Consider the following 115,343-nt stretch of genomic DNA (forward strand, 5'->3'; position numbering starts at 1 on the left):
TGATTACATCGAGATGTTCTACAACGTCAAACGACGTCATAATCATGCTGACCGGCTTTCGCCCGTCAACTATGAAAAGCAGTACTTCGAGAGGCTTGCGAGTGTCTAAGAAACTCGGGGCGATTCATACATCCGAATTATTTCAGAAATTCAAAATAATGGGGTAACGGATTTAGAGCTGGGATTTGTACTGTTTATCAAGACTATGCTTTTGATTGGGGTCGCCCCTCAATTTATATTGGCCGCCATCGCTTGTATTTCTACGGCATTACTGGTGTATGCCGCGCAGCTTTCTAAGCGTTCATTATTGGTTTGTGCTCTCTGCGTCATCCCGGTTTTTTATTTCGAGATCACGATGAACGGACTCAGGTATGGTCTATCCTTCGTGTGCATGATGTGCGCTGTGGCCTTGTTCTATCAAAAACGACTTTACGTTTGCGTGATACTTGCGACGTGTGCCGTACTTTTTCATTTAAGCGGCTGGCTACTTATTTTGATGATGGTTTTTTTCGCTGATGATAAAGAAGAATTTAAATTCTGGTTTGTCATTACAATAGGCTTGGCAGTGTTGATCTTAGTGCTTCAGAACATTGATCAGTTGTTACATCTATTCGTTATTAATATCGCGGATTCGGGCGTAAATTTAAGCAATAAAGTTTCCGCTTACAGCAATTTTCCTTCGCCTTCATTATTGTCCGGTATTGGACCTCTGACATTGTCATTGCTTGCACTTGTGCTGATTAAAAGAGCGGACGAAGCAAATCACGCGGTACGTGTTCGGCGTTTTTATTTTCTTCTGTTAGCAGCGGTGGGCACCTTTATAATTGCAAAATTTAGCTACGCTGGGCTGCGCTTGCAGTTTGTCGTACTATTTTTCATGTTTCTGATATTGCAATTCAAACCCGCATTTGAATGTATTGGTAACGTAAAAAGAGGAAAAAATATTCTTGCGACTATGGTGCTCATTGGTTTCCTAGGCATGGCAGCATTTATAAAAAATGCCTTAATGACAGAAGGCCAAGGATTATCGCCGTGGTTGCCGTATTCGTTTAATCCAGAGATTATCCACTTACTCAATTTTAATTCCTACACTGACAGATGAGTGCTTTGCATTTCGAGAGTGAAAGTGTGCCGATAAGCGTTGTCATTCCATGCTATTGCTGTGATGGCACTATCGAACGCGCACTAGACTCTGTAGTGTTACAAACTTCTTTGCCTCAAGAAGTAATCTTGGTTGAAGACGGTAGTCCCGATGACGGACAAACATTGGGTTGCCTGTTGCATGCACAAAAGAAGTATGCAGAAAAATTTGCCATTCAAGTTATATCCTTGGAAGTAAATCAAGGAGCTGCAGCGGCAAGAAATCGTGGTTGGCAGGCGTCTTCACAGCCATATATTGCTTTTTTGGATGCCGATGATGCATGGCATCCTAGCAAGCTTGAATATCAGTATAAATATATGGCATCAAATCCAGAGATTGCTTTGACTGGGCATGGGTATCAGCTCGGTGCCGAGCTGCCTTACAGAGCGTCTGATGATGTTGATTTTCCGATAAATGTGAAACGGATAACGCCGCTGCATCTTTTGTTGTCCAATTCATTTGTAACGCCATCGGTGATGCTGAGAGCCGATATTTCGTTTCGCTTTCGCAATGGACAGCGATATGTAGATGACCATTTATTATGGCTAGAAATCGTTTTGTCTGGTCTTCCTGCCGTAAAATTTGATGTGCCGCTTGCCTTTGTTTTCAAGGAGTTGTATGGCGCAGGAGGACTGAGTTCTAATCTATGGGCGATGGAAAAGGCAGAATTAGGTAACTATTGGTATCTTTACCGCCAACGCTTGATTGGTTTGTCTGCAGTCTTGGGGGTGACGGCTTTTTCTTTTGCTAAATACATGCGGCGTTTGTTGATTGTAGGGTTTCGCTATTTACGCAAGCCTAGCCGGCAATAACAAAAAATTGCTGGTTAACCAGAAAAAAGAAAATGGAAATTGATTTAATCAAACCTCCACCGAAGGTGGCAGTGTGCCTTGCCGCCTTCAACGGCTTAGATTGGATAGCAGAGCAACTTGAATCCGTTCTTGCGCAAAAATGCGTCGATGTTTCGGTATTTATAAGCGTTGATCAGTCCACGGATGGAACCGAAAAATGGATTGATCAACGCGCATTAGGCGATAAACGCATTATTGTCCTGCCGCATGGCCGGCGTTTTGGCGGCGCGGCGCGGAATTTTTTTCGCCTGTTGCGTGATGTGGATTTTTCGGGGTTCGACTATATTAGTTTTGCCGATCAGGATGATCTCTGGTTCAACGATAAATTAAAGCGAGCACACGAAATGCTGCAGCGGACAGGCGCAGATGGATATTCCAGTAACGTAACTGCTTTTTGGTCTGGCGGTCGAGAACTGTTAATCAATAAATCTCAAGCACAAAAAAAATGGGATTTCTTGTTTGAGGCGGCTGGCCCCGGATGTACTTATGTCATGAAGAATGCTCTTGCGGGAGATATGAAGGTGCAGCTTTGTAATCATTGGCACAAGGCTCAACAAGTTGGACTCCATGACTGGTTTGCCTATGCCTTTGCTCGCGCTAACGGATATAGGTGGGTGATTGATAACCAGCCGAGCATGTTGTATCGACAGCATGCGGAAAATCAGGTTGGAGTAAACGAGGGCTGGCGTGCGTTTTTTCACAGGGGCCGCAAGATATTGAGCGGTTGGGGATTTCAACAGAGTGCTTGCATTGCCGAAGTGGCGGGTATTGGCGACGATCCTTTTGTCACGTCTTGGACAAAAGGTGGTCGAATGGGATTACTCAAACTTGCCTTTCAGGCAAATCATTGCCGACGTCGGTTGCGGGATCAAATTCTGTTTGCGATATCGTGTTTGGCATGCAGTGTAAGACATGGCAAATATGAGTGAATATCGTGTTCTCGTAACGGGTGCAAACGGTTTTGTCGGATGTGCCTTGCGCGCCGAGTTGCAAAAACGGAGTTTGCCGTTCGCAACTGCAGTAAGACAAAAGCAAGCGAAAACGGAATATGAGGAGTATGCCGTTGGTACCTTGAATGGCAAAACAGACTGGACCCATGCGTTATTGGGCTGCAATACCGTTATTCATTTGGCTGCTCGTGTCCATGTGATGCAGGAAGATGCTCAAGACCCGTTGGCGGCGTTCCGTGAAGTCAATGTTATTAGCACCTTAAATTTGGCTCATCAAGCGATCGCCGCGGGTGTTCGACGTTTTGTTTATGTCAGTAGCGTCAAAGTGAATGGAGAAGAATCGGGGCAGTTGCCTTTCACACCATTTGATTCGCCGGCCCCTGGCGACCCTTATGGTTTGTCTAAGTGGGAAGCCGAGCAGGCGTTATGTGAACTCGCCAAAAAAAGTGACTTGGAGCTGGTGATCGTGCGTCCTCCACTAGTATATGGACCAGGTGTTAGAGCCAATTTCCTGCGATTGCTAACGTTTGTAAAATGGGGAGTACCTTTGCCTCTGGGCTCAGTTAACAATCGCCGAAGTATGGTTGCGCTGGATAACTTGGTGGATTTGCTCATTTTATGTACAAAGCACCCGGCCGCCGCTGGTCAGACCTTTATGGTTTCTGACGGTGCAGATATGAGTACGACGGAGCTTTTAAATTTGCTGGCCGGTGCGATGGGTAGACGTGTCTGTTTGGTATCTGTACCCACAACATTGTTGAAGCTCGCAGCTGCAATGATAGGCAAGACTGCTGTGGCCGACCGTTTATTGTGTTCTTTGCAGGTGGATATTTCACATACGATGTTAACTTTAGGGTGGGTACCAGTTATCGATGTTAAAGAAGCGCTTAATAAGACTGTTCGTTATTTTTTAAGATCGATTGAGGCGAAATGAAAAGGTTATTTGATCTCTGTTTGGCATTGGGTTCGAGTGGCTTCTTGCTGGCCCCCTTCATTTTTGTCGCAATATTGGTGAAATGCACTTCCAAGGGGCCGATTATTTATTGGTCTGATCGGGTAGGTCGGAATAATCGAATTTTCAAAATGCCTAAGTTCCGTACGATGCTGGTTGACACCCCAGCAGTGGCAACTCATTTATTGCCAGACCCAAAGCAATTTTTAACGCCGGTTGGCTCATTCTTGCGGCAATCCAGTCTGGATGAATTGCCTCAGCTTTGGAGCATTTTCAAAGGTGATATGAGTTTCGTCGGTCCACGTCCAGCTTTGTTTAATCAGGATGATTTGGTTTCGTTACGCACGCAGTACGGTGTTAATAACCTGCAACCTGGCCTAACTGGCTGGGCGCAGATTAATGGGCGAGATGAGCTGCCGATACCGGAAAAGGTGCAGTTGGATGTGGAATATATGAATCGCCAATCTTTTAGTTTCGATTTGAAAATCATTTTCAATACCTTTGTTAAAGTATTGAAAAAAGATGGTATTGCTCACTGACGTTCTGATGAAACCATTCCTCGAATTATCTCGGCTTCAAAAACAATTGATTGCAGCTACCGCGGACTTTCTGCTGTTGCCGCTGACTTTTTACCTCTCCGTCCTGTTGCGTTACGACAGTAGTACTCCGCAATTATTCCAGATGTATTTTTGGATGATCATTACTGCGCCTCTGATTTCTATCCCGATATTTCTCCGGCTCGGACTATATCGGGCGGTGATTCGTTTTATTGATCAGAAAATAGTCTATGTGGTTGTATTAGGGGTAACACTCTCTGTTATTTGCATGGCAGCCTTCGCGACATTTACTCATACGGCCACCTTGTCACGAGGCGTTTTTGGTATTTATTGGGTTAGTGCCATCCTTTACGTGGTTTCCAGCCGATTTCTTGCTCGTGGTTATCTCTTGAGAGTTAATGATAGAGGTGGCGCAGTTCGTGTTGCTATTTACGGTGCTGGACATTCCGGGATGCAACTCGCAAGTGCATTGCGTGCAGGTAGTGAATATCTGCCAGTTGCATTACTCGATGATAAAAAGGAATTGCATGGCGCAACGATAGCCGGTGTTCGGGTGTGGTCGCCCGACCAACTACCGCGACTGATTGCGGATAAACAGATCAAGGAGGTCCTGCTGGCCATGCCTTCTTTACGCAAGGCAGAGCAAAAAGTAATTCTAGAACGACTTGAACCGCTTAAAGTAAAGATCAAGGTAACGCCGCCAATTGCTAGTTTAATCAATGGCGAGTTACGCGTACAAGACATCCGGGATATCGAAATTGAAGATTTGCTGGGTCGTGACTCAGTCGAGCCGAATCCTCAACTGATTGCTAGCTGTATCGCAGGTAAAACAGTATTGGTTACAGGGGCGGGTGGTTCAATTGGTTCGGAGCTATGTCGCCAGATCATTCGTCAGTCACCCAAACGATTGTTAGTTCTTGATATGTCTGAGTTTGCGCTGTATTCAATCGAACAAGAGTTGCGCGAAATTAACGATACGCATGACCTTGCTATCGAGGTATTGCCATTTCTGGGAACTGTGCTGCAGGCGGATAAATGCGAACGTATTTTGCGCACCTTCGCGGTAGATACCATTTACCACGCAGCTGCCTACAAGCACGTTCCGTTGGTGGAGCACAACCCGATTCAAGGCGTACGCAATAATGTATTTGGTACCTTGTTATTGGCGCAGGCGGCGATTGCGGCAAAGGTAAGTTCCTTTGTACTGATCTCAACCGACAAGGCTGTGCGCCCGACAAATGTGATGGGCGCTACAAAGCGATTATCGGAACTGATTTTGCAGGCTTTTTCGGAAACATCTCATCAAACCCGGTTTTGCATGGTGCGATTTGGCAATGTGCTTGGTTCTTCCGGTTCGGTTGTACCGTTGTTTCGCAAGCAGATCATGGCAGGCGGACCGATCACACTGACGCATCCTGAAATTACGCGCTACTTTATGACGATACCAGAAGCTGCGCAATTGGTGTTGCAAGCAGGCGCGATGGGCGACGGCGGTGATGTATTTGTGTTGGACATGGGCGAGCCGGTCAAGATAATTGACCTTGCAACACGCATGGTGCATTTAAGCGGGTTGGAAGTGCGTGGCGACAGTGATGCTAAGGATGCAATTGAAATTCAGCATGTAGGTTTGCGACCAGGTGAGAAGTTATACGAAGAATTATTGATCGGCAACAACGTCGAGGGAACGCAACATCCATTGATCATGCGGGCCACGGAAGCAGAAATGCCATGGTCTGATTTACAAAAAATGCTGCAAGCGTTGGACCAGGCATGTATAGAGTTCGACTATGAGCAAGTACGCACTTTACTGCAGCAGATCGTGCCTGAATACGCACCTCAATGCGGGATTGAAGACTTTCTTTGGCAAGAGAAAAGTAGACCCGCATCTACGACAGCGCTCGAACGGGATAAACAATCTAATACCGATAGAAGATCAACGCGCCATGAATTGAAACAGGTCATCTAGTAATTCTTCCTCTAGTTTTTCAACTCAAATACTGATTCAATTTTTGGAAAATGAAATGATTTTAGTCACAGGTGGTGCCGGATTTATCGGCTCGAACTTTGTCCTGGATTGGTTACGGCAAAGCGATGAGCCGGTGGTGAATGTCGACAAACTGACGTATGCAGGTAACCTGAATAATCTGGCTGGGCTGCGTGATGACACGCGACATATATTTATGCACGCAGATATCTGCGACGGCGACAAAATGCAGGAGTTGCTAAGCACCTACAAGCCGACTGCCATCGTACATTTTGCTGCAGAAAGCCATGTCGACCGTTCAATTCATGGTCCGGCTGAATTCGTGCGCACCAATATTAACGGCACCTTTAGTCTGCTGGAAGCGGTACGCACGTACTGGTCCCAACTGGCGAGTCCAGATAAAGAAAAATTTCGTTTCTTGCACGTTTCAACCGATGAAGTGTATGGCACGCTGGATCCTGATGATGCACCGTTTTCCGAGACGACTGCCTATGCGCCCAACAGTCCGTATTCGGCATCGAAAGCAGCCTCCGACCATCTGGTGCGCTCCTATCATCATACCTATGGCTTGCCGACGCTGACGACAAATTGCTCGAATAATTACGGCCCGTATCATTTTCCAGAAAAATTGATTCCTTTGATTATCGCCAATGCGCTGGCAGGAAAATCACTACCTATTTATGGCGATGGACAGCAAATTCGTGACTGGCTGTATGTTGGCGATCACTGCGTAGCGATCCGTCGTGTGCTAGAAGCGGGTAAGCCGGGAGAAACCTACAATATCGGCGGTTGGAACGAGAAAGCTAATCTGGATGTAGTACATACCCTGTGCGATATGCTGGATGCATTACAGCCGAATGTTGTTGGCACTAGTTATCGTGAACAGATTACTTATGTCACTGATAGACCGGGCCATGATCGCCGTTACGCAATCGATGCGCGAAAAATAGAACGTGAGCTGGGTTGGAGGCCGGCCGAGACCTTCGACAGCGGTATCAGGAAAACCGTGCAGTGGTATCTCGACAATCAGGCATGGGTAGGGGATGTGCAATCTGGTGCATACCTGAAGTGGGTGGATAAGAACTACAAGCAGCGCAAATCATCTTCGGACGCACAGGAAACAGCATGACGTACCCGCTCGCCAACCCGACCCATCATTCAGCCCGTAGGGGCATCATTCTCGCTGGCGGTTCCGGCACGCGACTTTACCCGGTGACGATATCGGTGTCTAAGCAGTTGTTGCCGGTGTACGACAAACCGATGATTTACTATCCGCTGACCACGCTGATGCTGGCCGGCATACGCGATATTCTGTTGATCTCCACACCGCAGGATACGCCGCGCTTTCAAGAGTTACTTGGTGATGGCAGTCAATGGGGCATCAACCTGACTTATGCAGTTCAGCCTTCGCCAGATGGCTTGGCACAGGCGTTCATAATTGGGCGCAGCTTTCTCGATAACGGTCCATCCGCATTAATTTTGGGTGACAACATCTATTACGGTCATGCGTTTGATCAGCAGTTGCGGCAAGCGTCTGAACGAACGAGTGGATCGACAGTATTTGCCTATCACGTACAAGATCCTGAGCGTTACGGCGTAGTCGAGTTTGACCAAGAGCGACGTGCCGTCAGCATAGAAGAAAAGCCGCTGGTGCCGAAATCCAACTACGCGGTAACCGGTTTGTATTTTTACGACAATCAGGTGTGTGATATCGCTGCCTCGATTCAGCCCTCGGCACGCGGTGAACTGGAAATCACCGATGTGAATCGTGCTTATCTGGCAAAGGGCGAATTGAATGTCGAATTAATGGGGCGCGGCATGGCGTGGCTGGATACGGGTACGCACGAGTCGCTGCTGGAAGCAGGACAGTTCATCGCGACGATTGAGAATCGCCAGGGCCTCAAGGTGGCCTGTCCTGAAGAAATCGCCTTCCGCAAAGGCTATATCGACGGTACCCAGTTGGAAAAACTGGCAGAGCCATTAAAGAAAAATGGCTACGGTCGTTACCTGTTGCGCATCCTTAACGACAAAGTATTTTGAATATGAATATTGTAAAGACTGCGATTCCTGATGTATTGCTGATCGAGCCCAAAGTATTTGGTGATGAAAGAGGATTTTTCTTCGAAAGTTTCAACGAAAAACAGTTTGCCGGCGCGACGGGGAAAAATGTCAGATTTGTGCAGGACAATCATTCCAAATCATTACAAGGTGTTCTGCGCGGCTTGCATTACCAGATACGTCAGCCACAAGGAAAACTGGTGCGCGTGATTGGCGGAGAAGTATTTGATGTCGCCGTCGATCTTCGCAAACATTCGCCCACTTTCGGGCAGTGGGTAGGTGCCGTTCTTTCAGCTGAAAATAAGAAGCAAATGTGGATACCAGAAGGCTTTGCACATGGCTTCCTCGTGACCAGCGATAGCGCCGAGTTCTTGTACAAGACGACCGACTATTGGGCGCCGGAATACGAGCGCTGCATCGCCTGGGATGATCCTGCGATAGGTATTGTATGGCCGCTCGATACCATTCCAGTTTTGTCTGACAAGGATAAAAAGGGGCTGCTGCTGGCAGATGCTGAGGTCTTCGCTTGAAGATACTGCTGACAGGGAAAACCGGGCAGCTCGGTTATGAGTTGGAACGCACGCTGCAAGGTTTGGGCGATGTCGTGGCTCTTGATCGGCAGCAAATGGATTTGACCGACCTTGACCAGATACGCGACGTGATTCGTACCGTCCAACCGAAGCTCATCATCAACCCGGCAGCATATACGGCGGTTGATCTGGCCGAAAGCAATCGTGATGTAGCGATGCGTATCAATGCCGAGGCGCCGGCTGTGATGGCGGACGAAGCGCGGAAGCTCGGCGCAGCGATGATTCACTATTCCACGGATTACGTTTTTGACGGCGACAATCCGGGAAGTTATTCTGAAACCGATACTCCCAATCCACAAAGCGCCTATGGCCGCAGCAAACTGGCCGGCGAACAGGCGATCCAGGCTGCAGGCATCCCCCATCTGATTTTACGGACCAGCTGGATTTACGGTTTGCGCGGGAAGAATTTCTTGCTGACAGTGCGGCGGCTGGCGCAGGAACGGGATGAGTTACGCATTGTTGCCGATCAGTTTGGCGCACCGACATGGAGCCGTACGCTTGCCGAAGTAACGGGCCACGCGCTGGCACAATTGCAGTCGGGTATACGTCACGCTGACCTCAACCTCGATGCATGGGCAGAGCATACTGGTTTGTATCATGTGAGCGCTCAGGGCAAAACCAGTTGGCATGGTTTTACGCAGGCGATCATTGCCCATCCGACTGTCTTGAAAAAACCGCAGGTCACGCCGATCGCCACGCTTGATTATCCGCTGCCGGCCAAACGTCCTCCAAATTCGGTATTGTCTTCCGAGCGTTTCATGAATACGTTTTGCAGTTTGCCGAATTGGGACGATGCATTAAAACTTTGCCTTGATTGAGTTAGGCAAGCTGTGTTCACTGATTGTTATATGAAAAAAGCAGCCAGTAATTGCGATAGTTTGCAATTACTGGCTGCTTTTTGAAGTGCTGTACTTACTGCTTACCTGTCACAAGCTACAGGCATATTTCCCTAAACTTATTTATAACCGACACGATCCAGAATACGTTGCGCCGCAATCTGATTCTTCCCTATGGAAGCGATCGAGACGTTTTCCATCTTGAATTTCCCTAGGGATTCCAGTGCAGGGTTTTTGACTTTGACGGATTGCACCGCAGGCCATTCATTATTGCCGTCGGCGAAATAAGCTTGCGCTTCATCGCTCGCCAAATACTCGAGGAACTTCACAGCAGCTTCACGATGCGGCGCATTTTTAGCGACGCCGCCACCAGCGATGTTGAAATGTGTGCCGGTAGTTTTGGCATTCGGCCAGATGAAGCCGACGTTTTTCATCGCTGCGATATCTTCAGGCTTGGTGGAGCGCAGCAAGCGTGCATAGTAGTAAGAGTTGGCGATCGCTACGCCGCATTCGCCGGAAGCTACCCCTTTGATTTGGTCAGTGTCGCCGCCGCGTGGTGGACGGGCAAAATTCGCAACCATGCCTTGCGCCCATTGCTCCGTCGCTTTTTCACCATTGCGTTCGATCATCGAACCGATCAGCGACAGGTTGTATGGATGTGAGCCTGAGCGCGTGCAGACCTTGCCCTTGTTGACTGGATTAGCCAGTGCTTCATAGCTTGCCACGTCAGCTGGTTTGACTGTCTCCTTGTTGTACACAATCACGCGTGCACGAGTCGAGAAACCGAACCATTCCGGTCCTTTACCATCATCCTTGCCACGTAGATTGGCTGGAATGCGGGTATTCAGAATTTTTGATTGCACCGGCTGAAAGAAACCTTCAATTTCTGCGCGCCAGATGCGGGCTGCATCAACCATGACAATCACGTCGGCAGGACTGTTTTTACCTTCGTTTTTAATCCTTTCAAACAAGGCATTGTCATCCGCTTCAATGCGGTTGATTTTGATGCCGGTTTGTTTGGTGAAATTCGAGTAGAGAACCTCATCGGTCTGGTAGTGGCGAGCGGAATACAAGTTCAGCACTTTTTCCTGCGCGTGCACCAAAGACGCAGACGAGGTCATAAGGAATGCGGTGAAGGCGATGGCGATACCTGGTCTCATGGACTTCCTTTTTTGATTTGTGAGGATAGCGTTAAATTATAGCCAGATTTATATTAAATGGGAACCATTCTCAATTTTGAGTGTGTCCTGAAGACGCGCCTGGCTAAAAACAGGTACGCTTCGTTCTTTGTAAAAAATTGAATAATCATGCGTTTGCGTTCTCGTATATCTTTATTCCTTGCAGTTACCAGCATTCTGTTGCTTTCTGCCTGCACTTCGCTTTCTCCGTTCAAATCCGATCCTGTCGTGCAGCCCGTTCTTCCAGGCAAAACAGTCGCACCAATCAAGGTTGCTTTGGTACTTGGTGGAGGAGCGGCGCGTGGATTTGCGCATATTGGTGTAATCAAGGCGCTGGAATCGCAGGGTATCGTACCTGATTTGGTGGTGGGCACGAGCGCCGGCAGTCTGGTGGGCGCTCTGTATGCCGCCGGCAACAACGGCTTTGCCTTGCATAAAATGGCGCTGGAAATGGATGAGGCGACCATCTCTGATTGGTCCGTGCCGTTCTTTTCCAAATCGAGCGGCGTGTTGAAAGGTGATGCGCTGCAAAATTACGTGAACAAGTCCGTGCGGAATATCACGATCGAAAAAATGAAAATCCCGTTCGCTGCGGTCGCGACTGATTTGAATAGCGGTCAGGCAATTCTGTTCCAGCGTGGAAATGCAGGGCTCGCTGTGCGTGCATCCTCAGCGGTGCCTGGAATTTTTCAGCCTGTAAAAATAGGTGAGCGCTTGTATGTCGACGGTGGTTTGGTTGCGCCGGTGCCTGTACATTTCGCGAAGGAGTTGGGTGCAGACTTCATCATTGCGGTCAATATATCGACGCAGCCCGATGTGCAACTGGCGTCCAGTTCCGTCGATGTCGTGCTGCAAACCTTTGCCATCATGGGGCAGAGTATCAATCGCTACGAGCTCAAGGAAGCAGACATTGTCATTCGCCCCAGCCTAGGCATGATGAAAGGCAATGATTTCAATGGCAGGAATTTGGCCGTGCTCGCTGGCGAGCAAGCGACCATGGCTTTGATGCCGGAGATAAAGCGCAAGCTAAAGATCAGGCGCGGACAATGAGAGTAATGAGAGTAATGAGAACAATGCAGGCATAAAAAAACCGCACGATACAATGCGGTTTTTTTATGCGTGAAAGGCAAACTTACTTTATTTCAGGATCGCTGATGCGGCGACCGCCATTGAAGCGTTTTTTCCAGTAACCAACATCCATGCTTTCAATCCGTACTTCGCCACCCGCAGAAGGGGAGTGAATGAATTTTCGATCGCCCAAATAAATGCCTACGTGAGAAAAGCCGCGTTTCAATGTGTTGTAGAACACCAGATCGCCGGGCTGCAAATCATTTTTGTCGATATGTTGCCCGACCTTGCTGATTTCGACCGAAGTGCGTGGTAAATCCTTGTCCCACGCTTGCTTGAATATAAGCTGCACCAGACCGCTGCAATCTAAGCCGCTTTCCGGCGTGGTGCCACCGTATTTGTAATGTATGCCCAGCATGCCCATCGCCTGTAATGCAAGTTCCGATGCGCGGTGGGTCAAGTCTTGCAGTTTACTGATCGGCTTGCCGACTTCTGGCGGTGGAGTATCTGCGCTCCAGACAGCCGAAGTCGCCATCAAGCTGAGCGCGAATACCGCTGAGCGCGCCAGTTTGTGAGTGCGAAAGGATCGTTGTAAGACTGTCATTAAGTGATGCTTCATTCAATTGGACTGGTCGAATGTAAGGCAATCTGGAAGTGCTGTCAAAATTTATTCGCTGGCGTTATGCTGTTACTAACATTAAAAAGGTTGATTGCATGCTGACAGATTCACCTCGCGATATTTCTTTGAAGCCTCGTATTTTGATTGCCGACGATTCACGGATCGTAAGGGCAACCTTGATCAAGCGTATTGAGGGTATGTTCGAATTTCGCGAGGCGCTCGACGGTGAGCAGGCTTGGGAAATGTTATTGATCGATCCCAGCATACGTGTGGTGATCTCAGATTTGACGATGCCCAAACTGGATGGCTATGGACTGTTGAGCCGCATACGGAACTCGAAAATCAGTCGCATACGCAATATGCCGGTTGTGGTTGTCTCCGGCAGTGATGAGCAAGCCGAGCGCGATCGTGCCAAGGCCGCGGGTGCGACTGATCTGATCACCAAGGGAATGAGTACCGGCCAGCTATTGTCGCGTCTGGATATATTGTCGAAACTGATTAGTACGCAGAACGAATTCGAGCGTGGCCTGGAAGCATTGGTGCAGCATACGGATACCAATCAGCATATAGTCTTGCCGTCGCCTGAGGCGTGGCAGGAACAGGCGGAAGGCATGCGTACGAATGCCATACGTCAGAACCGTAATTTTGTCGTCCTGACTGCCTGCATCGGTTTGAAACATGTCGAACTCGATGCCTACCCAGCCTTGCCCCCGTCCAGCGTTGTCAATGCGATTGGCCAGCTCTTGCATCGGACCGTTAGGCAAACCGATTGCGTCGCGCGCACCGGCGAAATTGAATTCACGATCGCCACCGGCAGCATTCATTTTGATTCTGCACGTAATTTCGCAGAGCGCGTCTGTCGTGCGATTGCACATGCCAATCTGATCAAGGATGGGCAGATGGCTTTGATCGCCAGTTGCGGCGTCGTCTCGATTACAGAATACGCAGGCGAAACAATGGAAACGGAACGGTCGCTTGCGGCGATGCGCGTGACTGCCAAAGAGCGTGCTTTGTTAGGCTTGCACAATGCTATTACCGGCGTTATTGGCACGCAGGAAGAATTATTATTGAAGCAGGGCGGACATCTCTCCGATATTGACGTCAACACCGTCGTCCCTGTTGCGGACGGGGAAGTTGATTTGTCGATAGACCTTGCAACCTTGCTGCGCTGGATCAAGGAAGGTAAAGAAGATCAAGTGCTGGGACATATAGGAAAGCTTTCTTCTGAACTACAGCCCCTGGTCGATTTGCTGTTGAAGCAATACAAAACGTAGGGCCTTTCCAGCAGCATGTCAGGTTCGCTTCTGCAGACCGCTCATTTTCTCTGCAAGGTGGATGCGCGCAATCATTCCAGAAATCTAGTGATCAGATTCATCCCGCGAATGTTCGCCGCGACGGTCGACGAGCGTCGCTCTGACACTTTTTGCGTGATATTCCATCAGCATGATTTTAAAACTGCCCGGCATGGATGGGTCATTTGTGAGGCTGTGCAAGAGTTGGGATTGCACAAACATGGTTTGCTTTTTGAGCATTTCACAGTCGGTAATCGCCACGCCTTGGTTCATTTTTGCCACGAGGCTTAAGACATCGCGCTTGAATTGATACAGTGGGGAGTGCGAGAGTATGTGTTCGACCTGCCGATTTGATTTTTTTGTTACGGTAGCTACCTCCTTGGACTTTTTTTCATCTTCAGTAGAAGGCAGTACATGCTGAAGTGTTGTGCGTTTGAAAAACATATTCTTCTCCCTTTATGTATTCTCTAAAGGTAGTGCCCAATCATGTTTGTTCGGTGCAATCCCATCTAATACTTTAAAAACAAGTTGTGTATTGATATGCAAGGTAAGCTTTATCGGAATAAGTTATTTTTTATTATTAAATAATACACTTCTTGCAAAAAATAAACGTTAATTCGTGTTAATTAATCAATGTGGCAATCGCCCCAAAAAGGAGCGCCATGCCTTACAATTTCCTTTTATTTAGACCGGAGCTAGCATGCAATCAAAACAAATCCTGACGCTTGATGATGTGAAGAAAATCGCGGCGGCAGCGGAAACAGAGGCCACATTAAATAAATGGTGTGTGACGATTGCGATCGTGGATGATGGCGGCCACTTGTTGTGGTTGCAACGCATGGATGGTGCTGCGCCGATTTCTTCGCACATTGCACCCGCCAAGGCGAAAACTGCCGCCTTGGGCCGTCGTGAATCGAAGGTGTATGAAGACATCATCAATAACGGCCGTTTCTCGTTCATGACTGCCCCGACGCTGGAAGGCATGCTCGAAGGTGGCGTCCCTATCATGATTAACGGTCAATGTTTGGGCGCGGTGGGCGTCTCCGGCGTGAAATCCAGTGAAGATGTGCAAATTGCCAAGGCTGGTCTGGTTGCAATCGGTGCTTGATTTGCTTGGTTCGTTTTAATCTACCAACATCGTGCGGCATCTGGAGATGCAGCACGATGGTATCAACTAAACACTCGCCAGGCTCCGGATCTGGTTGCCAGGCGGGGGTGTTTTAGGCTATAATTCGGCGGTTTAGCTAATTTTACTCCGCCGTAGCGCATACCCATTTCCCATCGTCTAAATACGACCTGTAAAACCCTTTGATCAAGCGATTAGCCTTGGTCAAGAAGCGCGCAAGCTGCGCGGGTTTCGACGGTCAATCTGGCGCAGCGCAGCGGCGGTAACCTCATCAGGAGTTACCCCTTGCCGCCATTCTTTTCTGGCCCTACTGTTCCGGCCATCCTAGCGCTAGCGGACGGGTCGATTTTCAAAGGTTTTTCGATTGGTGCGTCAGGTCATACGATCGGCGAAGTTGTTTTCAACACCTCGATGACCGGCTATCAGGAAATCCTCACCGATCCAAGCTATAGCAGTCAGATCGTTACCCTCACTTATCCGCATATCGGCAACACCGGCGTCAATGCCGAAGATGTCGAATCGACCAAGATCCATGCGGCCGGTTTGATTATCAAGGATCTGCCGATCCTAGTTTCCAATTTCCGCTCGACACAAACTTTGTCGGATTATCTGAAATCCGAGAATATCGTCGGTATTGCAGGGATCGATACGCGCAAGTTGACGCGTATTCTGCGTGAAAAAGGGGCGCAAAGCGGCGCAATCCTGGCTGGCGAAGATGCTACTGTTGAAAAAGCGCTGGCACTGGCAAAAACCTTCGGTGGTTTGGCTGGCCTCGATCTGGCGAAAGTGGTGTCGACCAAGCAATCGTATCCATGGACCGAAACCGAGTGGAAACTCGGCAAAGGTTATGGCAAGCAAATCACACCTAAGCATCATGTCGTTGCCTTCGATTATGGCGTCAAGTTCAACATCCTGCGCATGTTGGCGGAGCGTGGCTGCAAGGTCACCGTATTGCCAGCGCAAGCAACCGCAGCCGATGCCTTGGCACTCAAGCCTGACGGCATCTTTTTGTCGAATGGTCCTGGCGATCCGGAACCATGCGATTACGCGATCGCAACGTCCAAAGAATTGATCGAGCGTGGCATTCCGACTTTCGGCATCTGTCTCGGTCACCAGATCATGGCACTGGCATCCGGCGCTAAAACACTGAAGATGAAATTCGGTCACCACGGTGCGAACCACCCGGTGCAGGATCTCGACAGCAAGAAAGTGCTGATCACGTCGCAGAATCATGGTTTTGCGGTTGATGCAGCAACCTTGCCGGCCAACTGTCGCGTGACCCACGTTTCCTTGTTTGACGGTTCGCTGCAAGGTTTCGAGCGCACTGACAAGCCTGCGTTCTGCTTCCAGGGACACCCTGAAGCGTCGCCTGGCCCGCATGACATCGCCCCCTTGTTTGATCGCTTTGTGGCGATGATGGAGAAAAATAAAAATGCCTAAACGCAGCGACATTAAAAGCATACTGATTATTGGTGCAGGCCCGATCGTGATCGGCCAGGCATGCGAATTCGATTATTCCGGCGCACAAGCCTGTAAAGCTTTGCGCGAAGAAGGTTACAAAGTCATTCTGGTCAACAGCAATCCGGCGACCATCATGACCGATCCTGAAATGGCCGATGTGACTTACATCGAGCCGATTACATGGCAAGCGGTCGAACGCATCATCGACAAGGAACGTCCGGATGCAATCCTGCCGACGATGGGTGGTCAGACTGCGCTGAACTGCGCGCTCGACTTGCATCACAACGGCATCCTGACCAAATACGGTTGCGAATTGATCGGCGCTTCGCCGGAAGCAATCGACAAGGCAGAAGATCGTTCTAAATTTAAAGATGCCATGACCAAGATTGGTCTTGGTTCTGCGCGCTCGGGTGTGTCGCACACACTGGAAGAATCGTGGGCGGTGCAAAAAGATCTCGGTTTCCCTTGCATCATCCGTCCTTCGTTCACGATGGGCGGTAGCGGTGGTGGCATTGCGTATAACGCAGAAGAGTTCGACGCAATCTGCAAGCGCGGCCTGGAAGCATCGCCAACGTCCGAACTGCTGATTGAAGAATCGCTGATCGGCTGGAAAGAATTCGAGATGGAAGTCGTGCGCGACAAGGCCGACAACTGCATCATCGTCTGCTCGATCGAAAATCTGGATCCTATGGGCGTGCACACTGGTGACTCGATCACAGTGGCGCCGGCGCAAACGCTGACCGACAAGGAATATCAGATCATGCGTAATGCATCGATCGCGGTCTTGCGGGAAATCGGCGTCGATACAGGTGGCTCTAACGTACAGTTTTCGATCAATCCGGAAGATGGCCGCATGATCGTCATCGAGATGAATCCGCGTGTATCGCGTTCCTCCGCGCTGGCATCGAAAGCAACTGGTTTCCCGATTGCGAAGATCGCTGCCAAACTGGCAGTCGGTTTTACGCTCGACGAATTACGCAATGAAATCACCGGTGGCGCAACGCCGGCATCGTTCGAACCGTCGATCGATTACGTCGTCACCAAGATTCCACGTTTTGCATTCGAAAAATTTCCGCAAGCCGATAGCCATCTGACGACTCAGATGAAATCGGTAGGTGAAGTGATGGCCATCGGCCGTACCTTCCAGGAATCGTTCCAGAAAGCCTTGCGCGGCCTGGAAGTCGGCGTCGATGGCATGAATGAAAAAACCACTGACCGCGAAATCATTGAAGAAGAACTCGGTGAGCCAGGCCCGGAACGCATCTGGTACGTCGGCGATGCATTTGCCCAAGGTTTCTCCTTGGAAGAAGTGCATGGCTTGACGCACATCGATCCATGGTTCCTCGCGCAGATCAAGGAAATCATCGATATCGAATTGTGGCTGGAAACGCAATCGCTGCCTGCGATCGATAAAGACACGCTGTACAAATTGAAGCAAAAAGGTTTTGCCGATCGTCGTCTGGCCAAGTTGCTGAAGACCACGGACAAAGCTGTGCGCGAACAACGCCACGCAATGAATATTCGTCCTGTCTACAAACGCGTCGATACCTGCGCCGGTGAATTCGCCACCAACACGGCGTACATGTATTCAACGTACGAAGAAGAGTGCGAATCGCAACCGACCAACAAGAAAAAAATCATGGTGCTCGGTGGCGGTCCTAACCGTATCGGGCAAGGCATCGAGTTTGATTATTGCTGCGTGCATGCGGCGATCGCGATGCGTGAAGATGGTTACGAAACCATCATGGTCAACTGCAATCCGGAAACCGTTTCGACAGATTACGACACGTCCGACCGCCTGTATTTTGAGCCGCTGACACTGGAAGACGTGCTGGAAATCGTTGCGTTGGAAAAACCTCTGGGCGTCATCGTGCAATACGGCGGCCAGACTCCATTGAAACTGGCGCTGGATCTGGAGGCCAATGGCGTGCCTATCATCGGCACGTCGCCGGACATGATCGATGCGGCAGAAGATCGCGAACGTTTCCAAAAAATGTTGCACGACTTGAAGCTGCGTCAGCCACCTAATCGCACCGCGCGTACCGAAGAAGATGCCTTGCGCCTGGCGCAGGAAATCGGTTATCCGCTGGTCGTGCGTCCGTCTTATGTTCTCGGTGGTCGTGCGATGGAAATCGTGCATGAACAGCGTGACCTCGAACGCTATATGCGTGAAGCGGTCAAGGTCTCGCATGACTCGCCAGTATTGCTGGATCGTTTCCTGAACGATGCAATTGAAGTCGACGTTGATTGCCTGTCAGATGGCGAGCGCACGTTCATTGGCGGCGTGATGGAGCATATTGAACAAGCCGGTGTGCATTCCGGTGATTCAGCTTGTTCCTTGCCGCCTTATTCGCTTTCGCAAGAAACGATCAACGAACTGAAGCGCCAGACATCCTTGATGGCCAAGGGCTTGAACGTGATCGGCTTGATGAACGTGCAGTTTGCGATTCAACAGCAAGAGATCGATGGCAAGTTGCAGGATGTCGTATTCGTGCTGGAAGTCAATCCACGTGCTTCGCGCACCGTGCCGTATGTATCGAAAGCGACCGGTTTGCAACTCGCAAAAATTGCGGCCCGCTGCATGGCCGGTCAATCGCTGGATAGTCAAGGCATCTTCAACGAAGTGATCCCGCCGTATTTCAGCGTCAAGGAAGCAGTATTTCCGTTTGTTAAGTTCCCTGGCGTCGATACCATCCTCGGACCTGAAATGAAGTCGACCGGTGAAGTAATGGGTGTCGGTAAAACTTTCGGTGAAGCTTTCGTCAAGTCGCAACTCGGTGCCAGCATCAAGTTGCCACGCTCCGGTAAAGTATTCCTGAGCGTCAAGGCGAGCGACAAGCCGCGTGCAGTCCAGGTTGCCAAAGATCTAGTCGAAATCGGTTTTTCGGTTGTGGCGACCAAAGGCACTGCTGCAGCAATCAGCGCAGCCGGTATCGATGTTCAATCAGTCAATAAAGTGGCAGAAGGCCGGCCGCATATTGTCGACATGATCAAGAACAACGAGATCGCCCTGGTTATCAATACCGTAGAAGAAAAACGCAGCGCGATTGTGGATTCCCGCACGATTCGTACCTCGGCATTGCAAGCGCGCGTGACAACTTATACAACGATCGCTGGCGCAGAGGCAGCAGTGGAAGGCATGGCCCATCTGGACGAATTGCACGTCTATGATTTACAAGGTCTGCATAAAACTTTACACTAAGCCCAGAGTCAAACTTAACCACAGAGGTCACACGCGGTGCCGGATTCCGGTGCTGTTTGCGGCCTCTGTGGTTTTCAACTTTTAAGAGACAAGAAGCAATGACCACTCCAATCACACCTCACGGCGCGAACCTCATGAAAGAGGAATTGCATCGCTTGAAAACAAAAGATCGTCCATGGGTGATCAACGCCATTGCCGAAGCACGCGCGCAGGGCGATTTGTCTGAAAATGCAGATTACGATGCAGCCAAAGAGCGTCAAAGTTTTATCGAAGGCCGGATTGCTGATCTGGAAGGCAAGCTGGGTACTTCGCAGATCATCGATCCAACTACGCTGGAAGCAGATGGCCGTATTGTTTTTGCTGCCACAGTTGATCTGGAAGACCTGGATTCGGGCGATAAAGTAACGTATCAAATCGTCGGTATTGATGAAGCCGACTTGAAAGAAAAGAAAGTATCGATCACGTCGCCGATTGCACGTGCAATGATCGGGAAATTCGTCGGCGATGTCGTGGCTGTAGAAGCGCCGGCAGGCATTCGCGAGTACGAAGTCCTGCAAGTAAGGTATATCTAAATGTTCCTGTCACGCGCGCGATTGCTGATTGCAACCTTTTGGGTGGGGACCTTGTGGGCAGTAGGATTTGTGGTTGCGCCGACCTTGTTTTCCACACTGAGTGATCGGGCGCTGGCCGGCACAATTGCAGGCAGCCTGTTTAATATCGTTGCGTGGCTGAGTATTTTTTGCGCGGCGGCCTTGCTTGCACTGTTATTCCAGGCAAAGCGCAGCGAATACAGTGAGCCGCCTAAGGCATTGAGTTATTTGATCCTGGCGATGGTTGCGTGCACGCTGGCAGGTTATTTCGGCATTCAGCCATATATGGCTGATTTGCGCCTCGTGTTGCATAGCGTGACGGACGCCGCAGTGATTGCGGATGCCAAAAAACAGTTTGGCATCCTGCATGGTGTTTCTACCGGGATTTATGTTGTGCAGAGCCTGCTTGGCGCTGCACTGATCGTTAAACTTCGCTGAATCTTAGTCGAAGCTTAACGAGAGTTTTATCGTCCGAGCGACGATTTCTTCGGGCTGGTTTGACGCGGCTTGGCGCGCTTGATCGAGCCGCCTTGCGTGACACGTTCGTTTCCTTTGACCATCACTTTTGTGACTGACGGACGTTTGGTTCCGCTAGGGCTGGGCTTGACGATGGTAACTTCGCGCATGCCTTTGCCACGTGTTTCGCTGCGTTCTTTCGGCGCATCTTTCTTCGGGCGATAAATTACCAGCAATTTGCCGATTTGCTGGATAGGCGCTGCATTGAGTTGTTCGCAAATGGTGTCATAGATGGTAACGCGCGCTTCGCGGTCATCGCCGAATACGCGGACTTTAATCAGACCGTGCGAATTGAGGCTGTTATCGATTTCTTTGAGAACGCTGGGTTTCAAGCCGTCTTCACTGATGATGACGACAGGGCTGAGAGCATGCGCTTCAGCGCGTAGGGAACTGCGCTCGGCCGGGGTAAGTTTCAACATAAATGGCAATGGTGACGGGGATAATTTTGCCGCGGCACGCATTGCGAACCTGACAAACTTTGTCCCACAGTATTTAAAACTAGTATTCTACGCGAATGGCAAAGAAGAAATTAAACAAAAACTGGCTGCACGATCATATTAACGACCCGTATGTGAAGCTGGCGCAGAAAGAAGGCTACCGCGCGCGGGCTGTCTACAAGCTGAAAGAAATCGACGAAACCGAAAAACTGATCAAGCCCGGTCAAGTTATTGTGGATTTGGGTTGTACGCCCGGCAGTTGGTCGCAATACGTCCGTAATAAACTGTCAGGCAGCGTAGGCGGGGGCATTAACGGCACGATCATCGGGCTGGATATGCTGCCGATGGAGCCGATTGCCGACGTGAACTATATACAAGGCGATTTTCGCGAACAAGAAGTGCTGGAGCAGCTGGAGCTGTTGGTGGCGGGGCGAAAAGTTGATCTGGTGTTATCGGATATGGCGCCCAATCTGTCCGGGATCGCAGTGGCCGACGCCGCACGCATGATGGATATTATCGATCTGGCCATTGATTTCTCTAAACATCATATGAAACCTAGTGGCTCCTTGCTGGTAAAGTGTTTTAACGGCACAGGTTTTAATGAAATTGTGCAAAAATTCCGACAGGAATTCAAGACGGTGACGCAAAAGAAGCCTAAAGCCAGCCGCGACAAATCGTCTGAAATATTTTTGCTCGGAAAAGGTTTGAAAAATCCGCTCTAAATACAGATTTACCCCTTGTTTATGCATGTATTAACCCTATATCAGATACTGCAAGCCTTGATGATTACGAGTAGAATCGACACTACATTTTAGAAAAAAGGCGCATTACGCGTCCAAGGAGTCTTAGTGAACAATATGTTTTCCAAGGCCGCCATATGGGTGGTCATCGGGATGGTTCTTTTTACCGTGTTCAAGCAGTTCGATGGACGTAGTACATCGGGCGCTGTAGCGGCGATTCCGTATTCGGATTTCCTGGACGAAGTCAAAAGCAAACGCATCAAGGAAGCCACAATCGAAGATCGCACCATTGTTGCGACTACGACCGATGGCAAAAAAATCAAATCGGCGATTACCTATCTTGACCGCGGCCTGATCGGCGATCTGGTAAATAACGGCGTGAAGTTCGACGTCAAACAGCCGGAAGAACAATCTTTCCTTTCGCAAATTTTCATCTCATGGTTCCCGATGCTGTTGCTGATCGGTGTATGGGTATTTTTCATGCGTCAGATGCAGGGCGGCGGCAAGGGCGGAGCGTTTTCGTTCGGCAAATCCAAGGCACGCATGCTGGATGACACAACCAATACCGTAACGTTTGCCGATGTTGCTGGTTGCGATGAAGCCAAGGAAGAAGTATCGGAGCTTGTCGAGTTCCTGCGTGATCCGACGCGTTTCCAGAAACTTGGTGGACGTATTCCGCACGGCGTATTGATGGTGGGTCCTCCAGGTACCGGTAAAACCTTGCTGGCACGCGCCATTGCAGGTGAAGCCAAGGTGCCTTTCTTTACCATCTCCGGTTCTGATTTCGTCGAAATGTTTGTCGGCGTCGGCGCGTCGCGCGTGCGCGACATGTTCGAGAACGCTAAAAAACACGCGCCTTGCATCATCTTTATCGATGAGATTGATGCGGTCGGTCGTCATCGCGGCGCCGGTATGGGTGGCGGCAATGATGAACGTGAACAAACCTTGAACCAGATGCTGGTTGAGATGGATGGTTTCGAACCGAACGCTGGTGTCATCGTGATCGCCGCAACCAACCGTGCCGACGTACTGGATAAAGCCTTGCTGCGTCCAGGTCGTTTCGATCGTCAAGTGATTGTCGGCTTGCCGGATATCCGTGGTCGCGAACAAATCCTGATGGTGCACATGCGCAAGGTGCCTATCGCTACTGACGTCAAGGCCGATATCCTGGCACGTGGTACTCCTGGTTTCTCTGGTGCTGACCTCGCCAATCTGGTCAATGAAGCTGCGTTGTTTGCGGCCCGTCGTAACAAGCGTCTGGTTGAAATGCAGGATTTCGAGGATGCCAAAGACAAGATCGTCATGGGTCCGGAACGCAAGTCAGCGGTGATGCGCGAAGAAGAACGTCGCAATACGGCTTACCACGAGTCCGGTCATGCGGTGGTGGCCAAGTTGTTGCCGAAGGCAGACCCTGTACATAAAGTGACGATCATGCCGCGTGGTTTTGCACTCGGTTTGACCTGGCAGTTGCCAGAACATGATCGCGTGAATATGTACAAGGACAAGATGCTGGAAGAAATTTCCATTTTGTTCGGTGGCCGTATTGCTGAAGAAGTATTCATGCATCAGATGTCGACAGGCGCATCGAACGACTTCGAGCGTGCAACCAAATTGGCGCGCGCAATGGTAACCCGCTACGGTATGTCGGAAAGCCTGGGTACCATGGTCTACGAAGATACCGAGCAGGATGCTTACTTCGGACGTTCTTCGTCGAAAACGGTTTCGGAAGCGACACAGCAAAAAGTAGACACTGAAATTCGTACGATTCTGGATACGCAGTATGCGTTGTCGCGCAAGCTGATTGAAGACAATCGCGACAAGGTTGAGCTGATGGCAAAAACCCTGCTGGATTGGGAAACCATCGACTCCGACCAGATCAATGACATCATGGAAGGACGTGATCCACGTCAGCCTAAATACGGCATTCCAGTCAAGCGTGCAACGTCTGATACGCCTTCAGGCGGTGTCCCGCCGACGGCAACTGCGCCGGAAGCGCCAGCAGCACCTGCGCAATAAATATCCGGCGATTTGCTTGAAGTACTGATGGTTTTAGTGATGCGTTAAATGCAGGGTGAGGAGAGATCCTCACCCTTTTTAATTTTATAGTTAAATTTTATGCAGACTCATTTGCAATGTGGTCGTTACCGCCTTTCCGTGGATGCTGCTTCGCGTCCTTTGGTCATGGGGATTTTGAACGTAACGCCAGACTCATTTTCTGATGCCGGCAAATACCACGCGCTGGATGCGGCGATTTCACATGCCGAGGAAATGATTGCTGCTGGTGTCGACATCATCGACATCGGCGGAGAATCCACACGTCCAGGTTCGCAGCCGGTTGCTTTGATGGATGAACTGGCGCGCGTGATGCCGCTGGTGTTTGCCTTGCGCGATTGCGGCAAGCCGCTTTCCATCGATACTTACAAACCGGAAGTGATGCGCGAAGCAATTGCTGCCGGTGCCGACATGATCAACGACATCAATGGCTTTCGTGCGCCGGGTGCGTTGGAGACAGTTGCAGAACTGGATTGCGCACTATGCGTGATGCATATGCAAAAAGATCCGCAAAGTATGCAATTGAAGCCTGAGTATCAGGACGTCGTTGCAGATGTCAGTACATTCTTGCGTGAACGCATAGCTGCGATGGAACAAATGCACATCGCGCGTGATCGAATTTGCATAGACCCCGGATTCGGTTTCGGGAAATCGCTTGCGCATAATATCGCCTTGTTGAAAAATATCGGCCAATTGCAAGCCGCACTCGATTTACCATTGCTGGCAGGCTTGTCCCGTAAATCGATGCTAGGCGCAATACTGGATAAGCCTGTCGAACAGCGTATGGCAGCTAGTCTGGCTGGGGCGCTGGCTTCAGTAGCGCAGGGTGCGCGTATAGTGCGTGTGCACGATGTGGCGGAAACGGTAGATGCATTGACGGTTTGGCATGCGTTGCACACAGCCCAACACTAAAAAAATTAAACCAGAAATAAAAATCAAAAAATGACCAGAAAATATTTCGGCACCGATGGTGTCCGTGGCAAAGTCGGTGTGTCACCTATTACCCCTGATTTTGTGATGCGACTCGGCTATGCCGCCGGCACGGTGCTGACCAAATCCATAGCATCAAAAACCTCCGCAAGACCTGTCGTCCTGATTGGCAAGGACACGCGGATTTCCGGTTATATGCTGGAGGCGGCGCTGGAGGCGGGTTTCTCGGCCGCTGGGGTTGACGTCATGCTGGCCGGGCCGATGCCTACACCGGCAGTTGCTTACCTGACGCGCGCGTTGCGTTTATCCGCAGGCGTCGTCATCTCTGCTTCGCATAATCCTTACGACGATAACGGCATCAAATTCTTTTCGGCCTCGGGCAATAAATTGCCGGATGCGATAGAGCTAGAAATTGAAGCTGCGCTGGACAAACCGATGACTTGCGTTGCTTCGGAAAAATTGGGCCGCGCAAAACGACTGGACGATGCGCGTGGCCGTTATATCGAATTTTGTAAAAGTACATTCCCCAATGAACTGGATTTGCGCGGCACCAAAATTGTCGTCGATTGCGCGCATGGGGCTGCCTATCATATTGCGCCGGATGTATTTCATGAACTCGGTGCAGAAGTCATTGCTATCGGCAATCAACCGAGCGGCTTCAACATCAATGACAAGGTTGGCGCGACCGCGCCCCAGGCTTTGGTTGAAGCAGTCAAAGCCAATAAGGCGGATATCGGGATCGCGCTCGACGGTGATGCTGATCGCCTGATTGTGGTTGATGCATCTGGCCGGATATTCAATGGTGACGAACTGCTTTACATCATCGTCAAGGACCGCATGAGCGTGCAAACAATCGAAGGAACGGTTGGTACGTTGATGACGAATATGGCATTGGAAGTTGCGTTCAAAAAAATGGGTATCGGATTTGTCCGTGCCAATGTCGGCGACCGCTATGTGCTGGAAACATTGCAGGAACGTGGCTGGTTAATCGGTGGTGAGGGATCTGGCCACATGCTGTGCCTCGACAAGCATACGACTGGTGACGGTATCATTTCTGCGCTGCAGATCCTTTCGGCATTGAAGCGTAGCGGCCAAACATTAGCGGCATTGACGGCGGATGTCGAAATGTTCCCGCAAACATTGATCAATGTAAAAGTTGCGCCGGGTTTTGACTGGAAGAAAAATGCCGGTTTGCTGGCTGAAAAAGAGCTGGTTGAATCCGAATTGGGTGACGACGGGCGGGTCTTGATTCGTGCCTCTGGAACCGAACCATTGATCCGCGTTATGGTGGAAGCCAGGAATGGCGAAACGGCCGATAAGATGGCGCAACGTATCGCAGCAAAATTAAACACTTAATTTTTGCGAAATGTTGATATCGGAAGCACTTTAGTCGTTGACCGATGCCGCATATTGCAGTATTATTTCGTTCTTCGGAGTGTAGCGCAGCCCGGTAGCGCACCTGGTTTGGGACCAGGGGGTCCAAGGTTCGAATCCTTGTACTCCGACCAGAATTTAAAGGACTAGCCTAATCGCTAGTCCTTTTTTTCGTCCGCATTTTTCCCTGCATTTTCCAATGCTCCCGCCAAGGAACATTCGGCCCACCTCGGTGCTCTGATACACACCAGCCATCTCCGTAATTTTAATTAATTCTATTGTTTTCCTTTAATGTTTGAGTGAGCACTTGTAGCAAAGCCTATGCTCACAGCATCGAATTTCTATCGATGCCGTGGTATGGTTGTTTGAGACTATTAAACAAGGTGAATAACATGCGCCAACTGAAATTATCCGCTGTAAATTCTCACGAATATTTGCATGCTTCCGCAATGTGCGCTTTTGCATTGCCCGTGGAGGCGCACAAAGCACCGGTTCCAGAGCCTATCGAAGATCCTTTGCCCGGCGAACATCCGATACCAAAGGAAGACCCGGTACCATCACCAAACCCTGAAGTGGATGATCCGCGCCCTAATTTTTCAATGCTTGCTGCGCTAAAAGCTCAGTCAGACCGTTTGTAAACATTCACCGATGGCAAACCATGGATAAACAGCAAAACTGGAGTACCGAACTGTACAAAGGGATGGAGGTTCACGTTACCGCTTTGCAAAAAGAAGACGCGAAACATAAATGGGACTATACGGTTAGAGTTTGCGAACCTGGAGTAGATGCGACAGCGGAAAGTGAGTTGGCAGCAGAGTCTGGTGACGATGCGGATTACGTTTCTGCGAATGAGGCGTTGGCGGCGGGTTTTGCCAAAGGATATGCAATGGTGAGCGAGCTTAGAGAATAGAAGCGGGGGCTGGTCCACTCACTATTATTTCGATTATGAGTCCAGGGAAGCCGGAACAATCAGGGCAGAATCGAGAAAATACAGAATGGGAGTGAGAAGTGGTCTGCCCAACAGGAATCGAACCTGTGACCCTCAGCTTAGAAGGCTGATGCTCTATCCAACTGAGCTATGGGCAGAAATGCTGTGCGGCGGCATGAAACGTCAGGCTGTGCTGCTCAAGGAGCAGCTGACGGTATGCTGCAAAGGTGCTGCATTATGCCTTTTTTACCGCGAGGTTTCAATGCCGTACAGGGTGACGCGTAGCTTGCACCAAGCTTCTTCTGTGCACAGGTTTGGCGTCTTTAGTAGGCCACTTATTATTTTCATCAAATCCGATACGCTCAAGCTTGCAACTGGATAAGGCGTCAGTATCAAACGGCGGTTTGCGCTTAGGTAAACATTTTAATGTTGAATAGCCGCTTGCACGACTGATATCGGTATCAATGCGGCGCAATCGGATGGTGTGTAAAGTACATCTGCGTAAGGTGATTTGATCCATGCCGATTAATGGCATGCATCGCAGCCTTGTCAGCTAGTCGTCACTAGTCATAAATCTGAATATCAATCGGCTTGAACGAGTAGTTGTTCGACATCTCGGCCGAGCATGCCGTCACGCCGACGATCATATCCATCTCTGCACGCAGTTCTATGTACTGGCCAGCCTTTGACAAAGGCGGGGCTATCGTCAGCTCGCCGTTGTCTGCGATTTTTACATTCATGAAGATATTGAAGGTGGTGGGAATTCTGTCCGGTGCAATCCCATAGGGCGCCAGGTGTTGCGCAAGATTGGTAAAGCAGCTCGGATGGTGCGCGTGATTGTTGTAGATGATCTTGAAGGTCTCGGGGCTGCAAGGCGTCAACAAAAAGTCATGGCGACCGACCTGATCCTGCAGGATGGTGAACATCGGATTGCTGCGATTGGAATAGAGGGTGTGGCCGCTGGTTACATAGATTGTATTGGCGTAATCAATCGTGCGGCCGGATGACAGGTATTCATCCAGATCGGCTTCGCTGTAGGCCATCAAGTCCGAAACCTGCTCGCCCATCGGATCGATGACGCGCAGAACCTGTCCACTCTTCAACTTGAATGCAGTACCGCTTTGTGGATGTATGTGTCGCTGTTCCATCAGTTCAGTCATCTTTCTTGGTAGAGAATGGGCACTGCCAATCATCGCTGACAGGCCGTCCCGAATATTGGCGTGCATCGGATTTGGATCCGTGGTCACTCAGATTTTCATTGATCGAACCTTGCAGTGCATTCTCCCGCGAGCGAATGACGTCCTGCATGCGCTCAAAGCGTCCGGCTTCTCGTAATTTCTCAAACTGTTCATGCAGATTGAATACCAGCGTAGGCCATGCAAAACGTCGGGTATAACGTGATGCGACTGGATGCAGGCCGACCACAAAGAAGCCATGGGTAGCAAAGCTGAAAGCGAAATGCGGATTGTCAGGATCGTCGCTGACTTGTGGATCCCATGCATGTAACGGCGCATCTAATTCATGCAATTGCTGTAACTGCTGCCACAGCAATTTTTCGAATTGTTCTTCCGAGTGAATGACGGGATTCGAAAAGGTGGCGACGAAGGTAGAGAATTCGCCATCCAGCATAGGTTGCTCTTGCAGGAAGTGGAACAGGTCACGGGCCAGTCCGGCGGTCGCTTCTTTTCCCGCCACTAGATCGTAATGGCCAAAGCGATAGCCACCTTGTTGTATCGCTGACTTCGCTCCCACGCAGGAAAACTGAGGGTTTAAAACCAGCGCGCGGAACGAATCATGGATGAAGCCGAGCAAGGGATCGGGCCTCTCGCTCAGATCGTCTCCAGCGACCAGTTTCTTGTCGATGAATCCTGCATAGTTGCTGCTTTCAAGCGCTTGCTTACTATCGAAAGGATTATCTTCCTGGGTGATAGATTGCGCGGGTGTTTGGGTCGCTTTATCCATCCGTTAAAGATAATCAATGATGCCTGCTCGCTGTATCAGAGAAATACGCGTATGCATGTAGGTTTGCAGGAAATGCTTCAGCGCAATGCGTTTTACAGAATGCCGGCACAATCCGAGTAAACAGCAATTTGGGTTTCGATGCAGGTATCAAACACTAGCGTATGTACAGGATATTTATGCGGTCCTGGTTTAATCGCGTAATTAAATGATTGGTTTTGTCTCATTGATGCGAAAAGTGTCTTGAACGTGCAAAGAACGTCCTGTTTTTTTAAAAAGGACGATGCGTTGCCAAATTGCAGCTGGTTGATCTACAACCAGCTGCGTGTCCATTGCGTCTGGATGAAATATTTAGGATTTGGCGAACGCCAGCAAATCCGCGTTCAGTTTGTCTTTGTGCGTGTCGGTCAAACCGTGAGGTGCGCCTGGGTAAACGATCAGCTTGGCATTTTTTACCAATTTGGAAGACATGTGCGCGCTCGCGCCGATAGGAACGATTTGATCGTCATCGCCATGGACCACCAAGGTCGGGATATTGAATTTCTTTAAATCTTCCGTGAAGTCTGTTTCTGAAAATGCCTTTATGCAGTCATAGGTATTTTTGTGGCCAGCTTGCATGCCTTGCGCCCAGAAAGAATCAATCATGCCTTGCGAAGCTTTGGTACCTGGTCGGTTGAAGCCAAAAAACGGGCCGCTGGCAATATCTTTATATAGTTGCGAACGGTCCTTGATCGATGCCGCACGAATGCCATCGAATACTTCGAGTGGCAAGCCTCCCGGATTATTGGAGGTTTTCAACATCAGAGGAGGGACCGAGGAGACAAGCGCAGCTTTTGCTATGCGTTTGGTGCCGTGGCGACCAATGTAGCGAGCCACTTCGCCACCTCCGGTAGAAAAGCCCACGAGGATGACATTTTTCAGATCCAGCAGATTCAACAGCAAAGCCAGATCATCGGCATAGGTATCCATTTCATTGCCGTTCCATGGTTGCGTGGAGCGACCGTGGCCGCGTCTATCATGTGCGATGGCACGGAAGCCGTTCGAGGCGACATGCAGCATTTGCGATTCCCAGCTATCTGAACTCAAAGGCCAGCCGTGGCAAAACACGATGGGTTGACCCGATCCCCAATCCTTGAAGTAAAGCTGTGTACCGTCTTTTGAGGTAAAGGTATTCATATTGTGTTTTCCTGTATGAATACTGGCGGACGTTTTATTGCTTTCTGCAGCAAATGCGGTGATGGGCAGGCTGAGTGCGGCTGCCACGCCAGCTCCACCTTTTAATGCGGAACGACGGGAATCGTTAATTTTTGCATCTTCAGACATGTGTTTCTCCAGGCGATAAGCGATCGAAAATTAGCCTAATTAGGCTAATCAACCTTAGCCCTTTGAAATGACTTGCAAATATCAGTAAGTGCGATTTTTGTGTCGTTCGGCATGTTTAATTTATCTATTGCAACAAATGCCAGCATCTAGAACGCACCACGCTGGAGCACTCGAGGCCATGTGAAACCAGCAAGCCGCGTTGCACCTCACGCTACATGCATGTGGATAAGTAAAATTGAATTGTGACAAATGACATGTACTTCCGTTTTGCTGCATCGCAGTGTATCTTTTGATTTCCACGCCACACCGTCAGGAAGTTGAAGAAAAATCCATGAAAATCCAAAGGCCAACATCTGAAACAGCGCACGTATTGGCGATCGATGACGATCCTATGATCAGGCAGTTGATTTGTGATTATCTGGGTGACTATGATTACAAAGTGACCGCAGTTGCCGATAGTCGGGAGATGCTGGATGTCATGGCAAAAGAAACCGTGGATCTGTTGATAGTTGATCTGAAGTTGCCGGGTGAAGATGGCATGCAAATTACGCGCAAATTGCGTGATGACTCTGACCTGCCCATCATCATGCTCACCGGTCGCAAGGAAGAAGCCGATCGCGTGATGGGGCTGGAGCTGGGCGCAGACGATTATTTGACCAAGCCATTTTCACCACGTGAATTACTGGCTCGCATACGCGCATTACTGCGTCGCGCCCGCGCACAAGAAACCGTTGCTGATAGTTTGTCGCGCATACGCGCTTATCGATTTTCCGGTTGGGAATTGAATGTCAGATTGCGTCGGTTGGTGGATCCAGAAGGGCAGGATGTTGCGCTCACCAATACCGAATTCAATCTGCTGACAGCATTTTTGGCGGCGCCGCAACGCGTGCTTTCCAGAGAAAAATTGCTGGAGCTGTCACGTCTGCATAATGATGAAGTCTATGACCGCGCGATTGATGTACAGGTCGGTCGCTTGCGTAAAAAGATACAAGGCTTGCGTTCTAAGGAGCGTTTTATCCGAACCGAACGTGGCTCGGGTTATGTGTTTACTTCTGATGCAAGTGCAATACGCTGAGTTGTAAAGCAATGACGCAGGTACGTTTGCGCAAAGGCATCTATGCAAATGCAGACGGAAATACATCACCGCAAAATCTTCATCTAGTCAGTTTTAAATTTCGCTTTCTTCTTAAATCGATAGACCCACGTATATGAATCTGAGCGCCGCTTTTCGATGGCAAACCGCGAGTGGATTGGTATCGCTCTCGGATGAGGCATGGGCGCTTTTCGATTTTCCTTTGGACAGCGTATCGTCGCTGACGGATCTATGGCAGCGCGTCCATCCGGATGATGCGATGTCTGTATCGCAAGCTCTTGATAGGTCATTACGTGATCACACCACGCTTGATTTTGAACATCGATTTTTGATGTCGGATGGCACGGTCAAATATGTACAAGTCATTGCACGCGTAGTTAGCTCGAATCTAAGCGGCACAACAAATGTCGAATACATAGGCACGATGACAGATGTCAGCGGGCGCCAGCGCTCACAGCATGCAGTCGCCAATGCACTGCAAGAAATTCAGGCGCAAAACATTCAGTTCCGCATGGCGGTCGATCACATACCAGGTTTGGTCTGGAGCTCGCAGGCGAACGGCTATGTCGACTTCCTCAATTTGCGCTGGCTGGAATATACCGGCATGCGCCTTGCCGATGCTTGTGGTTGGGGCTGGCAGAATGCCTTGCATCCCGATGACCTGCCTGGACTGATGGTGACCTGGAAGCATTTGCTGGAGGCTGGTTCGGCGGGCGAAGTAAAAGCACGGCTGCGTCGTTACGATGGGTCGTATCGATGGTTTATGTTCCGTGCGATTCCGATGTATGACGAAGGCGAAAAGCTGATCAAGTGGTACGGCCAGACCACCGACATTGAAGATCACCAACGTGCCGAAGCATTGCTGGATAGAGAAAAACGTTTGCTGGAGATGATTGCCAAGAGCAGTCCTCTGCGCCATACCTTGAATGCCATGTGCGAAATGGTCGATGATATGGCCGTCGGTTCTGTCTCTTCAGTGTGGTTGATATCTTTGGAAAATCAAAGGCTCGAACAGATTGCCGGGCCGGGCATTCCTCAGAGTTTTACCGATGCGTTGGTCAGAGAAGAATTGAACTCGCAAGAAGGCCCTTGCGGTTTGGCTGCTTACTATCGAACGCCGGTTGTGATCCAGGATATTGCGAATGATCCGCGCTGGGCGGCATACGGTGAATTTCTGGTGCCGCATGGTTTGCGTGCTTGTGTTTCGACCCCTATTTTTTCATCAACCGGCAATGTGCTGGGGACATTTACCCTGCATTCAAAAGCGATAGGCGCACCGACGGCTTACCAGCAAACCATCATTGATCATTTCACGCACGTCGCCGCATTGGCGATAGAACGACAGCATGGCGATGCCGCGCTGAAGGAAAGTGAAGAGCGCTTCCGCTTGATGGCCGAGTCCACGCCCGATGTGATCTGGATCACTGATCTGATGCCGGAGCGGGTGCTGTATGTCAGCCCAAGTTTTGAAAAGTTGTGGGGCCACACAGCGGCGGACTTGTATCGCGACGCGCGTCTGTGGACCAAGGTTATACATCCCGAAGATGTTGATCGCGTCGTCGCCATATTTGCGCAGGGAAAAGACGGTTACATAGGCACGCAGTACGACGTCGAGTTTCGTTTATTGCGTGCGGATGGCTCTATCCGCTGGATACATGAGCGCGCAGTATTCATACGCGATCAAGCCGGCATTGCGTATCGGGTCAGCGGTATTTCTACTGATATTACCGAGCGCAAATTAACTGAAGATGCGCTATGGGCATCGCAAGAGCGCTTCAAACTGGCCGTCGCTGCATCGGCGGACGGCATCTGGGATTGGGATATCGGCAGCGACGCTTTGTTCATGTCTGAACGTGCGCAGCATATCTACGGTTTGCAATCTGATCTTGCGATCAGGCCACGTTTGGAATGGTGCGCAATGATGACCATGCATCCGGCCGACGAAGCGGAACATCAGGTTTTGCTGACCAACTATTTATCAGGCATGGCGCCCACAATCGATCATGAATGCAGGGTAGTTGGCAGCGATGGCAATTTCCGCTGGATACGCATACGCGGCATGTGTGAGCGCGACATGAATGGCCGCGCCACCCGTCTCGCCGGCTCGATCAGTGATATCGATATGCACAAGCGTACGGAAGCCGCTTTGCAACAAGCCCGACGTCTGCAAGCAATGGGTACTTTGGCTGGCGGCATCGCGCATGATTTCAATAATATTCTGGGTGTGATTCTGGGATACGGCGAGATGGCTTTGCGCGATACGCGTGAAGGCAGTCGCCAGCGGCGTGATCTGGAAAGCATCATGAGCGCCGGCGAGCGTGGTCGAAGTCTGGTCGATCGCATACTCATATTCAGCCGCAGTGGTTTTAGTGAGCGCTTGCCGGTTCATGTGGAAGCCGTGGTGCAAGAGACCGTTGATTTGTTGATGCCGACTTTGCCGGACAATATCCAGATTACGCTGTGCCTGACAGCCGGACGCACCGCGATGATGGGCGACGCAACGCAGGTACATCAACTGGTGATGAATCTGGTCACCAATGCTGCGCACGCGATGCCGAATGGTGGCGAGATATGGATTTCTCTAAGTGTGCGACATAGCCAAAGCGCGCGTGTCGTGACGACAGGCATGCTGGCGGAAGGCTCGTATCTTGTGCTGGAAGTTGCCGATAGCGGCAGTGGCATAGAACTGGAAGTTCTGGATCGTATTTTTGATCCCTTCTTCACAACCAAAGAAGTCGGTGTCGGCACCGGGCTTGGACTGTCACTGGTGCATGGCATTGTGACGGATGTTGGTGGCGCGATTGATGTGACGAGTACGGTAGGCAAGGGTAGTTTCTTCACCGTTTTTTTACCGTGCGTGGGAGAAGCAGCATTGAATGATGTGCAGAATGCACCCGTACTGCCACTCGGTAATCGGCAGCGTATTTTGGTGGTGGATGACGAAGAGCCATTGGTGCGACTGGCAACAGAGACATTGGCGAATTTAGGTTATCTACCGTTTCCATTTACTTCCAGTCTCTCTGCGCTGGATGCATTTCGTGCAACGCCTGGTGCATTCGATGCGGTGTTGACAGATGAACGTATGCCTGAAATGTCAGGCTCGGTTTTGATTGGCGCGGTGCGCAGTGTGCGGCCATCGCTGCCCATCGTTTTGATGACGGGTTACCTGAGCGAAACTGCCGCAAAGAAAAAGTACGAAGCCGTGGCAGACGTGGTTTTGAAAAAGCCTTTATCCATGAAGGACATGGCGAACGGCATGGCGCAGTTATTTACCTAGTTCGCCATAGAGATTAATGTCGATTGACACAGAAGCTGAGCCATTCGATATATGCATGACACAAGCTTATACGACAATGCGATTATCCGATTCTTGAGAGTGTCATTCTCGAATCGCTGATCGCTTTCAAGGAGTAGCGCATGTATCTGATGTCCATCGGTGCCGGTATTTTGGTTGGTGTCATCTACGCCTTAATAAATGTACGGTCGCCCGCACCGCCAGTGATCGCTTTGCTGGGATTACTCGGCATGTTGATCGGTGAACAAATGGTACCTATTGCCAAACGCGTCATCAGCGGCGAACCAGTTTCTCTCTGTTGGTTTTCCAATACTTGCGTACCTAAAATAACCGGCATCGAAGCTCCTCCACGCAAGGACGACACCAATCCTCCTGGTGTTTGATTGCATCCCCACCATTTTCTTTTCATGGAAACCAACATGAACAATAATCGTAGAACCGTCTTGAAAACTGTTGCGTCCGGTGCTGCACTGGCAACCTTGGGTGCAATGTCTTCTACCTCGAATGCTGCTTCTGCTGCTAGTGCCAGCGTGACAAGCTCCGCATCCAGTGCGGGTACCAAAGCAGCCGGCGCAACTTCATCATCGACCTTGATTTTATTGAACGGTCGTTTTCACACAGTCGATAAAACTAAGCCTACTGCTACCGCTGTAGCGATCAAGGATGGCAAGTTCCTCGCAGTTGGCGACGTGGAAGATGTAATGCGCCATCGCACACCAGACAGTCAGATCATCGATTTGAATGGTCGTACCGTGATACCCGGTTTGAACGACTCGCACATCCATTTGATACGCGGTGGTCTTAACTACAATCTTGAACTGCGCTGGGAAGGCGTGCCATCGGTAGCCGATGCGTTACGCATGCTGAAGGAACAAGCGCTGCGCACGCCGAATCCGCAATGGGTACGCGTAGTTGGCGGCTGGACCGAATTCCAGTTTGCAGAAAAACGCATGCCGACGCTGGAAGAAATCAATGCTGCTGCACCGGACACACCAGTATTCGTCTTGCATCTCTACGATAGAGCCTTGCTGAATCGCGCCGCCTTGCGTGCTGTCGGTTACACCAAAGACACGCCGAATCCACCGGGTGGAGAAATCCAGCGCGATGCCGCCGGTAATCCAACAGGCATGCTGATCGCCAAACCGAATGCATTGATTCTGTACGCGACGCTGGCCAAAGGTCCGACCTTGCCGCGCGAGTTACAGGTCAATTCCACGCGCCAGTTCATGCGCGAGTTGAATCGCCTTGGCGTGACCAGCACGATCGATGCGGGCGGCGGTTTCCAAAATTACCCTGAGGATTACGCCATCATTGACCAGTTGGCGCGCGAGCAGCAACTGACAGTGCGCGTCGCCTACAACCTGTTCACGCAGAACAAGGGCAAGGAACTGGAAGACTTCCAGAAGTGGAGCACGATGGTCAAGCCGGGTCAGGGCGACGATTTTTATCGTCACAACGGTGCGGGTGAAATGCTGGTATTTTCTGCCGCCGACTTTGAAGATTTTCTGGAGCCGCGCCCCGATCTTCCACCGGGCATGGAAGCGGAACTGGAACGCGTGGTGCGGCATCTGGTGTCGCAGCGCTGGCCGTTCCGCCTGCACGCAACGTATGACGAATCGATCAGCCGCATGCTGGATGTATTCGAGAAGGTCAACCGCGAGATTCCCTTCGATGGGCTGCGCTGGATGTTCGATCATGCGGAAACCATCACGCCGCGCAATATCGATCGCGTGCGCGCACTCGGTGGCGGGATTGCGATTCAACATCGGATGGCGTTCCAGGGTGAGTATTTTGTCGAGCGTTACGGCACGGAAGCCGCAGCCAACACGCCGCCTATCAAGCGAATGCTAAATGCCGGCATTCCCGTCGGCGGCGGTACTGATGCGACGCGTGTTGCCAGCTATAACCCTTGGACGGCGTTGTACTGGCTGGTATCCGGCCGCACTGTTGGCGGCATGAAAATTTATGATTCCAGCGCGCAGTTGTCGCGCGATACCGCACTCGAATTGTGGACCAATGGCAGCGCATGGTTCTCCAGCGAGCAAGGTAAAAAGGGGCGGATACAGGAAGGCCAGTTGGCTGATCTTGCTGTCTTGTCTGCAGATTTTTTCACAATCAAGGAAGACGCTATCAAATCGCTGGAATCGGTACTCACGATCGTCGACGGCAAGATAGTCTTCGGTGCCGATGAGTTCAGCAAGATTGCACCGCCACCAATTCCAGTATTGCCGGATTGGTCGCCAGTCAAAACGGTGCCGGGTCACTATCGTCAAGTCGCCACCAGCAAACAATTAGCTGCGTTGCCGCATCAATGCGCGGGTGCTTGCGGCGTACACATGCATGCGCATGATGTCGCGCGCAAATCCACAGTGCCGGTAACGAGTCACACCGGTTTCTGGGGTGCGCTGGGTTGCAGTTGTTTTGCATTCTGATCGGATGAAAAATTTCCTCATCAGATTCAATGCGCCGCAAGTCGATATCGGCTTATTGTTCCTGCGCGTCAGCGGCGCCTTCATGCTCTTGCATGTGCATGGCTGGCCGAAGATCGTTCATTACAGTCATGAATTGACGGTGATCGAAGATCCTTTTGGTTTAGGCGCACAGTTTTCATTGCTGGCGGCGATCTTTGCGGAAGTTGTTTGTCCCGTATTGATTACCCTTGGTGTGCTGACGCGCTTCGCTTGCTTGCCTGTGATCGCAGTGTTGCTGGTATCGATGTTCATCGTGCATCCGCAGTGGTCTATAGCGGACGGGCAATTTGGTTGGTTGTTGATGGTGATTTTTGGCGCGATTGCATTGTGCGGCCCTGGCAAGTATGCGCTGGCGGCAGCAATCGGACGCAAGGAACTGGCATGACTGCGGCAATAGATAAGGCGACAAGCAAGACCGTAAAAGCGACGTCTTCCTGGAGCCCGTTGAAAAACAAATTGTTCCGTGCTCTGTGGCTGGCGACGGTGGCGTCGAATATCGGTACCTGGATGCATGATGTCGGTGCCGGGTGGATGATGACTTCGCTGAGTTCCGATCCATTCATGGTGGCTATGGTCCAAGCCGCCACCAGCTTGCCGATGTTTCTGTTTGCACTGCCATCCGGCGTACTGGCGGATATTGTCGACCGTCGGAAGTACCTTCTATTTGCACAAATCTGGATGTTGGCCACAGCTGCCGGATTGAGCGCGCTGGCCTTCGTCGGCCTGGTGACGCCGGAGATTCTGCTTGGCGCGACTTTCCTGCTCGGCGTAGGCGCAGCGATGGCGGCACCACCGTTCCAGGCCATCGTGCCGGAACTAGTTCCCAAGGAAGATCTTGCATCGGCGGTCGCACTGAACTCGCTCGGCATCAACATCAGCCGCGCTATCGGGCCGGCGCTGGCAGGACTGATTTTGTCCTTTGCCGGACCCGCCGTGGTTTTCATGCTGAATGCATTGTCGGTACTGGGCGTGGTGGCGGTGCTGTATTTCTGGAAAACCACACCACGTGTCCAGCGTTTGCCAGCTGAACATTTTCTGCCTGCTGTACGTGCCGGCTTGCGCTATGTACACGCTGCTCCTGTGTTGCGCGTGGTGCTGATACGTGCGGTCGCATTTTTCACATTCGGTAGTGCGGCGTGGTCATTGTTGCCGCTGGTGGCACGTAATGAGTTGGGTCTCGGAGCAGGCGGTTACGGTATTTTACTGGCCTGTATCGGTGTTGGTGCGGTGACGGGGGCGGTGTTGCTGCCACGCTTGCGCAAACGCTTTTCCACCGATGCTCTGGCGATCGGCGCTACGCTGCTATTTGCCGTGTCTATGCTGGCGCTGGCCATGCTGAAAAATGCGGTCCTGCTGGGTATAGTCTTGCTGTTCTCGGGTTTTGCCTGGATAGCGATGCTGTCGATACTTAATGTCGGTGCCCAACGCAGTTCGGCCGGTTGGGTCAAGGCACGCGCATTGGCAGTTTATCTGGTGGTGTTCTTCGGTGCGATGGCCGCTGGTAGCGCAATCTGGGGGCAGACTGCCGGCAAATTCGGCACGCCGACAGCACTGATCATCGCAGCTATTGGTATGGTGTTGTCATGCGCCACCGCGTTGCGCTGGAAGCTGGATTTGACACCGGATTTGAACTTGGCACCGTCGATTCATTTGCAACGAGAAACGATGTCGGATGAACCCGCGCACGACTCGGGGCCGGTGATGATCAACGTCGAGTATCGTATCGCGGCAGAAAACGCCGAGCACTTCAAGAAAGCCATTCATGCAATGCGCCATGTTCGTCGTCGCGGCGGTGCACTGACATGGGGGATATTCGAAGACATTGCACTGCCGGGCCGTTACGTGGAAACCTTTGTCGTCGAGTCATGGCTAGAGCACTTGCGTCAGCATGATCGTTTTACTGAAAACGACAAGGCAATCATGTTGCGTGCGCATAGTTTTCATCAAGGGCCGGATGCGCCTGTGGTTCAACACTTAATTGCACCAAGCTAAGTACAACAACGTGAATATCGTCTGAGTTGTATATCTTTTTGATATTGCATTACCTCACTTAAATTTTTAACCAGCGGAGTACATCATGAGCAATCCAAAACTCGAAGTATTGACACCTACCAACTCGCAATTGATTTTCATCGATCATCAGCCGCAAATGGCTTTCGGTGTGCAATCGATCGATAGGCAAACGCTCAAAAACAATACTGTTGCCTTGGCTAAGGCTGGCAAGGTTTTCAATATTCCAACCATCATCACTACTGTCGAAACAGAAAGCTTTTCGGGTCACACTTATCCAGAATTGCTGGATGTGTTTCCGGGACAAAAAATTCTGGAACGCACGTCGATGAATTCCTGGGACGACCAAAAAGTACGCGATGCGCTGAAAGCAAACGGCCGTAAAAAAGTCGTCGTCGCCGGTCTGTGGACAGAAGTGTGCAATAACAGTTTTGCTCTGTGCGCAATGCTGGAAGGCGATTACGAAATTTATATGGTGGCGGATGCTTCCGGCGGCACATCCTTGATGGCACATGACCTGGCAATGCAACGCATGATTCAGGCTGGTGTAGTACCGGTAACCTGGCAACAAGTCATGCTCGAATGGCAGCGCGATTGGGCAAACCACGCAACTTATGATGCGGTCACCAGCATCGTTAAGGAACATTCAGGTGCGTATGGTATGGGTATCGACTATGCAGTGACTATGGTGCACAAGGGGCAGGCACGCAATACCAGTAAGCATGAAACATTGGCACCGGTTGCGGCACCAGTAAGCAAGTAATTTCAATGCTCAGGCTGCAAAGCTGAGCACTTAGCAAGAAAAAGCAACAACGATGATCTGCTGTGTTTAGACACGGCAGATTATTGCGTGTCTTTACACTTATCCATTAGCGAATGGATGGCTTAGTGCTCAACAACGGCGATGGCATCCACCTCAAACAGCATTTCATCCAAAGCCAAACGCGGCCAGCGATCAAGGTGCAAGCGGGCAGCGGGTTGTCGCCTCATATTTACCGTAATTTGCATCCGACGATAGTCAATCGTCGCTGTCTATGATTCACAATTGATAGTGTCCACTTGACGACTTTTTCTACGTTGGCATTTGCAGCGTTCCGTGCAATCCGTATATTGCACGGCGCTCGATTCACCTGTTGATCAAAATTCGGTGACAGTTCGCCATCCTCGGTTTCCCTACCTTGTTTCTCTGTATACATTGGGAGCACTGGCATGTCGGCCGTGGCCACTGCGAGTAGGCATTAGGGTGAAGATCGTACAAACCGCGTGGATTGATAAAAGTGAGCTCTCCGGCCGATTGGGGATTGTAGTATTCGTGATCGCAAATAATCATGACGTCGAGGTTTCGATTTTATTTGTATATTCAAAATAATTTTCTTACGAAAAGCTTACATTCAAACAGTTCTAAAGCACTTGATTGCGTGCCTCATCTTTCGTCGCTATATTCTATTGTGGAAAGTTTGGTGGTGCATCAGTAGCCGGATGCATTCCTCACATTTCCATGTCGAATTAAAAATAAACAAGGAGACAATATGACTGAAATGAGTAGACGCGGAATGCTTCAAGCAGCAGGCTTGCTGACGGTTGGGGCGGTGACTGGCTGTGCGTCGCCGCGCAGTAGCGTAAAGGATCAAGCCATTTTTTCGATTGAGCAACCATCTATTCCTATCGTCGGCACTACTGATCGTTTTCCGGTGCGTCGTATTTATTGCATAGGCCGCAATTACGCCGCGCATGCCCGTGAAATGGGCTCGGATCCAACGCGTGAACCACCTTTCTTTTTTCAAAAACCTAGCGATGCGATTCAATTTGTGCCGATCGGCAAAACCGTCGATCATCCATATCCGACCCTGACTAAAAATTATCATTACGAGATCGAACTCGTCGCGGCAATTAACAAGGGCGGCAAAAACATTCCTGTCGAAACCGCATTGCAACATGTGTTCGGTTATGCGGTCGGTCTGGATATGACGCGTCGCGATTTGCAGGCTGCGATGAAAAAGGAAGAGAAACCTTGGGAAATCGGCAAGAGCTTCGACAATTCCGCACCTATCGGCCCCTTGCATCCAGCTGCCAGTATCGGGAACTTCACCCAAGGAAAAATCTGGTTGAAGGTCAACGGCCAGGTTAAGCAAAGTTCCGATCTGAACAAAATGATCTGGTCGGTTGCGGAACAAATCAGCAATCTGTCCAAGGCATTTGAATTGATGCCGGGCGATATTATTTATTCGGGCACGCCGGAGAATGTGGGACCCGTGGTACGTGGTGATGTGATGGAGGGATATATCGAACGCCTGCCCAGCATTTCACTGAAAGTCGTTTAATTAGTATTCCAGTCAATATTGGAATAAAAATTAGAATTATAAATAGCCGGGAGTGATCCCGGCTATTTTTTATGATTTTTATGCAGGCAAGAGCATTTTCATTGCGGTATCTCGAAAAGCCGGACTGCCATCGTCATCAGGTGAGGCGATCCTCTTGAGTTTTTTCTCTGCCGTGCCTCTTGCACGAGGTAATACAGTTACGTTTTTTGCTGGACTTGCGGTCGAGCATGATGCAATCGAATCTATCTGAGATCGCTTGCGATATTTGGTGCTGGTATGTTTCCCGACCGCCAGCGCCGGTAGTAGCGACCCTTTTGTATGGTGCTAGAAGCGGCTCTTTTTGAGAGCCCGGGCGTATCCTAACAAGCACATATGACAGGAGTTTGACATGAATCAAATATCAACCAACTTTGCCTTGGGTTTGCTGCTGGCGAATTCCTGTTCAGGCAGCGCCGCACAATAATTGATGCTTTTCTGCAGCGCGCCGGGCTTTCTGTTTGGCACGCTCGCTACTCTTGATTGGGGCTTTCGTCGCATCTTCATTCGCCCATTGCACGCGTTGCGCTGATTCTGCGCATTTCTTCTTCTTCGCTTCGACAATTTTGTATCGCTGTGCTTGCTGCCGATCTTCGTGTGCTTGCTGCTTTTCACGGCCTTGCTGCAGGCGCCTCAGTTCTTTTTTGTCTTGCTGTAATTGCTTTTGCGCAGCGTGACTATCATTCGAGACGGAAGCGGAAGGGATGGTGATTTCCTTCATGTTGTCGACTTTGCCGTTGTGACATGGCGTATCGCTATACATGATTTTGTCGCCGGATTCGCATTTGTAGATCGCGAATGCAGGTGAAGACAAGAAGATCAGTGCAAGAAGCAGTAGCTTTGATGGCATGGAAGTCCCGTGTTTGGTTGAACAACGAAGTGCATCTACAGAGTGATCTTAAATAACTTTTCCCGGATTCATGAGGTTGAGTGGATCGAGCGCATATTTGATCGTGCGCATCAGGTTCATTTCGATTTCTGATTTGTAACGCAGGATTTCTTCGCGTTTTAATACGCCTATACCGTGTTCCGCAGAAATTGAACCGCCAAAGCTGTGCACGCTATCGTGCACAATGCGATTGATCGACGCCTGCTGCATCAGAAAACTGTCTTCTGTCTGATGTTCAGGATGAGCGATGTTGTAGTGCAGGTTGCCATCGCCCAAATGGCCGAAGGTCACCATGCGAGCGCCAGCGAATGTCTTTTGTATAAGCTGATCTGTATGGCGGATAAAATCGCCAATCACGGAAACAGGCAGCGCGATATCGTGCTTGATATTCTTGCCTTCGGCAGCCTGTGCCGTGGGAATATGTTCCCGCACAAGCCATAAGGCTTTGGATTGTGTAATCGAGGTGGCGACGATCGCGTCCTGCACAATATCTTGCTGGAGTGCGTCACCGACCAGATTTTCCAACAGCATGTTTGCATGCTCCTCTGATTCGCTGTCGGATAGTTCAAGTAGCACGTATTGCGCATGTGCTTCCTTGAACGGCATACGTATCTGGGGGAAGTGTTTCGTTACCAATGTCAGACAATATTCCGACATTAATTCAAAACCGGTCAATGTTGCATGGCATTTACCTTGTGCCAGCGTCAGAAGGCGCAGTGCATCGTCAGCGCTGCGCAATGCGAGCATTGCCGTACGTCCTGCTTTGGGCTGTGGAAAGAGTTTGAGGACGGCACCGGTGATAATACCCAAGGTACCTTCGGCACCGATGTAAAGATCGCGCAAATCGTAGCCGGTATTATCCTTACGTAATCCACGCAAGCCATTCCAGACATCGCCTTGCGGCGTGACGACTTCCAGCCCCAGACATAGTTCGCGTGCATTACCGTAGCGCAGAACGGCGGTGCCGCCAGCGTTGGCTGAAAGATTGCCACCTATCGTGCAACTACCTTCGGAAGCCAGGGATAGCGGGAACAGTCTGTCTGCGGCTGCCGCAGCCTGCTGGATGTCTTGCAGAATGCAGCCCGACTCGACCGTCATTGTATTGTTGACTGGATCAACACTCCGTATCTTGTTCAACCGTGTGAGTGATAAAACGACGGCGCTGCCACTGGCGTCGGGGATGCTGCCGAGTACCAATCCGGTGTTTCCACCCTGCGGTACAACAGGTACTTTGAATTGATTGCAGAGACGAACAATCGCGGCGACTTCTTCGGTCGAACCGGGTTTCATTACTGCGCAAGCGGCGCCGGTAAACCGGCGGCGCCAGTCTGTAAGATAGGCGGCGTTCTGTTGCGAGTCTGTTGACACATATTGCGCACCGATGGTCCGGCGGCATGCATCGACGAATTCATTTAGAGACGCATCTATGACCGTGGTCATTCAGCGGCCTTTTTCAAGGCCTGCTTGGTCAGTGCCTTGGCGGCTTTTTTATACGGGCGTAAATAGGCAATCACACAAATAAAAAATGTCAGGACCAGCGCAACTTCTATCCAGCCCAGGATGGCGGACAGTCCCCCATCCGTCATGCCGCGTACCAGGCCCTCGGCGAAATACAGCAGGATCAGCATCGATGACCATTGCATCGTGTATAGATCGCGTTTCAGGATGCCGCGCAAAGGAATCAGCAAAGGGATTACCTTGAGTACCAGCCAGGATCCGTTCGGCCGTATCGGCGCTAATACCATTTCCCATGCGATGCACAGAACGATTAGCGCGATCAGGCTGATCACTGCGCCCCGGTGAATGATGTTTTGACTTTGTGTTTGCATCAGACGTTCTGCAGCTTCAGCGTGGTTTGTGCCAAGCGCCGCCCAAGTGCAATTGCCAAGGCACGCGTATCGGCAGAAATTGCCTGGTTGCCGCTGACGCCTGACCAGTGTGATGCACCATAAGGTGTGCCGCCGCTGGTGGTGGTCATCAGTTCCGCCTGAGTGTACGGGATACCTAATAACAGCATGCCGTGATGCAGCAGCGGCAGCATCATCGACAACAGCGTCGATTCCTGCCCACCATGCAGACTGCCGGTGGAGGTAAATACGCAAGCGGGTTTGCCGACCAAGGTGCCGGACAACCACTGTGATGAGGTGCCATCCAAAAAGTACTTCATCGGCGCAGCCATATTGCCGAAGCGGGTAGGGGAGCCTAATGCCAGCGCCGCGCATTCTTGCAGATCGCTCAGTTCCACATAAGGTGCACCTTGCAGCGGCACTTCCGGTTCGGTCGCTTCGGTCACGGTAGAGACGGCAGGCACAGTACGCAAACGGGCTTCGCAGCCAGTTACGCTGTCTATGCCTTGTCCGATCAACTCGGCCAGCTTGCGCGTCGAGCCATGGCGTGAATAATACAAAACGAGAATAGGGAGCGTGGATGAGTTCATGCTTGGTATTATAGGATGCTTTATAAGCATCTAAATGTTTGATCTAGCCTCTGTCGCGCAAAATCTCGCGCGGGCCTTTTTCAAGTAAATGGATATATCGGAATTACCAATACACCCGCCGCATGAAGCTACAAACATTCCCTCTTTTTCGTGATTTATCCTGGCCGCAGATTCGGCATCTGATCCGTTTCGCAGGCCGCAGGCTGGATGAGGAAAGACTGCCGCAGGTCGCCGGCAGCCTGACGTTTACGACAGTACTGGCACTAGTACCGATCCTGACGATTGCGCTGGCGATTTTTACCACCTTCCCCTTGTTCAATACCTTCCGTGCCTCACTGGAAGCGTATTTTGTACGTAACCTGATGCCGCAAGGGATCGCCAATACCATCCTTGGTTACCTGACACAGTTCTCCAGCAAGGCAACGCGTTTGTCCGCGGTGGGTGCGGTGGCCTTGATCGTAACGGCCGTGATGATGATGCTGATGATAGATCGCGTGTTCAATCAGATATGGCGCGTGAAGACGACGCGGCCGATAACCCAGCGAATACTGGTTTACTGGGCGATTGTGACTTTGGGCCCCTTGCTGATAGGCGCTTCGATTACGCTAACCTCATATGTGTTTACCGCTACCAATGGCGTGCTCAGAAGCAGCATTCCGTTTTCCGGCGGTGTGCTGTATTCATCGATCTCGATTCTATTGACGACGGTCGCGTTCACCTTGCTGTACATCGTGGTGCCGAATCGTCTGGTTGAATGGCGGGATGCTTTGTGCGGCGGACTACTGGCGGCAATTGCGTTTGAAGTGGTGAAACGTCTGTTTGCGGTTTTTGTGGTTCAGGTACCGACCTATACCGTGGTCTACGGCGCGGTCGCTGCTTTTCCTATTTTTCTAGTCTGGATCTATCTTGGCTGGTTGATTACGCTGGGCGGAGCGGTGGTCACTGCGGCCCTGCCTATCGTAAAGTATGAGCGCTGGTGGCATGAGCCGCAACCTGGTAGCGCCTTCGTCGATGCTATGTCAGTGCTGGCCGTTTTATATGAGGCCAGGAGCAGTGTCTATTCTGCAGTGGTCGATGCCAAATTGTTGCGTGACAAAACTCGCCTCGGCTTCGATGAGGCTGAAGCCTTGCTGGAAAAAATGCTGGATGCAGGCTGGGTAGGACGCATTAAGGCAGAGGGTCCCAAGCGCATGCAATGGGGAAAGCGTATTACCGAGGGCCTGGACCGCTGGGCATTATTGGCTAATCCTCAGCAACTCACTTTGGCAGATGTTTATCGCGTATTTGTGTTCGATGTCGCAAGCGACAACCAACTCGCGCAGCAAGTGGAAGCCGCGATCGAACAGGGACTTAACGTGTCGCTATCGGACCATTTTGCACAACAGGTTAATTTGGCGAATCAAAACGAAATCTGACCTGTCAGCATCTGCCAATACATCAGCCATGCGCCGAGGAAGGAATAAACCGGCTGCCGGAGGGATCTGGGCCGGTTTTTCTCGAACTGATAATGCCCGGTCCACGCGAAGCCGTAAAACGCCACGAAGGCCGCCAATAGCCACCATGCATTACCACTCAGCCCCAGAATGATCAGGAATATGATGGAAAGTGTTGACCCAAAGAAATGCAGCAATCGCGATGTGCGATCTGTATGTTCAGTCAGATAGTTGGCGTAGAACTCGGCAAACGATTGCTGTGACTTGTGCGTGGTCACTTTCATGATGGCCTCCTCTTGTTGCTACGTTTTCAGATTAGACCCCGTTTGCGCTGTATGCAAGCTTTGATATTGAAACTTGGTCGTCCAGCGGATTCCCTCTTTTTTGAATTTTATCTCCGCTCTGTTGTCTTAAAAAAACTAGCCATGTCGCACCTGACCGAAGGATGGAATCTGCGTTAGAAGCAGAACCACGGAATGGTGGATTTTTCGTGGCGCATGGGCTACATTGCAACTGTACGTAGTACAACCATAATGATGGGAGACCGGTCCATGAAAGTATCCGAAATACTCAAAGTAAAAGGAAACATTCTCTTCACGGTGACGCCAGACAGCCCGATGCTGGATGCCGTCAATGCCATGGCCGAAAAGGATATCGGTTCGCTGGTGGTGATGGAGGGTGGCAATCTAATTGGCATGCTGACTTTTCGCGAAGTGATGGCGACCATACATGCGCAAGGGGGCGCAGTAGGAAGTGGCAGCGTCCGGCAGCATATGGATAAGAACGCAATCACGATTTCCTGCGATACCGAAATCAATGATGTTCGGCGCATGATGCTTGAAAAACATGCGCGATATGTCCCTGTCCTGGATGGCAACGCATTGGTAGGCGTGATCTCTTTTTATGACGTCGCGAAAGCCGTGCTGGAAGCGCAAAGCTTCGAAAATAAAATGCTGAAATCGTATATCCAGAGTTCCCCTGCGATGGCGGGCGAAGAAGATAGTTAAGATTAGCTATTCCTATAAGGCCGTTCGCGCATCTGATGGATGCCCGAACGGCTTTTTTATTTAACGGGTGCCAGATCGCGTAATATGCTGCAGCAGCTATGTGTAGATACTATCCTGCATGCCGAACACCGCCTCTATTCCTTTTCCACGATTTCCTTTTCATGAAAAAACCAAGTCAGTTTTTGCTTCTCACGCAAGGTCGTTTTGCGCCATTTTTCTGGGCACAGTTTTTCGGTGCATTCAATGACAACGTTTTCAAGACAGCCTTATTGACCATACTGACTTTCGAGGCCCTTAACTGGACCACGATGGATAGAGGCTTCTTGAATAACCTGATTCCGGGGTTGTTCATACTGCCTTTCGTTTTGTTTTCAGCGATCGCCGGGCAACTAGCCGACAAGTTTGAGAAATCCGGACTGGTGCGTTACATCAAATTGCTTGAAATCGGCATCATGCTGGTCGCAGCCATAGGCTGGTTTACCCATGATCTATGGTTGCTGATTGCTGCTGTGGCTGGCATGGGTTTGCATTCGGCTTTGTTCGGGCCAGTCAAGTACGCTTATCTGCCGCAGAAATTGACGCAGGGAGAACTGGTAGGAGGCAACGGTCTGGTCGAGATGGGGACGTTTGTTGGTATTTTGCTGGGTGAAGTACTAGGCGCGGTATTGGTTCTGCAAAAACCGTGGGGCATAGAGCTGGTCGCTGGCGGCACAATTGCGATTGCGGTTGCCGGGTGGTTGGCGAGTCGTGCGATCCCTCACTCTCCAGCACCTGTCCCGGAATTGAATATCAACTGGAATATCGCTGCCGAGACTATACGTAATATTCGTTTCTCGAAAAAAAATCGCCCCGTTTTCGTCGCCATGTTGGCTAACTCATGGTTCTGGTTTTATGGCGCGATCATGCTGGCGCAGTTTCCTCTGTATGCGAAACAATATCTACATGGCGATCACAGTATTTTCGTTTTGCTACTGACGATTTTTTCGCTCGGCATTGGTGTCGGCTCACTGCTTTGTGAACGGCTGTCAGGTCACCAGGTAGAGCTCGGATTGGTGCCGCTAGGGGCGATAGGCTTGTCGGTATTCGGTTTCGATCTTTTCCTCGCGAGTTCTGCGTATACCAATACCAGCATGGTCGATTATGCAGGCTTCGTGCAACAGGCCGGCAGTATTCGCATCCTGCTCGATTGTCTGTTGATCGGCGGCTTCGGCGGCTTGTATATTGTGCCCTTGTTTGCCTTGATTCAAACGCGGTGCGACCCTGCGCATATGTCGCGCACGATTGCTGGCATGAATATATTGAACGCCTTGTTCATGGTGGCAGCTGCGTTGCTGGCGATGCTGCTCTTGAATGCGGGCTTGAGTATTCCCCAATTGTTTTTGGTGACGGCAGTTTTGAATGCTGTATTTACCTTATCCATTTTTGTCGCGCTACCCGAGTTTCTACTGCGCTTCCGCGCGTGGATAGGTTTTTAACGACGCGCGTAACTCATTTTTTGCGATCGGCAGTTAGGTGAGTGGATGCAGCGCATCATCATCGTTGCTGCGTTGCGGGGCGACCAAAGGAAGGGTCAGTGTGAAGGTAGTGCCGCTGCCCACCGCACTTTGCACGCGAACGCGGCCACCGAGTATGCCACTTACAATGTTATGCGTGATATTCAAGCCCAGCCCGGAGCCGCCTTCGCCCAGCTTGGTCGTAAAAAATGGATCGAAAATCCTTGTCAGATTGGTGGCTGGAATCCCGACTCCATCATCCTGCACTGTAATTTCGACCCAACCATTCGATACATTGCGTGCGCCTACAACAACGAGACCCTGAGTCCGCCCCTCCAAGCCATGCAGCAGTGCGTTATTGATCAGATTGGTCAATACCTGACCCAGCGGGCCAGGATAGCTATCGAAGAGTAGATCGGTAGGAATACTTTGTTCCACGGTGAAAGGCGTTTTGCGGATAGCTGGCCACAAGGTCAGCAGTATCTCGCTGGTGATTTCTTCCAGTGAAAAAATCCGTCTTTGTGAGCTGGTTTGATCAATGGCGACTTGCTTGAAGCTGTTGACCAGGTCCGCTGCACGATGCAGATTGCGCACCAGGATATCGCCCGCCTTGTCGACATCGCTAATGTAGCTTTCCAGCGCAGAGCGCTTGATGCCTTGGTCGTCGTGGTAATTCGCGAGTAAGGTGGAAGTCTGATCGCTGAGTGTGCTGGCAACCATCAAGCTATTGCCGATAGGCGTATTCAACTCATGAGAAATGCCTGCCACCAGGGCGCCAAGCGCGGCCAGTTTTTCACTGTTGACCAGTTCTTCATGCGCCATGTTCAGTGCCTCGAGCGTGGTTTCCAGTTCCTGATTTGCCTGCTGCAATTCCTCGGTACGTTCTATTACACGGTCTTCCAGCGTCGCATTAAACTCAAGAATTTCGGTCTCGATCAACCTTTTTTCGGTGATGTCCTGGCACGCCAGAATTCCGAATTGTTCGCCTTCCAGTAAAAATACATGGCCCGAGAATTGAATCAATACCTTGCTGCCATCGCCACGATACATCCAGACTTCATTTGCTTTTTCCAGATTGCCGGTCGTTTTCAGTTCTTTTAACAGCAAATCCCTATCGTCGGGATTGCAGTACATCTGCAGACCCAGCGTGTTTTTGCTGACGACGGATTCTCTGGAACGCCAGAATAGTCGCTCGAACGCGCTGTTGACGTCCTTGATGATGTTATCGTTACTGACTTGCGTAACAAACATGGCGATGGGAGTTGAATGGAAAATTGTTGCGAAACGTTGTTCGCTGAGTCGCAATTCCTCTTCGGCCCGTTTTCGCTCCAGCTCTGCGGACGCACGTTCGCTGAATACCTGCAACAAGGATCTAATCAGATCGTGATTACGCAAAGGTTTGGAGTGCATCACGGCCAACACGCCGATGACCTGCCCGCTGGCATCGTGCAAGGGCGCACCGGCATAGCTGTCCCAACCTTGTTCGACCAGCATTAAGTCCTGCGGAAATGTCGCCTGGATATCGTGTTCGAAAATGCTGATGCCAGTGTCGAGCGTGCATGCGCACGGCGTGTCAGCAATCACATATTCAAAACTATCGACCAGCTTGCCGTGCATATATGATGCCAGTGCACGCAGGCGTTGCGGGTCGCCGGCCGAGCGCAAGCCAATCAACGCACAATCTGTGCGTAAAGCTGCGGCCAGATCGCTGACCAATAATTCAAAAAAGGTTTCGCCGGTAGTATCGCGCGCACCCTGTGCCAGTCGCAACAGCGCGTGGTCCGCTTCCGCTTTCTGTTCTTCAAGCAGACGTTGATTAGTGACGTCTCGGATGACCGCCATCACGTACATCTCGTTATCAACCGAAAACAGCGTGGCATTGATCAGGCAATTGCGTATCTCGCCGGCTTTGTTGCGCATGCTCCAGGAAAAATCCTGCACATTATTGTCACGTTCCAGCTGACGAAATAATTCTGCCCTCTCTTCAGGATCGGCCCAGATGCGCAATTGCAATGCGCTTTTCCCTAGCCATTCGTCACGTTTGAAGCCGAGGATGCTTTCAAAGGCTGTATTTACCTCGATAAATGCACCATCGGAAAGGCGCGCGATGGATACTGAATCCGGATTGCAGCGGAAGGCACCGGCGAACTTTGCTTCTGATAGACGTTGGATCTCTGCCGCATGGCGTTTTTCCGTGATGTCCTCCGCCATGGACAGCAATCTTCCGGCGCTACCGTCATCCTCGTCTATATAGGCGTAGCGCCATTCACACGTGATCAGGCGGCCATCGGCAGTCAGGTTTTCCTGAATTATTTGCGTGTCTGCGGGTTTGGACCTTGATTGCAGCACGATGTCTTCTATCAGATGACGGCGATCAAGCGGGGCCAGAAAGCGGATTTGACGTCCGAGCGCGAGGTCGCGACGATAGCCGAAGATGCGTTCCGCAGCGGAATTCCATTCGATAACCTGCAGTTTTTCATCCCACTCAATGATGGCGATAGGACTTTGTTCGACCAACACCCGAAAGCGAGCTTCACGCTCATGAAGCTCGGATTGGATGCGTGTGTGTCGATCTATTGCACCGATCTGTTCCTGATTTTTATCGCCGAGTATTTTTTGCAGATGCTTGCGTATGCTTTCAAGTTGCTGCGACAACAAACTAATTTCATCAAGACGTGTGGGCGTAATTTCCTTGCCAATTTCACCGTCCAGCAATTGTTGCGTATCCCGATACAAACGCTTTAGCGGGCGCAATAAACGACTTTCGAAGAAAAAAAGGATCAAAACAATGGATAACGCAATCTGTAGTGCCAGCAACCATAGTTGTTGCAACAGGTTGGTCATCATCATTTGTTGCATGCGTGTACCGGCAAATTCTATCCGGAGCGAACCGGCAACCTGGCCACGGTAATAAATGTTGGTGTCGGCGGCGGCAATGAATCCACCCGGCCGCTTGCGTCTCTGGTTGCTGACAAAGACAGTGCGCTTGTTGTCACGAACTTCAATGCGGACGATATCGTCATTGCGCCAGATTGCAGCATCGGCTAATGCCGAGGCATCGTCGTATTTCAGATTCCATACGGCTTCGCTCATGGTATCGGCCAAGGCTAAAGCGTTTTCTTCTGCTAACTTGAGCGTGTTTTTATTGACTTCGGTGTCGTAACTTTTAAACCAGTAATAGCCATTGATTGCCGTTGCCGGCACGAGCACGGCGATTGCTACCGCTAATACGAGGGAACGTCGCAGGTTGAATACGCTTTTTTTCATGTCATCCGGTTAGGGTAGGAGACTATGCGATAAGAAAACGTTGCTGCTGTGGTGAAATTGCCTATGTCGAGAGATCGAAAATTGCCGATTTCCGGGCTAGTTTGCCTGGTGGGTGCGCAGCCAGTCGTGCAATACATCTGAATGCAAGGGTTTGGCAAATAAATAGCCCTGGCCGTACGGGCAGCCGAGTTCGGTCAGGATTTTTGCCTGCCTCTCATCTTCTACACCTTCGGCAATGACATCCAGATCCAGATTGCGACCTAACTGAATGATCATCTCCGCGATGCTGCTGCCGCGGGAAGAATCGGTAATTTCGGTAACAAATGCTCTGTCGATCTTCAACCGATCGACACTCAGTTTCTGCAAATGGCTGAGCGAAGAGAAGCCGGTACCGAAGTCATCGATGGCAATGCTGACGCCGGTTTCGGTAATTTGATCGAGTAGTTTAATCAGCGCATCCGGCTCTTCCATCGCCATGGATTCGGTAATTTCAAGTTCTATGCAGTGAGGCGGGGCATTGGTATCTTCCAAAGCCTTGCGCAGCATGCTGAGAAAGTGCGGATGGCGAAATTGGACTTGCGATACGTTGACCGACATCATGAAGTTTGGGTACCCCAGGCGCTGGATACGTACAAGTTCCTGACAAGCCTGACGCAATACCCATTCTCCGAGTTCGATGATCAAGCCTGAGTATTCCGCAATCGGTATAAACCGACTCGGTGAAATCATGGTCTTGTCTTCTGTTTGCCAGCGTAACAATGCTTCCGCGCCGACCGGTGCACGGGTGACCATATCGATCTGCGGTTGATAGACCACGAACAGCCGCTTTTCTTCAAATGCGGCGCGCAGTGCATGCATCATATTCACGCGTTCGCGTATGTCTATGCCCATGCTGCGCGAAAAATATAGGTAACCGGTGCGTTGCTGCAGCTTGGCGCGTTTGAGTGCTATATGCGCATTTTTCAAAGCTTCCACACCGCGGCCGTCATGTTCTGACAGGCGGACCAGACCAACGGTGGCCGAGAGCTGCACATCCTGGCCATCTATACTGAATGGTCGTTCAAATTGCGCGAGTACTGCAGCCGGATTAACCTGGATGTCGTCGCCCATCACGCCAAAAGTATCACCGCCCACGCGGGCCACAATCAACCTGTCGCCGAGACGTGATTGCAGGCGCGATGCAACGGACAGCAGTAGCATGTCGCCGAATTGATGTCCGAGCGTATCGTTGGTTTCGGCAAAATGATCAATGTCGATCAGTGCCAGTGTGGTTGGCTTATCGATAGTGGAAATCAGATTGTCGTCGATGATTTCTTTGAGGCGGGTGCGATTCGGTAGTTTTGTCAGCGAATCGTAGAAAGCGGAGTTATGTAAACTTGTGACCAGCATGATGTTGGCAAGGCCAACTGAAATATTGCTGCAAAAAACTTCAAGTAGCCTCAAGTCAATTTCATTTAACGGTCGATCCGTTCGAAAGAATGCAGCGAAGTTACTGGAAGCTGTGCCGCTGAAGTGCAGGGCGCTAAACTCGCGACCGTAAATGTTGCGGCGCTCGTTGAGCGCGCGGCTAAGGGTATTGCCGATCTGCGCATCTTCGAATGTCGATACGGGGAAATTAAGCAGATTCTGGTATTTGCCTGTGGCGGCGACCACAAATAATTCGGTTTCTTGATTCTGCAGTGTTTCGCGTATGCAGAAAATACCGCTAGGTGGTACGTCGAGTATGCGCGCGATTTGTCTGAGGACGCCGGAGGTGAATTCTTCCAGCGTCTGCAATGCCATCAGCTCGGTACTTGCGCGCAGGATCATGTCTAGACCGCGGCTGCTTGAATTGATGGTGCAGATTTGTTCGTAAGAGCGAATAGCCGCTGTGACAACTGTGTACAGCTTGATGCGTGTCAGTTCGGATTTGGTCTTGTAATCGTTGATGTCGAATTGTTGGATTGCATCGATTTCCGGCGCATAGCCAGGTTGGCCGGTGCGCAGAATGATGCGTACTTCAGCTCTGTGCAATACATCACGTATGTAATGCACCAATTGCAAGCCTTCATCCTGCTGCTCCATGACAACGTCCAGCAAAATAACCGCGACGTCGGGTTCGTTTGCCAGAATGTCACGCGCCTGCTGAGCGGAGTAAGCGTGTAAGAATGAAAGCGGTCGATTTTGTATTTCAACGTTACTGAGTGCAAAGGTCGTTGCTGAATGCACGTCAGCATCATCATCGATGATCATGACTTGCCAAACATCCTTGCTTGCACCCAGGGTATTGTTGTCGGATGGCGGTACTGCTTCATCCAGAAATACAAGGTCATCCTCGCTATGGCTGACCGACTTGCGCATGTTGCCTTCTCCGAGATTTGGTTTTTCTGGTTTGGAAACCGTATATTGCACATCGATTTAACATTCGGCAATGATTTTTCTTGAAGTATTTGTTTTCTATGCACTGGTAGAATGGTGCTTTATTCAATTGATCATCCACCATCATGTCCGGCAATACATTTGGCACACTCTTTACTGTCACCACTTTCGGTGAATCTCATGGCCCTGCAATCGGTTGCGTAATCGATGGTTGTCCGCCCGGCATGGTGTTGTCAGAAGCCGACATTCAACTCGATTTGGATCGTCGCAAGCCAGGTACTTCTCGTCACGTGACGCAGCGCCAGGAATCGGATACCGTCGAAATACTGTCAGGTGTCTTCGAAGGCAAGACGACCGGTACGCCTATTGCCTTATTGATTCGCAATGAAGATCAGCGCAGCAAGGACTACGGCAACATCACTGAAACCTTTCGCCCCGGTCATGCTGATTACACGTACTGGCACAAGTACGGCATACGTGACCCGCGTGGTGGCGGACGTTCATCTGCACGTCTGACGGCGCCTGTGGTTGGTGCGGCTGCCATTGCCAAGAAATGGTTGCTGGAACAATACGGTACGACTTTCAAAGGTTGCATGAGCCAGTTGGGCGAGATTGAAATTCCCTTCGAAAACTGGTCACACGTTCCTGACAATCCATTTTTCTCTGCCAATGCCACGATACTTCCGCAACTGGAAGCGTACATGGATGATTTGCGCAAGAATGGCGACTCCTGCGGTGCACGAATAGATGTCGTCGCTGAAAATGTGCCGATTGGTTTGGGTGAGCCGATTTACGACAAGCTGGATGCGGAAATTGCATATGCCTTGATGGGTATCAATGCAGTCAAGGGCGTAGAGATTGGTGCCGGCTTCAAATCGGTCGCGCAAAAAGGCACCGAGCATGGCGATGAGTTGACGCCTGACGGTTTTGCCAGCAATAACGCTGGTGGTGTACTGGGTGGGATTTCAACCGGCCAGAATATCACTGCATCGATTGCGATCAAACCGACATCCAGCATCCGGACGGCGCGGCATTCAATTGACAAGGCTGGCAATCCGATCATGGTCGAAACACTGGGTCGTCATGATCCCTGTGTCGGGATCCGCGCTACGCCGATCGCCGAAGCAATGCTGGCATTGGTACTGATGGATCATGCATTGCGTCACCGTGCGCAATGCGGCGATGTCAAGGTCGCTACTCCGCGGATTCCCGCCAGCGCAGCCTGATTTAGGCCTCGGTGTTTTTCTGTTTTTTCGATAAGGAGCCGAAGTGAAACTCGTAAAATCGTATTCTGCTCGCGCCTTCGTGACAATAATTTTTCCTGTGCTGGCTCTGTCGGCGTGCGAAACAGTGCAAACCACACAAGGCGGCGTGGTTGGAGTGGATCGCTCGCAAAGGATGGCATTGTCGGCGCAGCAACTGGACCAAGCTGCAGCAAAGCAGTATGTTGAGCTGATTGCGGAAGAGAAAAAGAAAAACAATGTCAACCGTGATCCTGCGCAAGTGGCCCGCGTGCGGACCATTTCAAATCGCTTGATTGCGCAAACGCCGGCTTTCCGCCCCGATGCAAAAGCTTGGCAATGGGAAGTCAATGTGTTGACCTCGGCTGAGGTCAACGCCTGGTGTATGCCTGGCGGGAAGATCGCCGTGTATACCGGTTTGATCGATAAGCTCAAGGTAACGGATGATGAGCTGGCGGCGGTGATCGGGCATGAGATTTCGCATGCCTTGCGCGAACATGCGCGCGAGCGCGCTTCTGAAAAGATGGTTGCCGGCAGTGTCATTTCGATCGGCTCAGCGTTGCTGGGTGTCGGCAGTCTCGGTCAGCAAGGTGCCGAATATGCCTATATGGGTGTGATTGGTTTGCCAAATTCACGCGAACATGAAAGAGAAGCTGACCGCATCGGCGTGGAATTGGCTGCGCGTGCCGGTTACGATCCGCGCGCTGCGATCACGCTTTGGCAAAAAATGGGGCAGGTCGGTGGCAGCGCACCGCCAACATTCCTGTCTACGCATCCGTCCAGTGCGGATCGCAGCAGTGATCTCACGGCGTACGCGCAACGCGTGATGCCACTGTACCTGCAGACAAAGAACAGATAGCGATAGCAGGGGATTGCTTTAAAGGCAATTGCCCTCATGTGCTTCTTGTGGCAGGCATTCTGGCGCGTCCGCTGCCGTTTCCCGCAATGGGGGCGCGCTAAATATGGCATAATTCAGGGCTGACTATTCAGTCCTTACCGACTTACTTTTTCACACGAATATGGCTCAAACGCTCTACGATAAACTCTGGCAATCACATGTTGTCGATGTTGGTGACGATGGCACGACCGTGCTTTACGTCGATCGTCACCTCTTGCATGAAGTGACCAGCCCACAGGCTTTTGAAGGCTTGAAGCTGGCCGGTCGTCGCCCATGGCGTGTCTCTGCCAATCTAATGGTCGCGGATCACAACGTACCGACCACTGACCGCTCGGAAGGGATTGCAGATCCGACATCGCGCCTGCAAGTGGAGACGCTGGATGGCAATGCACATGAATACGGTTTGACCTATTTCAGTATGCGCGACAAGCGCCAGGGCATTGTGCATGTGATCGGGCCTGAGCAGGGCGCGACCTTGCCGGGAATGACGGTTGTATGTGGCGATTCCCATACGTCTACCCACGGTGCGTTTGGCGCATTGGCGCACGGCATCGGTACCTCAGAAGTCGAGCATGTGCTGGCGACGCAAACCTTGCTGGCGCAAAAATCCAAGGCGATGCTGGTCCAGGTTGACGGCGTTTTGCCGGCCGGTGTGACTGCAAAAGATGTCGTGCTCGCGATTATCGGCAAAATCGGCACTGCCGGCGGCACCGGTTACGCGATTGAATTTGCTGGTTCGACCATACGTTCGCTGTCGATGGAAGGTCGCATGACCATCTGCAATATGGCGATCGAAGCCGGTGCACGTGCCGGCATGGTTGGTGTTGACGAAACCACGATCAACTATGTCAAGGGTCGCCCATTTTCACCGGTTGGTCCGCATTGGGATCGGGCGGTCGAATACTGGAGCACGCTGCATTCTGATGTCGGAGCCAGATTCGATATGGTTGTCACTTTGAATGCGGCCGAAATCAAGCCGCAAGTCAGCTGGGGCACATCGCCGGAAATGGTAGTGTCGGTCGATGGTCGTGTGCCTGATCCTGATAAGGAAAAGGATGCGACCAAGCGCGACGGCATGGAAAAAGCGCTGGTTTACATGGGCCTGAAACCCAACACGCCGATCACGGATATCCGTATCGACAAGGTATTTATCGGTTCCTGCACCAATTCACGTATTGAAGATTTGCGCGCAGCCGCAGCCGTTGTGCGCGGCAAACATCGCGCCTCGAATGTGAAACTGGCGATGGTGGTACCAGGTTCCGGCCTGGTGAAAGAGCAGGCAGAACGCGAAGGGCTGGACAAGATTTTCAAGGCAGCCGGTTTTGAATGGCGCGAGCCCGGTTGCTCTATGTGTTTGGCGATGAATGCAGATCGTCTGGAGCCCGGTGAGCGTTGCGCCTCTACTTCGAATCGCAATTTTGAAGGACGTCAGGGCGCAGGTGGTCGTACGCATCTGGTTAGTCCTGCGATGGCTGCAGCAGCAGGTATTGAAGGTCATTTTGTTGATGTACGTTCGCTGTAAACTAAACACTTGGAGAGAAAAATGAAAAAAATTATTGCGTTGTTGATTGCATCGGTTTGGTTACTGGCTGGCTGCAATACCGTTCAGGGTTTCGGCAAGGATGTCGAGCATGTCGGTGACAAAATTCAGGGTAATAAATAAGAGGCTGGTTTGTAGCGATGCACAGATTGATGTTGTCGCATCGCTGCATTTTTCAGTTTTTTGAAACACGAAGTTTGTCTCGCCGCATTGTTATACAAAAGTACTGACGTTATCGTCGTCGATACGCATCAACTGTTGGGCACTATGGAAAAATTTACTATTCTTGATGGTTTGGTTGCACCGCTGGATCGTGCAAATGTCGATACCGACGCCATCATTCCGAAGCAATTTCTGAAATCGATCAAACGTACTGGCTTCGGCCCGAACTTGTTCGATGAATGGCGTTATCTGGATCAAGGCGAGCCAGGCAAGGACAATACAAATCGTCCCTTGAATCCTGATTTCATACTGAATCAACCGCGATATCAAGGTGCACAGATTTTGTTGGCGCGCAAGAATTTCGGTTGCGGCTCTTCACGTGAACATGCGCCGTGGGCCTTGAGTCAGTATGGCTTTCGCGCCATTGTCGCGCCCAGCTTTGCCGATATCTTTTTCAATAACTGTTACAAGAATGGTTTGCTGCCGGTCGCACTGACTGAAGCACAAATCGATCATCTGTTTAACGAGGTCAAGGCTTTTCCCGGCTTTCATTTGGTGATTGATCTGGAAAAGCAAATCATCGGCACCAGCAGCGGCAGCATTACCTATCCATTCGATATCGATGCATTCCGCAAATACTGTTTGCTGAATGGATTCGATGACATCGGCCTGACCTTGCAAAAATCCGACAAGATACGCGCGTATGAAGAGCGCCACCTTGCGGCACAACCTTGGTTGTCGAACACTATTTAACGACGCGCATCATGCAGCTGGGTACATTCGGCTTGATTGAGCGGCGCGCTTTCCTCCTTTTTTAATTCTTACTGAAGTTATCCAATGAAAATTGCAATTCTGCCGGGCGACGGCATTGGTCCGGAAATCATGAATCAAGCGGTCAAGGTGATGAACGCCTTGGGTGAGAAATTTGAAACTGAAACGGTGCCAGTCGGCGGCGCAGCCTATGCAGAGCAAGGCCACCCATTGCCGGAATCGACCTTGAAAGTTGCGAAAGAGGCGGATGCCATTCTGTTTGGCGCTGTTGGCGATTTTAAATACGACACACTGGAGCGCTCGTTGCGCCCTGAGCAGGCAATTCTGGGTTTGCGCAAGCATCTGGGTTTGTTCGCCAACTTCCGTCCTGCGATCCTGTATCCGGAACTGGCTGGCGCATCATCGTTGAAACCGGAGATTGTTTCCGGCCTCGACATCATGATCGTGCGCGAATTGACTGGTGACATTTACTTCGGCCAGCCGCGCGGCATGCGCGAAGCGCCGGATGGTCCGTTCAAGGGCTCGCGTGAGGGTTTCGACACCATGCGTTACAGTGAGCCAGAAATTCGTCGTATCGCGCACGTGGCATTCCAGGCAGCACAAAAACGCAGCAAACGTTTGACCAGTGTTGATAAAGCCAATGTATTGGAAACATTCCAGTTCTGGCGCGACGTGGTGACCGATGTGCACAAGGAATACAAGGACGTCAAACTTGATCATATGTACGTCGATAATGCGGCGATGCAATTGGTACGCGCACCGAAAGAATTCGACGTGGTCGTGACTGGCAATATGTTTGGCGACATCCTGTCTGATGCCGCAGCGATGCTGACCGGTTCGATCGGTATGTTGCCATCGGCTTCGCTGGATGCAAACAACAAGGGTTTGTACGAGCCTTCACATGGTTCCGCTCCGGATATCGCGGGTAAGGATATTGCCAATCCGCTGGCACAAATCCTGTCGCTGGCGATGATGTTGCGTTATTCGCTGGGTAAAACTGAACAGGCAGATCGTATTGAAGCGGCAGTGAAGTCAGTGTTGAAACAGGGTTTGCGTACGGTTGATATTTTTGAAGTCGGCACGACCAAGGTCAGCACAACGCAAATGGGTGATGCAGTGGTCAAGGCGCTGGCATAACGATCTCCAGCCTGGAGCAGTTAGCTGTTCCAAGCAAGGGGTGTCGGCGATGGCTATTTGGTTGTCGAAGTGGTTTTTGATTAATGAGGTGCAGCGAGCACCTGAATTAAGGAAATGATGATGAAAGTTGTTGGCTTAGTCGGTTGGCGTGGAATGGTCGGATCGGTCTTGATGCAACGCATGCAGGAAGAGGGTGATTTCGGTCTGATCGAACCTGTATTCTTCACCACTTCGAACAAGGGCGGTAAAGCCCCTGCGATGGCGAAGAAGGAAACGACTTTGCAAGACGCTAACGATATCGACGCACTGAAAAAATGCGACATTATCATTACCTGCCAAGGCGGCGACTACACCACCGAGATTTTCCCGAAACTGCGCGCAGCTGGTTGGGATGGTTACTGGATCGATGCGGCTTCGACACTGCGCATGAAAGACGACGCCGTTATCATCCTTGATCCCGTCAATCAAAATGTGATTACGGACGCGTTGAACCGTGGTGTCAAGAACTACATCGGGGGTAACTGCACCAATTCCATCTTGTTGATGGGGGTGGGTGGCTTGTTCCGAGAAGGTCTGGTTGAGTGGGTCAGTTCGATGACGTATCAAGCTGCGTCCGGCGGCGGTGCCAATCACATGCGTGAATTGTTGTCCGGCATGGGCGTGGTACATGGTGCAGTGGCTGATGAATTGGCCACGCCTTCATCGGCGATTCTTGATATCGACCGTAAAGTTGCGCAGACAATACGCAGCGAAGTGCCAACTGAATTCTTTGGCGCACCTTTGGCTGGTGGCTTGATTCCATGGATCGATGCACAACTGGACAACGGCCAGTCGAAAGAAGAGTGGAAAGGCCAGGCAGAAGTTAACAAGATCCTCGGCAATACCAACATAATTCCTGTCGATGGTTTGTGTGTGCGCATAGGCGCGATGCGCTGCCACAGCCTGGCGTTGACCATCAAGTTGAAACGCAACCTGCCTTTGGCTGAAATTGAATCCATCATCCGCTCCGGTAATCAATGGGTGAAATGGGTGCCGAATGAGCGCGCAATTACCGTCAAGGAATTGACGCCAGCAGCCATCACTGGCGGGCTTGAGATCGGCGTAGGCCGTGTGCGTAAGCTCAATCAAGGACCGGAATACATTTCCGCGTTCGTTATCGGCGATCAATTGCTGTGGGGCGCTGCTGAACCGCTGCGCCGCATGCTGCGTATCGTCCTGGATCGATAATATTCGCTAGGTAAGCTGCGTCTGACGTTGTCAGGACGCAACATAAACCCGCCAAATTCGCTCAAATAATGAGTGATTGGCGGGTTTTAAATTAGTTGCCAATATGGTTGCGCTTGCGTGCGTAAGTCCATGATGCTATGGTGAAAGTTCTCAGAAAAAAGATAAATAAGCGTTGCTTGTGGTCCCCAACGTACGCTAACGGAATACTCTCCATGCCACTAAAAATGCGGTCAACTCCTCGCTCTAGTTTTTCCTCGTTCAAATTAAAGACGCTCAGCGCAGCGGTAATATCTGCGGTGGTGTTGTCAAATGCGCATGCAGCGGGTATGGGGAAACTGACCGTCCTATCGTCGCTGGGGCAACCGTTACGTGCCGAGATCGAACTCACGTCCGTTGCGCAAGACGAACTGGGCAGTTTGGTGCCAAAATTGGCATCTGCAGACGCATTTCGCCAGGCAAATATCGATCTGCACCCAGCGCTTTTTTCATTAAGATTTGCTGTTGAGCAACGCGGTAATCGTCCCGTCGTCAAGATCACTTCCACTCAGCCTATCAACGAACCTTACGTGGATATGTTGCTGGAATTGGGCGGTAATAAAAACCGCTTGGTACGTGAATACACCTTCTTGCTTGATCCGCCTGAAATGCGCTCGGCGCGTCCGGCGCAAGTAGCACCAATTACCCGCCCACTGCCGCCTGCGGCAAGACCCGTCGAAAACATCCCAGAGCCGGTCGCTCAGTCAGCGCCACAGGCTTTACCGCCAGCAGCGCCTAGCCAACCGCTTCCTCCGCCAGTCTCCGCACCGGCACCACAGCCTGCGCCGCAACCAATTCGTGAAGCGGCGCCAGTAGCGGCACCGACCAAGTCGATACGTACTGCATCGGAGCCCAAAGCGGATGCTTCATCTTCGGATGAGTATCTGGTAAAAAAAGGCGACTCTCTGGCGAAAATCGCCAATCAATATCGTCCAAGCGGCGTATCGCTGGATCAAATGCTGGTTGCCTTGTACCGCGCAAATCCTGACGCATTTATCGGCAAAAACATGAATCGTCTGCGTGCCGGACAAATTCTGTCCGTGCCGGAAGCAGACACTGCAAAATCCGTCGGCCAATCTGAAGCGCGTGGCGTAGTTGTTGCGCAAGCTGCCGATTTCAATAGCTATCGTAATAAACTGGCTGGTCAAGTCGCGACTGCAGAAGCCAAAAAATCCGACGACGTCAAGCAGACGGCTGGTGGAAAAATCACTACCCGGATTCAAGAAGAATCCGCTGGCGCAGCCGAATCCAAGGACAAGCTGAAATTGTCCAAATCTGGCGCGACCACACTAAGCGCTGGCTCCGACAAGGCAGGTGCCAGCACGGAAGAATTGATCGCCAAAGACAAGGCAATTGCGGATGCGAATGCACGTGTCAAAGAACTTGAAAAGAACGTCAGCGAACTGCAAAAAATTCTTGAAATTAAAAACAAGGATTTGGCTGAACAGCAAAAGCAGGCAAGCGCCGCCGCAGCAGTGCCAGTGGCCGTCGCTCCGCCAGTAACTGCGCCAGCACCGACAGCGCCAGCCGTAGAAACAGCACCGCCGGTTACCACGGCAGTGGCAGAAACGCCTGTAGCCGAAGCTGCGCCTGCGCCAGTCGTTGAACCAGTTGTGCCGCCTGCTCCAGTTGCAGAAGTTAAACCGGCACCGAAAAAACCTGTCGTCGTTGCGCCACCACCACCTGAACCAAGTTTTTTTGAAGACTTGATGAGCAACGCCATGTTCCTGCCGGGCGCAGCAGCATTGCTGGCTCTGCTTGCTGGTTTGGGTATTTATAGTTCGCGCCGTCGCAAGCAAACCAAATCATTCGAAGACAGCATCATTACGGATTCCAGCCTTAAATCGAACTCGCTGTTCGGTTCGACTGGCGGACAAAGCGTTGACACCAATAACAGTGTGTTCAATTCCAATTTTGTGCCTTCCGCCAGCCAGCTCGACACGAATGAAGTTGACCCGATTGCAGAAGCCGATGTGTATATCGCTTATGGTCGTGATGCACAGGCTGAAGAAATTCTGAAGGAAGCCTTGCGCAATCAACCTGACCGCCACGCAGTACGCGTCAAGTTGCTGGAAATTTATGCCAACCGCAATGACGCTCGCTCGTTCGAGATTCTGGCCAGCGAGTTGTACAGCATGACCAAAGGCGAGGGTGAGGATTGGGCACAAGCTGCAAATCTCGGCTTGATCCTTGATCCTAGCAATCCGTTATACGCAAGTGGCGCGGACGCGGAAAAGGGCGAGTCCCGAGCAGCGGCTTTACTTGCACCCACCCAGCCATTTGATGGATTAAACACCGAATCGTCGGTAGACGAAGCGGCACCGGTTAGCTCGTTAGATAGTTCCCTTGCAGAAAACAGCTTGTCCCTGCCGGAAGAAGACGAACACAAAACAATCGCTTCCATGCAGCCTGACGTGGTTGAAGATCTCGACTTCGATCTGGAAGGCCTGGATTTGGAAGAGCCAGATAATAAATCGCCAGATGCAACATCAGCCAAAGCTGAAATGCCAGCTGATATTGCGGATATCGATTTCGGTTTCCTGGAAGATAACAAGCCTGCGGATAACAAGCCGACAAACAATGCGGTAGAAGAACCGTCGGTGGCCAGTTTTGAAGGTGAACAAGCAGCTACGGAATCTACGACGTCGGACATCCGTATTCCGGATGACCTCGGTCTTGATTTCCCATCGATAAATGATTCTCCGGCAAATGTACAGATTGCCGCTGCGTCTGCGCCAGCCAAAGACATCGCGGCCGATTTGTCCGACATTTCACTTGATCTGGATCCAGTTGCTGCACCTGTTTCGGGCTCCGCTTTGAATGACGATCATTTTGCGCTGGATGGCGTGGATGAAGCAGCTAGCTATACTAGCAATGCAGAAATGGCGACCAAGCTTGATCTGGCAATAGCCTATCAAGAGATTGGCGATAAGGAAGGCGCACGCGAATTGCTGGAAGAAGTCGTCAAAGGTGGTAACGGCGAACAATCCGAGAAGGCGAGAAACCTGCTGAGCAAACTCTCCTGACAAGCTAAAATGCAGGATCGACGGGCGCAATGCACTGCTTGCGCCCGTTTTTCATTTTCAATTTCGATTTTTCGGTAAAATTTTTATCATGAATGGCGAATCAGGCAGCTCGGGCGAAACGAAACGCATTGTGCTCGGCGTGCAATACGACGGCGCACCCTGGCAGGGCTGGCAGACGCAGCTTAACGGCTTGACTGTCCAGGATAAGCTAGAGTTCGCCTTGTGGAAATTTACCCAGCATGAAATTTCAACCTCATGCGCCGGTCGTACCGATGCGGGCGTGCATGCAATCGAACAAGTAGTGCATTTCGATACGATGCTGGACCGCGATATGCAATCCTGGGTGCGCGGTGTGAATACCTTTTTGCCGCCATCGATTGCAGTGCGCTGGGCGACTGAGGTTGCGGGCAATGCTGAAGAGAATTTTCACGCGCGTTTCAGCGCGCGCTCCAGAACCTACCAATATGTCTTGTACAACAACCAGGTACGTTCGCCTTTGCTGGAAGGCAAGGCCGGTTGGGTGTTTCGCGCGCTGGATGTCGACAAGATGAAGGAGGCAGCTTCGCATTTGATCGGTGAGCATGATTTTTCCAGTTTCCGCTCTGTGCAATGCCAGGCCAAATCGCCGATCAAGTCCATGTATGCCATCAGTATCGAGCAGCGCGGCGATGTGATCATGTTCACCGTACATGCAAATGCATTCTTGCATCACATGGTGCGCAACATCATTGGCTCGCTGATTTATGTCGGAAACGGCACGCAGCCGTCTGCGTGGTTGAAGGAACTGTTGGAAGCGCAAGATCGCAAGATTGCGGCACCGACATTCATGGCCGATGGTTTGTACCTCGCCAAAATCGATTACGACCCAAAATGGAAGTTACCGCAGATCGAAACGCAGAATTTTCTATGGTCTTGATAGCGCGGGATAAAACTGCGATTCATCAGCAATATTGAATTGCGTAGGCATAAGCAATATAACCATTCGTTTTCAACAGGCTGGCAACATAATGACAACAATTACATCCCGCACGCGCATTAAAATTTGCGGTTTGACGCGACTGGAAGATCTGCAAGATGCGATTACGTTAGGCGCCGATGCAGTCGGATTCGTGTTTTATGCCAAAAGTCCGCGCTATATTCAGCCGGCGGCAGCGGCACAGTTGATCGCACAGATTCCGCCTTTCGTCAGTACCGTCGGTTTGTTTGTGAATGCCAGCGCAGATGAAGTACACGAGGTCGTCGCGCAGACATCGATTGCGATGCTGCAATTTCACGGCGATGAAACGATGGAGCAGTGCGCATCCATCGCAGCGGCAGTGAATCGCCCATTTATGCGCGCGATACGCGTAAAACCGGATACTAGTCCAGCCGATTTGCTAAAATACGACTCTGATTATCGCGCCGCCAGCAGATTGTTCACCGGCTTGTTGCTGGATACCTATGTTGATAGCTATGGCGGCAGTGGAAAGGTCTTCGATTGGTCTCTCATTCCCGAAAACATCGCGCCTCGGGTCGTTTTAAGTGGTGGCTTGAGCGCACAAAACGCGACTGACGCGGTGCTACGCGTTCGTCCCTATGCCGTTGATGTCAGTAGTGGCGTCGAACACGACAAGGGGATCAAGGATAAGGCAAAGATTCACGCCTTCATCGCCGCAGTACGTCTTGCCGATTCGGCAGACCATGCACATGCCAAACAGACAGACTAGATAGTAAAGAGATCATCATGAAAGAATTAGACGCGCTGGGCAGCTTCGCCGAGCGACAAGCGGTCATCGAGACTGCCTTGCATCAAACCGCTTCTTACAATTTTCCCGACGCAAAAGGCCATTTTGGCCCCTATGGCGGCAGCTTCGTTTCCGAAACACTCAGTCATGCGCTGGCTGAATTGAAAGAAGCCTATGCACACTACAGCAAGGATTCTGCCTTTCTTGCTGAATTCCATTACGACTTGAAGCATTTCGTCGGCCGTCCAAGCCCGATTTATCATGCCAAACGCTGGTCTGAAAAAATGGGCGGCGCGCAGATTTACTTCAAGCGTGAAGACTTGAATCACACAGGCGCACACAAGATCAATAACGTGATTGGTCAGGCATTGCTGGCCAGACGAATGGGCAAGCCGCGCATCATCGCGGAAACCGGCGCCGGCCAGCACGGCGTTGCTACAGCGACGATTTGCGCGCGTTTCGGCCTCGAATGCGTGGTTTATATGGGGAGCGAAGACGTCAAGCGTCAGGCGCAAAACGTATATCGCATGAAGTTGCTGGGCGCGACCGTGGTGCCGGTTGAATCCGGCTCCAAGACTTTGAAGGATGCGCTCAATGAAGCGATGCGCGACTGGGTAACCAACGTTGAAAACACTTTCTACATTATCGGTACCGTCGCCGGTCCGCATCCCTATCCCATGATGGTGCGCGACTTCCAGTCGGTAATCGGCAAGGAATGCATAGAACAAATGCCCGAGATGACTAGCCGTCAGCCGGATTATGTCCTGGCCTGCATCGGTGGCGGTTCCAATGCGATGGGCATTTTCCATCCTTATATCGAACACAAGAACGTACAGCTGATAGGGGTGGAAGCAGCCGGTGAAGGTTTGGAAACAGGCAAGCATTCGGCGTCACTGACGGCCGGCACACCCGGTGTGTTGCATGGCAATCGTACCTATCTATTGCAGGATGAGAATGGCCAGATCATCGAGACGCATTCGGTTTCGGCGGGCCTGGATTATCCGGGTGTAGGTCCTGAACATGCCTGGTTAAAAGATTCTGCGCGCGCGCAATATGTATCCGTTACCGATGAAGAGGCCTTGCAGGCTTTCCATGATTGTTGCCATATCGAAGGCATCATTCCGGCGCTGGAATCCAGTCATGCCTTGAGCTATGCCGCCACACTGGCTGCGACGCTGCCGAAAGACAAAACCGTACTGGTCAATCTGTCTGGTCGTGGCGACAAGGATATGCATACCGTGGCGCAAAAGATGGGGTTGGACTTCGGCTGATAGCGTTTCATGCGGCAATGGATCACGCTCCATTGCCGTTTTCATTTTCATATGCGACAGCAGTCGCGTTGCGCATTAAAAGATCATTGATTAAAGATAAAAGCAGATGTCCAGAATTCAGTCCACGCTGTCCGCATTGGCGGCTAACAATAAAAAAGGTTTGATCCCCTTCATCACGGCCGGTGATCCTTCACCTGACCTGACGGTGCCGCTGATGCATGCCCTGGTGGCCGGTGGTGCCGACATACTCGAACTCGGCGTGCCATTCTCCGATCCGATGGCAGAAGGTCCCGTGATTCAGCGCGCGTGCGAACGTGCACTCAAATTTAATGTTGGCATGCGTGACGTATTGGGCTTCGTCAGTGAATTTCGCAAGACAAACACCACGACACCAGTCGTCTTGATGGGTTACGCCAATCCGATCGAACGGATGGGGCAGACGGCATTTATCCTGGCAGCGAAAGCGGCCGGTGTGGATGGCACCATTGTGGTCGACTACCCGCCGGAAGAGTGCGAAGAGTTTGCCGCGACACTCAAGGCGAATGATATGGATCCTATCTTCTTGTTGGCGCCAACTTCTACCGAAGAACGCATTCAGCAAGTTGCCAAATTTGGTAGCGGCTTCAGCTATTACGTGTCGCTAAAAGGCGTCACCGGCGCGGCCAATATCGATACGGCCGAAGTATCGCAACGCATAGCGGCCATCCGCAAGTACGTAAAATTGCCTATCGGCGTAGGCTTCGGAATTCGCGATGCCGCGACCGCCAAGGCTGTTGCGGCGGTCTCGGATGCGGTCGTGATCGGTAGTCGTATCATCCAGGAACTGGAAAATACCCCGCGCGAGCATGCTGTAGAAGCGGTGCAAACCTTTATCGCCGGCATCCGCAAGGCGCTGGACGAATAAGGTAAAAATGTCTTTATAGACAAGTAAAATGCCGCCGATCCGCGGCATAATTCTGCCCCCAACCAGAAAAAACACGCAATTGTGGCGAATATCCGTGCAAACGGTACAATTCGGCAAGTCAAAATGAAAGAGGTCACGATGAGCTGGCTAGAAAAACTACTCCCTCCCCGCATTCAACGTTCCGATACCGCGCAGCGTAAGTCGGTGCCTGAAGGTTTGTGGGTCAAATGTCCGTCTTGCGAATCCGTGCTGTACCGCACCGATCTGGAAGCCAACATTCATGTTTGCCCTAAATGTACGCACCATATGCGCATCCGTGCGCGTGATCGTCTGGACGCATTGCTGGATGCAGGCGGACGTTATGACATCGGCCAGGAAGTATTGCCGGTCGATACGCTCAAATTCAAAGACAGCAAAAAATATCCTGATCGTCTGAAATCGGCACTCGAAGCCACTGGCGAAACCGATGCACTCATCGTCATGGGTGGCTCCATCATGAGCTTGCCGGTAGTGGTGGCTTGCTTCGAGTTTGAGTTCATGGGCGGCTCCATGGGTTCTGTGGTCGGCGAGCGTTTTGCCCGCGGCGCGCAAACTGCACTGGAGCAAAAAGTGCCTTTCATTTGCATCACCGCAACTGGTGGCGCACGTATGCAAGAAGGCTTGCTGTCCCTCATGCAAATGGCCAAAACCACGTCGATGCTGACGAAATTGTCTGAGAAGAAATTACCGTTTATCTCGGTGCTGACCGATCCAACCATGGGCGGCGTATCCGCATCATTCGCTTTCATGGGCGATGTCGTGATCGCGGAACCCAAAGCCCTGATCGGTTTTGCCGGTCCGCGCGTAATCGAGAATACTGTGCGTGAGAAATTGCCGGAAGGCTTCCAGCGCGCCGAATTCCTCGTGACTAAAGGTGCGGTAGACATGATTGTCGATCGACGCAAAATGCGTGAAGAAATCGCTCGCCTGTTGGCAATATTGCAAAATCAGGCTGTGGAAGTTCTCGCGTAAGCCGGCAGTCTGCTCACAGAAGCCCGAACCGTGCGCGGTTCGGGCTTTTTATTTGAGCAATCGCCATCACATATGCTCCCTACACACTTTAAATAACCACGATCATTTGTATGGAAAACCATCCTGCGACCCTAGCTGCCTGGCTCACGCTGCTGGAAACGACGCACCCCAAAGCGATCGACATGGGGTTGGATCGTGTGAGGCAGGTCAAAGACGCCATGGCGATCGAATTTACCTGTCCGGTGATTATCGTCGGCGGTACCAACGGCAAGGGCTCAACCTGCGCCATGCTTGAATCGATATTGTTGCGCGCCGGTTATCGCGTCGGCTTGTACACGTCGCCGCACATATTGCGTTTCAACGAGCGCATGCGTATCAATGGGCAATCAGCGACCGATGCCGAATTGATGGACGTTTTTAGCAAACTCGACGGCGTGCGTGGTGATGTCTCCTTATCGTACTTTGAATTCACCACGTTGGCGGCGATGCAATTGTTTGCAGACGCCAAACTGGATGCCGTGATTTTTGAGGTTGGCTTGGGCGGGCGCCTGGATGCAGTCAATGTACTCGATGCAGATGTGGCAATTGTCACCAGCGTCGATATCGATCACACAGAATATCTGGGTGATACGCGTGAAAAGATCGGTTTCGAGAAAGCCGGTATTTTCCGCCCCGGCAAAATTGCCATCTGCGGCGATCCGGTGCCGCCTGCCTCGCTGATTGAACACGCAGAAAAGATCGGTGCCGATTTGTGGTTGTTCAATCGCGATTTCAATTATTCCGGCGATAAGCTGCAATGGAATTTCAGCGGGCGCGGCGGCCGCCGAAATTCGCTGGCTTATCCAAGCTTGCGCGGTGCCAATCAGTTATTGAATGCATCAGGCGTGCTGGCCGCGCTGGATGCCTTGCGCATGCGCTTGCCGGTTGGCGCGCAAGAAGTGCGTACAGGTTTGGCACTAGTCGATTTACCAGGGCGTTTTCAGGTGCTGCCAGGGCAGCCTACGGTTATTCTGGATGTGGCGCACAATCCGCATGCTGCAGCCACGCTGGCGCAGAATCTGGACAATATGGGCTTTCATCCCTACACCTATGCGGTGTTCGGTTCCATGCAGGACAAGGACATTGCCGGCGTGATTGCGCACTTGAAAGATCGCGTCGATCATTGGTGCGTCACTGATCTACCTTTGCCGCGCGCTGCCACGGCGGCGGAGATTCATGAAAAGCTGATCGCCGCTTATGGTCAGTCGCCGCAAGTGGGGGATGCAGAACGCAGCATCCAGACATTTGCCACACCTGCAGAAGCTTTTGCAAATGCCATGAGCCGAGCGGGCGAGAATGATAGAATTACGGTTTTCGGATCCTTCCTTACCGTCGCAGGCGTAATGGAATTCCGCAATTCCGAACATCACTAACGAATTTCACTCTATATCGTATGGGCTTGTTCTCGTTTCTTCGTAAAAAACAGCAGGAATCATCGGTAGGCAACAGCGATTTTTATTCGCAGGCCGACGAAGAGCAGCCGATTGCTCGCAGCAAACGCAAACAAAGTAACAAGCGCGAAGAAGCAGTCGATCCGGTCTTGCCAGAAAAGAAACGCGCACGTCGCCGTCTGGTCGGGGCGATCGCACTGGTGCTGGCGGCAGTGATCGGCTTGCCGATGATTCTGGACTCAGAGCCCAAACCTCTGGCCGACGATATCAGCATTCAAATTCCATCCAAGGACACTGCGGCGCCAATTGCACAAAGCAAGTCTCCCGTAGTGCAAAAAAGCAATCGCGATCCCGCTGCAGAGTCACTTTCTCCTGATGAAGATGTCATTGAGACACCAGCGCCAGACGCAGTCAAGGCCGAGATCAAAACAGAAACGGAAACAGACGTAAAAGCTGCCGCGCCTGAGCAAAAGCCACAAATACCTGTCGCTAAAGTTGAGACGCCAGAACACAAGGTGGCAATGCCGCCGACAATAGCCAAGACGGATCATTCGGATGAGGCAGCGCGTGCACGCGCTATTCTGGAGGGAAAAACGAATGCAACTGCACCTAAGGCCTCGGGAAAAATCGTCTTGCAGATTGCCGCTCTTGCTTCGCAAGATAAAGTGAATGAATTGCAAAAGAAATTGCAGGGCGCTGGCCTGAAGTCGTTTACGCAAAAAGTTGCGACAGAATCCGGTGAGCGGATTCGCGTGCGCGTTGGCCCATTTGCCAATGAAGCTGAAGCCGAAAAGGCGCGTGCCAAATTGACCAAGCTCGGTTTGACCGGCAAACAGGTCCCGGCTTAAGGTGCAGTTTAATGCGTGGCTTGAAGTAAATCGATAGTGACGATTTTTGATTATCTGGTTTTATTTGTACTGGTTTGTTCTATCGTGATCAGTACGTTGCGGGGACTGGTCAAGGAAATTTTGTCCCTGTTAAGCTGGATTGTGGCGTTTGTGGTTGCCAATGCATACGGTGAGTCGCTGGCAGAATTGCTGCCGGATATGGTGCCTGGCAGCACAACACGCCTGATAATTGGATTCATTGCCTTGTTCATCGGTGTGCGCATCCTGATGGGTTTGTTGACAATGGCGCTGAATGAAGTAGTCAAGGCGACCGGATTGACCTTGGTGGATCGTGGTCTCGGCGGTTTGTTCGGCTTGGCACGCGGTTTGGTGATCGTGTTGGCAGCCGTGCTTTTATGCGGCATGACGGCGATACCCGAACAGAGTTTCTGGAAAGAGGCATTGTTCAGTCCGTTGGCAGAAACTGCCGCGCGTACTGTTATCCCTTTCTTGCCGGGCGATTTTGCGCGGCATATCAATTTTTAATTTGTTCTAGTTGAGGAGTCCACCATGTGTGGCATTGTTGGCGTCGTTTCTCACAATCCTGTTAATCAACTGATCTATGATGCGCTGCTGTTGCTGCAGCATCGTGGTCAGGATGCTGCCGGTATCGCAACCGATAACGGTAATACATTCAGCATGCACAAGGCCAACGGCCTGGTACGAGATGTTTTCCGTACCCGCAACATGCGTTCGCTGTTCGGTAACTCGGGTGTTGGCCAGGTTCGTTACCCGACGGCCGGTTCATCCAGCGCAGAAGAAGCACAACCGTTCTACGTCAATGCGCCGTTCGGCATCATCCTTGCGCATAACGGCAATCTGACCAACTGGGAACAGTTGAAGATCGAGATGTTCAAGAACGATAGACGTCACATCAACACGACTTCCGATTCCGAAGTATTGCTGAATGTTCTGGCGCATGAAATTCAACAAGCCACGACCGGTTATTCGCTCGATCCTGCTGCAATTTTCAAAGCAGTATCGATGGTGCATAAACGTGTGCGCGGTTCGTATGCGGTGACGGCACAGATCGCCGGTTACGGTTTGCTGGCTTTCCGCGATCCGTTCGGCATTCGTCCTTTGTGCATTGGCTTCAACGAAACCGAGCAGGGTACAGAATACCTGGTCGCGAGTGAATCGGTTGCGCTGGAAGGTTTGGGCTTCCGCTTCTTGCGGGATGTATTGCCAGGCGAAGCGATTTTCATCGACCTCGATGGAAAACTCTACAATCAACAGTGCGCAGAAAACCCAACGCTGAATCCTTGCGCGTTTGAATTCGTTTATTTTGCACGTCCGGATTCAATCATCGACGGCGCATCGGTGTATGCAACTCGTCTGAAGATGGGCGAATATCTGGCCGAGAAAATTGCACGCGAATTCCCTTTGGGCGATATCGATGTCGTGATGCCGATCCCTGATTCGTCGCGTCCTGCTGCGATGGAACTGGCGCACAAGCTAAATATCGAATACCGCGAAGGCTTTATCAAAAACCGTTACATCGGTCGTACCTTCCTGATGCCGGGACAGGCTATCCGCAGCAAATCGGTTCGCCAGAAATTGAATGCAATCGGCTCAGAATTCAAAGGCAAAAACGTGTTGCTGATCGATGACTCCATCGTGCGTGGCACCACGAGCCGCGAGATCGTGCAAATGGCACGTGAAGCCGGTGCTAAAAAAGTGATGTTTGCATCTGCTGCGCCACCAGTTAAATTCCCTAACGTCTACGGTATCGATATGCCGACGCGTGCAGAATTGATTGCCTACGGTCGTACAGATGAAGAAGTTTGCCGCGAAATCACGGCGGATGCGTTGATCTATCAAGATATCGATGCATTGAAACGTTCGATTTCCGATGTGAATCCAGCGTTGAAAAGCCTGGAAGCATCGTGCTTCGACGGTATTTATGTGACGGGTGATATCTCACGTGATTACCTCGATCGCATCGAATTTGCGCGCAACAATCCGAAGCCGGAAACAGACGATGCAATTCGCTCGCAACTGAACTTGAACCTGGCGCAGGTAGATTAATCACTTTGCTGCATGGCGTGCATTTATTAGCGTGCATCAATGCCTGCTCTGCGTACCAAGTGCGCACGCAGGCATTTTTTATTGGCTAACCTGAATTACATACGATGACTGATCCTAAAAAATACGGCTTCACCACTACGACGCTGCATAGCGATCGTCAAAAGGCGATCGAGCACGGCTCACTGCATAAGCCCATCCATACCTCGGTAACCTTCGGCTATAAGGATGCGCGCGAACTTGCGACGGTATTCCAGGGCAAGCAACCGGGTTATCGTTACGGACGTCAAGGCAATCCAACGGTCGCAGCGCTGGAAGACAAGGTCAACAAAATGGAAGATGGTTTCGCGACCATCTGTTTTGCCACGGGCATGGCGGCCATTGCTGCAGTGGTGCAGGCATTGTTGCGCAAAGGTGATCACGTGGTGTCATCGTCCTTCCTGTTTGGCAATACCAACAGTTTGTGGCAAACCGTAGGCGGGCAGGGTATCGATATTGCAATGGTTGATGCGACCGATGTCAAAAATGTTGAAGCTGCCATCACGCCGGCAACCCGTATCGTCTTTGTTGAAACCATTGCCAATCCGCGCACGCAAGTAGCGGATTTGGCGCGCATCGGTAAATTGTGTGCCGACCGCGGTATCGTCTACATCGTCGACAACACCATGACATCACCTTACCTGTTCCAGCCTAAATCGGTAGGTGCCAGCATCGTGATCAATGCACTGACCAAATCGATAGGTGGTCACGGCAATGCCTTGGGTGGCAGTTTGACCGATACCGGCATGTATGACTGGTCGCGCTTTGCCAATATTTTCGATACCTATAAACGCTATCCGACTGCGCAATGGGGCATTGCGCAGATACGCGCAAAAGCGTTGCGCGATTTTGGCGGCTCGCTAGGTCCAGAGGCGGCACATCACTTGGCGGTCGGTTCCGAAACGATGGCACTGCGCCTTGATCGCGAATGCGCAAATGCACTGGCCGTGGCCCAAATGCTGGAAGCTGATGATCGGGTTGCCGCCGTGTATTACCCGGGCTTGAAATCACACCCGCAACATGCGATCTCCACCGAATTGTTCCGCTCATACGGCAGCTTGTTTAGTTTTGAATTGAAGGAGGGTATCGATTGCTTCGATTACCTGAATCGTTTGAAACTGGGGATTTCAGCGAGTAATCTTGGCGATACTCGTACCTTGGTAATTCCAGTTGCACACACAATTTTTTATGAGATGGGCGCTGAACGCCGCGCCAGCATGGGCATAGCAGAATCCCTGATACGCGTCTCGATCGGTATTGAAGATACTGATGATCTGGTTGAAGATTTCCGTCAGGCGCTGGATGCCGCTTGATGCTGTTGTGGGATGAGGCTCAATGCTGCAGTCATTCAGCGGCATTGAGCAGTAAATTCAAGGCAAGAGAGTTTTGGCGGCCAGCGCATCCAGCACTTTGGTGCTCGCTTGCGGAACGAAAGTCTGCAACCTGTGCAGCAAGTCTGCCGCATTATTCTCATGCATCATCAAATCGGCTTGCTTTGCCTTCACAAAACCTTGTGCAACCTGGTTTTGCAGGAAGGTGATCAAGCCATCGTAAAAGCCATCCACGTTCAACACGCCTACCGGTTTTTCATGGAAGCCTAGTTGCGACCAGGTCAGTATCTCGAATAGTTCTTCCAATGTGCCTATGCCGCCCGGCATGGCAATGAATCCATCCGACAGCTGTGCCATCAGGGCCTTGCGTTCATGCATGTCTTTGACGACATGCAAGTGCGTCAATTGATTGTGGCCCACTTCCTTGTCCATCAATGCTTGCGGAATGACGCCGGTTGCTTGACCACCCAAGCGTAATACTTCATTAGCGATGACGCCCATCAAGCCAACGTTGCCGCCGCCATAAACCAGTGCAATATTCTGTCCGACCATTTCACCAGCCAAGGAGCGAGCCGCATCTGTGTAAATGGACTTGTTACCGAAGGATGAGCCGCAATAGACGCAGATGGATTTCATTTTGGTAGCGATGAACGCAAGGAGGTTGAAGACAAGGCTTGGGGCATCGACAGCTGAAGAATACGTCTGTAGAGCAGAAAATAAAAAACGGGGTTGTGCACGCTGGCATCAACCCCGTGGATACAAATCAAGCAAGCATAGGCAGGATGCGGCGGAACTTACTTTGCTGCTTTTGCGGGGGTGCGTGCAGCAGCTTTCTTTGCGGGAGTCTTTTTCGTCGCAGCCGGTTTTGCGACGACTTTTTTCGCGACAACTTTCTTCACTGCTTTTTTAACGGTGGCTTTTTTCGCCGTGGCTTTCTTGGCTATCGGTTTCTTGCTTGCTGTTTTCTTGACTGCAGCTTTGGTCAGGCTGTCGATACGCTTATGCAGTACCTCCAATTCCTTCTGTGTGCTGAGGCCAAGGCTGGTGAGCGAGCGCAGGACAGTTTGTTCTATTACTTGCTCCAGCTTGTCCCAAGAATCGGATGCCTGCTTGCCTACGCTGCTGGTGATGGTGAGAAAGCCATCCGAAAGGTCGGAGGCCTTTTCCTCTGCAATTTTGCGTGTGCGCTTTTGCAGACTAGAGCCTTCTTTCGCCAACCGTGAAATCACCTTGCCGCCTTCTTGCTGGGTTTTTGCAAGTGCATCGATTCCTGCCTGCCAAATCTGTTGCGCTGATGCCTGCATGCCATTACCCGATGGTTGGGGATTTGATTTCGCTGTTTTTTTCAGTTTCTTTGCCATGCGACTCTCCATTGCTGGTTGAACGAACTGTCATGAATGGCATTGCCACCACTTGGTGAAAATGCCGCGAACGCAATCAATTATAGTGGCAATGAGTTGTCCGTACGTACATTGGATTGACGCACAGTGAGACTGTTTTTTACGGGATGCTTATTGGTTTTGCAAGTGACAGGCACCGATGAGGATCGGGAAGACGTGGGTGCGGCTTTTTGATTTCACGTCACTGCTTTGCTTTGCTGATCTCTATCAGCTTGGTGCCGGCGATCCTGTCATGCAGGAACTGTCGGCTGGCATGGATGCGCGCGGTCAGTGCCCAGGCAATCATATTGGCAAACACAATAGCCACAGCTGTCCATGCTTTTGCTTCCAGCGCCCAGGCAATGGCAAGTCCGGGTAAAAACCATAACCATGAGAGAAAATAGCGGGCGAGGGCGCGTTTGAATGGCACAGACTCGCCTTCAAGCGTCACCAGGCGGATGCGCCATGTTTTCATCGGCAAGGTTTGGCCGCTATGGACCCAGAACCAGATGAAATAAACGCCAATCACGAAAAATAGCCAATATTGAAAGGCATGCCGCAAATACAGTGCGTGGCGCTGTTGAAAAATAGGGGAGAACAGGAGGCCTGCAATTGCCACTACGCCAAATAGCAGCACACCTTCATACAGCATTGTGGTCAGACGACGTTTTATTGTAGGTGTATCAGAAGTGTCGAATTGCATTGTGCAAACGGCTCAATCAAGGCGTCGAAGTAGATAACGGCATTGTAGACGGTTGAATGACTTCTGCGGTAGCGGATGGCTGTTTTGCAGAAGTTGAGGGTGTGAGTCCATTTTTTGCTTGCGGGCTGCCTTGGCCTGCATGTTGACGTGGTGGATTTGCAATCTGTTTTTTAGGCGTCACGGTTGCGGCCAGTTGCTGTTTTTTTTCTTCTGAGAGTTGTTGGTACTGTTCCCATTGTTTGGCGCGTTGTTCTGCATTCAACTTCTTGACGCGGCTATAACTTTCACGCGCAAGACGTCTTTGCTCCGGTGATAATTTGACCCAGTCGCGCATGCGGTCCTGCATACGCACCTGCTCTTCCGGCGACATTGAAGTAAAGCGATTTGCCAGTTCCAGCCATTTTTCCTTGCGGAAGGTATCTAGCCTTGCCCAGTCGCCAGCCAATGGCGCGAGCGCTTGTTGCTGGGCCGGACTTAGCTTGCTCCAATCGGATTTTGGGGCGGGGCTAGGACGGGTTTTGACTACTGGTTTGATGGTTGGCTGAACGGAACTGCTTACCGGCGTCACGGTCGGCGCAGGCTCCTGTGTATTAGCGGATACAGGTGAGGTGGGCGCAGGCATGGCTTGCAATACGCCGGCTAGTGTCAAGGACACTAACAGCGCAGCGATTTTCTTCGGGTGATTGGCACCCATAGAAAAAATCCATGCCCTCATGACCTAGTCCTCTCCCTTTTCTAAAAATGCGCCAAAGCCGTTATCCAGATAAGCGGAGATAGGTAGATCATCTGTCAATACTTCGGCATCGATAGCAGCGGACTCAATAATTTGCTGGCGTTGCTCGAATTGATAAATGCCCATCAAACCGAAAACCAGCGCGGCGAGAGGAATAGCCAGACCCATGCGGCCTATCCATGCAAAACGCTTAGGCGAAGAGGAGCTCGCCGAGTGGCCGGCAAAGACTGCTTGTGGCGCGGCGACACTAACGGCAGACTCCTGTTTTTTGCGGGATAGCGCAATATTGCGTGCTGATGCAAGGCGTTCTGAAGTTTTTGTCGGTAAATCGCTGGCGCTTTGGTCAAGTGCGTGGCGCAATTTATACGCGAGGTCTAACTCTTTCGTTTTCATAAATAGATTCCTTTGGCTTTCAGTGCTTGGGCCAAGGTGTGGGTTGCGCGCGAACAGTGTGTCTTGACGCTACCTTCAGAACATCCCATGGCCGTAGCTGTTTCAGCCACGTTCAGATCCTGCCAATAACGCATCAGGAAGGCTTCCCGTTGACGTGCAGGGAGATTTTGTACTTCGTGTTCGATCAATTCGAGTATCTGCTTGCGCTCAAGCTTGACCAAACCGGTCTCGGCACCGTAGCTACCTTCTTCCGCTTCGACCATATCCATGGCGTCGAAGTTTTCCTGGTCTTCCTGTTTATTACCAAAACTGGAAAAGAGGCTGATCCATGAGCTGCGGACTTTTTCGCGTCGAAAATAGTCACGTATGGTGTTTTGCAAAATGCGCTGAAAAAGCATGGGCAGTTCAGCTGCCGGCTTGTCGCCGTACTTTTCAGCGAGTTTGATCATGGCATCCTGCACAACATCGAGTGCGGATTCTTCCTTGCGTACCGCATAAAGGGCTTGCTTGAAAGCACGGCGCTCTACGTCTTCAAGAAAATCTGAAAGTTCTTTGTCAGTTGCCATTGGATGCAGCGAATTCGATAGACGCTGCCGAGATGTTGCTGGATTAGAGCGCCGAATATCCAGGCGCTCACTTTTTCAAACTGCACGCATGCTAGCAAAAAAGCCTCGTTTGCGGGCAATTTTTGCGCAAAATCCTTGATTTCAAACGCCTTTCCGTCAAATTCACTTGACCGGAATTGTGCAACGCAGTAACGTATCACTCCCTTCGTCACCTCGAAGGGATCCCATGGTCTTTTTGCATGTTGCGCATGATGCAGTTTTGTAAAAAGACGCGCTTCAAATTTGAAAGCTGTTTGCTCTAACCCGTGCCACAAGCGCGAGAAATTCGCAATCCTGCCTCAGAAACTCCGGCCGAACGAGTCGCGTTAAGCGTTTGTTTGAAGCACATTCACAGATGTGTAACGAATCGACGTGACCGCACAAAAAAGGGACGCCTCAGCACTGACGCAGTTAGCGGTTTCAATAGGAGAGAGCATCCGATCAATTTCCAATGGACCTTGAAAGGACGTTAGCATGACCTCAGAAACAAGCACGACCGCAGTGAGCAATAATAAAATCGGTGAAGAAATCACCGGCGCAGAAATCGTCGTACGTTGCCTGGCCGAAGAAGGTGTTGAACATGTGTTCGGCTACCCCGGCGGCGCAGTACTCTACATTTACGACGCAATTTTCAGCCACAGCAAATTCCAGCATATTCTGGTGCGCCACGAACAGGCCGCTGTCCATGCTGCTGACGCCTATTCCCGCAGTTCCAATAAAGTCGGCGTATGCCTCGTGACCTCCGGTCCGGGCGTTACCAATGCCGTTACCGGTTTGGCGACTGCGTATATGGATTCGATTCCCATGATCATCATTTCCGGTCAAGTGCCTTCGCACGCGATCGGTCTGGATGCATTCCAGGAATGCGATACGGTCGGGATTACCCGTCCATGCGTCAAACACAATTTCCTCGTCAAGGATGTCAAGGATCTCGCCGCGACCATGAAGAAAGCATTCTTCATCGCGACCACCGGCCGTCCAGGTCCGGTGCTGATCGATATTCCTAAAGACATCACGATGCACAAGTGCGTTTTCGAATATCCAAAAGAAGTCGAAATGCGCTCGTACAAACCGGTCGATAAAGGCCACGCTGGTCAAATCCGTAAAGCGGTGCAACTGCTGTTGCAAGCTGAACGTCCGATGATCTATACCGGCGGCGGCGTGATTCTGGCGCATGCATCTGAAGAACTGAACAAGCTGGTCGATAAACTTGGTTTCCCTTGCACCAATACCTTGATGGGCTTGGGCGCTTACAAGGCGTCGAGCGATAAATTCGTTGGTATGCCAGGTATGCACGGTACCTACGAAGCCAACATGGCGATGCAGCATTCCGACGTGATGATCGCGATCGGTGCACGCTTTGATGATCGCGTGATCGGTAACCCAAAACATTTTTCATCGACCCCGCGCAAAATCATTCATATCGATATTGATCCATCATCGATTTCGAAGCGCGTCAAAGTTGATATTCCTATCGTCGGTAACGTCAAAGAAGTGCTGGTTGAATTGTTGGCGCAACTGGATGCGGCCGAAGCCAAACCGAATAGCGTCGCATTGTCCGCATGGTGGAAGCAGATCAACGAATGGCGCGCACGCGATTGCCTGAAGTTCACGAATTCGACCGAAGTCATCAAGCCGCAATCGGTGATTCAAAAGGTGTGGGAAGTTACCAAGGGCGACGCCTTCATTACGTCTGACGTTGGTCAACATCAAATGTGGGCGGCGCAATACTATCCATTTGATAAGCCTCGTCGCTGGATCAATTCAGGTGGTTTGGGCACGATGGGCGTCGGCTTGCCGTACGCGATGGGCGTGCAGATGGCGAACCCTGATGCAACGATCGCCTGTATCACTGGCGAAGCATCGATCCAGATGTGTATCCAGGAACTGGCGACCTGCAAGCAATATCACCTGACACCAAAAATCATTTTGTTGAACAATCGCTTCCTCGGCATGGTTAGGCAATGGCAACAGCTCGAATACGGTTCTCGCTATTCCGAGTCGTATATGGATTCGCTGCCTGATTTCAACAAGCTGGTTGAATCGTACGGCCACGTTGGCATGAAGATTGAAAACCCGGCAGACGTCGACGGTGCATTGAAAGAAGCATTTGATATGAAAGATCGTCTGGTATTCATGAATTTCATTACCGATCAAACCGAAAACGTCTGGCCTATGGTCAAGACCGGCAAGGGTTTGACTGAAATGTTGCTCGGTTCGGAGGATCTGTGATGCGTCATATCGTTTCTGTTTTGCTGGAAAATGAAGCGGGTGCCTTGTCGCGCGTAGTCGGTCTGTTCTCCGCACGTGGTTACAATATCGAAACCCTGACCGTGGCCCCCACCGAAGATGCAACCTTGTCGCGGATGACGATCGTGACCAGCGGCTCGGATGATGTGATTGAACAAATCACCAAGCATTTGAACCGTTTGATCGAAGTGGTCAAAGTAGTCGACCTGACTGAAGGCGCGTTTATCGAACGTGAGTTGATGCTCATCAAGATTCGCGCAGTCGGCAAAGAACGTGAAGAGATGAAACGCACTGCGGATATTTTCCGTGGCCGTATCATCGATGTCACCGACAAGACCTACACCATCGAGTTGACCGGTAACAAAACCAAGCTCGACGCGTTCATCGATTCGATCGATCGTACAGCGATTCTGGAAACTGTCCGTACAGGCGGTTCCGGCATTGGCCGCGGCGAACGCATTTTAAAAGTCTAAGTATTTGCAAGATCAAGCAGTTTAAAACTTAGTTAAAAATAAGCAGTTCATTTACATCTATAACAACCAACATTATTTAGGAACATCATGAAAGTTTTTTACGATAAAGATTGTGATCTGTCGCTGATCAAAGGTAAAAACGTTGCCATCATTGGCTACGGTTCGCAAGGTCACGCACATGCGCAAAACTTGAACGATTCCGGCTGCAAAGTAACGGTCGGTCTGCGCAAAGGTGGCGCTTCATGGGACAAAGTCGCGAAAGCCGGTCTGAACGTTGCTGAAGTCAACGACGCAGTCAAAGCAGCTGACGTCATCATGATCTTGCTGCCAGATGAAAATATCGCGCAGGTCTACAACGAAAACATCGCACCACACGCCAAACAAGGCGCTGTCCTGGCATTCGCTCACGGCTTCAACGTGCATTACGGTCAAGTCGTGCCACGCGCCGATCTGGACGTCATCATGGTTGCTCCTAAAGCTCCAGGCCACACAGTGCGCGGTACGTACGCACAAGGCGGCGGCGTTCCTCATTTGATCGCTGTGTACCAGGACAAATCCGGCGTCGCACGCGACATCGCTTTGTCGTACGCAATGGCGAACGGCGGCGGCCGTGCCGGCATTATCGAAACCAACTTCCGTGAAGAAACAGAAACAGATTTGTTCGGTGAGCAAGCTGTACTGTGCGGTGGCGCGGTTGAACTGATCAAAGCTGGTTTCGAAACACTGACCGAAGCTGGTTACGCTCCGGAAATGGCTTACTTCGAATGCTTGCATGAACTGAAATTGATCGTCGATCTGATCTATGAAGGCGGTATCGCCAACATGAACTACTCGATCTCGAACAATGCAGAATACGGCGAATATGTCACCGGCCCACGCATCGTGACCGAAGACACCAAAAATGCAATGCGCCAATGCCTGAAAGACATCCAAACCGGCGAATATGCGAAGAGCTTCATCCTTGAAAACAAGGCTGGCGCACCTACGCTGATCTCCCGTCGTCGTTTGAACGCAGAACATGACATCGAACAAGTCGGTGCAAAACTGCGCGCGATGATGCCTTGGATCGCTAAAAACAAATTGGTTGATCAATCGAAGAACTAAGATTGGGAAGATCGAAGACGCTCTTTTATGCAATGAAATGAGCGTTTCCAAAAGCCGCACTGATGTGCGGCTTTTTTCGTTTACATTTAGTTGCACTAAATAATGAACACATTGCTCAATAGAAAGAACTAATGTTGTGACTTTGAGTCACAGTAAGGCTAAGTTTTTAAATGATTCCTGGTGCTCTGCGCCTCTTTCTGGAGAATTACATGTCACGAATAAAATCCCTGTTGATGGTTTTGAGTTGCTGCGCAGTGAGTGCAGTAGCAATTGCACAAACGCCGACACAGACCAGCGGCACGCTAGTGATTGTTCCTGCATTCGGCGAAGTAAAAATGGCGAATGATGAAGCAACCCTGACCTTGATGATTGAGGAGCAGGACAAGGACAAAGCTGCTGCTGCATCGCGCGTAAACCAAAAAATGAAACAGGGCATGGAGATAGTGCGCAAGGAAGATCCGAAGGCTGTGCTCACGACCCGCGGTTATTACACCTATGCCGTTTATCCAGAAGAGCAAACGCGCCCCGTCACGACTAAAGTACGTCAACCTACCGGCTGGCGCGTAGGTCAATATCTGGAAGTTAAAACCGGTAATCTGGCTGGCTTGCCCAAATTGGTCGCCGCCACGCAACGCGTATTGGCAGTGAATGGTTTGCAGTTTGGTTTAAGCGACGCCACGGCAAAAAAAATGGATGCACAACGCATAGATGCAACCTATAAGAACCTGACTGAGCGGATCGCATCGATCGCGCGTGCTATGGGACGTAATCCGGCTGATGCAGTGCTGGAGACGGTAGACTTTGAAGGTTCAGGAAACTATGCGCAAGAAGCTGCCTCGCCTAAAATGATGCGTGCCGGGATGGCAGCGGATAGTGGCTCCGTCGAAGAGCCGAGCTTTGAACCTGGTGAGACAACCTTGACCATGCGTGTGGTTGGCAAGGTCAAATTTCGCTGAGCTGATGCCGGACTCGCATCACTAGGCGCAATACGCATAGTGATTACGACTCTTTGTTGATCCGTCTGTTAATCGTAATTCTCTAAACCGCGGCCAAAGGCCGCGGTTTTTATTTTAATCTTCTATTCTGATATGGATTAGTGCGTGATCGACGTCAGTCATATATGGTCTGTGGCATGGATTGGCGCGGTCCTCTGGATTGCCAGCAGCCGCTGAGATTGCCTGTCTGATACACTACGGCTTCGTGATTTTCTATTAAAACCGGACCTTATAAACGGGATTCGCATGTCAAGTTTCAATCGCCGAAAAGCGAAAAACAATACTTCTGCATTTTCCAGAGTCCGTCCTATCGGCAAGCTGGCTCGTGGCGCGCATGCAGTGCGTCATGATGACGATGGTGATCTGATGGTGTCGACTCCCAAGGGGCGTCCGCGCGGTATTTATTTGCTGCCGAATGCATTTACTACAGCAGGCCTTTTTTGCGGTTTCTACGCCATCGTGATGGCGATGGGACAAAAATTCGATCACGCAGCAATTGCGATTTTTGCTGCAATGTTGCTCGATGCAATTGATGGGCGCGTAGCACGTTTGACGAATACGCAAAGTGAATTCGGCGCACAGTACGATAGCCTTGCAGATATGGTCTCCTTCGGCGCGGCACCTGCCTTGGTGGTTTACATCTGGGCCTTGCAGGGATTAGGTAAACTGGGCTGGCTGGCGGCATTTGTATATTGCGCCGGCGGTGCATTGCGACTGGCAAGGTTCAATACGAATATTGCCGTCGTAGATAAACGCTACTTTCAAGGTTTGCCCAGTCCGGCGGCGGCGGCACTGGTCGCGGGTTTCATCTGGTTGATGCAGGATCTTGGTTATGCGGGTGGCGAATTGAGTTGGGCCGCATGGGCAATTACTTTGTATGCTGGATTGACGATGGTTACGAACGTTCCGTTTTATAGCTTCAAGGACATCAATTATCGTAAGTCTGTGCCGTTTATTGCGGTCTTCTTGATTGTGCTGGCATTGGTTGCCGTAGCCGGTGATCCGCCTAAAGTTTTGTTTGGCATGTTCGTTTTGTATGGTTTGTCTGGTTATGTCATTTACTTTTGGCGTCTCGCAAAAGGCAAGCCGGTCAGTATTGTGCAAACGGAAATGGATACACACGATTGAGTTTTATTAAGACGTGCAGAGATTTTTATCTGACATCGCTTTAGTCAATTGAAATACCGAAATTCAAATATTGAGCCCGTGCTCAGGAGTGGAACATGGCAGTCGATTCAAACAAACTGATAATTTTCGATACGACTTTGCGAGATGGTGAACAGTCGCCTGGCGCATCAATGACGAAAGACGAGAAGATCCGTATCGCCAGACAGCTTGAGCGTTTGAAGGTGGATATTATCGAAGCAGGCTTTGCGGCGGCATCGCAAGGTGACTTTGAATCGATTCATGCGATCTCCGGCATTATCAAGGATGCGACGGTGTGCTCATTGTCGCGCGCGAATGACAAAGATATCGCACGTGCTGCCGAAGCATTGGCACCGGCCGAAAGAAAACGTATTCATACCTTTCTCGCGACGTCGCCTTTGCATATGGAAAAGAAGCTGCGCATGACGCCGGATCAGGTGTTTGAACAAGCCAAGATGGCGGTTCGCTATGCACGCAAGTTTACCGATGACGTTGAATTCAGCCCGGAAGATGGCAGCCGTTCGGACATTGATTTTCTTTGTCGCGTGATTGAAGCGGTCATCAAAGAAGGCGCGACCACCATCAATTTTGCCGACACCGTCGGTTACGGTGTACCTGAGTTGTACGGCAATATGCTCAAAACCTTGCGTGAACGCATTCCGAATTCAGACAAGGCGGTATGGTCCGTGCACTGCCACAATGATCTCGGCATGGCGGTCGCCAACTCGCTCGCTGGCGTGATGATAGGCGGCGCACGTCAGGTCGAATGCACGATCAATGGTTTGGGCGAGCGTGCGGGAAATACCGCACTTGAAGAGATCGTGATGGCAGTGCGTACGCGCAAGGATCACTTCAATCTCGAGATCGGCGTCGATGCTTCACAGATAGTGCCGACTTCCAAACTGGTCTCTCAGATCACCGGCTTTGCCGTGCAGCCGAATAAATCGGTAGTGGGAGCGAACGCGTTTGCCCATGCATCTGGCATTCATCAGGATGGCGTCTTGAAGGCACGTGATACCTACGAAATCATGCGTGCCGAAGACGTAGGCTGGACCGCAAACAAGATCGTTCTGGGCAAGCTGTCAGGTCGCAATGCCTTCAAACAGCGTCTTGAAGAATTGGGAATCACGATGGAATCGGCGGCTGACACGGACGCCGCATTTATACGTTTCAAGGAACTGGCTGATCGCAAGTCGGATATCTTCGATGAAGACATCATGGCGCTGGTATCTGATGAGCAGCAATCGCATGAGAAGGAATATTACAATTTCGTCTCTCTGACTCAGCAGTCATCCAGCGCAACCAAGCCGGCAGCCAGCGTCGTATTTTCGATAGGTGGCAAGGAAGAAATCTGCCAAGGTGAGGGTAACGGTCCGGTCGATGCGATCGTTAATGCGATCGAGTCGAAAGTCGCAAGCGGCGCGGAACTGCTTTTATTTTCAGTTAATGCGATTACTACGGGTACCGAGTCGCAAGGTGAGGTCACGATGCGGTTATCGAAAGCCGGGCGTATCGTTAATGGCGTTGGTGCGGATCTGGATATCGTGATCGCTTCGGCAAAAGCCTATATTTCAGCACTGAACAAATTGCATTCGAAGATAGAAAAACTGAATCCTCAATTGTAAATTTCTGAGCAAATTCAATTCGCTACGCAACCAAGTTGAAATGTTGCGATGTCGAAATTTAAAAAGGCCTTGCCGAAATGCAAGGCCTTTTTATTTCTATATGGTTGATATGGCACAGTAAAAGTGATGCGCTTAGGTGCGCAAACACACGATCAGGCGAGAAATATGAGAATAAAATAATCCGTAAGTGGGAAAGAGCCGGCACACACGGTGAGGGGGCAGCATGGATGCAAACAAATCGCACTTCATGAACTTGCTTTTGGCGAGTCTCGCCATCGCCTTTTTGTTGATTGCTGCCACTGTTACAACCGTGTCGTGGTCGCCACTCGTGCCCGAAGCAATAATTGTCGATATAAATCGCAGTAAAGTTGAAACATATGATGAATTTTCATCTTATGTCGCATTACATCAAACCGAATCCTGGCACTACACTGGGGCCTTGCACTATCCGTTACAGATTGTGGATTGCCTGAAATAGTAAGGTCGAATTTTCTAGGAATATTAATGCTGCAAGCTCGCCGGGCGATCTGGCGATGTACCTTTGGCTGACACAGAATGGACTTTTTCTATCGGAGCTGTAGTATGAATTGCTTCGATAAACTGGTCTGCAGCCATCGGTCGGCCCAGCAGATAGCCTTGCATCGTATCGCATCCTAGTGATGTCAAGTATTCCTGCTGCTCGTTAGTCTCCACTCCTTCGGCAACCACACGTAGATTCAATGAACGTCCCAAGGCAATGATGGCCGCGACGATGGAGGAGTCATCACCGCCTTGTGCGAGATCGCTGATGAAGCCTCTGTCTATTTTGAGTTCGGTCGCTGGCAGACGTTTCAGGTATAGCAGACTGGAATATCCGGTGCCGAAATCGTCGATGGATATATCGATACCCAAACCGGAAAGTTGATCGAGTATCGCGAGACTCGCTTCCACGTCGTGCATGGCGGTTGACTCGGTAACCTCTAGCATCAGTGCATAAGGCGGCAAACTGTTACGCGCCAATGTCGCTTTCACGAGTTCAATCAGGTCGTCGTTGCTAAACTGAACCGCTGATAAATTGACCGCGACTTTCCAGTGTCGATTCCCTTCGTCATGCCATATACGCATTTGGCGGCACGCCTCATCCAAAACCCATTCACCGATCGGTACTATCAGGCCGGTTTTCTCTGCCAGTGCAATGAAGTCGATAGGTGCAATCATGCCGCGCGTAGGATGCTGCCAGCGCAAGAGTGCTTCTGCACCGATCACCGTGCCGTCCGGCGTGTTGAATTTCGGCTGGTAATGCAGTCGAAATTCCTTGCGTTCGAGCGCAAGGCGCAGATCTTGTATGACCTGTAGCTGGTTATGGGCATTGGTATTCATTGACGATTCAAAGAAATGGTAACCGTTGCGTCCGGTGCTTTTGGTGTGATACATCGCCGCATCGGCATTTACCAGCAAGTCGTGCGCAGTCTGTCCGTCATCCGGATAAATTGTGATCCCAACGCTGGCGGAGACGCCCAGTGTATGGCCATCAATATCAAATGCTTGATTGATGATATTGCACAGTTTGACTGCCACCGAAGCGGCGTCTTCCGGCTCTGCAACTTCAATCAGCAAAACGAATTCATCGCCGCCGAGTCGTGCCGCCGTATCCTGTGCGCGTATGCTGCCGCGTATCCGTTGCGCTACTTCGATCAGCAGCATGTCGCCGATGTGATGCCCGAGTGAATCGTTGATTGCCTTGAAGCCGTCAAGATCGATAAACATCAGCGCAAAGCGCGTGTGTGTTCTCTCCGCTTTGCGCAACATTTGATCCAGCCGGTCTTCCAGCAAGGTCCGGTTAGGCAGTTTGGTCAGATTGTCTTGCAGCGCTTGTTGAGTTAACTCCTGATTGGCGACTGCCAACGATTGAGCGAGCAAGCTGGTTTGTGACTCGAGTCGTGCATCCAGTACCGACGTAAGCAGGGCAATGGCCAGGACTGACAGCGTCACGATGATCACGACTAGCGCTAACCAGCCTGGAAGAATACCTTCGCTTGCGGCAGTACAAATGCTACCGACAGGGAAGTTCGCTGCTGCCATGCCTGTGTAATGCATGCCGATGATAGCGACGCCCATGACAATCGCGGCCATTGCACGGGCGCGTTTCATGTGCGGTTTATTTTTTCTTAAAGTAAATGCTATCCACAGTGCAGCACCAGAGGCGGCGACAGCTATCAGTACTGAAAGCGAAAACAATAGGGGATCGTATTCAATCGCGGGTGTCATGCGCAATGCCGCCATACCAGTGTAATGCATGGCAGCGATGGCTATCCCCATCAGCAAGGCACTGACAATCAACTGCAAGAACGACAAGCTGGGTTGGCTGATGCGCCACAACGCAAAGCCGGAAGTCACAACGGCGATTAGGAGCGAGGCTATCGTCAATGCCAAATCATAACCAAGTGCGATGGGAAGGCGAAACGACAACATGCCGATGAAATGCATGGACCAAATGCCGACGCCCATTGCGAAGGCACCGCCAACCAGCCACAAAGCAGCACCTTTATGTTGCGTGGCATTAATGCGTCCGGCCATATCCAGCGCAGTATAGGATGCCAGGATTGCAACCAGCAAAGAGATAAAGACGAGGAGCGTATCGTAGTGTGCTGTGTAGTAGGCCGTTAACATAGTCGAAACTTTATTCTTCAGTAATCAAACAAAAAGCAAGAACGGTGCAGAAGTTGCTCTGTTCACAAAAAGTATTGGATGCACGGAGAAAATATTGTGTGCAAACGGGAACACTCCAGAAAAATCATCAATCCCATTTTCTGGAAAACAAGGCGCTGAAACAGTAATTTACGCTGTCACACGATGTCTGAGCATCTGAAGACATGATGACAAAAGCGATAGAAGAATTTTTTTAGGCCAATGCTATGTCGGCCGGGATATTGTACCTTGCCATCAAGAAATTAGTTTTTCCGCTCCATATGGTTTGCATACTTCAGTTTCTATTTTTCAATTTATTCCTCTTCTAAAAAAAATAATAAAAATGCATGCATTTGAACTTTTATGTTCGATGTCGAACAGATAAGAATGTGCCTGTCCTTCATAGTAAATTGAATATCGGCACATCTATTGTCGACGGCCTTTGTGATAGAGATTCTTAACAAGAGCTTTGTTTTTGCTGAAAATTTTGTTGTGTTTACATTGTTGAAGAGCAACTGCAGAGTCTTTTCTTCTCTATTTAACCCGCGTGATAAACGCGATGTCTTGAAAGGAAATGTGATGAATAACGACGTGATCTCTACTCTCAACGATCTGATTGAAACGTGTAAGGACGGTGAGGAGGGTTTTAAAAGTTGCGCCGAAGATATCAGTAATGCGCAGCTCAAACAGACCTTGATGGCTTATGCAGAAAGTTGCTCGGCGTCTGCTCGTGAACTAACTGCGCTGGTGATTGCATACGGCGGAGATCCGGAAACGAAAAGCAGCCTTGCGGGTAGCTTGCATCGTCGATGGATAGATATTAAATCTGCGGTAATGGGCAAGGATGATGAAACAGTATTGAGCGAATGCGAACGCGGTGAAGACGTCGCCAAGAAAAGCTATCGTCATGCGCTTGAAAAAGATTTGCCGCTGGATGTCAAGGCCGTGATCGAACGTCAATATCAGGGCGTGCTGCAAAATCACGATGCCATCAAAAGTCTGCGTGACCGCGCTCGTGCATCAGCCTAGTAAAGGTGGGGCGCGTCAATATGGCACGCCCTTTCTCTAAATTGAATCTCTAAAATTCAAGGAGTATCAACATGGCGGAATCAAGAATAGAAGCAGTAACCGGTGACCTGAAAACATTGTCTCAGGATACAAAAAAAATGGTTCAGGAGGCGCAAGAAGATGCGATGCGAAAAACTGGTGAGTTGAGCGAAAAGTGTATGGAATTATTTAATTCTGCTATCGCCACTGCAAAGGAAGTACCAACAGTTGCTGCCGCGAAGACCAAGGAGGTTGCAGCGTCGACGGATAACTACGTCCATCAAAATCCGTGGAAGGCAGTGACACTATCTGCAGGTGTTGGTTTGCTACTAGGCATTATCTTCGCAAAAAAGAAGTAGTTTGCCCAACGTGACTCAAGTCACACCGCTTGAAGAAAAAATCCTGTTGCACATTCTGTGTCACAGGATTTTTGCGTACATGGCATGCGACCCTAATACCCGTGAGTAGACTTATTCAGTGGCAGGCGGATAGAACGGAGCCTTGGGGCTGATGATATTGCCTTGAGCGTACGTTATCCCTATGCTTCTCAATTTTGTCAGTGTGTGTTCATCTTCAACATGCTGCGCGATGGTTTCTATACCCATCACGCCGCTGATGTTTTGTATCGCCTCTATTTTGGCGTAGTCCACGGGATCATTTGCCATGCCTTTGATGTAACTGCCATCAATTTTCAGAAAGTCCACATGCAAATGTTTGAGGTAGGCAAATGATGACATACCGCTGCCAAAATCATCGAGTGCGACCCGGCACCCAAGTGGTTTGAGCTTGCCGATGAACTCCAGTGCACGGGTCAGATTAGTGATGGCTGTAGTCTCGGCAATCGCAAAACAAATAGAATCAAACGGAAGAGCGTAGTGAGCGAACTGTTCCTTGATAAAGTCGAGAAAATTATCATCATCCAGCGAACTGCCGGAAATCTTGACGAACATCAAATGAAGATTTCCGTTTGGCTCTTTCTTGATCGCGGCAGCCTGCTGTGCAAAAACGGTACGTATGATCCAGCGATCAATAGTCGGCATGAAGTGATAGCGTTCAGCGGCGGGAAGAAAAGCTGAATTCGGAATCAAGTTTCCAAATTCATCCGCCATCACCAGGCTTAACTCGTCAAAGGAAAAGTTTTTCTTGTTGGGTTGAATGCTGACAATCCGTTGCGACAGCAAATGGAAGTGGTCGTTTTCGAACGCCTTTTGGATGCGTTCATTCCATTTGATCTCGCCTTCACGTGCGGCAAGTAAATGATCTTCATGGCGGTAAATATGTACACGGTTACGGCCGGAATCCTTTGCGACATAACAAGCAGTGTCGGCAGCACTTAACAGATCGGGCAAGGAGAGAGCGTTGGTGCTGAAATTCACCAAACCTATGCTGACACCGATAGGAAATATTTTGTCTTGCCAGACAAAATGGAAATCGCAAATTGTTTGGCGCAATTTTTCCGCAATACGAATGGCTGATTCAGGCGAACAATTTTCCAGGAATGCACCAAACTCGTCGCCACCCAATCGTGCGAGCGTGTCACTTTCTCGGACCAGCGGTTGCAGCAAGGCTGTTATTTGCCGCAACAGTTCGTCACCAGCGCTATGACCGCAGGTGTCATTGACTATCTTGAATTGATCCAGATCCAGATACAGCAATGCATGCTGCTTGGATTGACGTGCGAGTGTATCGATTGCCAGTTCCAGCCTGCGTTCAAATTCGCGTCGATTATATAAACCGGTAAGTGGATCATGCGCGGCTTGATGCGATAACTGAATAGCGAGTTTGCGTGAATCGCTGACATCGTGGAATACGAGTACAACGCCGATAATCCAGCCATCGCGGTTGCGTATCGGGGCAGCTGAATCTTCCACTGCGTATTCCGTGCCGTCGCGACTGAGCAGAACCGTATCCTTGATTAGTTCGACATTGCTTTGCTGCGCCAGTACCAGTTCAACCGGATTGGGAACGGATTCACGCGTAAAGCCATTGATAATCTTGAACACATGCGTCGACGGCAAGCCTTGTGCTTCGATATTTTTCCAGCCAGTCAGATTTTCGGCGACATGATTCATGTATTCGATATTGCCGAGATTGTCGGTTGTGATGACCGCATCGGCAATCGATTCTAGAGTAACCTGCGCCCGTTCTTTTTCCGCGAACAAAATTGCCTGAGAGAGTTCACGGTCCGATTCGTGCTGTTGCAGTGACGCCACCATGCTGTCGAACGCACGTGCCAGTTGGCTGATTTCTTCCTTGCCGTATTTGATGCCGGTTCGCGCATCCAGATCACCGGCGGCTACTTTATCTGCTGTTTTCACCAATGCTTTGACGCGCCGCAGAATAATCACATCGCCGACAAACCATGCAGCCAGCAAAGCGAGCAAAGCGATGATGGCCAATGTGGTCAGTTCCATCATTTGCAAATAGTTGGCTGGTGCAACGATGTCTTTGAGGGGGATACCGATGCTGACCTTGAAGTTGGAGATATTATTGGTACCCACCGGGGCAAATGCATGCAAGCGGGTAATGCCGTCTGCATCCGTGAGTTCAGAGGTGCCGAAGCCGACCTTGATCATGACGTCAAACAAGGATTGCGAGGCACGCGTGCCTATCCATTTGTCAGGATCCGGCCGTCTGGCGATGATGGTGCCGTTGCTGTCCGCCGTGATCAGCACAGCTCCGGCAGGCAATGCAATGTCGCTGACAAATCGATCCAGGTAGTTCAAATCCAATGCTGCAAAAAGCACGGATTGCACGTTGCCATTATTGTCGAATACCGGATACGTGAGATTAATCGCATGTTTGCGTAAAGCATTGCCGAACACATAATCGCCTGCGATAAATGTCTTTTCCTGAACCGCGCGTTGGAAATGCGGGCGATTCGCCACATTGAGTTTGCCATTTAAGGGCAAGGCGCTGCAATTGACGTCGCCGTTGAGTTGGATCAGACCGAAGTTGACGTAGCCGTCATTCATTTGGAGAATTTTGGCCAGGAAATCGCTGCAGGTTCTTGTATCTGCCCGCAGTTCGGGCAGCGTCGAAAGAACACTCAATAATTGTTTGGTACCTTCGAGAGAGCGCGCTTCACTGGTGGCAGCTAGTTGAGTCAACTGCTGCAAGTTGTCTTCCGCCATATGCACGGCTTGCTGTCTTTCTTTCCATGCGCCATAGACGGTCAGAATGACAGGCGGCACGATCGCGAGCAGCACTAAAACCAGCAAGCGGACTCGCAAGCTGTCGAAATTGAAATAGGCGCTAAGAGGTTTGTTCAATGCTTGGACTTTTAAGATGACCGTCGATCAAAAACTGCGGCAGGTACGGAAAGCCGACAAATTCGACCGTGATAATAAGGACTGGCTGCGCGCCGAAGATTTAAACGGCTGTGGCTGCCATTTCACCGCTATTCAGACCTTGTCATTCGGAAAGAGTTTCCTGAACAAATCGCAATGACCCAAATAGCGTATCTCATTGATCGCAATGCATAGTCATCAGATTGCGCGGCGCATTTTTTGAACGGTGTAATCCTTGACTTCTTTTGGCGGCTTGACCAGCTTGACAATAGCTAAAGTGCAATTGTCTGCTTTACCGTTAACAGCGCGCTCCCGCGCTTTGGCGATCAGCATTTCACTGGCCTTGCGCGGAGAATTCATTGCAATTGCGGCACCTAATTCCGCTTCATTGAAATAGCGCCATAGCCCATCGCTGCACAGCAGAAAGGAATCGCCAATTTTCAAGCCGTCGCGCCGGTTGATGCTCAGGGTGAAATCACTGCTGCTACCCAATACATTGACCAGCAGATTCACCAGTAGTGGGTCTTTGGCTTTACTCTCGTCGAGCTTGTTTTCCGCCTTTAACTGTTCGAAATAGGTATGGTCGGTAGTCCGCTTTACGCAATTCGGTCCTTCGAAGTAATACAGTCTGGAGTCGCCTACGTGCGCCCAAATTGCGCTGTTTTCCGGTGTGATGATCAGAAGTGCCACTGTGCTGTGCGGCTTCTTGTCGGACGACATTGCGGACAGCTTGATGACGGTGTCAGCTTCTTTTGCAATGCTGTGCAGAATCTCTTCAACCGTATCTGTAAGGGGAGAAAAGCGTTCGAAGATTTGCTGCGCAGTATTGATAACCTGTTCGGCTGCCAGCGCACCCATATTGCCCATGCCGTCCGCCACGACCGCCATCATGTAGCCAGGTGCTTTGGGCGCAGCAAACAAGGCGGTTCGGTCTTGTTGTTCTTCGCGATCGCCAATATGCTGGCCGGTTCCTGCTTCTATCTTGTATTGGCTCATACGTCTGGGTGGATTAAACTATGCACATAAATTGTTGCGTTTGATTATTGCATGCGTGATTGGCAGGTAGTCAAAGGCAGCCCGTTTAAATTGTAAGAATTTTTTACAATTGGGTTTATTTGTATTTATGACATAAAAACAGGCCACTCTATGCATGCGGCTGGCTTTAGATGCAGAATCAGCTGTTTTTTGTAGAAATTTTGCTACGGCGACATCGGTATGTGCCGGTTTCGTTTTGTGGCATGCACGGGGGATGTATCCTCATTGAACTGCAATATCGCCCAAGAATGACAACATGACTATAAGTTCTCCACAAGCTATTCACCAACGTATTGTTGAGCTGGAAGTTGAACATCGCGACCTCGACGAAGTGATTGAGACGTTGATCCACGATGGGCGGCATGAGGAGTTACAATTGCGTCGTTTGAAAAAACGAAAATTGCAATTGAAGGACAACATTACGTTGCTCAAAATGCAGCTGATTCCTGATATACCTGCTTAATTATTTGCCTAAGCCTGGGCGCGAGATAGAGCAGGGGCATCCATCCGCATACTCGCAAGCTTTCATATTCTTCCCTCTGCAAGCCTGCTTTCCCGGGTGCAGACATTTCGTCGTTTAACGCATTACCCAAGAATTTATTTTGACCGCCGAAATCGCAGCACTGCCCGCTGGAGCCACATCGGCTTCCACAAAAGTCGCCACCCATGATGCCGAAATCGATCAGCTATTTGGTGTCGATAGCCCGTTGGGGCATGCGGTAGGCGGCTTTCGTCCGCGTCAATCCCAAACCGAGATGGCCAAGGCAATCGCGAATGCAATTGCCAATCAAAATACGCTGATCGCGGAAGCCGGTACCGGTACCGGTAAAACCTTTGCCTATCTGGTCCCGTCCTTGTTGTGGGGCGGAAAAGTGATTATTTCTACCGGCACCAAGAACTTGCAGGATCAACTTTTCCTGCGTGATATTCCTACTGTACGTAAAGCCCTGGCGGTTCCGGTTTCGGTTGCCTTGCTCAAGGGCCGTGCCAACTATGTTTGTCACTTTCATCTCGAGCGCACATTGCAGAATGGTCGCCTGACATCGCGTGACGATGTGGGATATTTGCGCGAGATTTCGCGCTTCATGAAAACCACCAGTTCCGGTGACAAGGCCGAGTTGTCAAAAGTGCCAGAAACTGCCTTGGTCTGGAATCTGGTGACATCGACGCGCGATACCTGCATGGGGGCCGAGTGCCAGTATTATCAGGATTGCTTCGTGATGAAGGCGCGCAAAGAGGCGCAGCAGGCCGATGTCGTAGTGGTCAATCATCACTTGTTCTTTGCCGATGTTGCATTGAAAGACACCGGCGTGGCCGAGTTGCTGCCGTCGGCCAACACGATTATTTTCGATGAGGCGCATCAGCTCCCGGAAACAGCGACGCTGTTTTTCGGCGACACGATTTCCACTTCGAATGTACTGGAATTATGTCGCGACGTATTGGCGGAAGGCCTGTCGCATGCGCGCGATGGCGCTGATTGGGCGGCGGTCGTGACGCCAGTGGAACGTGCGGCACGTGATTTGCGCCTGACTTTCCCTCAGGATATCGTGCGTTTGGCGGTCAATCAGATCGCGCCTTCCAGCCCGTTTTTCCCGGCGCTGGAAACATTGAAGGACGAATTGGACGGCATGATAGCTGTCTTGCAAAAACAGGCTGAACGCGCCGAGACGATAGAACAATGCCGCGTACGCGGCATCGAAATTGCAACCCGGCTGGATGCATGGAACAAGCCGAAGGGTGATGTGATCATTGGGCAGGAAAGCGTGTTGTGGGTAGAAGCTTTTTCGTCATCGTTACAACTGCATCAGACGCCGCTGTCTATCGCGCCCATTTTCAACAAGCAGCGTGAAGGGGTGCCGCGCACGTGGATATTTACTTCCGCGACGCTGGCGGTCAAAAATGATTTCAATCATTACAGTGCGCAAATGGGTTTGTGGAACGAGCCTGCGCATTCTTGGCCGAGTCCGTTTGACTATGACAGCCAAGGCTTGCTGTATGTGCCCACCGGCTTGCCGCAACCGAATTCACCGGAATACACCGACGCAGTCATTGATGCGGCGTTGCCTGTAATCGAAGCAGCTGGCGGCGGGGCATTTTTATTGTGCACAACAATACGGGCAGTCAATCGCGCAGCAGAGCGCTTGCGTGAAGAATTTGAACGCAGGAAATTGCCATTCCCATTGATGGTGCAGGGCGAGGCGGGGCGCACCGAATTGCTGGACCGATTCCGCGCAGCCGGCAATGCAGTATTGATAGGTAGTCAAAGCTTCTGGGAGGGTGTCGATGTACGCGGCGATGCGCTATCGCTGGTGATTATCGACAAATTACCCTTCTCGCCGCCGGACGATCCAGTACTGGCGGCGCGCATAGAAGCGCTGGAGCGCAAGGGCATGAACGGCTTCATGCATCATCAATTGCCGGCGGCCATTATCAACCTGAAGCAGGGCGCTGGACGCCTGATCCGCGATGAAACCGACCGTGGCGTGCTGATGATTTGCGATCCGCGCCTTATTTCTAAGCCCTATGGCAAACGGATATGGCAAAGTCTGCCTTCGTTCAAGAGAACCCGCGAACTGGATATGGTGCGCACGTTTTTTGCATCGACTTTAGTGGTGGCCGAGGATGCAGAGTAATAATTAGACGGGTTGCAACTATCTGCCCGGCAACCTTGCTCAGTATGAAAGCTTGTTTAGGAAGCGGGATTGCTTCAGGTAAAATTCATCCATGAAAATTCTTATCAGTAATGATGACGGCTATCTTGCGCCCGGACTGATCGCCTTGGCCGAAGTGCTGGCGCCGATTGCCGATATCGTCGTCGTTGCGCCGGACAGTAATCGTTCCGGCAGCTCCAATTCCCTGACACTGGACAGGCCACTGTCCGTCTATCAAGCGTCGAACGGCTTTTACTTCATCAACGGCACGCCATCGGATTGTGTCCATATTGCGCTGACCGGCATTATGAGCTTCCGGCCTGACTTGATTGTCTCCGGTATTAATCAGGGGCAAAACATGGGCGACGATACGCTGTATTCCGGTACGGTCGCAGCAGCGACAGAAGGGCATCTGTTCGGTATTCCGGCGATCGCGTTTTCCCAAGTGGATAAAGGATGGGCGGAAATCAAGTCGGCCGCACGCGTGGCACGAGATATTGTTGAACGTCGTTTCGATGCACTGGCCGAGAATTTTCTGTTGAACGTCAATATTCCCAATTTGCCCTATGAACAGCTGAAGCCTGCTCTTGCCACCCGTCTGGGAAAACGTCACCAGTCGGAAGCCGTAATCAAGACACAAGATCCGAGTGGCCGGGATATCTATTGGATAGGTCCGTGCGGTAGTCAAAAAGACGCAGGAGAAGGCACTGATTTTCATGCAACGGCAGGCGGTCATGTGTCTATCACGCCCCTGCAAATTGATTTGACGCACAATGCGCAACTCGCAGTATTGAAGAAAGTGTTGGGATGACGGACAAAACCAAGCGTTTCCCATTATCGCTTTCATCGGTTGCGGAGAAAGCCCCGCGCAATGGTGCCCGCAGTGAGCCGCATCGCAATGCGAATGGAAAAACCGCCACGCCGCAAACGGCCACGCTGAATGCCTCTCGTCATGCAGTGACTCCCGTCGCACGAATGGCATCGAGTTCGACAAACACACACCGGCAGACACAGATTTCCCATAGCGCTACCGCGCCCGCAGCTGGCAGTCGAGCCACGCCCTTGGTTTCCGATGCGATACGCAAGGCCATGACTGCGCGCGTGGCCAAGCAAGGCGTCAAGGACAGCAAGGTATTGGCTGCAATGGAGGCTGTGCCGCGGCATTTATTCATGGAGCCGGCTTTGGCAAGCCAGGCTTATATCGACGCTTCCCTGCCTATCGGCTATCACCAAACGATTTCCCAACCTTACATCGTCGCAAGAATGATTGAAGTCATGCGGAACAATATTGCCGGTGGTGTACTCAATCGTGTGCTGGAAATCGGTACCGGTTGCGGTTATCAGGCGGCAGTCTTGGCGCTGGTCGCGAAGGAAGTTTATTCAATCGAGCGCATCAGGGGTTTGCATGAGTTGGCCAAGACCAATTTGAGGCCCATGCGTGTAGCAAATATCCGCTTGCATTATGGAGATGGTATGCTTGGTCTGCCACAGGCAGCCCCGTTTGACGGCATTATTTTAGCCGCAGCCGGACTGGAAGTGCCACAGGCCTTGCTGGAACAAATGACAATAGGTGGTCGCCTGGTTGCCCCAGTCGGTGATCGTCATCAAGTTCTGCAATTGATAGAGCGCATCAGCAAATTTGAATGGAAAAGTTCGACGCTGGAGGATTGTCATTTTGTGCCACTCCGTCCAGGTACCGTAACTTGAACGCCGCGCACAAACACCGGTAAAAAATAATTGAACGTAAAGAGAATGAAAAAAATTCGACTCACATTGTTGGCATTGCTGATTGGCTCCTTGGCTGCTTGCGGCACGCCCCATCGCGCTGCCCCTGTAACAGAACGCACCATAGGCGGCACGTCTTCCTCTGCCAAAGCATCGGCAGAAGATCGCAATTTTTATACCGTCAAGAAGGGGGATACTTTGTATCGCATCGCCCTGGATTTCGGTCAAAGCTACAGCGAACTGGTGACTTGGAACAAGTTGTCCAATCCAAACGATATCAAAGTGGATCAGGTGTTGCGTGTAGCACCGCCCGAATCGCCATCGCCGCGCAGCAGTGGCGGTGCACAAATAGGCGCGATCGCAACTCCTTCAGGTACCGAGGCGAGAACCTTATCGACGCCGCCGTCGATGACGAGTGGTAATAAAACTGCGCCGCGTGGCGAAAAACGCCCATATTCCGACAGTAATCTGGCCGAAATGCAGAAATCCGAAGGTACTACCGCCACCGCAACACCGCCATCCAAGCCCGTCGAAACTGCTGCAGCAGCGACAGATGACGAAGCTGTGTCATGGATGTGGCCGGCAGATGGCAAGGTCGTCGCCACTTTTGATGATAATAAAAAAGGTATCGATATTGCCGGTAAATCAGGCCAGCAAGTGCTGGCTGCCGGCTCCGGAAAGGTCATGTATGCCGGCAGCGGAATTCGCGGTTACGGTAACCTTGTCATTGTCAAACATACCAGTACCTTGCTGTCGGCCTACGCGCATAACAAGGCGATTCATGTGAAAGAAGGCCAGAATGTCAGCAAAGGGCAAAAAATTGCCGACATGGGCGATTCAGACGCAGATGCAGTCAAACTGCATTTCGAAATTCGCCAGCAAGGCAAGCCCGTCGACCCATCCAAGTTTTTACCAAGCCGCTAATGACACATAACCGGAATGCCCAGGCAGACGACGAGGAAAACGCTGAGCTCGCGTCCTCGGGGCTATCTTTCCATTCCGGTAATGATGAAAAGGATGATGACGATGAAGTCGAAGCCGTCGAGGCCGATGAATCGCATGAGCAGCTTGTGGCAACAGTTGAAGTTGCCGGCATTGATGAGCTTAAAAAGGTTCTGTCGACGGAACTTTCCACCGATGCAACTCAGCATTATCTGAATCAAATTGGTACACGTCCGCTGCTGACAGTGCCGCAAGAAGTACACTTTGCGACATTGGCCAAACAAGGCAATTTCGAAGCACGCCAGAAAATGATTGAGCACAATCTAAGGCTGGTGGTGTCCATTGCCAAACACTATGTCAATCGTGGCGTGGTTCTGCTGGACCTGATCGAAGAGGGCAATCTTGGTTTGATGCGCGCTATCGATAAATTCGAGCCGGAGCGTGGCTTTCGTTTTTCTACCTATGCGACCTGGTGGATACGCCAGAGCATAGAGCGTGCGATCATGAATCAGGCACGCACAGTGCGTTTGCCTGTGCACGTGGTGCGCGAGTTGAATCAAACGCTTCGTGCAAAATTCCATCTTGAAGCGCAGCATCACGACGGCAAGGATGCAACTGCCGAAGATATTGCGCATCTGGTAGATCGTAGCGTAGAGGACGTGCAGGATATTCTTGCCTTGTCCGAGCATGCCAGTTCGCTGGATGCGCCGCTTGATGGGGACCCTCAATCCAGCCTGATGGATCTGCTGCAGGGTGATCATGCGAACGATCCCGATGCGGTGGCCGAACATCACGAAATGACGGTGCTGGTACGTGATTGGCTGGATAAATTGCCGGATAAGCAGCGCCTGGTGATTACGCGTCGCTTCGGTCTTGATAATGATGATCCTGCAACTCTGGAAGAGTTGGCATTAGAAATGCATGTCACACGTGAACGAGTCAGGCAAATTCAGCAGGAAGCATTGATTAAATTGAAGCGCTCGCTGACCAAGACCGGTGTAGGAAAAGATTCGCTGTTTTAACGCAAGACTATGGCGAGAACACATTGGATTTGCCGCGAAAGAGCGGCAGTTTGCTATCATCCGTTTTCTTTTGACACCTCTCGTTCCTATTTTTAATGCAAGTCCGGTATTGCCGGGCTTGCTCATCTGATTCAATCCCTATGCAGCAAACTATTATTGATATCGAGTCCCTCGACATGGAAGCACGCGGTGTCGGCCATCTGAAAAATGAAGATGGTACGCCCGGCAAGGTCGTGTTCGTCGAAGGTGCATTGCCGAGAGAGCGCGTGGTCTACTCTTCCTATCGCAAGAAGGCGAATTGGGAAGCAGCAAAAATGATGGTTCTGCTCAAGGAGTCATCACTACGCACCAAACCTAAATGTGCCTATTTCGGCATTTGTGGCGGTTGCTCCATGCAGCACCTTGAGCCGAGTGCACAGGTCGCGCTGAAGCAACGCATTCTCGAAGACAATCTCAAGCATATCGGCAAGGTGAAGGCCGAAACCATGCTGCGCCCGATACATGGGCCAACCTGGGGCTACCGTTACCGAGCGCGTATTTCGGTACGCAATGTGCCGAAAAAAGGCGGTGTGCTGGTTGGTTTCCATGAGCGAAAATCGTCCTACATTACGGACATGAAGACCTGCGAAATTCTGCCCGCGAATGTCTCGGCGATGCTGGTGCCTTTGCGCCAGTTGATCGCCTCGCTTTCCGTCATTGATCATGTTCCACAAATTGAATTGGCAATAGGCCAGGGAGCTGAAGAGAAAATTACCGCCATGGTATTGCGCATCATGACCGAACTCTCAAGTGCCGACGAAGAGAAACTGAAAACGTTTGCCGATCACTACAAGGTGCAATGGTGGTTGCAGCCAGCGGGCCCCGATAGTGCCTATCAGTTTTATCCAGCAGACGAAAATCTGCACTACGCCTTGCCTGAATTTGGCGTCACGATGCCTTTCAAGCCTACCGATTTCACGCAAGTGAATCATCAGATCAATCGGGTACTTGTTGCGCGTGCATTGCGTTTGCTGGATACGCAAGCGACGGACCGCGTCGCCGATCTATTCTGTGGCCTGGGTAATTTCACCTTGCCGATCGCAACGCAGGCGCAAGAAGTTGTGGGCATTGAAGGCAGTACAAGTTTGACCGAACGCGCGCTAGAAAACGCACAGGCAAACCAATTGGCTGACAAAACCTCGTTTTACTCGCGCAATCTGTTTGAGGCGAAAACCGATGATTTTATTGCGCTGGGTAAATTTGATCGCATGTTAATCGACCCGCCTCGCGATGGCGCGTTGGCCGTATGTGAAGCCTTGGCCGGATTGCATGCTGTGCGGCCTGACCTGATGCCTAGTCGAATTGTCTATGTGTCATGCAATCCGTCCACTCTGGCGCGTGATGCGGCAGTATTGGTCAATGACGGTCCTTACCAGTTGAAAAATGCCGGTGTGGTCAATATGTTTCCGCATACTTCACATGTCGAATCGATGGCGGTTTTTGAGCTGAATCAGTCAAAAAATCCTGCCGCATAAGTTCAATTGTATGCATTGAAAAGCCGACTTTGATGTCGGCTTTTTTGTGTTTATTGCAAGAATTTCCGAATGAATTTAGGCGCTGCACATTAACTAATTATCATGGAATTTAAACAAGTATGACTTATTCTAAGAAGGTATCAAGGTCTGCCGTTTAATGGTTTTCTTTGGATTTGATGGTTGATGCGTAAACAAATTTTGGCGCGAAAAGGCCGTGCGCTTGATGATCGATCTCAGGCGCACTATGGCTCAGGCATAAAACCAGACGGCCCTGCTCATAAATAGGGTGTTTCATGCTAGAATCGAAGGTTAATTGAGTTCTCAATTTTTCGTCTTAACCCTTTCTTTTTATTGGAGTTTTTTCAGATGGCAATCGAACGCACACTGTCGATTATTAAACCGGACGCAGTCGCTAAAAACGTAATCGGTCAGATTTATTCCCGTTTCGAAGGCGCTGGCTTGAAAATCATCGCTGCTCGCATGACGCAATTGTCGCGCGCTGAAGCCGAAGGTTTCTACGCTGTACATAGCGCACGTCCTTTCTTCAAGGATCTGGTCGACTTCATGATTTCCGGTCCGGTGATCATTCAAGTTCTGGAAGGCGAAAATGCCATTGCCAAGCACCGCGACCTGATGGGCGCAACCGATCCTAAGAAAGCAGAAAAAGGCACTATCCGTGCTGATTTCGCTGACTCGATCGATGCAAATGCAGTGCACGGTTCCGATGCAGAAGAAACAGCGAAAGTTGAAATCGCTTATTACTTCCCTGCGTTGAACGTTTACTCGCGTTAATTCGCGAGTTTATTTCGCGTTTAATTTGTAATGCCGCGCTTCGTTAATGTATTTTCATTGACGATCAAGCGGCAACAAGAAGTGTTTTTATGACGATTCTCACCAATCTGCTGGATCTGGATCCTGCACAGCTCATCGCTTATTGTGGCGAGCTGGGTGAGAAGCCGTTCCGCGCAAAGCAGTTGCAGCGCTGGATACATCAATTTGGTGCCAGTGATTTTGACGCGATGACGGATTTGGCCAAGTCGCTACGCGACAAGTTGAAGACGCGCGCGATGATTGCTGCGCCCGCTGTGATTTCCGATCACACCTCATCTGACGGGACGCGTAAGTGGTTGATCGACGTAGGGCAGGGGAATGCAGTCGAGACTGTTTTCATCCCCGAGGAAAACCGCGGCACCTTGTGCATTTCGACACAAGCGGGTTGTGCGGTAAATTGCCGGTTTTGTTCAACCGGGAAACAAGGTTTTAACCGCAATCTGTCAGTAGGCGAAATTATCGGCCAACTGTGGATGGCAGAATTTGAATTGCGCCGGACCAAGGGCATAGAACCTGGTCCAAAAGGCGAGCGCCAGATCACCAACGTCGTGATGATGGGTATGGGCGAACCGTTGCTGAATTACGAGCCGACGGTTACGGCACTCAAGTTGATGCTGGACGATAACGCGTATGGTTTGTCGCGGCGTCGTGTGACCTTGTCGACCAGTGGCGTTGTGCCAATGATCGATAAGCTTTCGCAGGATTGTGCGGTGGCATTGGCGGTATCGCTGCATGCTTCGAACGATTCCTTGCGGGACGGTCTGGTGCCATTGAATAAAAAATATCCGTTGAAAGAACTGATGGCGGCATGCAAGCGCTATCTGGAATTTGCGCCGCGTGATTTTGTGACGTTTGAATATTGCATGCTCGATGGTGTCAACGACAGCGATCAGCATGCGCGCGAATTGCTGGCGCTGGTGCAAGGTAAAGACGGTGTGCCATGTAAATTCAATCTGATTCCATTCAACCCCTTCCCTGAGTCGGGTTTGACACGTTCCAATAACCCTCGCATCAAGGCGTTTGCCAAGGTGTTGATGGATGGTGGGATCGTGACGACGGTTCGCAAGACCCGCGGTGATGATATCGATGCAGCTTGCGGTCAATTGGCTGGCGAGGTGCAGGACCGCACACGGGTGCAAGATCGCATGAAAAAAATGGCCGAGTATCAGGAAAAATTCGGTAAGGATTTTGGACGTATCGTGGAGATTCCATCTTGAAAATAGCGCGTCCTGTAACCTACTTCGGCATCACTCTATTCTCTATGTGCTTGTTGGCTGGGTGCGTAACTAGTAGCACCACCAGTTCGTCCAAACAAGATGGTGATGCGATGACTGTCGCCGGTCCCGATAAGTCAGATAATCAGAGACGTGCCCGTATTCGTCTGCAATTGGCAAGCGAGTATTATCAGCAAGGTCAGATGAATGTTGCATTGGATGAAGTCAAGCTGGCATTGCAGACAGACTCCGAATTTTCCGATGCATATAGCATGGCTGGATTGATTTACATGGATCTGGGCGAGACCCGTTTGGCCGAGGAGAATTTCACGCGGGCTTTGCGCTTGGCGCCCAACGACCCGGACTTGAGTAATAACTATGGCTGGTTTTTGTGTCAGAACGGCCGTGCTCAGCAGTCAATAGCGTATTTTGAATCTGCTATACGCAATAAGGCGTATCGCTCACCTGCCAAGGCATTGAATAACGCAGGTACCTGTAGTTTGATTCTGAAAGATGCAGTGACCGCAGAGCGTTATTTTAATGAAGCCTTTCGCTACGACCCGGGTAACCCGACAACGAATACCAATTTGTCGCGCATCAACTATGAGCGCGGAGATTTTGAGCGAGCCCGTTTTTACATTACGCGCGTTACGAAGGCGGATGTGCTGACCGCAGAAGTGTTGTGGTTGGCGATTAAGGTTGAGCGCAAGATGGGCGATCGCGCATCTGAAGCCAGTTTTGTGACGCAGTTGCGTCGCCGTTATCCAAACTCAAATGAATTTGCGGCTTATCAGCGTGGAGCCTTCAATGAATGATGAAGTATCAGTAAGCGAACAGGTGGAAAAAACTGCTTCAGCCTCTATAACTGCCGAAGCGGTTGCGAATACCGTCGAGTCCATAGTGCCGGCAGGAGCGCAACTTGCAGCGTTGCGAGAGGCGCGCGGTTGGACAACTGCGGAAATCGCGAGTCAGCTCAATCTTGCCAACAGGCAGATTCAGGCGCTGGAAGCGGACAATTATGCGGCTTTGCCAGGCATGGTCATCGTGCGCGGTTTCGTGCGCGCCTACGCCAAGGTATTGCAGACGGATCCTGCGCCTATCCTCGCCGCGATTGTTGATGCCAATGCTGAGCCAGTCGCGCAACTTGCAGAACGTAATACACTTTCGGCTTCGTTTTCTGAAACCAAGCTGTCGCCTTCCGGTCCGCGTGGTTTTTCATTCAAGGTGATAGTGGGCGCCGTACTTATTGCGGTGCTTGGCGTCGCAGTCTTTGCCGGACAGCATTTTGGCTGGATCCCGTCGTCAATGACGTCGCAGACATCCAAAGTCGAAGAAAAACTTGCCCCGATAGAGACTGGGGAAATCGTCGAGGCGCCTCCCTCGCAAGCTGAAGTAATTGAAACAACGGTGGCGCCCAGCACCAATGAGTCGAAACCGGCGAATATGACTTCGACGATATCGACGCCAGTGCCGGCTGCCTCAGCTCCAGCTGCGCCGGAATCAAAGGCGGCAGTTGTTGATGCGAAGCCTGCTGCAGCACCTGTAGTGCCAGCACCAGCTGCGGTATCGAAACCAGTTGCGGCAGCAGATGCGAATAAAATTCCCGTCGCGCCGCCGCTTGCTGTTGCCGTTCCGGTGAACAGTAAAGACGCATTGGCGATCAAAGTGCGGGAGGATTCATGGGTAGAAATCAAGCGCGCAGATAATAGCGTTCTGGTTTCGCGTCTGCTGAAAGCTGGCACATCCGAAGTCGTTGCCGTCACAGAGCCTGTATCCATGGTTATCGGCAATGCTGCTGGCGTGGACGTGAGCTTGCGCGGCAAGCTTATCGATGTTGTCACTGGCAATTCCAGTAATGTTGCTCGTTTGAATTTGAAATAATTTGCGTATGTCTTCCTCTGATCCGATTGCTACTGGTTCTTTAGCGCGTCGTAAAAGTCGTATCGCGGTGGTCAGTTACGGCGGCCGCGAAGTGCGTATCGGCGGCGATGCGCCCGTGGTGGTGCAGTCTATGACCAATACCGATACCGCAGACATCATCGGCACTGCAATCCAGATCAAGGAATTGGCGCGCGCCGGTTCTGAGCTGGTGCGTATTACCGTGAACACGCCCGAAGCTGCAGCGGCTGTTCCTGAAATTTGCGAACAGCTCGACAAGATGGATATTGTCGTGCCGCTGGTGGGTGATTTTCACTACAACGGCCACAAGCTTTTAAATGACTATCCTGATTGTGCAAAAGCGCTGGCGAAATATCGTATTAATCCGGGCAATGTCGGCAAAGGTAACAAGCGCGATACGCAGTTTGCCCAGATGATTGAAACTGCATGCCGTTTCGATAAGCCGATACGCATAGGCGTCAATTGGGGCAGTCTGGATCAAGAACTGCTGGCGCGCATCATGGATGAAAACGCTGCAAGAGCGAATCCATGGACTGCACAGGCGGTCATGTATGAAGCCTTGGTGACCTCTGCAATTGAAAACGCCATGCGTGCCGAAGAAGTGGGCCTGGCCGGGGATCGCATTATTTTGTCGTGCAAGGTATCGGGCGTGCAGGATTTGATCGCGGTTTATCGCGAACTCGCGCGTCGCTGTGATTACCCGCTGCATCTCGGTTTGACTGAAGCGGGCATGGGTAGTAAAGGCATCGTCGCTTCGACCGCTGCGCTGTCTGTGCTTTTGCAGGAAGGCATAGGAGACACGATCCGCATTTCGCTGACGCCTGAGCCGGGTGGCGATAGAACGCGCGAAGTAATCGTAGGTCAGGAAATTTTGCAAACCATGGGTTTGCGTAAATTTACGCCTATGGTGATCGCATGCCCAGGTTGTGGTCGCACAACGTCGACGGTATTCCAGGAATTGGCAGATGGTATTCAGACATATCTGCGTGATCAAATGCCTGTCTGGAAAAAACAATATCCTGGCGTTGAGGCGATGAACGTGGCAGTGATGGGTTGTATCGTCAACGGTCCTGGTGAATCGAAACACGCAAACATCGGCATCAGCTTGCCGGGTACTGGTGAGTCGCCAGCGGCGCCAGTATTTGTTGATGGAGAAAAAACCGTCACGCTCCGTGGCGATAATATTGCCGCAGAATTTCATGCGATCGTACTTGATTACGTCAAGACGCGTTACGGTAAAGAAAACACCGCCGCATAGTTTTATGCGCTGCTGAAAATAAACGATGTTGCTCACGAATCGTGCAGCGTCAAACAAGTTAAAGATAAGTTTTTAAAAATAAATGTCAGATACCAAAAAAATAGAAAAAATTGTCGGCGTGAAGGGAATGAACGACATTCTCCCAGTCGATGCGCCTATGTGGGAATTGTTTGAAAATACCGTACACACGGTTTTGAAAAGCTATGGTTTCCAGCAAATTCGCACGCCTATCGTCGAGCCAACAGCATTGTTCTCACGCGGCTTGGGCGAAGTCACCGACATAGTCGAGAAGGAAATGTATTCCTTTACCGATTCGATGAACGGCGATGAATTAACCTTGCGTCCGGAATGCACTGCAAGCGTTGTGCGCGCCGCGCTGGAGCACAATCTTACTTACGACGGCCCCAAGCGCTTGTGGTATTCGGGCCCGATGTTCCGTCACGAAAGACCGCAACGCGGTCGTTATCGTCAGTTCCATCAGATAGGAGCGGAAGCGATCGGTTTTTCCGGCCCGGATATTGATGCAGAACTGATCATGATGTGTCAGCGTTTGTGGGATGACCTTGGCTTGCAGGACGTGCGTCTGGAATTGAATTCCATTGGCAATGCCGAAGAACGCAACAAGCACCGAGCGGACTTGATTGCCTACTTTGAACAAAATGCTGAATTGCTGGATGCCGAAGCGCAAAAACGTTTGCACAGCAATCCCTTGCGTATTCTTGATACAAAAAATCCGACCATGCAGGATATGGTCAATGCGGCACCTAAGCTGCTCGATTATCTGGGCGAAGATTCGCGTGCGCATTTTGAAGGCGTGCAAAAAATCCTGAATCACAATGCAATTCCATTCACAATCAATCCGCGCCTGGTGCGCGGCATGGATTATTACAATCGTACCGTGTTCGAATGGGTAACCGACCAACTCGGTTCGCAAGGCACAGTGTGTGGCGGCGGGCGGTATGATCCGCTGGTCGAAATGTTTGGCGGCAAGCCTACGCCAGCCTGCGGTTTCGCAATGGGCGTCGAACGCCTGCTTGAACTGATGAAAGCTAGCGGTGAAAAGTTTGCGCCGAATCAATGTGACGTTTACATCGTGCATCAAGGCGAGCCAGCTCAGCTGCAAGCCTCGGTGGTCGCAGAGCGTTTGCGCGATGCAGGTTTGGATGTGCTGTTGCATTGCGCATCGTCAGCCGGTATCGGTAGTTTTAAATCTCAGATGAAGCGTGCAGATAATAGCGGTGCAGCTTATGCGGTGATCATTGGCGAAGATGAAATCGCACAAGGCATGGCCGTTGTTAAAGAAATGCGCGATTCAGAAGGCAAGCAATCGAATGTTGTATTCGAAGGCATCGCCGATTATCTGGTCGACCAAATTGTTGGCGATGATCACGATCATGATCACGGCGACCACGTTCACTATCACCATTAATTCACCACTAATATCAGACCATCATGGCATACGATCACGCAGAAGAAGAGCAACTAGCCAGCCTTAAAGCCTGGTGGAAACAATACGGCAATCTGGTTACATGGTTGTTGATTATCGTGTTGGCTGCTTACGCAGCTTGGGCGGGTTGGGGCGTCTATCAGCGCAATCAATCGGCGCAAGCAGCGCAGCTTTATGAAGAGTTGCAAAAAGCAGTAACGGCGCAAGACAAGGACAAAATTCAGCGCGTCGCTACCGATATGCAAGAGAAGTTTTCTAGTACCGCTTATGCGCAAATGAGTGGATTGGCAGCTGCTAAATCAGCTTTTGATGCGAACGACTTAAAAACCGCAAAAGCGCAGCTGCAATGGGTTGCCGACAAGGGCAGCGATGCATACAAGGCCATTGCCAAAATTCGCCTGGCCGGTATTTTGCTGGATGAAAAAGCATACGATGAAGGATTGAAAGTCCTGTCTGGCGATTTCCCTGCAGAGTTTGCCGGTGTGGTGAGCGATCGCAAGGGTGATATTTATGTTGCTCAAAACAAGCTGGATGAAGCGCGTACCGCTTATCAGACTGCATTGGAAAAAACCGATGCACAGAATCCGGGACGTCAGTTGATCCAGATAAAACTGGATGCAATTGGCGGCGCTGCTGTAAAAAAAGCCGCATAAATTAGCTGCACACATTGGCTGCACAAACGCTTAAGGAAAAAGATGCGTATCAAATTGAATTCCAGCTTGATGACCACGTCCAAAATTATGGGTGTCGGCTTACTGCTTGCAGTGAGCGGATGCTCAACCTTGTCGTCCCTTAATCCGTTCGCCAGCAACCCGTCGACACGTAATCAGCCGGCTGCGCTGAAAGAAGTCAAGCCGACAGCAACTGTGCGTACGATTTGGTCGGAACGCGTCGGCAAGGCAGATCAATATAGTTTCGCTCCTGCGGTAGTCGGAAGCGATGTATTTACTGCTGCTGCTGATGGCACGATCATGCGAATTAATGCCGCTACCGGGCGTTCAGTCTGGAGCATCAATGCTGGAACCAAGCTGACTGCTGGTGTTGGCAGCGATGGCGATACCATAGTCGTGGCGGGTGAAAAAGGCGTCGTGTTGGCATTTGACGGCAACGGCAAACAACGCTGGAAGGCGCAAGCCAGCAGCGAAGTTTTGTCTACACCTGCAGTTGGCCAAGGCGTGGTGGTCGTGCGCAGTCTGGATAATCGTGTTGTCGCACTGGACGCCGAGACAGGTACGCGTAAATGGTTCCTGCAGCGTACGGCGCCGGCACTGACCCTGCGTACTTCGCCTGGCATCACGATTGTGAACTCGACCGCTTTCGTCGGTTTGGCCGGAGGGCGTCTGTTGGCCGTTATGCTGAATAACGGTGCGCCGCGCTGGGAAGTCGCTGTCGGCGATCCGCGTGGTACGACAGAACTAGAACGTATCGCTGATATTTCCGGCTCACCGGTTGTGTCCGGTCGGGATGTGTGCGCAGTGGCTTATCAAGGCCGGGTTGCCTGTTTCGATGCAGCAAGCGGTACGCCACGCTGGGCTAAACCATTGTCCAGCGATGTGGGCGTGGCAGTCGACGAGCGTTTTGTCTATGCGGCCGACGAACGCGGTGGCTTGAGCGCATTCGCGCGGGATGGCGGCACCAGTATCTGGCGCAATACGCAATTGGCAAATCGTCGCTTGTCTACTCCAATCAGCTCAAGCCGTTTGGTAGCGGTAGGCGATTACCAGGGTTATATCCATTTTTTCTCGAAAGAAGATGGCTCGTTAGCGGCGCGTATCAGCACCGATGGCAGCCCGATTCTTGCCGCACCGGCAAGCGCTGGCGCGAATTTTATTTTTCAAACTCAATCAGGAACGTTGGTCGCAATTGCGGCCGAGTAAAACAATTAGATGAAGCCGGTTATTGCACTTGTAGGTCGACCTAATGTCGGCAAATCCACGCTCTTCAATCGACTAACCCGGTCGCGTGATGCGTTGGTCGCTGATCTTCCGGGCTTGACGCGTGACCGGCACTACGGCGAAGGTCGTGTGGGCGAACGTCCTTTCTTGGTCATTGATACTGGCGGTTTCGAGCCTGTTGCCAAGGAAGGCATCATGCATGAAATGGCCAAGCAGACCAAACAGGCGGTGGCAGAAGCGGATGTCGTGATTTTCATTGTCGATGGACGCCAAGGGCTTACGCCACACGACAAAACCATTACCGATTTTTTACGTAAAACCGGTCGTTCCGTGATGTTGGTCGTCAACAAAGCAGAAGGCATGAAATACACCACGGTGACTGCCGATTTCTATGAACTCGGCATGGGCGATCCGTATGTGATTTCTGCCGCGCATGGCGACGGCGTTACCGATCTGGTCGAAGAATCTCTGAATATAGCTTTCGCCCAACGTCCGCCGGAAGAAGAAATTCCTGAGTCGAAAGATCGCAGCGTCAGATTGGCGATTGTCGGGCGCCCTAATGTGGGCAAGTCCACGCTGGTCAATACCTTGTTGGGTGAAGAGCGCGTGATCGCGTTCGATTTGCCGGGTACCACGCGAGATTCAATCGAGATTCCGTTTGAGCGTGAAGGCAAGTTGTACACATTGATCGATACGGCTGGCATTCGTCGTCGCGGCAAGGTATTTGAAGCGATCGAAAAATTTTCAGTGGTCAAAACGCTGCAATCGATTTCCGAAGCGAATGTCGTGCTTTTGCTGCTCGACGCGCAACAGGATATTTCCGAGCAGGATGCGCACATTGCGGGGTTCATACTTGAGTCGGGCAGGGCGCTTGTAGTAGGCGTGAATAAATGGGATGGTTTGACCAGTGATAGACGCGACGAGATCAAGATTGATCTGGAACGCAAACTGGGTTTTCTGTCGTTTGCCAAAACACATTTTGTCTCAGCGCTTAAATCCAGTGGCATCGGCCCGATGATGAAATCGGTCGACAATGCCTACGCTGCGGCCATGTCGAATCTGTCTACACCCAAGCTGACCCGCGCGTTGATCGAGGCCGTGGAACATCAGCAACCGCGTCGCAAGGGCTCCATCCGTCCGAAACTGCGTTATGCGCATCAGGGCGGCATGAATCCGCCTATCGTTGTCATTCACGGCAATGCGCTTGATTCGATAGACGCGAATTACAAACGCTTCCTGGAAAAGCATTTTCGCGAAACTTTTTCTCTGGTTGGGACTCCACTACGTATCGAGTTACGTTCCGGCAAAAATCCTTTCAGCAGGTCAGAAAAATAAGCCTTTTTGGCGGAAAAGTTTGAAATCGATTACATTCCCACTGAGAGAGGCACTTGAAAATAAGCAATATGCCTCAACCTCCTAATCACAACAACACAATGGAGCTGTCATGACCAACAAAGGGCAACTGTTACAAGACCCATTTCTCAATGCCTTGCGCAAAGAGCACGTCCCCGTTTCGATTTATCTCGTCAATGGCATCAAACTCCAAGGTCATATTGAATCGTTTGATCAATATGTCGTTTTATTGCGTAATACTGTTACGCAAATGGTTTACAAACACGCAATTTCGACTGTCGTGCCTGCGCGCGCCGTGAACCTGAGCATTGAGTCTGACGCTGAATAATATCCGCATAATTTTGCCACGGGCGCGGTACTAGTATGCGTGCCGTACTGGTTGGCCTTGATTTTGGCAAAGGCGATTTTGCTGCGAGTCTGGAAGAGCTTTCTCTTCTGGCTCGATCAGCAGGTGCCGAACCTATCATGACAATTACTGGCAAGCGTTCGAGTCCGGATGCTGCCTTGTTTGTCGGTTCAGGGAAGGCAAATGAAATAGCGGATGCGGTGGTCGATCATGAGATCGACATCGTGATTTTCAACCATGCATTATCCCCAGCACAGCAACGCAATCTTGAGCGCCATTTAAAGATCCGAGTGGTTGATCGTACCAGCCTGATTCTCGATATTTTTGCGCAGCGCGCGCAAAGTCACGAGGGTAAAGTTCAGGTTGAATTGGCCCAATTGCAACATTTATCCACGCGCCTGATTCGCGGCTGGACGCATCTGGAGCGGCAAAAAGGCGGTATCGGTTTGCGCGGCCCGGGCGAAACGCAATTGGAAACAGATCGCCGTCTTTTGGGCGAGAGAGTCAAGGCTTTGCGAGCCAAGCTGGAAAAACTCCACAAGCAGCGTGCGACACAACGTCGCGCACGCGGACGTAACAATGCGTTTTCCGTTTCTCTGGTCGGTTATACCAATGCGGGTAAATCAACGCTGTTCAATGCGTTGACTAAAGCCAAAATGCTGGCTGCCGATCAATTGTTTGCCACCTTGGATACCACCTCGCGCCGTATTTATTTAGGTGAAGCTGGTAATGTGGTGATCTCCGACACGGTCGGATTCATCCGTGAGTTGCCGCATCAACTGGTCGCTGCATTTCGCGCTACGCTGGAAGAAACCATCCATGCCGATTTGCTTTTGCATGTAGTCGATGGCGCGAGCCCGGCCCGTATGGAACAGATCGAAGAAGTGAATATGGTTTTGCGAGAAATCGGCGCTGATCACATTCCGCAGATTCTGGTTTGGAACAAGATTGACGCGGCAGGGCTGGAACCTGCTTTGGAACGTGATGAATATGATAAAATCCGACGTGTTTTTATTAGTGCCCAGACTGGAAGCGGATTGGATCTACTGCGGGAAGCAGTAGCCGAATGTGCGAAGCAGCGCACCGCTGGACTTGAAGATGTATCGCTAACTGCGTCTGACGAAGTCAACCTATAACGAATTTATTTGGTATTCCAACCCACTATTTTTCAGCCCGGACCACAAAAGAATGCTTGTTTCCCTACTTAAAAAATTTGGCTTGAAATTTTCGCTCAACGACCCTCGCTGGGGTCGTGGCTCTGACGACAATAAGAATCAGGATGGTAATAAAAGACCGAACGATGGTCCGCCAGATCTGGATCAATTGTGGCGTGATTTCAATCAACGCCTGAGCAACCTGTTTGGTAACAAGAAGAACGGCGGCGGCAACAACGGTAACGGCGGTAACTCCGGTGGTACCGGATTTAAACCTGATATGCGTGGTGCCGGCATCGGTGCGGGCGTCATTGCTGCGATCGTTGGATTTCTGTGGCTGGTCAGTGGTTTTTTCATCGTTCAGGAAGGCCAGACCGGTGTGGTTCTCACATTCGGCAAATATAGCCACATGACGCCAGCCGGTTTTAACTGGCGCTGGCCAACTCCGATTCAAAGCCACGAAACTGTGAATGTATCGCAGGTTCGCACTGTCGAAGTCGGTTACCGGGGGAGCGTCAAAAATAAGCAGCAGCAGGAATCATTGATGCTGACCGAAGACGAAAACATTATTGATATCCAGTTTGCTGTTCAGTTCACATTGAAAAATGCATCCGAATGGGTATTCAATAATCGCGAGAAGGAAGAAATGGTCAAGCAAGTCGCAGAAACTGCGATACGCGAAGTTGTCGGTCGCAACAAAATGGACTTTGTCTTATATGAAGGTCGCGAAAAAATCGCCTTTGACAGCAGTCAGCTGATGCAGCAAATTGTAGATAAATACAAGGCGGGCGTGCAGATCACCAATGTAACGATGCAGGGCGTACAACCACCAGAGCAAGTGCAGGCTTCATTCGATGATGCTGTGAAAGCCGGTCAGGATCGCGAGCGTCAAAAAAATGAAGGCCAGGCGTATGCCAATGACGTGATTCCGCGTGCTCGTGGTGCGGCATCGCGTCTGATGGAGGAGTCGGAAGCTTATCGGGCGAGCGTGACAGCCAATGCGCAAGGTGAAGCTTCACGCTTCAAGCAAGTGCTGGTGGAATATCAAAAAGCACCGGCTGTGACACGTGACCGTATGTATATCGACACGATGCAGAAGATATTCTCGAGCACAACTAAAGTGATGGTCGATTCCAAGGGCAGCAATAATCTGATTTATCTGC

The 115,343-nt window shown here is 50.9% G+C and carries 105 protein-coding genes, 2 tRNA genes and 1 pseudogene (1 of these 108 running past the window's edge); 84 read left to right on the forward strand and 24 right to left on the reverse strand.

What is annotated here, in order from left to right:
- From ACFQO0_RS12450 to rfbD, 11 genes are all read left to right on the forward strand, one after another.
- Positions 1-109 (forward strand): IS3 family transposase (locus ACFQO0_RS12450; protein ID WP_195874814.1); only part of this gene is annotated, 109 nt, incomplete at its 5' end.
- Positions 110-136: 27 nt separating this feature from the next.
- Entirely contained in the window at positions 137-1,102 is a 966-nt protein-coding gene (locus tag ACFQO0_RS12455; protein WP_382235910.1) for an EpsG family protein, read from the forward strand.
- On the forward strand, positions 1,099-1,953 hold the full coding sequence (locus ACFQO0_RS12460; RefSeq protein WP_382235101.1) for a glycosyltransferase family 2 protein: 855 nt from the start codon (positions 1,099-1,101) through the stop codon (positions 1,951-1,953). Before ACFQO0_RS12455 ends, ACFQO0_RS12460 begins: the two co-directional genes overlap by 4 nt.
- Before the next feature lie 32 nt (positions 1,954-1,985).
- Entirely contained in the window at positions 1,986-2,921 is a 936-nt protein-coding gene (locus ACFQO0_RS12465) for a glycosyltransferase (protein WP_382235103.1), read from the forward strand.
- Entirely contained in the window at positions 2,905-3,876 is a 972-nt protein-coding gene (locus tag ACFQO0_RS12470; protein WP_382235105.1) for a UDP-glucose 4-epimerase family protein, read from the forward strand. The genes ACFQO0_RS12465 and ACFQO0_RS12470 overlap by 17 nt, the downstream gene beginning before the upstream one ends.
- Positions 3,873-4,433, forward strand: coding sequence for a sugar transferase (locus tag ACFQO0_RS12475; protein WP_382235107.1), 561 nt, complete (start codon positions 3,873-3,875; stop codon positions 4,431-4,433). Before ACFQO0_RS12470 ends, ACFQO0_RS12475 begins: the two co-directional genes overlap by 4 nt.
- A 7-nt stretch (positions 4,434-4,440) precedes the next feature.
- Positions 4,441-6,417 carry a polysaccharide biosynthesis protein gene (locus tag ACFQO0_RS12480; RefSeq protein ID WP_382235109.1) on the forward strand — a complete coding sequence of 659 codons (1,977 nt, stop codon included), beginning with the start codon at positions 4,441-4,443 and terminating at the stop codon, positions 6,415-6,417.
- Between the two features lie 55 nt (positions 6,418-6,472).
- Positions 6,473-7,564 carry a dTDP-glucose 4,6-dehydratase gene (rfbB, locus tag ACFQO0_RS12485; RefSeq protein WP_382235111.1) on the forward strand — a complete coding sequence of 364 codons (1,092 nt, stop codon included), beginning with the start codon at positions 6,473-6,475 and terminating at the stop codon, positions 7,562-7,564.
- Positions 7,561-8,475, forward strand: coding sequence for a glucose-1-phosphate thymidylyltransferase RfbA (rfbA, locus tag ACFQO0_RS12490; protein WP_382235113.1), 915 nt, complete (start codon positions 7,561-7,563; stop codon positions 8,473-8,475). The genes rfbB and rfbA overlap by 4 nt, the downstream gene beginning before the upstream one ends.
- The gene (rfbC, locus tag ACFQO0_RS12495) at positions 8,472-9,023 is read left to right on the forward strand and encodes a dTDP-4-dehydrorhamnose 3,5-epimerase (RefSeq protein ID WP_382235115.1); all 552 of its coding nucleotides are present in this window, start codon (positions 8,472-8,474) and stop codon (positions 9,021-9,023) included. Before rfbA ends, rfbC begins: the two co-directional genes overlap by 4 nt.
- Positions 9,020-9,901, forward strand: coding sequence for a dTDP-4-dehydrorhamnose reductase (gene rfbD / locus ACFQO0_RS12500; RefSeq protein ID WP_382235117.1), 882 nt, complete (start codon positions 9,020-9,022; stop codon positions 9,899-9,901). Before rfbC ends, rfbD begins: the two co-directional genes overlap by 4 nt.
- A 137-nt stretch (positions 9,902-10,038) precedes the next feature.
- Here the strand turns inward: rfbD and ACFQO0_RS12505 are convergent, their stop codons facing one another.
- Positions 10,039-11,079 carry a Fe(3+) ABC transporter substrate-binding protein gene (locus ACFQO0_RS12505; protein ID WP_382235119.1) on the reverse strand — a complete coding sequence of 347 codons (1,041 nt, stop codon included), beginning with the start codon at positions 11,077-11,079 and terminating at the stop codon, positions 10,039-10,041.
- A gap of 147 nt (positions 11,080-11,226) precedes the next feature.
- Between ACFQO0_RS12505 and ACFQO0_RS12510 the strand changes: the two genes are divergently transcribed.
- Entirely contained in the window at positions 11,227-12,147 is a 921-nt protein-coding gene (locus tag ACFQO0_RS12510; protein ID WP_382235121.1) for a patatin-like phospholipase family protein, read from the forward strand.
- An 82-nt stretch (positions 12,148-12,229) separates the two neighbouring features.
- Here the strand turns inward: ACFQO0_RS12510 and ACFQO0_RS12515 are convergent, their stop codons facing one another.
- Entirely contained in the window at positions 12,230-12,769 is a 540-nt protein-coding gene (locus ACFQO0_RS12515) for a C40 family peptidase (RefSeq protein ID WP_382235123.1), read from the reverse strand.
- A 110-nt stretch (positions 12,770-12,879) separates the two neighbouring features.
- Here ACFQO0_RS12515 and ACFQO0_RS12520 point away from each other — a divergent pair, with 110 nt between their 5' ends.
- Positions 12,880-14,058 (forward strand): response regulator, encoded by a 1,179-nt coding sequence (locus ACFQO0_RS12520; protein WP_382235125.1) that lies wholly within the window; start codon positions 12,880-12,882, stop codon positions 14,056-14,058.
- Positions 14,059-14,142: 84 nt separating this feature from the next.
- Here ACFQO0_RS12520 and ACFQO0_RS12525 read toward each other — a convergent pair whose 3' ends face one another.
- A complete protein-coding gene (locus ACFQO0_RS12525; RefSeq protein ID WP_382235127.1) occupies positions 14,143-14,520 on the reverse strand; it encodes a hypothetical protein in 378 nt (125 codons plus the stop codon).
- Positions 14,521-14,776: 256 nt separating this feature from the next.
- Between ACFQO0_RS12525 and ACFQO0_RS12530 the strand changes: the two genes are divergently transcribed.
- The 5 genes from ACFQO0_RS12530 (at position 14,777) to ACFQO0_RS12550 (ending at position 20,893) form a co-directional block, all read left to right on the forward strand.
- Positions 14,777-15,184 carry a GlcG/HbpS family heme-binding protein gene (locus ACFQO0_RS12530; RefSeq protein WP_382235129.1) on the forward strand — a complete coding sequence of 136 codons (408 nt, stop codon included), beginning with the start codon at positions 14,777-14,779 and terminating at the stop codon, positions 15,182-15,184.
- A gap of 303 nt (positions 15,185-15,487) precedes the next feature.
- Positions 15,488-16,642 carry a glutamine-hydrolyzing carbamoyl-phosphate synthase small subunit gene (gene carA / locus ACFQO0_RS12535; RefSeq protein WP_382235131.1) on the forward strand — a complete coding sequence of 385 codons (1,155 nt, stop codon included), beginning with the start codon at positions 15,488-15,490 and terminating at the stop codon, positions 16,640-16,642.
- Positions 16,635-19,865 (forward strand): carbamoyl-phosphate synthase large subunit, encoded by a 3,231-nt coding sequence (carB, locus tag ACFQO0_RS12540; RefSeq protein ID WP_382235133.1) that lies wholly within the window; start codon positions 16,635-16,637, stop codon positions 19,863-19,865. Before carA ends, carB begins: the two co-directional genes overlap by 8 nt.
- 98 nt (positions 19,866-19,963) lie before the next feature.
- Positions 19,964-20,437, forward strand: a complete 474-nt coding sequence (gene greA / locus ACFQO0_RS12545; protein ID WP_382235135.1) for a transcription elongation factor GreA — start codon at positions 19,964-19,966, stop codon at positions 20,435-20,437.
- The gene (locus tag ACFQO0_RS12550; RefSeq protein WP_382235137.1) at positions 20,438-20,893 is read left to right on the forward strand and encodes a DUF4149 domain-containing protein; all 456 of its coding nucleotides are present in this window, start codon (positions 20,438-20,440) and stop codon (positions 20,891-20,893) included.
- A gap of 26 nt (positions 20,894-20,919) precedes the next feature.
- Here the strand turns inward: ACFQO0_RS12550 and ACFQO0_RS12555 are convergent, their stop codons facing one another.
- Entirely contained in the window at positions 20,920-21,390 is a 471-nt protein-coding gene (locus tag ACFQO0_RS12555) for a YhbY family RNA-binding protein (RefSeq protein ID WP_382235139.1), read from the reverse strand.
- Positions 21,391-21,485: 95 nt separating this feature from the next.
- Between ACFQO0_RS12555 and ACFQO0_RS12560 the strand changes: the two genes are divergently transcribed.
- From ACFQO0_RS12560 to ACFQO0_RS12590, 7 genes are all read left to right on the forward strand, one after another.
- Entirely contained in the window at positions 21,486-22,130 is a 645-nt protein-coding gene (locus tag ACFQO0_RS12560) for an RlmE family RNA methyltransferase (protein ID WP_382235141.1), read from the forward strand.
- Between the two features lie 126 nt (positions 22,131-22,256).
- Entirely contained in the window at positions 22,257-24,164 is a 1,908-nt protein-coding gene (gene ftsH, locus ACFQO0_RS12565) for an ATP-dependent zinc metalloprotease FtsH (protein WP_382235143.1), read from the forward strand.
- 99 nt (positions 24,165-24,263) lie between these two features.
- Positions 24,264-25,112 carry a dihydropteroate synthase gene (gene folP / locus ACFQO0_RS12570; protein WP_382235145.1) on the forward strand — a complete coding sequence of 283 codons (849 nt, stop codon included), beginning with the start codon at positions 24,264-24,266 and terminating at the stop codon, positions 25,110-25,112.
- A 30-nt stretch (positions 25,113-25,142) separates the two neighbouring features.
- On the forward strand, positions 25,143-26,486 hold the full coding sequence (glmM, locus tag ACFQO0_RS12575; RefSeq protein WP_382235147.1) for a phosphoglucosamine mutase: 1,344 nt from the start codon (positions 25,143-25,145) through the stop codon (positions 26,484-26,486).
- A gap of 75 nt (positions 26,487-26,561) precedes the next feature.
- Positions 26,562-26,638: transfer RNA gene (locus tag ACFQO0_RS12580), tRNA-Pro, on the forward strand.
- 258 nt (positions 26,639-26,896) lie between these two features.
- Positions 26,897-27,142: a hypothetical protein gene (locus ACFQO0_RS12585; RefSeq protein ID WP_382235149.1), complete on the forward strand. Its 246-nt coding sequence runs from the start codon at positions 26,897-26,899 to the stop codon at positions 27,140-27,142.
- Between the two features lie 20 nt (positions 27,143-27,162).
- Positions 27,163-27,414, forward strand: a complete 252-nt coding sequence (locus ACFQO0_RS12590) for a hypothetical protein (RefSeq protein ID WP_382235151.1) — start codon at positions 27,163-27,165, stop codon at positions 27,412-27,414.
- A gap of 99 nt (positions 27,415-27,513) precedes the next feature.
- Here ACFQO0_RS12590 and ACFQO0_RS12595 read toward each other — a convergent pair.
- A tRNA-Arg gene (locus ACFQO0_RS12595) sits at positions 27,514-27,590 on the reverse strand.
- On the opposite strand from ACFQO0_RS12595, the gene ACFQO0_RS12600 reads away from it, so the two are divergent.
- Entirely contained in the window at positions 27,563-27,814 is a 252-nt protein-coding gene (locus tag ACFQO0_RS12600; RefSeq protein WP_382235152.1) for a hypothetical protein, read from the forward strand. The two genes, ACFQO0_RS12595 and ACFQO0_RS12600, sit on opposite strands and share 28 nt — an antisense overlap.
- A gap of 181 nt (positions 27,815-27,995) precedes the next feature.
- Here ACFQO0_RS12600 and ACFQO0_RS12605 read toward each other — a convergent pair whose 3' ends face one another.
- From ACFQO0_RS12605 to ACFQO0_RS12615, 3 genes are all read right to left on the reverse strand, one after another.
- Complete coding sequence (locus ACFQO0_RS12605; RefSeq protein WP_382235153.1) at positions 27,996-28,592, reverse strand: DUF1989 domain-containing protein; 597 nt, start codon at positions 28,590-28,592, stop codon at positions 27,996-27,998.
- Positions 28,585-29,394, reverse strand: coding sequence for a guanitoxin biosynthesis heme-dependent pre-guanitoxin N-hydroxylase GntA (gntA, locus tag ACFQO0_RS12610; RefSeq protein WP_382235155.1), 810 nt, complete (start codon positions 29,392-29,394; stop codon positions 28,585-28,587). Before gntA ends, ACFQO0_RS12605 begins: the two co-directional genes overlap by 8 nt.
- 348 nt (positions 29,395-29,742) lie before the next feature.
- Complete coding sequence (locus tag ACFQO0_RS12615) at positions 29,743-30,714, reverse strand: alpha/beta fold hydrolase (RefSeq protein WP_382235157.1); 972 nt, start codon at positions 30,712-30,714, stop codon at positions 29,743-29,745.
- A 331-nt stretch (positions 30,715-31,045) separates the two neighbouring features.
- Between ACFQO0_RS12615 and ACFQO0_RS12620 the strand changes: the two genes are divergently transcribed.
- The 8 genes from ACFQO0_RS12620 (at position 31,046) to ACFQO0_RS12655 (ending at position 41,904) form a co-directional block, all read left to right on the forward strand.
- Positions 31,046-31,789, forward strand: coding sequence for a response regulator (locus ACFQO0_RS12620; RefSeq protein WP_382235159.1), 744 nt, complete (start codon positions 31,046-31,048; stop codon positions 31,787-31,789).
- Between the two features lie 133 nt (positions 31,790-31,922).
- A complete protein-coding gene (locus ACFQO0_RS12625; RefSeq protein ID WP_382235161.1) occupies positions 31,923-35,084 on the forward strand; it encodes a PAS domain-containing protein in 3,162 nt (1,053 codons plus the stop codon).
- A gap of 140 nt (positions 35,085-35,224) precedes the next feature.
- Positions 35,225-35,485 carry a DUF1427 family protein gene (locus ACFQO0_RS12630; protein WP_382235163.1) on the forward strand — a complete coding sequence of 87 codons (261 nt, stop codon included), beginning with the start codon at positions 35,225-35,227 and terminating at the stop codon, positions 35,483-35,485.
- Positions 35,486-35,590: 105 nt separating this feature from the next.
- Positions 35,591-37,534, forward strand: coding sequence for an amidohydrolase (locus tag ACFQO0_RS12635; RefSeq protein WP_382235913.1), 1,944 nt, complete (start codon positions 35,591-35,593; stop codon positions 37,532-37,534).
- A 4-nt stretch (positions 37,535-37,538) separates the two neighbouring features.
- Positions 37,539-37,958, forward strand: a complete 420-nt coding sequence (locus tag ACFQO0_RS12640) for a DoxX family protein (protein ID WP_382235165.1) — start codon at positions 37,539-37,541, stop codon at positions 37,956-37,958.
- Positions 37,955-39,565, forward strand: a complete 1,611-nt coding sequence (locus ACFQO0_RS12645; RefSeq protein ID WP_382235167.1) for an MFS transporter — start codon at positions 37,955-37,957, stop codon at positions 39,563-39,565. The genes ACFQO0_RS12640 and ACFQO0_RS12645 overlap by 4 nt, the downstream gene beginning before the upstream one ends.
- 85 nt (positions 39,566-39,650) lie before the next feature.
- Entirely contained in the window at positions 39,651-40,346 is a 696-nt protein-coding gene (locus ACFQO0_RS12650) for a hydrolase (protein WP_382235169.1), read from the forward strand.
- 766 nt (positions 40,347-41,112) lie between these two features.
- Positions 41,113-41,904, forward strand: coding sequence for a fumarylacetoacetate hydrolase family protein (locus ACFQO0_RS12655; RefSeq protein ID WP_382235171.1), 792 nt, complete (start codon positions 41,113-41,115; stop codon positions 41,902-41,904).
- A gap of 442 nt (positions 41,905-42,346) precedes the next feature.
- On the opposite strand, the gene ACFQO0_RS12660 is transcribed toward ACFQO0_RS12655, so the two are convergent.
- The 4 genes from ACFQO0_RS12660 to wrbA are packed head-to-tail and all read right to left on the reverse strand — an operon-like array spanning position 42,347 to position 45,266.
- Positions 42,347-42,790 carry a hypothetical protein gene (locus ACFQO0_RS12660; RefSeq protein WP_382235173.1) on the reverse strand — a complete coding sequence of 148 codons (444 nt, stop codon included), beginning with the start codon at positions 42,788-42,790 and terminating at the stop codon, positions 42,347-42,349.
- Between the two features lie 48 nt (positions 42,791-42,838).
- Positions 42,839-44,269, reverse strand: a complete 1,431-nt coding sequence (locus tag ACFQO0_RS12665) for an FAD-binding oxidoreductase (protein WP_382235175.1) — start codon at positions 44,267-44,269, stop codon at positions 42,839-42,841.
- Positions 44,266-44,658, reverse strand: a complete 393-nt coding sequence (locus tag ACFQO0_RS12670) for a DUF2069 domain-containing protein (RefSeq protein ID WP_382235177.1) — start codon at positions 44,656-44,658, stop codon at positions 44,266-44,268. Before ACFQO0_RS12670 ends, ACFQO0_RS12665 begins: the two co-directional genes overlap by 4 nt.
- Positions 44,658-45,266, reverse strand: a complete 609-nt coding sequence (gene wrbA, locus ACFQO0_RS12675) for an NAD(P)H:quinone oxidoreductase (RefSeq protein ID WP_382235179.1) — start codon at positions 45,264-45,266, stop codon at positions 44,658-44,660. The genes ACFQO0_RS12670 and wrbA overlap by 1 nt, the downstream gene beginning before the upstream one ends.
- A 122-nt stretch (positions 45,267-45,388) precedes the next feature.
- Between wrbA and ACFQO0_RS12680 the strand changes: the two genes are divergently transcribed.
- The gene (locus ACFQO0_RS12680; RefSeq protein ID WP_382235181.1) at positions 45,389-46,681 is read left to right on the forward strand and encodes a YihY family inner membrane protein; all 1,293 of its coding nucleotides are present in this window, start codon (positions 45,389-45,391) and stop codon (positions 46,679-46,681) included.
- Here ACFQO0_RS12680 and ACFQO0_RS12685 read toward each other — a convergent pair.
- Positions 46,666-46,983 carry an Mpo1-like protein gene (locus ACFQO0_RS12685; RefSeq protein ID WP_382235183.1) on the reverse strand — a complete coding sequence of 106 codons (318 nt, stop codon included), beginning with the start codon at positions 46,981-46,983 and terminating at the stop codon, positions 46,666-46,668. The genes ACFQO0_RS12680 and ACFQO0_RS12685 overlap by 16 nt on opposite strands.
- Positions 46,984-47,250: 267 nt before the next feature.
- Between ACFQO0_RS12685 and ACFQO0_RS12690 the strand changes: the two genes are divergently transcribed.
- Together ACFQO0_RS12690 and ACFQO0_RS12695 are read left to right on the forward strand one after the other, a co-directional pair.
- Positions 47,251-47,706, forward strand: coding sequence for a CBS domain-containing protein (locus ACFQO0_RS12690; RefSeq protein WP_382235185.1), 456 nt, complete (start codon positions 47,251-47,253; stop codon positions 47,704-47,706).
- Positions 47,707-47,867: 161 nt separating this feature from the next.
- Positions 47,868-49,172 (forward strand): annotated as a pseudogene (locus ACFQO0_RS12695) (MFS transporter); the annotation flags it as partial.
- 42 nt (positions 49,173-49,214) lie between these two features.
- On the opposite strand, the gene ACFQO0_RS12700 reads toward ACFQO0_RS12695, so the two are convergent.
- Together ACFQO0_RS12700 and ACFQO0_RS12705 are read right to left on the reverse strand one after the other, a co-directional pair.
- Positions 49,215-52,466, reverse strand: a complete 3,252-nt coding sequence (locus tag ACFQO0_RS12700; RefSeq protein WP_382235187.1) for a PAS domain S-box protein — start codon at positions 52,464-52,466, stop codon at positions 49,215-49,217.
- Between the two features lie 96 nt (positions 52,467-52,562).
- A complete protein-coding gene (locus ACFQO0_RS12705) occupies positions 52,563-54,806 on the reverse strand; it encodes a GGDEF/EAL domain-containing response regulator (RefSeq protein WP_382235189.1) in 2,244 nt (747 codons plus the stop codon).
- Positions 54,807-54,949: 143 nt separating this feature from the next.
- Here ACFQO0_RS12705 and aroC point away from each other — a divergent pair, with 143 nt between their 5' ends.
- The 18 genes from aroC (at position 54,950) to ACFQO0_RS12795 (ending at position 75,466) form a co-directional block, all read left to right on the forward strand.
- Positions 54,950-56,050, forward strand: coding sequence for a chorismate synthase (gene aroC / locus ACFQO0_RS12710; RefSeq protein ID WP_382235191.1), 1,101 nt, complete (start codon positions 54,950-54,952; stop codon positions 56,048-56,050).
- 43 nt (positions 56,051-56,093) lie between these two features.
- Complete coding sequence (locus tag ACFQO0_RS12715) at positions 56,094-56,924, forward strand: M48 family metallopeptidase (RefSeq protein ID WP_382235193.1); 831 nt, start codon at positions 56,094-56,096, stop codon at positions 56,922-56,924.
- Between the two features lie 160 nt (positions 56,925-57,084).
- Positions 57,085-58,485, forward strand: coding sequence for a 3-isopropylmalate dehydratase large subunit (gene leuC / locus ACFQO0_RS12720; protein WP_382235195.1), 1,401 nt, complete (start codon positions 57,085-57,087; stop codon positions 58,483-58,485).
- Positions 58,486-58,506: 21 nt separating this feature from the next.
- On the forward strand, positions 58,507-58,626 hold the full coding sequence (locus ACFQO0_RS12725) for an entericidin A/B family lipoprotein (protein ID WP_382235197.1): 120 nt from the start codon (positions 58,507-58,509) through the stop codon (positions 58,624-58,626).
- A gap of 144 nt (positions 58,627-58,770) precedes the next feature.
- Entirely contained in the window at positions 58,771-59,418 is a 648-nt protein-coding gene (gene leuD, locus ACFQO0_RS12730; RefSeq protein WP_382235199.1) for a 3-isopropylmalate dehydratase small subunit, read from the forward strand.
- Positions 59,419-59,502: 84 nt separating this feature from the next.
- A complete protein-coding gene (gene leuB, locus ACFQO0_RS12735) occupies positions 59,503-60,573 on the forward strand; it encodes a 3-isopropylmalate dehydrogenase (RefSeq protein ID WP_382235201.1) in 1,071 nt (356 codons plus the stop codon).
- Positions 60,574-60,687: 114 nt separating this feature from the next.
- On the forward strand, positions 60,688-61,800 hold the full coding sequence (gene asd, locus ACFQO0_RS12740; RefSeq protein WP_382235203.1) for an aspartate-semialdehyde dehydrogenase: 1,113 nt from the start codon (positions 60,688-60,690) through the stop codon (positions 61,798-61,800).
- A 326-nt stretch (positions 61,801-62,126) separates the two neighbouring features.
- Complete coding sequence (locus ACFQO0_RS12745) at positions 62,127-64,862, forward strand: motility hub landmark protein FimV (protein WP_382235205.1); 2,736 nt, start codon at positions 62,127-62,129, stop codon at positions 64,860-64,862.
- A gap of 88 nt (positions 64,863-64,950) precedes the next feature.
- Positions 64,951-65,778: a tRNA pseudouridine(38-40) synthase TruA gene (gene truA / locus ACFQO0_RS12750; protein WP_382235207.1), complete on the forward strand. Its 828-nt coding sequence runs from the start codon at positions 64,951-64,953 to the stop codon at positions 65,776-65,778.
- A 91-nt stretch (positions 65,779-65,869) separates the two neighbouring features.
- On the forward strand, positions 65,870-66,568 hold the full coding sequence (locus ACFQO0_RS12755) for a phosphoribosylanthranilate isomerase (protein WP_382235209.1): 699 nt from the start codon (positions 65,870-65,872) through the stop codon (positions 66,566-66,568).
- 17 nt (positions 66,569-66,585) lie between these two features.
- Positions 66,586-67,857 (forward strand): tryptophan synthase subunit beta, encoded by a 1,272-nt coding sequence (gene trpB, locus ACFQO0_RS12760; RefSeq protein WP_382235211.1) that lies wholly within the window; start codon positions 66,586-66,588, stop codon positions 67,855-67,857.
- Positions 67,858-67,963: 106 nt separating this feature from the next.
- Positions 67,964-68,761, forward strand: a complete 798-nt coding sequence (gene trpA / locus ACFQO0_RS12765) for a tryptophan synthase subunit alpha (protein WP_382235213.1) — start codon at positions 67,964-67,966, stop codon at positions 68,759-68,761.
- A 138-nt stretch (positions 68,762-68,899) separates the two neighbouring features.
- A complete protein-coding gene (accD, locus tag ACFQO0_RS12770) occupies positions 68,900-69,772 on the forward strand; it encodes an acetyl-CoA carboxylase, carboxyltransferase subunit beta (RefSeq protein ID WP_382235215.1) in 873 nt (290 codons plus the stop codon).
- A gap of 110 nt (positions 69,773-69,882) precedes the next feature.
- Positions 69,883-71,184: a bifunctional tetrahydrofolate synthase/dihydrofolate synthase gene (folC, locus tag ACFQO0_RS12775; protein ID WP_382235217.1), complete on the forward strand. Its 1,302-nt coding sequence runs from the start codon at positions 69,883-69,885 to the stop codon at positions 71,182-71,184.
- Positions 71,185-71,204: 20 nt separating this feature from the next.
- A complete protein-coding gene (locus tag ACFQO0_RS12780) occupies positions 71,205-72,050 on the forward strand; it encodes an SPOR domain-containing protein (protein WP_382235219.1) in 846 nt (281 codons plus the stop codon).
- A 36-nt stretch (positions 72,051-72,086) separates the two neighbouring features.
- A complete protein-coding gene (locus ACFQO0_RS12785; RefSeq protein WP_382235221.1) occupies positions 72,087-72,575 on the forward strand; it encodes a CvpA family protein in 489 nt (162 codons plus the stop codon).
- Between the two features lie 24 nt (positions 72,576-72,599).
- Complete coding sequence (gene purF, locus ACFQO0_RS12790) at positions 72,600-74,117, forward strand: amidophosphoribosyltransferase (RefSeq protein ID WP_382235223.1); 1,518 nt, start codon at positions 72,600-72,602, stop codon at positions 74,115-74,117.
- Between the two features lie 104 nt (positions 74,118-74,221).
- Positions 74,222-75,466: a cystathionine gamma-synthase family protein gene (locus tag ACFQO0_RS12795; RefSeq protein ID WP_382235225.1), complete on the forward strand. Its 1,245-nt coding sequence runs from the start codon at positions 74,222-74,224 to the stop codon at positions 75,464-75,466.
- Between the two features lie 57 nt (positions 75,467-75,523).
- Here ACFQO0_RS12795 and ACFQO0_RS12800 read toward each other — a convergent pair whose 3' ends face one another.
- From ACFQO0_RS12800 to ACFQO0_RS12825, 6 genes are all read right to left on the reverse strand, one after another.
- A complete protein-coding gene (locus ACFQO0_RS12800) occupies positions 75,524-76,120 on the reverse strand; it encodes an LOG family protein (RefSeq protein ID WP_382235227.1) in 597 nt (198 codons plus the stop codon).
- 158 nt (positions 76,121-76,278) lie between these two features.
- A complete protein-coding gene (locus tag ACFQO0_RS12805; protein WP_382235229.1) occupies positions 76,279-76,845 on the reverse strand; it encodes a phasin family protein in 567 nt (188 codons plus the stop codon).
- Between the two features lie 220 nt (positions 76,846-77,065).
- Entirely contained in the window at positions 77,066-77,566 is a 501-nt protein-coding gene (locus ACFQO0_RS12810; protein ID WP_382235231.1) for an RDD family protein, read from the reverse strand.
- Positions 77,567-77,582: 16 nt separating this feature from the next.
- Complete coding sequence (locus ACFQO0_RS12815; protein ID WP_382235233.1) at positions 77,583-78,260, reverse strand: DUF3106 domain-containing protein; 678 nt, start codon at positions 78,258-78,260, stop codon at positions 77,583-77,585.
- 24 nt (positions 78,261-78,284) lie between these two features.
- Positions 78,285-78,692: a DUF3619 family protein gene (locus ACFQO0_RS12820; protein ID WP_382235235.1), complete on the reverse strand. Its 408-nt coding sequence runs from the start codon at positions 78,690-78,692 to the stop codon at positions 78,285-78,287.
- Positions 78,689-79,258 (reverse strand): RNA polymerase sigma factor, encoded by a 570-nt coding sequence (locus ACFQO0_RS12825; RefSeq protein ID WP_382235237.1) that lies wholly within the window; start codon positions 79,256-79,258, stop codon positions 78,689-78,691. Before ACFQO0_RS12825 ends, ACFQO0_RS12820 begins: the two co-directional genes overlap by 4 nt.
- A 513-nt stretch (positions 79,259-79,771) precedes the next feature.
- Here ACFQO0_RS12825 and ACFQO0_RS12830 point away from each other — a divergent pair.
- The 7 genes from ACFQO0_RS12830 (at position 79,772) to ACFQO0_RS12860 (ending at position 87,368) form a co-directional block, all read left to right on the forward strand.
- Complete coding sequence (locus tag ACFQO0_RS12830) at positions 79,772-81,529, forward strand: acetolactate synthase 3 catalytic subunit (protein WP_304931886.1); 1,758 nt, start codon at positions 79,772-79,774, stop codon at positions 81,527-81,529.
- Positions 81,529-82,020: an acetolactate synthase small subunit gene (gene ilvN, locus ACFQO0_RS12835; RefSeq protein WP_012080002.1), complete on the forward strand. Its 492-nt coding sequence runs from the start codon at positions 81,529-81,531 to the stop codon at positions 82,018-82,020. The genes ACFQO0_RS12830 and ilvN overlap by 1 nt, the downstream gene beginning before the upstream one ends.
- 87 nt (positions 82,021-82,107) lie before the next feature.
- Entirely contained in the window at positions 82,108-83,124 is a 1,017-nt protein-coding gene (gene ilvC / locus ACFQO0_RS12840) for a ketol-acid reductoisomerase (RefSeq protein WP_112992156.1), read from the forward strand.
- Positions 83,125-83,333: 209 nt separating this feature from the next.
- Positions 83,334-84,080: an SIMPL domain-containing protein gene (locus ACFQO0_RS12845; RefSeq protein ID WP_382235240.1), complete on the forward strand. Its 747-nt coding sequence runs from the start codon at positions 83,334-83,336 to the stop codon at positions 84,078-84,080.
- Between the two features lie 285 nt (positions 84,081-84,365).
- Positions 84,366-85,247: a CDP-diacylglycerol--serine O-phosphatidyltransferase gene (gene pssA, locus ACFQO0_RS12850; RefSeq protein WP_382235242.1), complete on the forward strand. Its 882-nt coding sequence runs from the start codon at positions 84,366-84,368 to the stop codon at positions 85,245-85,247.
- A gap of 95 nt (positions 85,248-85,342) precedes the next feature.
- Complete coding sequence (locus ACFQO0_RS12855) at positions 85,343-86,890, forward strand: 2-isopropylmalate synthase (protein WP_382235244.1); 1,548 nt, start codon at positions 85,343-85,345, stop codon at positions 86,888-86,890.
- 223 nt (positions 86,891-87,113) lie between these two features.
- On the forward strand, positions 87,114-87,368 hold the full coding sequence (locus tag ACFQO0_RS12860; RefSeq protein ID WP_382235246.1) for a hypothetical protein: 255 nt from the start codon (positions 87,114-87,116) through the stop codon (positions 87,366-87,368).
- A 23-nt stretch (positions 87,369-87,391) separates the two neighbouring features.
- Here the strand turns inward: ACFQO0_RS12860 and ACFQO0_RS12865 are convergent, their stop codons facing one another.
- Positions 87,392-89,539 (reverse strand): putative bifunctional diguanylate cyclase/phosphodiesterase, encoded by a 2,148-nt coding sequence (locus ACFQO0_RS12865; RefSeq protein WP_382235248.1) that lies wholly within the window; start codon positions 89,537-89,539, stop codon positions 87,392-87,394.
- A gap of 597 nt (positions 89,540-90,136) precedes the next feature.
- Between ACFQO0_RS12865 and ACFQO0_RS12870 the strand changes: the two genes are divergently transcribed.
- Complete coding sequence (locus ACFQO0_RS12870; RefSeq protein WP_382235916.1) at positions 90,137-90,586, forward strand: ferritin-like domain-containing protein; 450 nt, start codon at positions 90,137-90,139, stop codon at positions 90,584-90,586.
- A 71-nt stretch (positions 90,587-90,657) separates the two neighbouring features.
- Complete coding sequence (locus tag ACFQO0_RS12875) at positions 90,658-90,963, forward strand: ElaB/YgaM/YqjD family protein (protein WP_382235250.1); 306 nt, start codon at positions 90,658-90,660, stop codon at positions 90,961-90,963.
- Between the two features lie 111 nt (positions 90,964-91,074).
- Here ACFQO0_RS12875 and ACFQO0_RS12880 read toward each other — a convergent pair whose 3' ends face one another.
- Complete coding sequence (locus ACFQO0_RS12880) at positions 91,075-93,876, reverse strand: EAL domain-containing protein (RefSeq protein WP_382235252.1); 2,802 nt, start codon at positions 93,874-93,876, stop codon at positions 91,075-91,077.
- 16 nt (positions 93,877-93,892) lie between these two features.
- Between ACFQO0_RS12880 and ACFQO0_RS12885 the strand changes: the two genes are divergently transcribed.
- Positions 93,893-94,054 carry a hypothetical protein gene (locus ACFQO0_RS12885; protein WP_382235254.1) on the forward strand — a complete coding sequence of 54 codons (162 nt, stop codon included), beginning with the start codon at positions 93,893-93,895 and terminating at the stop codon, positions 94,052-94,054.
- A gap of 38 nt (positions 94,055-94,092) precedes the next feature.
- Here the strand turns inward: ACFQO0_RS12885 and ACFQO0_RS12890 are convergent, their stop codons facing one another.
- Positions 94,093-94,890, reverse strand: coding sequence for a PP2C family protein-serine/threonine phosphatase (locus ACFQO0_RS12890; protein ID WP_382235256.1), 798 nt, complete (start codon positions 94,888-94,890; stop codon positions 94,093-94,095).
- 295 nt (positions 94,891-95,185) lie between these two features.
- Here ACFQO0_RS12890 and ACFQO0_RS12895 point away from each other — a divergent pair, with 295 nt between their 5' ends.
- The 19 genes from ACFQO0_RS12895 to hflK all read left to right on the forward strand — a co-directional run.
- Positions 95,186-95,392, forward strand: coding sequence for a YdcH family protein (locus ACFQO0_RS12895; protein ID WP_382235258.1), 207 nt, complete (start codon positions 95,186-95,188; stop codon positions 95,390-95,392).
- A gap of 139 nt (positions 95,393-95,531) precedes the next feature.
- Positions 95,532-97,562, forward strand: coding sequence for an ATP-dependent DNA helicase (locus tag ACFQO0_RS12900; RefSeq protein WP_382235260.1), 2,031 nt, complete (start codon positions 95,532-95,534; stop codon positions 97,560-97,562).
- Positions 97,563-97,653: 91 nt separating this feature from the next.
- Positions 97,654-98,391 (forward strand): 5'/3'-nucleotidase SurE, encoded by a 738-nt coding sequence (surE, locus tag ACFQO0_RS12905; protein WP_382235262.1) that lies wholly within the window; start codon positions 97,654-97,656, stop codon positions 98,389-98,391.
- Complete coding sequence (locus ACFQO0_RS12910; protein WP_382235264.1) at positions 98,388-99,287, forward strand: protein-L-isoaspartate(D-aspartate) O-methyltransferase; 900 nt, start codon at positions 98,388-98,390, stop codon at positions 99,285-99,287. Before surE ends, ACFQO0_RS12910 begins: the two co-directional genes overlap by 4 nt.
- 45 nt (positions 99,288-99,332) lie before the next feature.
- Complete coding sequence (locus ACFQO0_RS12915; RefSeq protein ID WP_382235266.1) at positions 99,333-100,229, forward strand: peptidoglycan DD-metalloendopeptidase family protein; 897 nt, start codon at positions 99,333-99,335, stop codon at positions 100,227-100,229.
- Positions 100,229-101,269, forward strand: a complete 1,041-nt coding sequence (gene rpoS, locus ACFQO0_RS12920; protein WP_382235268.1) for an RNA polymerase sigma factor RpoS — start codon at positions 100,229-100,231, stop codon at positions 101,267-101,269. Before ACFQO0_RS12915 ends, rpoS begins: the two co-directional genes overlap by 1 nt.
- A 140-nt stretch (positions 101,270-101,409) precedes the next feature.
- Positions 101,410-102,783 carry a 23S rRNA (uracil(1939)-C(5))-methyltransferase RlmD gene (gene rlmD, locus ACFQO0_RS12925; RefSeq protein WP_382235270.1) on the forward strand — a complete coding sequence of 458 codons (1,374 nt, stop codon included), beginning with the start codon at positions 101,410-101,412 and terminating at the stop codon, positions 102,781-102,783.
- A gap of 366 nt (positions 102,784-103,149) precedes the next feature.
- The gene (gene ndk / locus ACFQO0_RS12930) at positions 103,150-103,575 is read left to right on the forward strand and encodes a nucleoside-diphosphate kinase (protein WP_382235272.1); all 426 of its coding nucleotides are present in this window, start codon (positions 103,150-103,152) and stop codon (positions 103,573-103,575) included.
- A gap of 89 nt (positions 103,576-103,664) precedes the next feature.
- Positions 103,665-104,831, forward strand: a complete 1,167-nt coding sequence (rlmN, locus tag ACFQO0_RS12935; protein ID WP_382235274.1) for a dual-specificity RNA methyltransferase RlmN — start codon at positions 103,665-103,667, stop codon at positions 104,829-104,831.
- Positions 104,832-104,875: 44 nt separating this feature from the next.
- Entirely contained in the window at positions 104,876-105,643 is a 768-nt protein-coding gene (gene pilW / locus ACFQO0_RS12940; RefSeq protein ID WP_382235919.1) for a type IV pilus biogenesis/stability protein PilW, read from the forward strand.
- Complete coding sequence (locus ACFQO0_RS12945) at positions 105,636-106,709, forward strand: helix-turn-helix domain-containing protein (protein WP_382235276.1); 1,074 nt, start codon at positions 105,636-105,638, stop codon at positions 106,707-106,709. Before pilW ends, ACFQO0_RS12945 begins: the two co-directional genes overlap by 8 nt.
- A gap of 7 nt (positions 106,710-106,716) precedes the next feature.
- A complete protein-coding gene (gene ispG, locus ACFQO0_RS12950) occupies positions 106,717-107,985 on the forward strand; it encodes a flavodoxin-dependent (E)-4-hydroxy-3-methylbut-2-enyl-diphosphate synthase (RefSeq protein WP_382235278.1) in 1,269 nt (422 codons plus the stop codon).
- A gap of 82 nt (positions 107,986-108,067) precedes the next feature.
- Positions 108,068-109,414 (forward strand): histidine--tRNA ligase, encoded by a 1,347-nt coding sequence (gene hisS, locus ACFQO0_RS12955; RefSeq protein WP_382235280.1) that lies wholly within the window; start codon positions 108,068-108,070, stop codon positions 109,412-109,414.
- 23 nt (positions 109,415-109,437) lie between these two features.
- A complete protein-coding gene (locus tag ACFQO0_RS12960) occupies positions 109,438-110,085 on the forward strand; it encodes a tetratricopeptide repeat protein (RefSeq protein ID WP_382235282.1) in 648 nt (215 codons plus the stop codon).
- 42 nt (positions 110,086-110,127) lie between these two features.
- Positions 110,128-111,309: an outer membrane protein assembly factor BamB gene (gene bamB, locus ACFQO0_RS12965; protein WP_382235284.1), complete on the forward strand. Its 1,182-nt coding sequence runs from the start codon at positions 110,128-110,130 to the stop codon at positions 111,307-111,309.
- 9 nt (positions 111,310-111,318) lie between these two features.
- Positions 111,319-112,662, forward strand: coding sequence for a ribosome biogenesis GTPase Der (der, locus tag ACFQO0_RS12970; RefSeq protein ID WP_382235286.1), 1,344 nt, complete (start codon positions 111,319-111,321; stop codon positions 112,660-112,662).
- 109 nt (positions 112,663-112,771) lie between these two features.
- A complete protein-coding gene (gene hfq, locus ACFQO0_RS12975) occupies positions 112,772-113,008 on the forward strand; it encodes an RNA chaperone Hfq (protein WP_304931855.1) in 237 nt (78 codons plus the stop codon).
- A 35-nt stretch (positions 113,009-113,043) separates the two neighbouring features.
- Positions 113,044-114,162, forward strand: a complete 1,119-nt coding sequence (gene hflX, locus ACFQO0_RS12980; protein ID WP_382235289.1) for a GTPase HflX — start codon at positions 113,044-113,046, stop codon at positions 114,160-114,162.
- Between the two features lie 52 nt (positions 114,163-114,214).
- Positions 114,215-115,343 carry the 5' portion of an FtsH protease activity modulator HflK gene (gene hflK / locus ACFQO0_RS12985; RefSeq protein WP_382235291.1) on the forward strand. Its footprint extends 173 nt past the window's final position, so only the first 1,129 of its 1,302 coding nucleotides appear in the window; the start codon lies at positions 114,215-114,217; its stop codon lies off the right edge, out of view.

It is taken from the genome of Herminiimonas aquatilis (assembly GCF_042665175.1).
Lineage (GTDB): Bacteria > Pseudomonadota > Gammaproteobacteria > Burkholderiales > Burkholderiaceae_D > Oxalicibacterium > Oxalicibacterium aquatilis.

What these genes read in the sequence shown, in the direction of transcription:
- ACFQO0_RS12520 (WP_382235125.1), top strand. Translation starts at nt 12,880, where the DNA reads ATGCTGACAGATTCACCTCGCGATATTTCTTTGAAGCCTCGTATTTTG.
- ACFQO0_RS12820 (WP_382235235.1), bottom strand. Translation starts at nt 78,692, where the DNA reads ATGAAAACGAAAGAGTTAGACCTCGCGTATAAATTGCGCCACGCACTT.
- ACFQO0_RS12745 (WP_382235205.1), top strand. Translation starts at nt 62,127, where the DNA reads ATGGGGAAACTGACCGTCCTATCGTCGCTGGGGCAACCGTTACGTGCC.
- gntA (WP_382235155.1), bottom strand. Translation starts at nt 29,394, where the DNA reads ATGGATAAAGCGACCCAAACACCCGCGCAATCTATCACCCAGGAAGAT.
- ACFQO0_RS12805 (WP_382235229.1), bottom strand. Translation starts at nt 76,845, where the DNA reads ATGGCAAAGAAACTGAAAAAAACAGCGAAATCAAATCCCCAACCATCG.
- ndk (WP_382235272.1), top strand. Translation starts at nt 103,150, where the DNA reads ATGGCAATCGAACGCACACTGTCGATTATTAAACCGGACGCAGTCGCT.
- ACFQO0_RS12590 (WP_382235151.1), top strand. Translation starts at nt 27,163, where the DNA reads ATGGATAAACAGCAAAACTGGAGTACCGAACTGTACAAAGGGATGGAG.
- ACFQO0_RS12815 (WP_382235233.1), bottom strand. Translation starts at nt 78,260, where the DNA reads ATGGGTGCCAATCACCCGAAGAAAATCGCTGCGCTGTTAGTGTCCTTG.
- ACFQO0_RS12680 (WP_382235181.1), top strand. Translation starts at nt 45,389, where the DNA reads ATGAAGCTACAAACATTCCCTCTTTTTCGTGATTTATCCTGGCCGCAG.
- wrbA (WP_382235179.1), bottom strand. Translation starts at nt 45,266, where the DNA reads ATGAACTCATCCACGCTCCCTATTCTCGTTTTGTATTATTCACGCCAT.
- ACFQO0_RS12510 (WP_382235121.1), top strand. Translation starts at nt 11,227, where the DNA reads ATGCGTTTGCGTTCTCGTATATCTTTATTCCTTGCAGTTACCAGCATT.
- hfq (WP_304931855.1), top strand. Translation starts at nt 112,772, where the DNA reads ATGACCAACAAAGGGCAACTGTTACAAGACCCATTTCTCAATGCCTTG.
- asd (WP_382235203.1), top strand. Translation starts at nt 60,688, where the DNA reads ATGATGATGAAAGTTGTTGGCTTAGTCGGTTGGCGTGGAATGGTCGGA.
- ACFQO0_RS12855 (WP_382235244.1), top strand. Translation starts at nt 85,343, where the DNA reads ATGGCAGTCGATTCAAACAAACTGATAATTTTCGATACGACTTTGCGA.
- ACFQO0_RS12875 (WP_382235250.1), top strand. Translation starts at nt 90,658, where the DNA reads ATGGCGGAATCAAGAATAGAAGCAGTAACCGGTGACCTGAAAACATTG.
- ACFQO0_RS12585 (WP_382235149.1), top strand. Translation starts at nt 26,897, where the DNA reads ATGCGCCAACTGAAATTATCCGCTGTAAATTCTCACGAATATTTGCAT.
- ACFQO0_RS12915 (WP_382235266.1), top strand. Translation starts at nt 99,333, where the DNA reads ATGAAAAAAATTCGACTCACATTGTTGGCATTGCTGATTGGCTCCTTG.
- ACFQO0_RS12630 (WP_382235163.1), top strand. Translation starts at nt 35,225, where the DNA reads ATGTATCTGATGTCCATCGGTGCCGGTATTTTGGTTGGTGTCATCTAC.
- ACFQO0_RS12550 (WP_382235137.1), top strand. Translation starts at nt 20,438, where the DNA reads ATGTTCCTGTCACGCGCGCGATTGCTGATTGCAACCTTTTGGGTGGGG.
- ACFQO0_RS12660 (WP_382235173.1), bottom strand. Translation starts at nt 42,790, where the DNA reads ATGCCATCAAAGCTACTGCTTCTTGCACTGATCTTCTTGTCTTCACCT.
- ACFQO0_RS12465 (WP_382235103.1), top strand. Translation starts at nt 1,986, where the DNA reads ATGGAAATTGATTTAATCAAACCTCCACCGAAGGTGGCAGTGTGCCTT.
- ACFQO0_RS12825 (WP_382235237.1), bottom strand. Translation starts at nt 79,258, where the DNA reads ATGGCAACTGACAAAGAACTTTCAGATTTTCTTGAAGACGTAGAGCGC.
- ACFQO0_RS12475 (WP_382235107.1), top strand. Translation starts at nt 3,873, where the DNA reads ATGAAAAGGTTATTTGATCTCTGTTTGGCATTGGGTTCGAGTGGCTTC.
- greA (WP_382235135.1), top strand. Translation starts at nt 19,964, where the DNA reads ATGACCACTCCAATCACACCTCACGGCGCGAACCTCATGAAAGAGGAA.
- ACFQO0_RS12705 (WP_382235189.1), bottom strand. Translation starts at nt 54,806, where the DNA reads ATGCGCAAGTCGGTCAGCCATAGCGAGGATGACCTTGTATTTCTGGAT.
- ACFQO0_RS12690 (WP_382235185.1), top strand. Translation starts at nt 47,251, where the DNA reads ATGAAAGTATCCGAAATACTCAAAGTAAAAGGAAACATTCTCTTCACG.
- ilvN (WP_012080002.1), top strand. Translation starts at nt 81,529, where the DNA reads ATGCGTCATATCGTTTCTGTTTTGCTGGAAAATGAAGCGGGTGCCTTG.
- ACFQO0_RS12600 (WP_382235152.1), top strand. Translation starts at nt 27,563, where the DNA reads ATGCTCTATCCAACTGAGCTATGGGCAGAAATGCTGTGCGGCGGCATG.
- ACFQO0_RS12860 (WP_382235246.1), top strand. Translation starts at nt 87,114, where the DNA reads ATGGATGCAAACAAATCGCACTTCATGAACTTGCTTTTGGCGAGTCTC.
- ACFQO0_RS12665 (WP_382235175.1), bottom strand. Translation starts at nt 44,269, where the DNA reads ATGACCACGGTCATAGATGCGTCTCTAAATGAATTCGTCGATGCATGC.
- rfbA (WP_382235113.1), top strand. Translation starts at nt 7,561, where the DNA reads ATGACGTACCCGCTCGCCAACCCGACCCATCATTCAGCCCGTAGGGGC.
- ACFQO0_RS12960 (WP_382235282.1), top strand. Translation starts at nt 109,438, where the DNA reads ATGGCATACGATCACGCAGAAGAAGAGCAACTAGCCAGCCTTAAAGCC.
- ACFQO0_RS12945 (WP_382235276.1), top strand. Translation starts at nt 105,636, where the DNA reads ATGAATGATGAAGTATCAGTAAGCGAACAGGTGGAAAAAACTGCTTCA.
- trpA (WP_382235213.1), top strand. Translation starts at nt 67,964, where the DNA reads ATGTCCAGAATTCAGTCCACGCTGTCCGCATTGGCGGCTAACAATAAA.
- bamB (WP_382235284.1), top strand. Translation starts at nt 110,128, where the DNA reads ATGCGTATCAAATTGAATTCCAGCTTGATGACCACGTCCAAAATTATG.
- ACFQO0_RS12795 (WP_382235225.1), top strand. Translation starts at nt 74,222, where the DNA reads ATGACTGATCCTAAAAAATACGGCTTCACCACTACGACGCTGCATAGC.
- ACFQO0_RS12505 (WP_382235119.1), bottom strand. Translation starts at nt 11,079, where the DNA reads ATGAGACCAGGTATCGCCATCGCCTTCACCGCATTCCTTATGACCTCG.
- ACFQO0_RS12810 (WP_382235231.1), bottom strand. Translation starts at nt 77,566, where the DNA reads ATGCAATTCGACACTTCTGATACACCTACAATAAAACGTCGTCTGACC.
- pilW (WP_382235919.1), top strand. Translation starts at nt 104,876, where the DNA reads ATGTGCTTGTTGGCTGGGTGCGTAACTAGTAGCACCACCAGTTCGTCC.
- hisS (WP_382235280.1), top strand. Translation starts at nt 108,068, where the DNA reads ATGTCAGATACCAAAAAAATAGAAAAAATTGTCGGCGTGAAGGGAATG.
- der (WP_382235286.1), top strand. Translation starts at nt 111,319, where the DNA reads ATGAAGCCGGTTATTGCACTTGTAGGTCGACCTAATGTCGGCAAATCC.
- ACFQO0_RS12685 (WP_382235183.1), bottom strand. Translation starts at nt 46,983, where the DNA reads ATGAAAGTGACCACGCACAAGTCACAGCAATCGTTTGCCGAGTTCTAC.
- aroC (WP_382235191.1), top strand. Translation starts at nt 54,950, where the DNA reads ATGTCCGGCAATACATTTGGCACACTCTTTACTGTCACCACTTTCGGT.
- ACFQO0_RS12650 (WP_382235169.1), top strand. Translation starts at nt 39,651, where the DNA reads ATGAGCAATCCAAAACTCGAAGTATTGACACCTACCAACTCGCAATTG.
- ACFQO0_RS12895 (WP_382235258.1), top strand. Translation starts at nt 95,186, where the DNA reads ATGACTATAAGTTCTCCACAAGCTATTCACCAACGTATTGTTGAGCTG.
- ispG (WP_382235278.1), top strand. Translation starts at nt 106,717, where the DNA reads ATGTCTTCCTCTGATCCGATTGCTACTGGTTCTTTAGCGCGTCGTAAA.
- pssA (WP_382235242.1), top strand. Translation starts at nt 84,366, where the DNA reads ATGTCAAGTTTCAATCGCCGAAAAGCGAAAAACAATACTTCTGCATTT.
- trpB (WP_382235211.1), top strand. Translation starts at nt 66,586, where the DNA reads ATGAAAGAATTAGACGCGCTGGGCAGCTTCGCCGAGCGACAAGCGGTC.
- ACFQO0_RS12620 (WP_382235159.1), top strand. Translation starts at nt 31,046, where the DNA reads ATGAAAATCCAAAGGCCAACATCTGAAACAGCGCACGTATTGGCGATC.
- ACFQO0_RS12800 (WP_382235227.1), bottom strand. Translation starts at nt 76,120, where the DNA reads ATGAAATCCATCTGCGTCTATTGCGGCTCATCCTTCGGTAACAAGTCC.
- ACFQO0_RS12870 (WP_382235916.1), top strand. Translation starts at nt 90,137, where the DNA reads ATGAATAACGACGTGATCTCTACTCTCAACGATCTGATTGAAACGTGT.
- glmM (WP_382235147.1), top strand. Translation starts at nt 25,143, where the DNA reads ATGACCAGAAAATATTTCGGCACCGATGGTGTCCGTGGCAAAGTCGGT.
- ACFQO0_RS12525 (WP_382235127.1), bottom strand. Translation starts at nt 14,520, where the DNA reads ATGTTTTTCAAACGCACAACACTTCAGCATGTACTGCCTTCTACTGAA.
- ACFQO0_RS12645 (WP_382235167.1), top strand. Translation starts at nt 37,955, where the DNA reads ATGACTGCGGCAATAGATAAGGCGACAAGCAAGACCGTAAAAGCGACG.
- purF (WP_382235223.1), top strand. Translation starts at nt 72,600, where the DNA reads ATGTGTGGCATTGTTGGCGTCGTTTCTCACAATCCTGTTAATCAACTG.
- ACFQO0_RS12605 (WP_382235153.1), bottom strand. Translation starts at nt 28,592, where the DNA reads ATGACTGAACTGATGGAACAGCGACACATACATCCACAAAGCGGTACT.
- ACFQO0_RS12845 (WP_382235240.1), top strand. Translation starts at nt 83,334, where the DNA reads ATGTCACGAATAAAATCCCTGTTGATGGTTTTGAGTTGCTGCGCAGTG.
- ACFQO0_RS12700 (WP_382235187.1), bottom strand. Translation starts at nt 52,466, where the DNA reads ATGAAAAAAAGCGTATTCAACCTGCGACGTTCCCTCGTATTAGCGGTA.
- ACFQO0_RS12460 (WP_382235101.1), top strand. Translation starts at nt 1,099, where the DNA reads ATGAGTGCTTTGCATTTCGAGAGTGAAAGTGTGCCGATAAGCGTTGTC.
- ACFQO0_RS12555 (WP_382235139.1), bottom strand. Translation starts at nt 21,390, where the DNA reads ATGTTGAAACTTACCCCGGCCGAGCGCAGTTCCCTACGCGCTGAAGCG.
- ACFQO0_RS12625 (WP_382235161.1), top strand. Translation starts at nt 31,923, where the DNA reads ATGAATCTGAGCGCCGCTTTTCGATGGCAAACCGCGAGTGGATTGGTA.
- ACFQO0_RS12560 (WP_382235141.1), top strand. Translation starts at nt 21,486, where the DNA reads ATGGCAAAGAAGAAATTAAACAAAAACTGGCTGCACGATCATATTAAC.
- folP (WP_382235145.1), top strand. Translation starts at nt 24,264, where the DNA reads ATGCAGACTCATTTGCAATGTGGTCGTTACCGCCTTTCCGTGGATGCT.
- ACFQO0_RS12615 (WP_382235157.1), bottom strand. Translation starts at nt 30,714, where the DNA reads ATGTCTGAAGATGCAAAAATTAACGATTCCCGTCGTTCCGCATTAAAA.
- ACFQO0_RS12890 (WP_382235256.1), bottom strand. Translation starts at nt 94,890, where the DNA reads ATGAGCCAATACAAGATAGAAGCAGGAACCGGCCAGCATATTGGCGAT.
- ACFQO0_RS12780 (WP_382235219.1), top strand. Translation starts at nt 71,205, where the DNA reads ATGGGCTTGTTCTCGTTTCTTCGTAAAAAACAGCAGGAATCATCGGTA.
- rlmD (WP_382235270.1), top strand. Translation starts at nt 101,410, where the DNA reads ATGCAGCAAACTATTATTGATATCGAGTCCCTCGACATGGAAGCACGC.
- ACFQO0_RS12635 (WP_382235913.1), top strand. Translation starts at nt 35,591, where the DNA reads ATGTCTTCTACCTCGAATGCTGCTTCTGCTGCTAGTGCCAGCGTGACA.
- ACFQO0_RS12755 (WP_382235209.1), top strand. Translation starts at nt 65,870, where the DNA reads ATGACAACAATTACATCCCGCACGCGCATTAAAATTTGCGGTTTGACG.
- folC (WP_382235217.1), top strand. Translation starts at nt 69,883, where the DNA reads ATGGAAAACCATCCTGCGACCCTAGCTGCCTGGCTCACGCTGCTGGAA.
- leuB (WP_382235201.1), top strand. Translation starts at nt 59,503, where the DNA reads ATGAAAATTGCAATTCTGCCGGGCGACGGCATTGGTCCGGAAATCATG.
- leuC (WP_382235195.1), top strand. Translation starts at nt 57,085, where the DNA reads ATGGCTCAAACGCTCTACGATAAACTCTGGCAATCACATGTTGTCGAT.
- ACFQO0_RS12725 (WP_382235197.1), top strand. Translation starts at nt 58,507, where the DNA reads ATGAAAAAAATTATTGCGTTGTTGATTGCATCGGTTTGGTTACTGGCT.
- rfbB (WP_382235111.1), top strand. Translation starts at nt 6,473, where the DNA reads ATGATTTTAGTCACAGGTGGTGCCGGATTTATCGGCTCGAACTTTGTC.
- ACFQO0_RS12515 (WP_382235123.1), bottom strand. Translation starts at nt 12,769, where the DNA reads ATGACAGTCTTACAACGATCCTTTCGCACTCACAAACTGGCGCGCTCA.
- ACFQO0_RS12470 (WP_382235105.1), top strand. Translation starts at nt 2,905, where the DNA reads ATGGCAAATATGAGTGAATATCGTGTTCTCGTAACGGGTGCAAACGGT.
- truA (WP_382235207.1), top strand. Translation starts at nt 64,951, where the DNA reads ATGAATGGCGAATCAGGCAGCTCGGGCGAAACGAAACGCATTGTGCTC.
- accD (WP_382235215.1), top strand. Translation starts at nt 68,900, where the DNA reads ATGAGCTGGCTAGAAAAACTACTCCCTCCCCGCATTCAACGTTCCGAT.
- leuD (WP_382235199.1), top strand. Translation starts at nt 58,771, where the DNA reads ATGGAAAAATTTACTATTCTTGATGGTTTGGTTGCACCGCTGGATCGT.
- ACFQO0_RS12865 (WP_382235248.1), bottom strand. Translation starts at nt 89,539, where the DNA reads ATGTTAACGGCCTACTACACAGCACACTACGATACGCTCCTCGTCTTT.
- ACFQO0_RS12830 (WP_304931886.1), top strand. Translation starts at nt 79,772, where the DNA reads ATGACCTCAGAAACAAGCACGACCGCAGTGAGCAATAATAAAATCGGT.
- ACFQO0_RS12910 (WP_382235264.1), top strand. Translation starts at nt 98,388, where the DNA reads ATGACGGACAAAACCAAGCGTTTCCCATTATCGCTTTCATCGGTTGCG.
- rpoS (WP_382235268.1), top strand. Translation starts at nt 100,229, where the DNA reads ATGACACATAACCGGAATGCCCAGGCAGACGACGAGGAAAACGCTGAG.
- ACFQO0_RS12640 (WP_382235165.1), top strand. Translation starts at nt 37,539, where the DNA reads ATGAAAAATTTCCTCATCAGATTCAATGCGCCGCAAGTCGATATCGGC.
- ACFQO0_RS12885 (WP_382235254.1), top strand. Translation starts at nt 93,893, where the DNA reads ATGACCGTCGATCAAAAACTGCGGCAGGTACGGAAAGCCGACAAATTC.
- ACFQO0_RS12655 (WP_382235171.1), top strand. Translation starts at nt 41,113, where the DNA reads ATGACTGAAATGAGTAGACGCGGAATGCTTCAAGCAGCAGGCTTGCTG.
- rlmN (WP_382235274.1), top strand. Translation starts at nt 103,665, where the DNA reads ATGACGATTCTCACCAATCTGCTGGATCTGGATCCTGCACAGCTCATC.
- ACFQO0_RS12480 (WP_382235109.1), top strand. Translation starts at nt 4,441, where the DNA reads ATGAAACCATTCCTCGAATTATCTCGGCTTCAAAAACAATTGATTGCA.
- carB (WP_382235133.1), top strand. Translation starts at nt 16,635, where the DNA reads ATGCCTAAACGCAGCGACATTAAAAGCATACTGATTATTGGTGCAGGC.
- ACFQO0_RS12670 (WP_382235177.1), bottom strand. Translation starts at nt 44,658, where the DNA reads ATGCAAACACAAAGTCAAAACATCATTCACCGGGGCGCAGTGATCAGC.
- ACFQO0_RS12530 (WP_382235129.1), top strand. Translation starts at nt 14,777, where the DNA reads ATGCAATCAAAACAAATCCTGACGCTTGATGATGTGAAGAAAATCGCG.
- hflX (WP_382235289.1), top strand. Translation starts at nt 113,044, where the DNA reads ATGCGTGCCGTACTGGTTGGCCTTGATTTTGGCAAAGGCGATTTTGCT.
- ilvC (WP_112992156.1), top strand. Translation starts at nt 82,108, where the DNA reads ATGAAAGTTTTTTACGATAAAGATTGTGATCTGTCGCTGATCAAAGGT.
- surE (WP_382235262.1), top strand. Translation starts at nt 97,654, where the DNA reads ATGAAAATTCTTATCAGTAATGATGACGGCTATCTTGCGCCCGGACTG.